The following is a 115,343-nucleotide window of genomic DNA, read 5'->3' as shown; positions in this document are numbered from 1 at the left end:
GGTTTCGCTTGGCTGCTCGGAAACAACTGGAGCGGCTTTGGCGGGCGCTTGGCTAGCTGCTTCTGCGCTGCTGATAACAGCGGCGGTCGCTGCTGCGACTACCACGTCATTGGTTTCTGCTGACCCTTCTGCGGCTTCTTCGCTGCCTTCGATCGGATTGCCGTTCGCGTCACTCTGACGCTCGCGGCGGTTGCTGCGACGACGCTGACCACGGGAGCGGCGACGTGGGCGATCGCCACCTTCGCTGTCGTCCTGCTCATCGTCCTGCAGCGCTTCTTCAGTATTGAGTACATCTTCGTCGGCTGCAGCAGCGGCCTGTTCAGCACGTGGCTGACGCTCTTCGCGTGGCTGACGTGGCTGGCGCGGTTCGCGTTGTGGGCGTTCGGCGCGAACTTCTTCAGTTGCTACAGCTGGGCTATCACCCTGTGCGGCATCCAGCGGCTCACGCAGTTCGCGCGGTTGGCGTTCTTCACGTGGCTTACGGTCACGCGGCTGACGCTCTTCGCGCGGTGGGCGCGACTGGCGTACTTCCTGCGGCTCGCGAACTTCTACGACGTCACGTGGGCTGCGCTCCTCACGTGGCGCGCGCTCTTCGCGCGGTGCGCGTTCTTCACGGGCAGCGCGAGGTTGACGCTCTTCGCGCGGTGCGCGTTCTTCACGTGGTGCACGTTCTTCGCGTGGCTTGCGGTCTTCGTTGTTGCGGCCGCCACGGCTGCGATTTTGCTGGCGACCGTTGCGGCGCTCATCGCTACGCTGAGGGCGTTCGCTGGTTTTCTTCTCGATGACGGCCGGTTTCTCTTCTTCCTTGGCCGCGAACAAGCTGACCAGCGACTTGACCAGACCTTTGAACAGGCTTGGCTCGGTGCTAGCTACAGGCTTAACGGCAACGGCTTCAACCGGGGTTGGCGCGGTGCGCTGTGGCGCGGTCTTGATAGCGGCTTCCTGGCGCACCAGGGTGCGGGTCGCGGCAGCCTGCTTTTCTTCTTCCACTTCAACCACGGCCATTTCATAGCTGGACTGAGTGGATTGAGCTTCTGGGCTGTCATCACGAATACGCTGCACTTCGAAGTGTGGCGTTTCCAGATGATCATTCGGGATGATTACAATGCGTGCGCGGCTACGCAGCTCAATCTTGGTGATCGAGTTGCGTTTTTCGTTGAGCAGGAAAGCAGCAACTGGAATTGGCACTTGGGCGCGAACTTCAGCGGTGCGGTCTTTCAGGGCTTCTTCTTCGATCAGGCGCAGGATCGCCAGCGACAGCGATTCGACGTCGCGGATGATGCCTTGGCCATTGCAGCGTGGGCAGACGATGCCGCTGCTTTCGCCGAGCGATGGACGCAGGCGCTGACGCGACATTTCCAGCAGGCCGAAACGTGAGATTCGGCCCACTTGAACGCGGGCACGGTCAGCTTCGAGGCTTTCGCGGACTTTTTCTTCGACGGCGCGCTGATTTTTCGCCGGGGTCATGTCGATAAAGTCGATGACGATTAGGCCGCCGATATCACGCAGACGCAGCTGGCGGGCGATTTCTTCAGCCGCTTCCAGGTTGGTTTGCAGGGCGGTTTCTTCGATGTCGCTGCCTTTGGTCGCACGCGCCGAGTTGATGTCGATGGACACCAAGGCTTCGGTCGGGTCGATCACGATGGAGCCGCCGGATGGCAGTTTCACTTCGCGCTGGAAGGCGGTTTCGATCTGGCTTTCGATCTGGAAGCGGTTGAACAGCGGTACGCTGTCTTCATACAGCTTGATCTTGCTGGCGTACTGCGGCATCACCTGATTGATAAAGCTCAGGGCTTCTTGTTGCGCCTCAATGCTATCGACCAGTACTTCGCCGATGTCCTGGCGCAGGTAGTCGCGGATGGCGCGGATGATCACGTTGCTTTCCTGGTAGATCAGGAAAGGCGCGGCGCGGTCCAGTGAGGCTTCTTTGATCGCAGTCCAGAGTTGCAGCAGGTAATCGAGGTCCCACTGCATTTCTTCGCTGGAGCGGCCCAGGCCGGCGGTGCGCACGATCAAGCCCATGTCGCTCGGGGCGATCAGGCCGTTCAGTGCTTCACGCAGTTCGTTGCGCTCTTCACCTTCAATACGACGCGAGATACCACCGGCGCGCGGGTTGTTTGGCATCAATACCAGGTAACGACCGGCCAAGCTGATGAAGGTGGTCAGGGCTGCGCCCTTGTTGCCACGCTCTTCTTTCTCGACCTGAACGATGACTTCCTGGCCTTCCTTGAGCACGTCTTTAATGTTGACGCGGCCTTCTGGGGCCTTGCTGAAGTATTCGCGGGAGATTTCTTTAAGCGGGAGGAAGCCGTGGCGGTCAGAGCCGAAATCAACAAAAGCGGCTTCGAGGCTAGGCTCTACGCGGGTGATTTTGCCTTTGTAGATGTTGGATTTTTTCTGCTCACGGGCACCGGACTCGATGTCCAGGTCGTAGAGTTTTTGCCCATCTACTAGGGCGACACGCAGCTCTTCAGGTTGAGTTGCGTTAATCAGCATTCTTTTCATGTAATACCGTCGGTTTCCGGTGCTGGCGGAAGCGGCGTTCGGCACACACGACTTCAGGGTCGGTGTTAGGTGCGTCAAGAACGGTCGTAAAGCGTTCCAGTGTCTAGCGGGATCAGCCTGTTTTGCTGGGCCGCGACGGACGTCTCCTGCTCGCTGTAAATAACAGAAAGCACTAAGTCAGGAGGAGGAATCAACTGTTGGTAGCGGACGAGATGAAGCGTCTTGGTAAAGCGAGCTGCTACGCGGACCAACAGTTGTACATCTCCACCCTACACGTATCGCTGAAACTCGGGTGCCGCTCGCGCAAATCCGCTGCGGGTTAACTATTAACGCAACCGTCCAAAGGGGCTGGTTGCGCATCATGGCTTAAAGGCTTTATTTCCGAGTTATTCACAGCCTAGAGGCTTTTCTTTCGTTGAATAACCCGTCGGACGGCCTAACGTCCCAAATGGGTTGCATGGGTTGGGGATGGCAGTTTTGGCGATCATCCGCAAACCAGGCCGCTTTTGGCGGCGTTCCCGACTATAGCAGTAATGATTAAGTGCTTCAATTCCATAAAAAATTGTTATGATTGCGCGATGACAAATCCTTCCCCTCCAACCTCCGGCGTCCAGCTGCTCGAGGTTGCGCCGGAACTTGCCGGCCAGCGCATTGATAACTTCCTCCGTACGCAGTTGAAAGGCGTGCCAAAGACCTTGATTTACCGGATTTTGCGTAAGGGCGAAGTGCGTGTGAACAAGGGACGGATCAAGCCTGAGTACAAGCTACAGGCCGGTGACATTATTCGTGTGCCGCCGCTGCGCCTGGCTGAGCGCGATGAGCCGGAGCCGCTTGCCCAAGGGCTCTTGCAGCGACTTGAGGCGGCGATCGTCTATGAAGATAAAGCGCTGATTGTGCTGAACAAGCCTGCGGGAATTGCTGTGCATGGCGGCAGTGGTCTTAATTACGGGGTTATCGAGGCTTTTCGCCAGTTGCGTCCTGATGCCAAGGATATTGAGTTGGTGCACCGTCTGGATCGCGATACCTCCGGTTTATTGATGATTGCAAAAAAGCGCAGCATGTTGCGGCATTTGCATGAGGCTCTGCGTGGCGATGGCGTGGATAAGCGCTATATGGCGTTGGTGCGCGGCAATTGGGCTACCGCCAAGAAGCAGGTCAATGCGCCCCTGCTTAAAAGCAATCTGCGTTCTGGTGAGCGTATGGTTGAAGTTAATCCTGAAGGCAAGGAAGCGCTGACCATGTTTCGTGTGCTGCGCCGCTTTGGTGAGTTTGCCACGCTGGTTGAGGCTCGCCCTATCACTGGGCGTACCCATCAAATTCGCGTGCATGCGCAGCATGGCGGGCATTGCATTGCTGGAGATAGCAAGTACGGCGATGACGACTTCACCAAGGAAATTCGTGCCCTGGGCGGCAAGCGTCTGTTTTTGCATGCGTATGAGCTAATCGTGCCTTTGCCCGAAGGTGGCAAGCTCAAGGTGGAGGCTCCGGTCGATGAAATGTGGGCGCGAACCGTGGAGCGCCTGCTGAGTGAGTGATTATCAGCTGCTGATCTTCGATTGGGACGGCACGCTGGTCGATTCCATCGGTCGTATTGTCGCGGCAATGCATCTGGCGGCTGATGCCTGTGAGTTGCCACGCTGCACGGATGAGCAGGTGCGCGGCATTATCGGCCTGGGCTTGCCTGAGGCCATTCGTTGTCTATATCCCGATATGCATGATGTGTTCGTTGCGCAGCGCCTGCGGCAAAGCTACAGCGAAAACTACCTGGCTCTGGAGACCGAGCCTTCGGCGCTGTTTCACGGCGTGGCTGAGGGCTTGGCGGCGTTTCGTGCCGAGGGTTATCGCTTGGCGGTGGCGACAGGCAAAGGTCGCCATGGTTTGCAGCGCGTGCTGGCTGATCGTGGTTGGTTGGATTATTTCGACTACAGCCGCTGCGCCGATGAGACAGCGAGCAAGCCCGACCCGCTGATGCTGCACGAAATACTTGCGCAAAGCGGCATGGCTGCCAGTCAGGCGCTCATGGTGGGTGACTCATCTTTTGATCTATTAATGGCGCAGCGCGCGGGTATGGATTGTGTGGCGGTGGGTTACGGTGCTCAGCCATTGCAGGCATTGCGTGAATGTCAGCCAACGCTGGCAATAGAATGTTTTACCGAGTTGCGCGCCTGGCTAGGTCGGCGTGCGTCTAATCAGTCCATTGAGGTGGTGTTGCATGACAGATGAATGGAAAGCGTCGACAGCAGCTGATGGCGAAGGGAAAAGCTGGAAGCTGCTGGAGAAAACCCTGCTGGCCGGCGTGCAAGAACAGCGTCGGGCTCGGCGGTGGGGGATTTTCTTCAAGCTGCTGACTTTCATTTATATCTTTGGTGCGCTGGCGCTGTTTTCACCAATGCTGGCGATGAAGAAAAGTGCAACCTCGGGCAGTCATACTGCAGTGATCGAAGTGCGCGGGATGATTGCGGACAAGGAGTCGGCCAGTGCTGACAATATTGTCAGCAGCTTGCGTGCGGCCTTTGAGGATGCCAATACCAAGGGCGTGATCTTGCGGATCAATAGCCCGGGCGGTAGTCCAGTTCAGTCAGGCTATATCTACGACGAAATGCGCCGCCTGCGTACCGAATACCCGGCGATCAAGCTGTATGCGGTTATTACTGATCTGGGTGCTTCAGGGGCTTATTACATCGCCAGTGCAGCTGATGAAATCTATGCCGATAAAGCCAGTTTGGTGGGGTCTATTGGTGTCACGGCGGCCACGTTTGGGTTTGTGGGGGTGATGGAAAAGTTAGGTGTTGATCGTCGGGTATACACCTCCGGTGAGCACAAGGCGTTTCTGGATCCGTTCCAGCCGCAAAAGGCAGAGGAGACCGAGTTCTGGCAAGGTGTGCTGGAAACGACTCATCGTCAGTTTATTGCCAGTGTTAAGCAGGGGCGCGGTGAGCGCTTGAAGGATGCCGAGCATCCTGAATTGTTTTCTGGGTTGATCTGGTCAGGTGAGCAGGCGCTGCAGTTGGGCTTGGTCGATGCGTTGGGTAATACCAGTTACGTGGCGCGGGAGGTGATTGGCGAGAAGGAGTTGGTCGACTTCACTGTGCAGGAGTCACCTTTTGATAAGTTCGCCAAAACCTTGGGCGCCAGCATGGCTGAACGCATAGCGCTGTGGATGGGTTTCCAGGGGCCTGCGTTGCGTTAATTGGTGTGCTGCAAGCGAAGCCCGGTTTAATGACCGGGCTTTTTGCTTTAGGGGATATCAATGCCGTTGGCGTGCAGCATATCCACTAGGCGAATCAGCGGTAAGCCAATCAGGCTGTTGCTGTCGCTACCTTCGGTGCTGCGAAACAGGCTAATGCCCAGGCCTTCCGCTTTAAAGCTGCCGGCGCAGTCGAAGGGTTGCTCGGCGTTCAGGTAGCGCATGATCTGCGCTTCGCTCAGTGGCCGAAAATGTACGGTGAAGGGGATGCAGTCGGTCTGCTGTTTGCCGGTTGAGCTGTTGAGTAGATGTAGGCCAGTTAGGAATGTGACGCTATTACCGCTGGCGGCGAGTAATTGTTCGCGGGCGCGCTCCAGCGTGTGAGGTTTGCCAAGGATGCGCTCGCCAAGCACGGCCACTTGATCCGAGCCGATAATCAGGTGGTGTGGGTGGGTGCTGCTTAGGGCGTGGGCTTTTTCCTGGGATAGGCGGCGAACCAATGCTTCGGCGCTTTCATTTGGTTGGCGCGATTCGTTGATGTCAGGAGCGTTCCAGGTGAATGGCAGGCGTAGACGGGCGAGCAATTCACGTCGGTAAGGCGAGCTTGAGGCGAGCACCAAGGGCAGCACGGCGACTTCCTGTATAGGCTTTGCGGAAAGTGGTTGATTCTAACGGCCGGATTAGATGTTGGGCAGGCCGAATTTCTTTTGACAGCAGCGGGTTGCATCCCTAGAATGCGCCGCCTATGTCAAATGACCCGATTCCACCTCACGTTGATCCGCGCAAATTAGCTGATCGCAGCGCTACCCTCGAAGGTAAGCTGCAACTTGCAGATTTGCAGCGTCTCTGCGGCCCGCTTGCCGATAACCAAGGCATGGTGCGTACGAAGTTCTTTTTCGAGCGCGACGAGCGCAATGCTGTAGTTTTTCACAGCGAGCTCGAGGTTGAAGTCAAGATGGTTTGCCAGCGTTGTCTGGAGCTAGTCACTTTGTCGATCTACAGCGAGTGTGATTACGCTGTGGTGAAAGTAGGTGGTAATACCCAGTCAGTGCCGCAAGGCTATGATGTTATTGAGTTAGATGAAGACCCATTGGATCTGCTGGCGCTGGTTGAGGAGGAGCTTCTGCTTGCCTTGCCCATTGTCCCGGCTCATGACCCTAAAGATTGCCAGCAGCCGGCCGGCCTCGAAGAGCCCGAGTCGAGCGAGGACGAGGTAACGCGGTCCAACCCGTTCAGTGTATTGGCGCAGTTAAAGCGTGACCCAAACGTTTAGGAGTTAATTAGTTATGGCTGTTCAGCAGAACAAAAAATCCCGTTCCGCCCGTGACATGCGTCGTTCGCACGATGCTCTCACCGCAAGCACCTTGTCGGTTGAGAAAACCACCGGTGAAATCCACCTGCGTCACCACGTATCGCCAGAAGGCGTTTACCGTGGCCGTAAAGTGATCGACAAGGGCGCTGACGAGTAAATCTTGTCCGCTCCGATCATCGCGATTGATGCAATGGGTGGGGACTTCGGTCCCCACTGCATTGTTCCAGCTAGCATAGCTTGCTTGGCTGAATACCCCTCGTTGCACCTGGTCCTTGTCGGCCAATCCGAACTTATTGAATCCTTGATTGCCCGCCATTCCGGCGTTGATCGTGCGCGCCTGCGAGTTGAGCATGCTGACGAGGTCATTGGCATGGATGATCAACCTGCTCAAGCGTTGCGCGGCAAACCCGACTCTTCGATGCGTATTAGCTTGGAGTTGGTGCGCGATGGCGTTGCGCAGGCCTGTGTCAGTGCCGGAAATACCGGTGCACTGATGGCATTGTCGCGCCATGTACTGAAAACCTTGCCCGGCATTGATCGCCCGGCCATGGTCACGGCTATCCCAACACAGGCAGGTTTCTGCCATCTACTTGATTTGGGAGCCAATGTTGATTGCAGTGCCGAACATCTTTATCAGTTTGCGGTGATGGGCTCAGTTACTGCAGAGGCGCTGGGCACGGTGTCTCCGCGTGTGGCGTTGCTCAATGTGGGCACTGAAGAGGTCAAGGGTAATCAGCAGGTCAAGCTGGCGGCCAGTTTGTTGCAGCAGTCGCAAGGGTTGAATTACATCGGTTTTGTCGAAGGTGATGGGCTTTATCGAGGAGAGGCTGACGTCGTGGTTTGCGATGGTTTTGTCGGTAATGTTTTGCTCAAATCCAGTGAAGGTTTGGCGGCCATGATTGCGGGGCGCATCGAGGTGTTATTCAAATCCAGCCTTGTAGCCAAGATGGTGGGCACCTTGGCGCTACCATTGCTGCGTCGTTTGCAGGGTGAATTGGCCCCCGCTAAACACAACGGGGCTAGTTTCGTCGGCTTGCAGGGTATTGTGGTGAAGAGCCATGGCGCCGCTGGGCCTGAAGGTTTTAAGAGCGCTATTCGCCGGGCGTTACAGGAAATTGACGAAAATTTGCCTGAGCGTTTACAGGGGCGCCTGGAAGAACACCTGTCTTAGAATGTGACCGCAGCCGGTAGCTTGCCATCCAACTGACAGTTTCTGCGCTTGGCGAGGCTGGGCGCGTATTACCGCCGTTCATGATCATTAGGAACAAGTTCCCATGTCTGCATCTCTCGCATTCGTCTTTCCGGGCCAGGGTTCCCAGTCGCTGGCCATGCTCGCCGAACATGGTGCGCAACGGTCGTTGATCCTCGATACCTTTGCCGAGGCTTCCGAAGCCCTCGGTTACGATCTCTGGGCACTGACTCAGCAAGGCCCAGAAGAACAACTCAACCAAACCGATAAAACTCAGCCGGCAATTCTTACGGCTTCTGTGGCGCTTTGGCGTGCCTGGTTGGCAGAAACTAGCGCGCGCCCGGCTTTCGTCGCCGGTCATAGCCTGGGTGAGTATTCTGCGCTGGTTGCTGCCGGTAGCTTATCGCTGGCTGCAGCAGCAAAGCTGGTTGAGCACCGTGGCCAATTGATGCAGCAGGCCGTGCCGGCTGGGCAGGGCGGCATGGCGGCCATTCTCGGCTTGGAAGATGCTGATGTATTGGCAGCTTGCGCCGAGGCTGCGCAAGGTGAAGTAGTCAGTGCGGTTAATTTCAATGCCCCCGGTCAGGTGGTAATCGCCGGCGGCGCAGCAGCCGTTGAGCGTGCCATTGAGGTGTGCAAGGCGCGTGGTGCCAAGCGCGCTATGCCATTGCCGGTTAGTGTTCCGTCGCATTGCGCGTTGATGCGTCCGGCTGCGGAACGTTTTGCCGAGGCGGTCGCCGCGATTGACTGGCAGACCCCACGTATTGCGTTGGTGCAGAACGTCAGTGCTGCTGTGGTGACTGATCTGGATGCGCTTAAGCGTGATTTGTTGGCTCAGCTATACAGCCCTGTACGCTGGGTTGAATCGATTGTTTGTCTGTCTACGCAAGGTGTGACTGATTTGGTCGAGTGCGGGCCTGGTAAGGTCTTGTCTGGCCTGAACAAGCGCTGCGTTAAAGGCATCAATATTCATAACTTGGAAACCCCGGACGCCTTTGCCGCTGCAAGCGCGGCACTGGTTTGATGAAGGAGAGTTCTATGAGTCTGCAAGGTAAAATTGCGCTGGTTACGGGTGCGAGCCGTGGTATTGGTCAGGCTATCGCCTTGGAGTTGGGGCGTCAGGGCGCCGTGGTTATCGGTACCGCGACTTCCGCGTCTGGTGCTGAGCGCATCGCTGAAACCCTGAAGGCCAATGGCATCGAAGGCGCCGGCCTGGTGCTTGATGTCAGTGACAGTGAGTCGGTTGCCAGTACCCTTGAACATATTCAGCAACACCTTGGTCAGCCGCTGATTCTGGTCAATAACGCTGGTATCACCCGTGATAATTTGATGCTGCGGATGAAAGATGACGAATGGTTTGATGTCATCAATACCAACTTGAGCAGCCTATACCGGCTGACCAAGGCAGTGCTGCGTGGCATGACCAAGGCGCGTTATGGTCGCATCATCAACATTGGTTCGGTGGTCGGTGCTATGGGTAATGGCGGGCAGGTCAACTATGCGGCCGCCAAGGCGGGGCTTGAGGGTTTTGGTCGTGCTTTGGCGCGTGAAGTGGGTTCTCGAGCGATTACCGTCAACGCTGTTGCGCCTGGGTTTATCGACACCGATATGACCCGCGAATTACCGGAAGCGCAGCGTGATGCGCTGCTCACCCAGATTCCATTGGGCCGTTTGGGGCAGGCCGAAGAGATCGCGAAAGTGGTCGCTTTCCTCGCTTCTGATGGCGCAGCGTACGTCACAGGCGCTACTATCCCTGTGAACGGCGGAATGTACATGAGCTGAATGTGACGGATGGCTTCAGAAAACTGTCATAGATGCTGTCTAAAATCCGTTATAAAGCTGCAACAGGTTTATAGGCAGAGCGTTGAAGTGTTTGTGGAGCACGCCGGCATTCAGCTTGAAATGCTAAAAACCCTTTCTATACACTTGGCTGCAGAACAGTGGCCAAGATTTGTCCCATTAGGAGTGAGAACAAGGTATGAGCACCATCGAAGAACGCGTCAAGAAAATCGTTGCTGAGCAGCTGGGCGTCAAAGAAGAGGAAGTAACCAACAGTGCTTCCTTCGTTGAAGACCTGGGTGCTGACTCTCTTGACACCGTTGAGCTCGTGATGGCTCTCGAGGAAGAATTCGAGACTGAAATCCCGGACGAACAAGCCGAGAAGATCACCACCGTTCAGGAAGCGATCGACTACGTTACCGCTCACGCGTAAAACGTAATCGTCGGTTCCCGACTCGGAAAAGCCGCACGCCCTTTATCAGGCGTGCGGCTTTTCTTTAAGCGCATTCCAAGCGTTGATAACTAGAAAAGGAGATTGCTGTGTCACGTAGACGCGTCGTGGTTACCGGTATGGGCATGTTGTCGCCATTGGGTAACGATGTGCCGAGTAGCTGGCAGGGCATTTTGGCTGGGCGCAGTGGCATTGGCCTGCTTGAGCACATGGATCTTTCCGCTTTTTCCACGCGTTTTGGTGGTGCGGTAAAGAATTTCAATGTCGAGGAATACTTGTCCGCCAAAGAGGCGCGCAAGCTCGATCTATTTATCCAATACGGTCTCGCTGCCAGTTTTCAGGCGATGCGTAACTCGGGTCTGGAAGTCACCGATGCCAATCGTGAGCGTATCGGTGTGGCCATGGGTTCTGGTATCGGTGGCCTGACCAATATCGAGAACAATTGCAAATCGCTCCACGAGCAGGGGCCGAGGCGCATTTCGCCGTTTTTTGTGCCGGGCTCGATCATCAATATGATTTCTGGCTTCCTGTCGATCCATTGGGGGTTGCAGGGGCCGAACTACGCCATTGCCACGGCCTGTACCACGGGTACCCACTGTATTGGCATGGCAGCGCGCAATATTGTCTATGGCGAAGCCGACGTAATGGTCGCCGGTGGCGCGGAAATGGCGGCTTGTGGCCTGGGTATGGGCGGTTTCGGTGCCGCGCGGGCGTTGTCTACGCGCAATGATGAGCCGACCAAGGCCAGCCGTCCGTGGGACAAGGACCGCGATGGCTTCGTGCTTTCCGACGGTGCCGGCGCCTTGGTGCTGGAAGAGTTGGAGCATGCCAAAGCACGTGGTGCGACTATTTATGCTGAGTTGATTGGCTTTGGCATGAGCGGCGACGCCTTCCATATGACCTCGCCACCGGAAGACGGCGCAGGTGCGGCGCGTTGCATGACCAATGCGCTGCGCGATGCTGGCGTGAACCCTGAGCAGGTGCAGTACATCAATGCTCATGGCACCTCGACCTCGGCCGGTGATAAGGCCGAAGTGGCGGCGGTGAAGTCGGTATTCGGTGAGCATGCGCATAAGCTGGCGGTCAGCTCGACCAAGTCCATGACCGGTCACCTGCTTGGTGCAGCCGGAGCGGTGGAGGCGATCTTCAGCATCCTCGCCCTGCGCGATCAGGTGGCGCCGCCCACCATCAATCTGGATAACCCGGACGAAGGCTGTGATCTGGACTTCGTCGCGCACCAGGCCAAGGCCATGGCGCTGGACGTAGTGCTGTCCAACTCCTTTGGTTTTGGTGGTACCAACGGCTCGCTGGTGTTCCGCCGGTTCGCCGGTTGATGCTGAGCTGGGTCGATGGCCAGCCGTCCGAGTTGCTGTCCGTCAAGGATCGCGGCTTGGCCTACGGCGATGGTCTGTTTGAGACCATCGCCGTAAATGCCGGGCATCCGCTGTTACTGGAGCGTCACCTGGCGCGTTTGGCCGAAGGTTGTATGAGGCTGCAGATTCCTCTCGACCTAGCCGCTGTGCGTGCCCAATTGTTGGCCTTCAGTCAGCAGCTCAATGAAGGTGTTGCCAAGCTGATCCTTACTCGGGGTGACGGACAGCGTGGCTATACACCGCCACAACCTGCTCAACCGCGATTGATCCTGCAGGCGGCCGCCAAACCGGGTTATCCCGCAACTTATGCCGAGCAGGGGGTACGCCTGTTTGCTTGTGCAGCGCGTTTGGCCGAGCAGCCGCTGCTGGCAGGCTTGAAGCATCTCAACCGGCTTGAACAGGTGCTAGCACGCAGTGAGTGGCATGACGCTGAGCATGCCGAAGGGTTGATGCTAGATACCAGTGGTCGAGTGATTGAGGGCGTTTACAGCAATCTGTTCGTGGTCAGCGCCGGTGTGTTGGTGACAGCTGATCTATCGCGCTGCGGGGTTGCTGGCGTGATGCGCGCCGAGCTGCTGTCCCAGGCGACTGCGCAAGGTATCGAATGTCAGGTGCGCGATATCAGTTACGCCGAGTTGCTGGCGGCTGATGAGGTCATGCTGTGCAACAGCATTTACGGTGTGTGGCCAGTTCGCGCTTTGCTTGCACACCACTGGTCGGTCGGCCCGCTCACCCGTAAACTGCAGGCCATTGCCCGCGATCTACTGGACGGCTGATTCGTGATACGAAAAATCTTGCTGCTGCTGGAAGGTGGTGTGTTGCTGGCTGGCTTGCTGGTTGCGTTTGCCGCCTGGCAACAGCATACGGCGCTGCATCAGCCGCTGAAACTGACCGAGGAATACTTGGTGGATGTGCCGGCAGGCGCGACTCCAGGTGGCGTACTCAATCGCCTAGAGGCGGATGGCATCCTTGATCAGGCCTTCTGGCTGCGCCTTTATTGGCGCTTTAACCTGCGCAATCAACCGCTGCACAGTGGCGAATACCGCCTGATGCCCGGCGCTACAGCGCACGACATGCTTGGCCAGTGGCGCCGTGGTGAGGTGCTGCAGTACAGCCTCACGCTGGTCGAGGGGTGGAACTTTCGCCAGGTGCGCGCGGCGCTGGCGCGCGAAACGCGTCTGGACCTGACCCTGACAGAGTTGAGCGATGCGCAGTTGATGAAGCAACTGGGTTTGCCTGGTCTTAATCCGGAAGGGCGCTTCTTTCCCGATACCTACAGCTTTGTTCGCGGCATGAGTGATCTGGAATTGCTTAAACAGGCCCATGCGCGGCTGGAGCAGGTGCTGGCTGAAGAGTGGGCACAGCGGGCCAAGGACCTGCCCTATAAAGATCCCTATGACGCGTTGATCATGGCCTCGATGATTGAAAAGGAAACCGGCGTTCCGCAGGAACGTGGCGAGATTGCCGGTGTGTTTGTGCGCCGTTTGCGCATTGGCATGCGCCTGCAAACTGACCCCACTGTTATTTATGGCATGGGTGAGCGCTACAACGGCCGCATCACTCGAAATGATCTGCGTGAGCCCACGGCTTACAACACCTACACCATTGACGGCATGCCGCCGACGCCGATTGCGTTGGTGGGCCGTGAAGCGATCCATGCGGCGCTGAATCCTGTGGCCGGCAGCAGCCTGTATTTTGTTGCGCGCGGCGATGGCAGCCATGTGTTTTCCAATAGCCTTGAGCAGCACAATCGCGCAGTGCGCGAGTATCAGCTCAAGCGCCGGGCAGACTATCGTTCAAGTCCGGCTCCAGCCGTGCCCAATAATCAGTAAGGACAGCCTGTGAGCGGTTTGTTTATCACCCTGGAAGGCCCTGAAGGCGCAGGCAAGAGCACTAATCGTGACTATCTGGCCGAGCGCCTGCGTGAGCACGGTGTTGATGTGCTGTTGACCCGTGAGCCTGGTGGCACACCATTGGCTGAGCGGGTGCGCGAACTGTTGCTGGCGCCCAGTAATGAGCCGATGGCGGCCGACACCGAGTTGTTGCTGGTATTTGCTGCGCGCGCACAACACCTGGCCCAGGTTATTCACCCGGCCTTGGCGCGTGGCGCTGTGGTGCTCTGTGATCGCTTTACCGATGCAACCTACGCATACCAAGGCGGTGGTCGTGGCCTCTCTGAGGTGCGAATCGCCCTGCTAGAAGAATTCGTTCAGGGCGCGTTACGTCCTGACCTGACGCTGGTGTTTGATCTGCCGGTTGAAGTGGGCTTGGCCCGCGCTGCTGCGCGCGGTCGGCTGGATCGCTTTGAACAGGAAGGGCGGCAGTTCTTCGATGCCGTGCGCCAAACCTACCTGCGCCGCGCCGCCGAGCAACCGCAGCGTTACCGCATTCTGGATGCCGCGCAATCGCTGAGCGACGTTCAACTGGCGCTCGACAAACTGTTGCCGCAACTGCTGGAGCTGCAGCGTGGCTGACGCTTACCCCTGGCAGGATTCACTCTGGCAGCAACTGGCGGGGCGCACGCAGCATGCCCATGCCTATCTGTTGCACGGCCCGGCTGGCATCGGCAAGCGCGCGCTGGCTGAGCGCCTGATGGCGCGTTTGTTGTGTCAGCAGCCTGCGGGCCTGGATGCCTGCGGGCAGTGCAAATCCTGTCATCTGCTGGCCGCGGGTACCCATCCGGATAATTACGTTCTGGAACCTGAAGAGGCCGATAAGGCAATCAAGGTCGATCAGGTGCGTGAGCTGGTCAGCTTTGTGGTGCAGACCGCGCAACTGGCCGGGCGCAAGGTGGTGCTGGTCGAGCCGACTGAGTCGATGAACGTCAACGCCGCCAACGCTTTGCTGAAAAGCTTGGAAGAGCCTTCCGGCAATACCGTATTGCTGTTGATCAGTCACCAGCCGAGTCGCTTGCTGCCCACGGTGAAAAGCCGCTGCGTGCAACAGGCCTGTCCACTGCCCAGCGAGGCGATGAGCTTGGCCTGGCTGCAGCAAACGTTGTCGGGCTGCAGTGCAGATGAGCACCGTGAATTGCTGTTTCTGGCCGCCGGTTCGCCGCTGGCAGCCGTGAAGATGTATGAACAGGGCGTCAGCGCCCAGCGTGCCCAGGTGGTCGATGGGGTAAAAAAGCTACTTAAACAGCAGATTGCGCCTAGCCAATTAGCCGAGAGTTGGAACGCAGTGTCTCTGCAATTGTTGTTTGACTGGTTCTGTCAGTGGTCACAGTTGATGCTGCGTTATCAACTGACCCGTGATGAAGACGGCCTCGGGCAAACCGATATGCGCAAGGTGGTGCAGTATCTGGCGGAGAAAACCCCGCAGGCGAAAGTGCTGAGTATTCAGGACTGGCTGCTGGCGCAACGTCAAAAAGTCATCGGTAAGGCTAGCCTTAACCGTGTCTTGCTTCTCGAAGCCTTGCTGGTGCAGTGGGCAAGCTTGCCCGGACCGGGCTAGAATCGGCCATTAAGTGAATAAAATCAGGAATGCCGCATGAGTCTGCCTCCTAACTTGGGCCCGCGTAACGGAATTTTGTCGCTGACAATCAAAGACAAATCCGTGCTTTATGCCGCTTACATGCCCTTTATCAAAAATGGCGGCCTGTTTATTCCAACCAACAAGAGCTACAAACTCGGTGATGAAGTCTTCATGTTGCTCAACCTGATGGATGAGCCAGAGAAGATCCCGGTCGCCGGCAAGGTGGTCTGGATCACCCCAAAAGGTGCTCAAGGCAACCGCGCCGCCGGTGTGGGTGTACAGTTCAATGACGGCGACAACACCGCGCGCAACAAGATCGAAACCTACCTGGCCGGTGCGCTGACCTCGGATCGCCCGACGCACACCATGTAAGTGGTTTTTCCTCCGTATCACGGTGCTCGCTCTGTGGCACCGATTCTCAAGTGATTGTTCCCCATGCTGGTTGATTCCCACTGTCACCTTGACCGCCTTGATCTGGCCGCCCATGGCGGTTCACTTGATGCGGCGCTGGATGCTGCGCGCGCGCGCGGTGTTGGTCATTTTTTGTGCATTGGCGTCAGCGCCGATAATGCTGCCGCAGTCAAAGGCCTGGCTGAGCGTTATGCCGATGTCGATTGCTCGGTCGGCGTGCACCCGCTGGACCTTGAGCCGGGTGCTGCGCCGGCACTGGACTGGCTGCTGGGTGAGCTGAATCACCCGCAGGTGGTGGCCATCGGCGAGACCGGGCTGGATTACCATTACGAGCCGGAATCCGCGGCGCTGCAGCAAACATCCTTTCGCCTACATCTGGACGCGGCGCGGATTACCGGTAAACCGGTAATCGTGCATACCCGCGAAGCGCGTGCCGACACCTTGTCCCTGCTGCGCGAAGCCGCGTTACCACAAGCGGGCGTGCTGCACTGCTTCACCGAAGACTGGGAGATGGCCAAGGCGGCGTTAGATATCGGTTTCTATATTTCGCTGTCGGGCATCGTGACTTTCCGCAATGCCGAGGCGCTGCGCGAAGTGGCGCGTCAGGTGCCGGTCGATCGCCTGCTGGTGGAAACCGATTCGCCCTATCTGGCGCCGATCCCGCATCGCGGCAAGCCGAATCTGCCCGAGTATGTTCGCGATGTGGCCGAGTACTTGGCAGTGCTGCGCGGCGTTAGCTTCGAGCAGTTGGCGGAACAGACCACGGCCAACTTCAAACGTCTTTTTCCGCTGGCCCGAGTTGTTTGATAGCGACTGCCTGATAGAGGTTGCCCGGTAAAAGCTGCAGCCAAAAAAAACCCGGCCTCTGGGGGATGAGACCGGGTTAAGACCATTAGGAGTAAATCAAAGCACGCGGTCCACGGTACTTTGCCTGGCGGGGCGCTTGGGGGATACGCCGCACACCAGTAACCATCAGTATTGGTGAAGATTGCCGAACGTCCAGGCCGTTTAACTGCATTCTTAAACGTATTTGGAATACGCATCGCGCTGCTGAGTCCTCAAGCAGTAGCCAGCTGGCGCAGTACTCTCAATGTGTCGTCAATTACCTTGTGGTCTGTGTAGAAGTGTGGCGACAGACGGATACCGGCCCCGCGTTGCGCGCAAACCACCTGTTGTTCTTTCAGGCGCTCAAACAAGGCCTGATGCTGCCAGCCCGCTAGGCTGAACGTTAAAATTCCCGCGCGCTGTTGGCGTGCCACAGCGCTGTGCAGATGCGCGCCTGGGATGCTGCGCAGTCCATCCAGCAGCCACTGCATGCGCTCCTGTAGGGCGCTTTCAACCGTGCACATGCCGACCTCTTCCAGTAATGACAAGCTGGCCTCTAATGCCATGGCGCCGAGCATATTCGGGCTGCCGCATTCAAAGCGCCGGGCGCTCTTGGCGGGCTCCCATGTGGTGCGCTGGTAGTCGCCGGCCTGTTCGAGCATGTGCCAGCCATACTCATGCAGTTTCAGCTGTGGGCGCAGGTCGCTGCGGCAATAGAACACGCCGAGCCCCTCCGGCCCGAGCAACCATTTATGCCCGTCGGCCATGGCGAAGGCGCATTGGCTGGCTTGCACGTCAAAGGGCAGGGCACCGAGCTGCTGGATGGCATCGATGCACAGCAGTACGCCGCGTGCCTGACAGCCCTGGCCTAAACGTGGTAGATCCAAACGCAACCCGCTGGTGTACTGCACCGCGCTGATTGCCATCAATCGCGTGCGCGGGCCGCAGGCGGCTAACAAGGCTGCTTCTGCGTCGCCGCTGTGTAGGTTGACTTGCACCACCTCGACGCCCAGAGGCGCAAGCGCCTCCCACACAATCCGGTTGGAGGGGAATTCTTCATCGCTGATCACCACGTTGTCGCCTGCTCGCCAGTCCAGACCAAAGGCGACAAATGACAGCGCTTCGGAGGTGTTCTTTACCAAGGCGAGATCCGCGCAAGACGGAGCATTGAGCAGCCTCTGCAAGCGTTCACGCAGGCGCCGCTCGACCTGCAGCCAGCGAGCGTAATCTCGAGCGCCGGTGCGGGCGTTCTCAATGGCGAATTGGCTGACCGCATCGACTGACCGTTGTGGCCAGGGGGAGACGGCTGCGTGATTCAAATAGCGCAGGCCGGGAAGTTGCGGAAACTCGTCATCTACTGCGTACATGGTCGGATGATCCGTGCAATTTGCCGTTAGTTAGGCATAATACGCGCCTTCGTTTTTTTGACCCTCTAGTCCTTTTATGCATAAAGAACCCCGCAAGGTCCGTGAGTTTCGCCGCCGCGAACAGGAAATTCTCGACACAGCACTGAAGCTCTTCCTCGATCAGGGCGAAGACAGCGTGACGGTGGAGATGATTGCCGACACGGTTGGTATTGGCAAAGGCACCATCTACAAACATTTCAAATCCAAGGCAGAAATCTATCTGCGCCTGATGCTCGATTACGAGCGCGACTTGAATGAGCTGCTGCATTCGGCCGATGTTGATCGTGACAAAGAAGCCCTTTCGCGCGCCTATTTTGAGTTCCGCATGCGCGACCCGCAGCGCTACCGTCTGTTTGATCGCTTGGAAGAGAAGGTGGTCAAGGGCAATCAAGTGCCGGAGATGGTCGAGCAGCTGCACAAGATCCGCGCGTCCAACTTCGAGCGCCTGACCCAGCTGATCAAAGGCCGTATCGCCGAAGGCAAGTTGGAAGACGTGCCGCCGTATTTCCATTACTGCGCTGCCTGGGCGCTGGTGCACGGCGCTGTGGCGCTGTATCACTCGCCGTTCTGGAGCAATGTGCTGGAAGATCAGGAAGGTTTCTTCCAGTTCCTCATGGATATTGGCGTGCGCATGGGCAACAAGCGTAAGCGCGAAGGCGACACGCCGGCTAGCTAAGGTATTCAGCGGGTGGATAACCACTCTGCTGCGCGGGCGGCGACCCTATACTCGGCCCCTCTATTTGTTGGAGTCGTGCATGATCGTTGACCGCCAGGGCAGACGCTTTCGCAACTTGCGTATCAGCCTGACTGCCGCTTGCAACTATGCCTGCACCTATTGTGTGCCCGACGGTAAGCGTCTGGTGGCCGCGCAGGATGAGTTGTCGGCTGATGCCATGTTGCGTGGTGTGGCCTATCTGATTGAGGCCGCCGGTATCGAACGGCTGCGCATCACCGGTGGTGAGCCACTGGTCAGCCCCAAGCTGGAGACCTTGTTGCGCGGTGTTAGCCAGCTTGGCTTGGCTGACATCAGCCTGACCAGCAACGGTCAGCTGCTGGCGCGCAAGCTGCCATTGCTGCTGGAATGCGGTATCCGCCGCTTGAATATTTCCCTCGACACGCTGGACGTGGCCGCGTTTCGCACAATTGCCCGTGGCGGTGATTTAGCGACAGTGCTCGATGGCCTGCAACAAGCGCGGGCGGCAGGGCTGCAGATCAAACTCAACATGGTGCCGTTGCGCGGGCAGAATCTCGACCAAGTAATGCCGTTGCTCGACTATTGCCTGGCCAATGGTTTTGAGCTGCGTTTTATCGAGCTGATGCGCATGGGCCATCTAGCGCGTGATGGCGGTGGCTTTCAGCGTCAGTTTGTTGGGATGCCCGAGTTGTTGGCCATGATTGCCGAACGCTATGCCTTTAGTCAGGCGGCCGCACCCGTGGATGCCACGGCATTGCGTTATGAAATTGCGGGGCAGGGATTTTTTGGCGTGATTGCCAATGAAAGCGTGCCGTTCTGCCGTACCTGTTCGCGGCTGCGCCTGTCCTCGACGGGCTGGCTGCACGGCTGCCTGTCATCGAGCAATCGCCACTACATTGGCGACTTGCTCGACAAACCGCGCCATCAGGGGTTGCCGGCGTTGCAGGGCTTGTTGGTCAAGGCGCTGGGCGATAAACAGGATGTTGCCTTTTCTGGCGGCGCGACTGTGATGAAGATTATTGGCGGCTAGGGCCGTCACCTGCTGTGAGTAGACGCCATGCAAAATTTCCCCATCAGCTATATCGAGCCGGTGTTCCGCCCGCCCAGTGAAGCTCATTCGCTGATTCTGCCAGTGACCAATGGTTGCTCGTGGAACCAGTGTACGTTTTGCGAAATGTACACTCAGGAACAGAAGAAATTTCGTGCCCGCGATGAGGCGCAAGTGCTTGAGGAAATTCGCCGCACAGGCGAGCAAATGATTGTGCAGCGGGTATTTCTGGCCGATGGTGATGCGTTGGTCATGCCCACGCGACGTTTGCTGACCATCCTTACCGCAATTCGTGAACACATGCCTGAAGTCACGCGCGTTTCTAGCTACTGCTTGCCGCGCAACCTGCGCAAAAAATCAGTGGCTGAGCTCAAGGAGCTGGCCGATGCTGGGCTGGGCATGGCCTATGTTGGCTGTGAGTCGGGGGATGATGAAGTGCTAGCGCGGGTGAATAAGGGTGAGACCTATGCGTCCAGCCTGAGCGCGCTGGATAAACTGGGGCAAGCCGGTATCACCCGCTCAGTGATGATCCTCAATGGCCTGGGCGGCACGCTGCTGAGTGAACAGCATGCCGATAATTCTGCGCGCCTGATGAGCGAGTCGCAGCCTGAGTTTCTCTCGACATTGGTGGTCAGCTTTCCGCAGGGCGAGGCGCGTTTTCGGCAGAACTTTGCCGATTTCCAGGCGCTTAACCAGCAGCAGTTATTTGTTGAAGTCGAGCGTTTGCTACAGGGGCTTGAGCTGCGCGACACAGTATTTCGCAGTGACCATGCCTCCAACTACCTGGTACTCAAGGGTACGTTGGGTGCAGACAAGCAACGCTTGCTGGCGCAGGTGCGCCAGGCTATTGAAGCGCCGCAGCAAGCGCATTTACGTCAGGAATGGCAGCGCGGCCTTTAAGTGACGTGGCTGGCGTGAAACCTGCATCTAGACCCTATCTGCCGGTTTTTTGTCACCGGCTGCGGGAGAAGCACGATGCGTAATGTGTTGCTGATAGTAGGTGTGCTGTTGCTGAGCGGCTGTATGAAGGCCAGCGACCTGGCGGATGAGGCGATTTATCAACTTCGCGATGTCGGTGTACTCGACCACAGCCAAACGCGCCGTGCCAGCTCTTGGCGGTTACAGGCTGACTCGTTCATTTACATCGCTCAGGGCCATTTTGTTCCGCCGGGCGCGGCTTATCCGCGGCCCAACGTGGTAGCTGAAGAGGCCTACAAAGGGTTCGTCGAGTATTTCCCCATGGTGCGTCGCGCCAAGTCGCCGTTAGGTCTCGAGGAGTCGCTGGCTGAAGCGCGCGAGGCGGGAGCGCACTATTTGCTCTACAGCCGCTTCGCTTATGCCGATGATCGCATCGGTACTGTCGAGGAATGGGAAGATCAGGAGGCGCTGGATCGTCTGGGCACCGATCGCGGGGTGATTCAACTGATGCTGATCGAAACCAATACCCGCTATTTGGTCGATACTTCACGTATTCGAAGCCGCGGGGGCTTTCTGACACTTTACGATACCAAGCCAGAAGACCTGATCGGTCCGGCGCTGCAGGATTACGCGCGGCGCTTGTTGGGCTTGGGGCATTGAGGAGGGCTGATGACTGACATAGATAAGACCGGCAATTTGCTGGCGCAGATACCTAAAGGTGAGGGCAAAGGCTTGCCGCCGGTGCACCTGTGGAATCCGGATTTCTGCGGCGATATCGACATGCGCATCGCCCGTGACGGTACCTGGTATTACATGGGCACGCCCATTGGTCGCAAGGCGATGGTCAAGTTGTTCTCCACCATCATCCGCCGTGACGACGATAAATATGTGCTGGTAACGCCCGTCGAGATGGTCGGTATTCAGGTGGATGACGCGCCCTTTGTGGCGGTCAGCTTGCAGGCGGACGGCACGGGCGAGTCTCAGGTGTTGCGTTTTGTCACCAATGTTGAAGACGAAGTGGTGGCCGGTGCCGAGCACCCACTGCGAGTGGAGCTGGACGCTGCAACCGAGGAGCCTTCGCCCTACCTGCATGTGCGCAGTAACCTTGAGGCGCTGGTGCACCGCAACGTGTTTTACCAGCTGGTCGAGTTGGCGGTAACACGCGAGCTTGAGGGTAAAGCGTGGTTGGGTGTGTGGAGTAGTGGGGTGTTTTTCCCCATCGCCCCGCAACCGGACTGATCCTCTATTGCTTGCGGTTGAACTTAACTGCCCAGTGTTGTGACTCAATGATTCTGGGCACCCCAATAAGGCGTTAAGCTTCGCCCAGCAATGAGGTGTTTACGTGACCAGAAGATCATTCAGTACAGATTTCAAGCTCGAAGCAGCAGGCCTGGTTTTGGGTCAAGGCTATTCCATACCTAAAGCTTGCAAACCGATGGGCGTAGGCCCGACGGGGTTACGTCGATGGGTAGAGCAACTGCGCAGCGAACGTGGCGGCACAACACCTACGCGTAGCAAGGCCATAACTGCCGAGCAAAAGCGCATACAAGACCTAGAGGCCCAGGTTCGGCGCTTGGGGCGGGAGAAAGAAGTCCTAAAAAAAGCTACCGCTCTCTTAATTTCGGACTCCCTCGATCAGTAAGCTTGATTGAGGCGTTGGGCGAACGGTATCCACGAGCCGAGTTGTGCCGCGTATTTGGCGTGCATCGCAGCAGTGTCTACGACCCCTACAATCGACGCCGTCGTGTCAATCATCGTCGGATTGCACTGCGTCAGTTAGCCACTGAGTTTCACCTACAGAGCCGCGGTTCAGCTGGAGCTTGAACGTTGTCCGCAGCGCGGCGAATACAGGGCGTCTCGGTGGGCCGTTTTCTAGCGAGTCGCCTGATGAAAGAGGTCCAACTGTTCAGTTCGCAATGTCGCAAGTATCGTTATCGTAGGGCTGATGGTGAAAGAGCCATCGCAGCTAATGAACTGGATCGACAGTTCATGGTGAGTGGCCCGAACCAAGTGTGGTGCGGCGAGGTGACCTACATCTGGGCGGGTAATCGTTGGGTCTACCTGGGTATGCGCGCCGCATCGTGGGCTGGGCGCTCTCCAATTGACCGGACTCGCAACTTACAACGCGGGATTTGCGCGTAACTTTCGAGTCACGTGGTTGCCCACCGCAGCTGATGTTTTACTCTGATCAAGGCAGCCATTACACCAGCATCGAGTTCCGCCAAATGCTGTGGCGTTACCGGGTCAAACAAAGCATGAGCCGCCGAGGTTACTGTTGGGATAACGCACTGATGGAGAGGTTTTTCAGGAGCCTGAAAACAGAGTGGATGCCAGTGTATGGCTATGCCAACCACGGTCAGGCTGAGGCGGATGTGCTGCGCTACCTGACGGATTACTACAACCATCAGCGCCCATACAGTTACAACGGATACCAAACGCCAGTGGATGCCGAATCAGCGGCCAGATAAACCTAAACCAGTGTCCAGATTTTCTTGATCACAACACTCTCTGATTCGTTGCTTTGGTGTCAGAGGCAGTAGGGGGCGGGCACGGAACGGGTCCTATGAGCTCCGATAAATATGCCTTGGCTCCAATCCTGTCGACCATGTTTGCGTAGCCACACCAGCATCGCGGACCGGCCTTGAGTGTCATCGCTGGTTTGGGCGTCTTTATAACTCAACCCACCTTTTTCGACTTGATCTACGATCTACAGTTAAAAGCTAAGGTGTAGTCACGCAGGCTGCGCTTTGTCCCCGTATCCATTGAGTCCTCCTGAAAGTAGCCAGAAGGTGTAACCCTTATTCATGACGGGACATCTACGATTAAAGAGGCGAAGCCGCAGGGCTTCGCCTTTTTAGTCATGCGCGGATCAGTTTTTACGCGGTACGGGCTTGAGTAGCTCGTCGGGCGGCATTTCGCAGGCGATCTTGCGGCCCAGCAGCGCTTCGATGGCAGGCAGGGCGTAGGCGTCGTCTTCGCCGGCAAAGCTGATCGATGTACCGCTGCTGCCAGCACGGCCCGTACGACCGATACGGTGCACGTAGTCGTCCGGCGTTTCCGGTAGGGTGAAGTTGATCACGTGGCTGATGGCATCGACGTGGATGCCGCGACCGGCTACATCGGTGGCGACCATCACGCGGATCTTGCCTTCGCGGAAGCCTTCCAGCGCGCGAATACGTTTGTGTTGCGGCACATCGCCAGACATCTGCACGGCGCTGATGCCATCGCGGGTCAGGCGTTCTTCGATGCGCCGCACTTCATCCTTGCGGTTGGCGAAGACCATCACGCGGATCCAGTCGTTCTGGCTGATCAGGTTGTACAGCAGCTTGTACTTGTCGCTGCCGGCTACGGCATAGACGTGCTGCTCGACTGTGTCGCTGGCGACGTTTTCGGGTTCGATTTCGACGATGGCCGGCTCGGTAGTCCACTGCTTAGCCAGGTTCATCACATCTTCTGTGAAGGTGGCGGAGAACAGCAGCGTCTGGCGTTCGCCCTTCATCGGGGTCTGGCGGATGATCTGGCGTACCTGCGGGATAAAGCCCATGTCGAGCATGCGGTCGGCCTCATCCAGTACCATCACTTCGACCATGTCCAAGTGCACTTCGCCGCGCTGGTTGAAGTCGAGCAAACGGCCTGGTGTGGCCACCAGAATGTCGCAGAAGCGCGATTCGAGTAGCTTGAGCTGTTTGTCGAAGTCCATGCCGCCAACAAAACTCATCACATTGAGGCCGGTGTATTTGGTCAGGTCGGCGGCGTCCTTGGCGATCTGCACCACCAGTTCGCGGGTCGGTGCAATGATCAGCGCCCGCGGCTCACCCATGTAGCGCTCTTTTGGCGGTGGGGTTTGCAGCAGTTGGGTGATGATCGAGACCAGGAACGCAGCCGTCTTGCCGGTGCCGGTTTGGGCGCGGCCGATGGCGTCACGGCCGCTGAGGGTATAGCCCAATACCTGCGCCTGGATCGGCGTGCAGTAAGGGAACCCCAGGTCATGGATGGCATGCATCAACTCGGGGGCGAGCTTGAAATCGTGAAAACGGGTCTTGCCCTCGGCCGGCGCAACGGCAAAGTCTTCCAGTTTCCAAGTGTCGATCGGCTTAACAGGGCGTTCGCGGCGCGGTTTCGCCGGTTTTCCTTTGCTCGGTAACGGTTTTTCAGCGGCTTCAGCGGGAGAGGGTGTGACGCTGCGGCTGGATTTTTCAGCGTTGACGTCTGGCTGGACGCGCTGAGCGCTGGGCGTTACAGGAGTTGGCGTTATTGGGCTGGATTGCTCGCCCTCGGCTTTGCCGAATATTTTCTTGAGTGCTTTGAGCACGGTCATCTCATCAATTGGTTAAGGAGTGAACGGCCGCCAGTGTAAAGCAAGAAGCCGGCGCGGCGAAGTGCCGCGCCGGATGGCGGTGTTTGGCTGTTTTTTACTCAGTTTTCGGGAAGGCTGGCCAGCAGCAGGCGCTGCACATTGCCACCCATGATGGCGGCAATCTCTTTATGGCTGAAGCCTGCGTTGAGCAAGCCTTCGGTCAGTTGCGGCAAGCCGGTGACGTCAAACGGAGCATGGATGGTGCCATTGAAATCCGAGCCCAGGGCCACGTGCTGCACGCCGACTTTGTCTGCGGTGTAGCGGATCGCCTTGACGATGGCCTCCACCGAGGTGGCGCATACGGCCGTTTCCCAATAGCCGATGCCAATCACCCCGCCGGTGGCGGCGATGCCTTGCAGGTGCTTGTCGCTGAGGTTGCGCGTGCCTTTGCAGGTGCCTTGCACGCCTGTGTGGGATACCAATACCGGGCGCGTAGCCATGGTCAGGACATCGTCGATCAGCGGCCGTGAGGCATGCGCCAGGTCGATCAGCATGGCTTTCTCTTGCAGGCGCTTGACCACCTGGCGGCCCAGTGGGGTGAGGCCGCCTTTTTCCAGGCCGTGTGCGGAGCCGCCCACTTCATTATCGAAGAAGTGGGTCAGGCCGGTGATGCGAAAGCCAGCGTCATACAGGCGGTCGACGTTGGCCAGCTGGCCTTCGAGTGGATGCAGGCCTTCGGTGGCGAGAACCGCGGCAACCCGCTGCGGGTCTTCCTGCCAGGCGTTGATAAAGCGGGCTAAGTCGCTGCGTGTTTTGATCAGCACCAGACGGCCGTCGCTGTTGGCGCTGGCTTCATTGAGCTTGTGCGCCTGGTACAAGGCGCGTTGCAGCAGGCTACCCCAGGTTTCCTTGGGCCAGCGCTGGGCCATGGCCAGCAGGGTGATGTTGTCGGTCTCGCCGCTGTTGCGCTCGTAGTTGATGCCGCGCGGCGTCTTGGTCACGGTGGAGAATACCTGTAGACCGACGCGACCTTCGAGCATGCGTGGCAGATCGGAGTGGCCAAAGTCATAGCGCTTGAGCAGGTCGCGCTCCCACAACAGCACGTCATCATGCAGGTCGGCGATAAACAGCTGTTGATGCAGCTGTTTAGCCGGTTCGCTGGCTGGGTAGGGGGCGGGGGACTCGACGCTGTTCATCTTGCGGTCGAGTAATGAGGGCAGGGCGAAGACGCTGCCGGCCGCGATCAACAGGATTATCAGCAGGGTGATCAGAATCTTGCGCATAGAGAAGTGCTATCCGGGCGTTGTTGTGCGCAGCACTCTAACAAGAGTGAGTAAAAATGTGATGGATAGCGAGCGGACCGTTCTGGGTGGTTAAAACGCAGCAGATCGTAAGGGGTTAGCCGCAGATACAGTCGCGACCTTGCTGCTTGGCTTGGTACAGCGCGCTGTCGGCGCGAGCGATTAAACCCTGCAAGCTGTCCTTGGGCTGCATCTGCGCCAGGCCAATGGAAACGGTAACGCCGGGCAATACGCCGATAGGGGAGTGAAATGAACTGGCATGGTGCAGTGCCTGGCGTAGTCGCTCGCCAATGCTGTGCGCTTCTTCACGGCCAATTTCCGGCAGCAAAATGACAAACTCCTCGCCACCAAAGCGGGTCAGGCTGTCTTTGGGGCGTAGCTGATTACGCAGTGTATGGGCCACCAAACACAGTGCATAGTCGCCGGCGAGGTGGCCGTGTTGGTCGTTGTAGGCTTTGAAGTGGTCGACATCCAGCATCAGCATGCACAGGGGCTTTTCATTGAAGGCGCTGCGGGTACTTTCGCGCTCAAATATGCGCTCCAACCAGCGGCGATTGTAGGCTCCGGTCAATGCGTCGATATTGGCCGTTTGTTCGCTGTCGACAATGATTCTGTTGCCTTTGCGCACGCGGTCGCAGAGCAACTCGAGCATGTTCTGCATCAACTCGGGTGATTGCTGGAATAAGTTGAATAGAGATTCGCGGTGCAGGCGCAACACGCAGCAGGAATCGGTCGCCACCACGTAGGCAGACGGATGTTCATTGTCGATAAAGCTGATTTCACCGGCGCAATCGCCGACCTTTAAGGTGCTGACCGCTTGGCTATCGAGCGAGCCGAGGTAGACCTTGAGTTGGCCCTTGAGCAGCAGGTAGAGGTATTGGTTGCGGTTGAAGGGCGACAGCAGTACCTCGCCGGGTTCCAGATCGCAGGCGCGAAACTCCTTCAGCAGCTGGTTGATGCTGCTGGCCGCGACGTTGTTGAACAGTCGCAGATGACGAAGCTCTTGCAGGTCGGCCTGCCAGGTGGCGTTTTTCATCGCGAAGGCAGGTGTGGCTGAATTTTTGATGGGCCGGGCATCGCTAACGCTCCCTGCATTAAGGACGAGTACCAAGCCTGAACATATTCCGCTGCTTGGGACCTGACAATCCTTGGGGGAGTCTTTGGCGACCAATGGTATTTAAGTTGATTGCTTGGTCACAATTTGACGCGATCCTTGCGCCGCCTGCTGCTCACTCGGTGTGGTGCAGTTCTATGGCCACGGCAAAGCCTGCCAGGCGCTTGGTTACGGCCTCCGCTAGGGTGATATCGTGAGTGGGTAGATAAATGTGCGCGACTTGGCCGCGCTTATCGTCGCTGCGCACGTCCACTCGCAGGCGCTGATCGAGCTCCGCCAGCACCGCCTGGTAAACGCGACCAATGGCGTCGAAGCGCAGCGCAGGCTTAAAGGTTTTGCCCACGGCGGTTAGCGGAATAGCGTCGATGACCCAGGCATCCTTGGGTATGGCGGCGCGCTCCGGTATGTGTTCAGCGGCATGTGCCAGCAGCTCGGCTTCGCTGGTCTGGGCGCCGGGTTTGAGTTGCACATAAACTACCGGCAGCTCGCCGGCCTTTTCGTCAGGCTTGCCCACTGCCGCAGCCATCGCTACGGCGGGGTGTTTGTGCAGCGCCTCTTCAATCATCTGCGGGTCGATATTGTGGCCGCCGCGGATGATCAGGTCTTTGCTGCGCCCCGTCAGCCAGACGTAGCCATCTGCATCGATGCGGCCCAGGTCGCCGGTGTTAAACCAGTCGCCATCGACCCAGATGCCGGTGTTCTTACTGCTTTGCAGATACCCCTTGAATACCGTGGCGCCGCGGATGCATAGGTTGCCGATTTCATTGCGGCCGGCCTCTCTTAAAAAGTTTCCCTGTTCGTCGAGCACCTTGATTGCCACTTGGCAATACGGCATTGGCAGGCCGATTGAGCCAGGACGGCGTTCACCTGCCGGTGGGTTGGCACAACTGCCACAGGTGCCTTCGGTGAGGCCGTAGCCTTCGATCAGGGTCAGCCCGGTTTTACGCTCGAATTGGTGGATCAGCTCTACCGGCATCGGCGCAGCGCCGCATAACGCGTATTTCAACGAGCTAAGATCATGGCCTTCGCTAGGCACTTGTAGCAGGCCGGCATAGATGGTCGGCACGCCGCTGAAGAAGCTGACCTTATACTGTTCAATTATCGTCCAGAAATTACTGATCAAATTGGGGTTGCGGTAACCCTGCGGGGTGGCCAGCAATACCTCGGCGCCGCCAATAAAGGCCGTCAGGCCGGTAACGATCACCGCGTTGACGTGAAACAGCGGCAGGCCGCAGAGAGTGACATCGCCCGGTGCAAAGCCGGTGACCAGGTTCATGCTGTAGGCCATGGCCACTTCGTTGGCGTGGCTATGTGGCGCCAGTTTCGGTGTGCCGGTGGTGCCGCCAGTGTGGAAGTAGCTGGCAATGTCGTCCGGCGCGATGACGCGACCGCTTTCCAGGTGATCATCCGGGCAGCTGGCAATTAGCGCATCGAAATCCAGCACGCCATTTGGCAATACCCCGCGCTGCGCCTTGGTAGCGCTGCGCTGCGGCTCGGGCAGCAGGTTGGCCATGTCCACGCAGATGATCGCTTTGAGGGTAGGTAGTTGCTCACGCAAACCTTCGATTTTTGCCCACAGGTCGGTACCGGGGAAGGGCGCTAGGGTCACCAGCAGCTCGGAGTCCGAGGCCTGGATCAGCTCGGCGATATGTTCCGGGTCGAGCAGCGGGTTGATCGCATTGACGATCCCGGCCGCTTCACCGCCCCAGATGGTGAAGTGGGTGTGCGGCAGGTTAGGTAGCAGAAACGACACTGCTTTGCCCGGGCGCAGACCCAGGCGATGGAAGGCGTTGGCGGTCTGGGTGATTTTACCGAGCAATTGACGGTAACTGAGGCGGTAAGCCGCCTCGTCAGTGCTGCCCTGGAGAATAAATGACAGCGCCGCTGCATCAGGTTGCCGGGCTGCGGCGCGGCTGATCAGCTCAAAGGTGCTGGCCGGCAGGTCGCGCTCGGCCAGGGGTGTTTGCTCAATCAGCTGGATGTCATGCAGGGTCTTGATCGCAGGGATGGCGGGCATAGGTATTCTCGTTGGCAGGCGGTCAACTGTTGAACCGTTGCTCCAGCCAGTCAGCAATGTCGCGGATTTCCTCGTTAACCACCTCGTGGCCCATCGGGTAATCACGCCACTGTACGCTGACCCCGGCGGCGCTCAGGTAGTCGTGGGCTGCGCGGCCCATACTGGGCAACACGATGTCGTCGAATGTGCCATGCAAACAGAGGACCGGCAGTTGTTTTTTTGTATCCGCCAGGCTGATCTCGTCGCTGAAGGTCGGCGCATAAGTTGACAGGGCCATCACGCCGCCAAGGGCGAACTGCCAGCGCAGAAACGCCGTGTGCAATACCACGGCACCACCCTGGGAAAAGCCGGCGAGGACGATCCGCGCCGGATCAATGCCGCTGTCACGTTGCGCTTCGATCAGCGCGATCACCTGTTGTGCGGAGGCTTCCAGCTGTTCTCGGTTGATCGCCCGAGCCGGGCTCATGGCCAGGATGTCGTACCAGCTGGGCATGGCGTAGCCACCATTGATGGTGACGGGTTGGGTGGGGGCTTGCGGCAGAACGAAACGGGTGCTGCTTAAACGTTGCTGTAAAGCCTCGGCGACGGGCATGAAGTCGTAGCGGTCGGCACCCAGGCCGTGCAACCAAATGACGCACGCGTCGGCTGCAAGTGTGGGCTCAAGGATCAATGGTTCGCTCATCGGAGGCTCCGCGGTGGTGCGTGCGCGCTGATTCAGTGCGCATGAAATTTAAGGGGGTGGCGGATCTGGAAAGAAGATGTCGCCAGGCTGCAAGTTTTACTATTGACCTCGCCGTATGGTGCTAAAAGTGCGGCGCTGGTACGGGCTTTGCTATACACCTTAGGGACTGATGACGTTGCCGGGTAGTGGTAACACTGCTACCCACTTGGGCACGGAGCAGACTGAAATGTCTTTGCCGGCGTTTCACAGATTCGCATCGCGATGCATGCTGTGCGACAAGTCACTTGCTATCTGTCTCAAGCCCATTCAAATAATGGGCGGGTAAGAGTTTATGGCCGCTGGAGCAATCGGCAACTAAACTCGCGCTAAGGTTTGATCCCCGGTTGAGTGCGTTGCTGCCGACACACTCAGCGAGCCCCATAAGGGTACGGTGGTAGAACCGAGACTCCAAACACAACAAAAGCAACTGGAGGTTTTAATGAAGATGGTGAAATCCACATTGGCAGTACTGACCACCGCCGCTGTTCTCGGTGTCAGCAGTTTTGCTCAAGCCGGCGCTACTCTGGATGCGATCCAGAAGAAAGGTTTTGTACAGTGCGGTATCAGCGATGGTCTGCCTGGCTTCTCCTACGCTGATGCGAAAGGCAACTACATGGGCCTCGACGTCGACGTATGCCGCGCTGTTGCTGCTGCGGTGTTCGGCGATGCAACCAAGGTTAAGTACAGCCCATTGACCGCCAAAGAGCGCTTCACCGCGCTGCAGTCTGGCGAAGTTGACATCCTCTCGCGTAACACCACCTGGACCAGCTCGCGTGACTCCGGTCTGGGCCTGAACTTTGCCGGCGTCAACTACTACGACGGCCAAGGCTTCCTGGTTAACAAGAAACTCGGCGTTTCTAGCGCCAAAGAACTCGATGGCGCGACTGTCTGCATCCAGGCAGGTACTACCACCGAGCTGAACCTCTCCGACTACTTCCGTGCCAATAACCTGAAGTACACCCCGATCACCTACGACACCTCGGACGAAAGCGCCAAGTCGGTTGAAGCGGGCCGTTGCGACGTGCTCACCTCCGATCAGTCGCAGCTGTACGCACAGCGCATCAAGCTGGCCGACCCAGAGTCGTATGTTGTACTGCCGGAAGTGATCTCGAAAGAGCCACTGGGCCCGGTCGTACGCCAGGGTGACGAAGAATGGTTCGACATCGTGCGCTGGTCGCTCTACGCGATGGTCAACGCTGAAGAACTGGGCGTGACGTCGGCGAATGTCATGGAAATGTCCAAGTCGACTAAAAACCCTGACATCGCTCGTTTGCTGGGCGCTGAAGGCGAGTTCGGCAAAGACCTGAAACTGCCGAAAGACTGGGCTGTTCAGATCGTCAAGCAAGTGGGTAACTACGGCGAAAGCTTCGAGCGTAACGTCGGTGTTGGCAGCGATCTGAAGATCGAGCGCGGCCTCAACGCCCTGTGGAACAAAGGTGGTCTGCAGTACGCACCGCCGGTGCGCTGATCCCGCTGCCAGCTACTCGTCCTGAGTGGCTGGCATTGTTCTGATTGATGTGAACTTCATGCCCGCAAATGCGGGCATGAAGGTTCCAAGAGGGCTCCTATGCAAACCACTGCAAATGTCCCGCGTCCCGGTGGGTCGGTTTGGACCGACCCCAAGGCGCGTGCCTGGCTATTTCAAATTCTTGCCGTTATCGCCGTTGTGGCGCTCGGCTGGTTTTTGTTTGATAACACCCAAACCAACTTAGAGAAGCGTGGGATCACCTCCGGTTTTTCCTTTCTTAATAACAGCGCCGGCTTCGGCATTGCTCAACACCTGATCGACTACGACGAAAGCAACTCCTATGGGCGTGTTTTCGTGGTGGGCCTGCTCAACACCTTACTGGTGTCGGTGATTGGTATTGTTCTGGCGACACTGTTGGGTTTCATATTGGGTGTGGCGCGTCTGTCGCCCAATTGGTTGATCAGCAAGCTGGCAACCGTGTACATCGAGATCTTCCGTAATATCCCGCCACTGCTGCAGATTTTCTTCTGGTACTTCGCCGTTATGCTTTCCCTGCCAGGACCGCGGCAAAGCATGGGCGTAGGCGAGACGTTCTTCCTCAACAGTCGTGGCCTGTATATGCCGGCACCGAGCCCAGGGGACAACTTCAGCCTGTTTGCCGGTGCAGTAATCGTTGCGATCATCGGCGTGGTGCTGCTGTCGCGTTGGTCGAAGGCGCGGTTCGAGGCCACCGGTCAGCTGTTCCCTGTGTCCCTGGGGGCGATTCCGTTGCTGATTGGCCTGCCAGGCCTGGCGATTCTGTTAGGCGGTAACCCGCTGCAGTGGAGTGTGCCAGCGCTGACGGGCTTTAACTTCTCGGGCGGCTGGGTGCTAATTCCCGAGCTGATGGCCCTGACCCTGGCATTGACCATCTACACCGCCGCGTTTATCGCTGAAAACGTGCGCTCTGGTATTCAGGCGGTCAATCACGGCCAAACCGAAGCGGCGCGCTCTTTGGGCCTGCCTGCCGGCAAGACCTTGCGTCTGGTGATTATTCCGCAAGCGTTGCGGGTGATCATTCCGCCGCTGACCAGCCAATACCTGAACCTGGCGAAGAACTCTTCGTTGGCAGCCGGTATCGGTTATCCGGACATGGTCTCGCTGTTCGCCGGTACGGTGCTCAACCAGACCGGGCAGGCGATCGAGGTGATTGCGATCACCATGAGCGTATACCTGGCGATCAGTATCAGCATTTCCATGCTGATGAACTGGTACAACAAGCGCATTGCGCTGATCGAGCGGTAAGGAGCAGCCATGCAAACTCATACGTTCAAACCTGATTTACCGCCACCGGCGCTCAGCGTCGGTGTCGTGGGTTGGCTGCGGGCCAATCTGTTTTCTAGCTGGTTCAACACCCTGCTAACGCTGTTCGCCGCGTACTTGGTCTGGCTGATTGTGCCGCCGTTGATCCAGTGGGCGTTGATTGATGCAGATTGGACCGGTACTACCCGTGCCGATTGCACCAGTGGCGGTGCTTGCTGGGTGTTTGTGCAGCAGCGCTTCGGCCAGTTTATGTACGGCTTCTACCCGACTGAACTGCGTTGGCGCGTTGACCTGACCCTGTGGCTGGCGATCATCGGTGCTGCACCGCTATTTGTGCCGCAAATGCCACGCAAGGCCATGTATGGCCTGGTGTTCTTGGTGGTTTATCCACTGCTTGCGTACTGGTTACTCCATGGTGGCTTCCTGGGCTTAGCAACAGTGCCTACCAGCCGTTGGGGTGGCCTGATGCTGACCCTGGTGATCGCTGCTGTCGGTATTGCGGGTGCGTTACCGCTGGGCATTATGCTGGCACTGGGTCGGCGCTCGGAGATGCCGGCTATCCGGGTGATTTGCGTCACCTTTATCGAGTTCTGGCGCGGGGTGCCGTTGATCACCGTGCTGTTTATGTCCTCGGTAATGTTGCCGTTGTTTCTGCCCGAAGGTATGAGCTTCGACAAGCTGATGCGGGCATTGATCGGGGTGATCCTGTTCCAGTCGGCCTATATCGCCGAAGTGGTGCGTGGTGGCCTGCAAGCGATACCCAAAGGCCAGTACGAGGCCGCTGCGGCCATGGGCCTGGGCTATTGGCGGATGATGGGCCTGGTGGTTTTACCGCAAGCCCTGAAGCTGGTGATCCCCGGCATCGTTAACACCTTTATTGCGTTGTTCAAGGACACCAGTCTGGTGATCATCATCGGCCTGTTCGACCTGCTCAACAGTATCAAACAAGCCACCACCGATCCGGCTTGGCTGGGCATGGCCACTGAAGGCTATGTGTTCGCCGCCCTGATTTTCTGGATTTTCTGTTTTGGTATGTCCCGCTACTCCCAACACCTGGAGCGCAAGCTGGACACCGGCCATAAGCGTTAGGAGACCTTTCAATGCCTGAAGCAATCAAACAAACCAGCGCCGAGCCGATGATCCTCATGGAGGGCGTGCACAAGTGGTACGGTCAGTTCCATGTGCTCAAGGACATTAACCTGAACGTGCAGCAGGGCGAGCGTATTGTTCTCTGCGGTCCGTCCGGTTCCGGCAAGTCCACCGCGATTCGCTGCCTTAACCGTTTGGAGGAGCACCAACAGGGCCGCATCATCATCGACGGCACCGAGTTGACCCACGACCTCAAACACATCGAGGCGGTGCGTCGTGAAGTGGGCATGGTATTCCAGCACTTCAATCTGTTTCCGCACCTCACCGTGTTGCAGAACTGCACCCTGGCACCCATGTGGGTGCGCAAGATGCCAAAGCGCGAGGCAGAAGAAGTGGCCATGCACTACTTGGAGCGCGTTCGCATTCCGGAGCAAGCTCACAAGTATCCGGGGCAGCTGTCTGGTGGTCAGCAGCAGCGTGTGGCGATTGCCCGTGCGCTGTGCATGAAACCGAAAATCATGCTGTTCGACGAGCCGACCTCGGCCCTCGATCCGGAAATGGTCAAGGAAGTGCTGGATACCATGGTGGGCCTGGCTGAAGACGGCATGACCATGCTCTGCGTGACCCACGAGATGGGTTTTGCCCGCACCGTGGCAAACCGGGTTATTTTCCTCGATAAAGGCGAGATCGTTGAACAGAACGAACCAGAAGCCTTCTTCACCAACCCGCAAAACGAGCGTACCCAATTGTTCCTCAGTCAGATCATTCACTGAGATTCAACGGCTGTAAAAAAGGGAGCCTTCGGGCTCCCTTTTTTATGGCCTGCCATCCAAGGCGGCCGCCTTGCGCGCCGTCGCTGCGCGACGTTAAAAATGGCTCCTGGCCATTTTTTATGCGTTCAGCTGGATGTCTAGTTGCCGTGCGTTCAGTTGTTTTCAGGCCATAGGCGCAGCGGCTTGCCTTGGGCGGGCCACAGGCGCAGTTGCTCGGTGGCGGAAAAGTCCCAGCGTTGAACGCTGCTCAGGCTGTCGAGAAAGCGAGCTTCCTGCTCCATCAACGCCGGTGCGCACATTTTGCGCGTGCTGCCGGCGGCGCTGAAGCTGAGCTTATCGCCCTGCAAGGTGTAACCGGCAAACCAGTGATTGCAGCCGGCGTTGCCATAGGCACGGCCATCGTCACCGAGGGTGATGGTCAGGTGGCTGCGGTCGATCAGCGGTCGTTCGCCAATCCACTCCACCTGATAGGTGTGCTCGGTTTCCAACTGCGGCGTAGAGGTCGCGCAGCCCACGAGGCCGGCAGCCAGCAGGCTGATCGTCAGTACGCTTTTCATAGCGCCGCCTTATCGATGCATTTAGGGCATAGATGCTTGGCGTTTTCTGATTTCCAGCCCAGCTCCTTGATCCGCGCTTCGGCGGCCGGCGCCTGGGCTTTTTTACCGAGCGCGGCATCGACGGCGAACTCGAAGTCGAGCTGGGCATTACAGCTGTCGCAGTTGGCCTGCCAGTTGAAAATCGCCATTTCCTTGAATGCTGGTCCGGTGGCCACCGCCACCCACTGGCCGCGTGGGTTGATCAAGTGGCGAACCTTGTCGGTCACTAAGCGCATGCACAGCTCGCGGCTGCCTTTGAGAGTGACCAGCAGGGTGTCGCCGCTCTGGATCGAGCCGCCGTTGCCGGTAACCTGGTAACGGCCCGGTGCCAATGCGCGGCATTCAATCAGGGTGTGCTCGGGGTTGAGCAGGTTGTAGCGAAAGTCGTGTTCAGCCATGAATCCTCCAGATAGGCACAAATGCTATCACGCGGCAGGAAGCAGCTGATTAATCGGTGCGTCGGCCAGCCAGGCGGCGATGTTGTCGCGGGTGGTGGCGGCAATTGCCGCCAATGCTTCGTGGGTGAGAAAGCCCTGATGCGCGGTGATCAGTACATTGGGGAAGCTCAGCAGGCGCGCCAGCACATCATCCTGCAGCGGTTGCTCAGAGCAATCCTCGAAGAACAGCTCGGCTTCTTCTTCATAAACATCCAGCCCCAGATAGCCCAGCTGCCCGCTTTTCAGTGCACCGATCAGTGCCGGGGTATCGATCAGGGCGCCGCGTCCAGTATTGATCAGCATCACGCCGCGCTGCATCTGCTGCAAACGCGCGGCGTTGATCAGGTGCTGGGTGGCGGCGTTGAGTGGGCAGTGCAAGCTGATGATGTCGCTGCTTTCGAGCAGGTGATCCAGCTCGACCTGGCGCGCGCCGACCGGCAAATTGGCGATGGGCTGCGGGTCATGGATCAGCAGGTTACAGCCGAAACCGGCCATGATCCGCGCAAAGGTCAGGCCGATTTGCCCGGCACCGATAATGCCGACACTTTTGCCATGCAGGTCGAAGCCAATCAGCCCGTGCAGGGAAAAGTCACCTTCGCGGGTGCGATTGAAGGCGCGGTGGGTGCGTCGGTTGAGGGTCATGATCAGCGCCAGCGCATGTTCGGCGACGGCATGCGGTGAGTAAGCCGGCACCCGCACCACCGTCAGGCCGAGGGCACGCGCGGCGTGCAGGTCGACATGGTTGTAGCCGGCCGAACGCAGGGCAATCAGCCGTGTACCGCCGGCGGCCAGTTGCTGCAGCACGGCGGCGCTGAGGTCGTCATTGATAAAGGCGCAAACCACTTCATACCCGGCGGCCAGGCCTGCAGTGTCCCGGCTCAGGTGTGCGTGCTGAAAATTCAGCTGCCAGTCGTCCGGGAACCCCGCAGTGCGAAAACTCTGCTGGTCGTATGGCTTGCTGCTGAACAGCATGATGCGCATGGGACTCCTTGGCTCTTTGCGATAGACCGCCATCAGGCGTTGACTTCAGCCTCGTGGGCCAGCCGTTCTATGGCGGCATCCAACTCGTCCAAAGCCTGCTGGGCGGCAGGATCGTTTTGTTTCAACAGGGTTTCGCTGCGCTGGCAGGCCGCGCGCAGCTGCGGTACACCGCAATAGCGGGTGGCGCCGTGCAGGCGATGGACGCGCTCGATCAAGGCGTTACGTTCGCCGCTGTCGCGGGCCTGGCGAATAGCCTGACGATCACCGGGCAGACCGGCGAGTAGCATGCTCAGCATGTCGGCAGCCAGGTCGGGTTTGCCGGCGGCCAGGCGCAGACCTTCTTCGGCGTCCAGCACGCTGAGATGGTGATGCTCAGTAGTGATGCCGGTGTGTGCGATGCTCTGGTTGCGTAGGGCCAGGCCTGTCCACTTAAGCACCACTTGGGCGAGCTGGCGCTCGCTGATCGGTTTGCTTAGGTAGTCATCCAGGCCGCTTTGCAGCAGCGCACGCTTTTCGTTGGCCAACGCGTGGGCGGTTAGCGCAACAATGGGCACCGGGCTTTGCCCGTGTTGATTTTCCTGCTGACGAATCGCTTCGGTGGCTTGACGGCCATCCATGCCAGGCATCTGCACGTCCATAAAAATCAGGTCGAAGGTCTGTGCGGCGGCTTTCTCCACCGCTTCATAGCCGCTGCCGGCGATGCTTACTTGCGCGCCCATGTCCTCCAACAGCGTTTGCACCAGCAGCAGGTTGGCCGGGTTATCGTCAACGCAGAGAATCAGGGGTGGGCGGCTGGGTGCACTGTGCTGGTTTTCGCTGCGGCTCAGCCTCGGGCTGACTAGCTCGGCCAGGCCCCGTTGCAGTTTGCGCGTACAGACAGGCTTGGCCTGCAGCTGGCTGTAAGCGTCCGGCAACAGGCTGTGATAGAGCGATTGCTCGGTGGTGGGGCACAGCAGCATAGGTTTGCAGGCCAGGCGTTCGAGTTCCCAAATATGCTGATCGAGGCGCTCCGGCGGCAGGGTCTGGGTGCTGACGCCGAGCACCGCTAGTTCAATCGGCTGGGTGCTATGCCGCGCCTCGGCCACGGCGCTGAGCAGGTTGTCGAGGTTGTCAAAACCACTGACCTGCAGGCCGCAGTCTTCGAGTTGATGTTGCAGGGCCTGGCGGGCCAGGTCGTGATGTTCCAGAGCCGCCACACGGCGGCCGAGCAAGGGTGGACGCGGCAGATCTTCGGCATCATCGCGGGCTTTGGGCAGGCTTAACGTGATCCAGAATTCCGAGCCTTCCTCAGGTGTGCTGTCGACACCGATTTCGCCGCCCATTTGTTCAATCAACCGTTTGGAAATCACCAGGCCCAGGCCGGTGCCGCCGGCTTGGCGGCTCAGTGAGTTATCGGCCTGGCTGAAGGCCTGGAACAGCTCGCGCAAGTCTTCATCGGAGAGGCCGATGCCGGTGTCTTGCACGCTGATGCGCAGCTGTGCGCGGTCAGCGCTTTCGTCTTCGAGCATGGCGCGCATGACAATGGTGCCGGCACGGGTGAACTTGATTGCGTTGCTCACCAAGTTAGTGAGCACCTGCTTGAGCCGCAGCGGGTCACCGATTAGCGACAGCGGTGTATCGCGGTAGACCAGGCTGAGCAGCTCCAGCTGCTTGGCATGGGCGGCCGGGGCGAGGATGGTCAGGGTGTCCTGCAGCAGGTCACGCAGGTTAAACGGGATATTTTCCAGTACCAGCTTGCCGGCTTCGATTTTCGAGAAGTCGAGAATCTCATTGATGATCGCCAGCAGGCTGTCGGCGGATTTTTCGATAGTGCCTAGGTAATCCTGCTGGCGCGGGGTCAGCTCGCTTTTCTGCAACAGGTTGGTGAAACCGAGAATGCCGTTGAGCGGCGTGCGAATTTCATGGCTCATATTGGCAAGGAATTCGGACTTGATGCGGCTGGCCTCCAGGGCCTCTTTTCGCGCGAAGTCCAGTTCGATGTTTTGAATCTCGATGGTTTCCAGGTTCTGACGCACGTCTTCAGTGGCCTGGTCGACGCTGTGTTGCAGCTCTTCTTGGGCATTTTGCAGCGACTCGGCCATGCGGTTGATGCCGGAGGCCAGCTCGTCCAACTCATGGCTGCCGAGTGGCGGCAGGCGGGTTTCCAGGTGGCCGTCTTTGAGCTGGGCGACGCTTTGTTTGATCTGCCGCAGCGGGTCGTTGATGGTGCGGCTCATGCGCACGGCGAGCAGGGCAGTGACCATCAGCCCGGTGGCGATCAATAACAGGCTAGCGAGCAGGCTGCGGTAACCGCTGAGCAAGGTGCTGTGGTGCGACAGCTCCAGCTCGACCCAGCCGAGTAATTGATTAGCCGGCTCGCTGGTGGCTTTGCCGGTGAGGCTCAAGTGTTGCTGATACACCGGCAGGAGAAAACGTGTGGCGTTGGGGTTGCTGTTTTGCGCTGCTTGTTCATCGTAAGTGTCTGGCGATGGATTGAGCATGCTCGGCCCCGCGTGGGCCAGTGTATTGCGTTGGGCGGCGAGGAAACTGACGGCGCGTACATCCGGTTGCTCCAGCGCCTGACTGGCAATGCGCTGCAGCACCTCACTATCACCGACATGCAGGGCCGGTGCGGCCAGCGGCGCGAGCTGCTCGATAATCATCTGCCCGCGCTGCAACAGTTGCCCCTGTAAGCCGGACAGCTGCACCCAGGTGAAATAGCCGCCAAGCACCAGCGCCAGCAGGCTGGTGGGTAGCAGCGTGAGCATAAGCACACGGCCCTTGATGCCTAAATCCTTTATCACGCGCTGCCTCCTGTAATGTCCTTGCGCAGTTTAGCGGCTGCGCTCGCTCTTATGGCAAATGCTGTTGCTTGCAGCGGCTCTGTTGTATGGCCGAGTAAGGTTTGCCGGTATCATGGCGGCCTTCTTTGCGTTTGGATTATCTCGTTCGCCATGAGCCCGCATTACCCAACCATCGCCGATTGCATCGGCAACACCCCGCTGGTGCGCCTGCAGCGCCTGCCGGGTAACACCAGCAATACCTTGCTGCTGAAGCTGGAAGGCAACAACCCGGCAGGCTCGGTAAAAGACCGTCCAGCGTTGTCGATGATCACTCGCGCCGAGTCGCGTGGGGACATCCAACCGGGTGATGTGCTGATCGAAGCCACCAGCGGCAACACTGGCATCGCCCTGGCCATGGCCGCCGCGATCAAGGGTTACCGCATGGTGCTGATCATGCCGGACAACTCCACGGCCGAGCGCAAGGCGGCGATGACCGCCTACGGTGCGCAGCTCATTCTGGTCGGCGGTATGGAAGAGGCGCGCGACCTGGCATTGCAGATGCAGGCCGACGGCAAAGGCAAGGTGCTCGATCAGTTCGCCAATGGCGATAATCCGATTGCCCACTACACCAGCACCGGCCCGGAAATTTGGCAGCAAACAGGTGGCGAGATCACGCACTTCATCAGTTCCATGGGCACTACGGGCACCATCATGGGTGTCTCGCGTTTCTTGAAAGAACAGAAACCAGACGTACAGATTGTCGGCCTGCAACCGATGGAAGGTGCGGCAATCCCGGGTATCCGCCGCTGGCCGCAGGAGTACCTGCCGAGCATCTACCAGGCCGAGCGAGTTGACCGCATTATCGACATGGGCCAGCAGGAAGCCGAGGACGTGATGCGCCGCCTGGCGCGTGAGGAAGGCATCTTCTGCGGCGTGTCCTCTGGTGGTTCGGTGGCGGCCATGCTGCGTTTGTCCCAGGAAGTCGAGAATGCGGTGATGGTCGCGATCATCTGTGATCGCGGCGACCGTTACCTGTCCAGTGGCGTTTACGACGTACCAAGTAACTGATGGCGAAGAAAGACGGCGGTCTACGCTTTCAGCCCAGCGGTGGCACCCGTGCGCCGCAAGTACCGGTGGGCAAGAAACAGAAACTGACGATTGAGCGCCTAGCCAATGACGGTCGGGGCATCGGCTTTGTTGAGGGGCGTACCTGGTTTGTCAGTGGCGCGCTGGTGGGCGAGCAAGTTGAGGCGCGGGTGCTGGGTGCTCACGGCAAGGTGGTCGAGGCACGCGTCGAGCGCATTCTGACGGCCAGTGCCGAGCGTCGTAATGAGGCCTGCGTTCACGCCAAAGTCTGTGGCGGCTGTAGCCTGCAGCATATGCCCCATGATGATCAGCTTGCCCTCAAACAGCGCATGCTCAGTGAGCAGTTGAGCCGTTTGGCGGACCTGCAACCGCAGGAGTGGGCCGCGCCTTTGGTGGGTCCTGAACTGGGCTATCGACGCCGTGCCCGTATCGCCGTGCTCTGGGACAAAAAGGCCAAGCGTCTGGATGTGGGTTTTCGCGCAGCAGCCAGCCAGGACATTCTCGCCATCACCGATTGCCCGGTTCTGGTACAGCCCTTGCAGCCGATCCTGCGCGCGTTACCGCAGGCATTGCGTGAGCTGGATAAACCCCAAGCCATTGGTCATGTCGAGTTGTTCAGTGGCAGCAGCAATGCTGTGCTGATACGACACACCGCTGAATTGAATGACGCGGACCTAGCCCGCTTGCAGGCTTTCTGCACCACGCACAATGCACAGCTGTGGTTGCACGGCGTGACTGAGCCAATGCCGGTTGAGCCCGATCAGTCGCTGAGTTACCGCCTGGAACGTTACAACCTCGATCTGGCGTACCGCCCTGGCGACTTTGTTCAGGTCAACCAGCCGGTCAACGATGCCATGGTCGCGCAAGCGCTCGACTGGCTTGCGCCGCAAGCCGATGAACGAGTGCTGGATCTGTTCTGCGGCCTGGGCAATTTTGCTTTGCCCCTGGCCCAACGGGTGCGTGAATTGGTGGCGGTAGAGGGGGTGGCGAGCATGGTCGAGCGCGCCGCAGAAAATGCCTTGAACAACGGCTTAAGCAATGCGCACTTTTACCAGGCCGACCTGTCCAACCCGCTGGTCGAGGCTGGCTGGATGCAGGGCGGTTTTGCTGCTGCGCTGCTCGATCCGCCACGTGATGGTGCGTTACAGATGGTCAAGCAGATGACGGCGCTGGGCGTCAAACGCGTGCTGTATGTGTCGTGTAACCCGACGACATTGGCCCGCGACAGCGCCGAGTTGCAGGCGCAAGGTTACCGGCTTGAGCGGGCCGGCATCCTCGATATGTTTCCGCAAACGGCTCATGTTGAAGCCATGGCGCTGTTTGTTCGGCAGTAAATAGACGCATCGAGATAGGGTGGCACGTGCTGGGTTTTATCCGGCCCAACCCTTAACTCGGTGCAGCAGGGGCGCACAGGGATTGCGCCTTAGGTGGTCAAACTGGTCAGCCCATTAATGGCTGGCGACTGTTCGCTACGCACGGTGCGTAGCGTAGGGAAGGTAAGCAAGATGGTTCAGGTCAGAGCGCATCAGCCGATCAATGACGACGGCAGCATCAACCTTGAAGCCTGGCTCGGGCATGTACTGAGTGTCGATCCAGCCTTGGATCGGGATGCCCTGCGTGAGGCCTGCGAGTTCGCCCGCGAGGCCGAACAGCAAGCCAATGCTGCGAAAAACCTATGGACTGAGGGCGCGTCGAGCTTTCGTTCCGGGCTGGAGATCGCCGAAATTCTGGCTGACCTCAAGCTCGACCAGGATTCGCTGGTTGCTGCCGTTATCTACCGCTGCGTACGCGAAGGCAAAGTGCCGTTGGCGTTGGTGCATCAGCGCTTCGGTCCGGTGGTGGCCAAGCTGGTTGAGGGCGTGTTGCGCATGGCGGCGATCAGCGCGTCGATGAACCCGCGTGACTCGCTGGTGCTCGGCTCCCAAGCGCAGGTGGAAAACCTGCGCAAAATGCTGGTGGCCATGGTCGACGACGTGCGCGTGGCGCTGATCAAGCTGGCCGAGCGCACCTGTGCGATTCGTGCGGTAAAAGAAGCCGACGATGAGAAACGCCAGCGTGTGGCCCGTGAGGTGTTCGATATCTATGCGCCTCTGGCCCATCGCTTAGGCATCGGCCATATCAAATGGGAGCTGGAAGACCTGTCTTTTCGCTACCTGGAACCGGATCAGTACAAGCAGATTGCCAAGCTGCTGCATGAGCGCCGGCTGGACCGCGAACACTACATCAATGAGGTGATGGGGCAGTTGCGTGGCGAGCTGGAAGCCACCGGCGTGCAGGCGGATATCAGTGGCCGAGCCAAGCACATTTATTCGATTTGGCGAAAAATGCAGCGCAAGGGCCTGCAGTTCAGCCAGATCTATGACGTGCGTGCGGTGCGCGTGTTGGTGCCGCAAGTGCGTGATTGCTACACCGCGTTGGGCATCGTACACACCCTGTGGCGGCATATTCCCAAGGAGTTTGACGATTACATCGCCAACCCCAAGGAGAACGGCTACCGCTCACTGCACACCGCGGTACTTGGCCCGGAAGGTAAGGTGCTGGAAGTGCAAATTCGCACCCAGGCCATGCACGAAGAGGCCGAGCTGGGCGTATGTGCGCACTGGCGTTACAAGGGCACCGACGTCAAAGCCAGCTCCAATCATTACGAAGAGAAAATTTCCTGGCTGCGCCAAGTACTCGAATGGCATGAAGAACTGGGGGATATTGGCGGTCTGGCCGAACAGCTGCGCGTCGATATTGAGCCGGACCGGGTTTATGTGTTTACCCCGGACGGGCATGCCATCGACTTGCCGAAAGGCTCAACGCCGCTGGATTTTGCTTACCGGGTGCACACTGAGATTGGTCACAACTGCCGCGGCGCCAAGATCAACGGGCGTATTGTGCCGCTCACTTACAGCCTGCAAACCGGTGAGCAGGTGGAAATCATCACCAGCAAGCACGGCACACCGAGCCGTGACTGGCTGAACTCCAACCTGGGTTACGTCACCACCTCGCGGGCGCGGGCCAAGATTGTTCACTGGTTCAAGTTGCAGGACCGTGATCAAAACGTTGCTGCGGGTAAAGCCCAGCTTGAGCGTGAGTTGCAGCGTTTGGCGCTGCCGCATGTGGACTTTGAAAAGTTGGCTGAGAAGGCCAACATGAAAACCAGCGAAGACATGTTTGCCTCGTTGGGCGCGGGCGATTTGCGCCTGGCGCAGCTGGTCAATCTGGCGCAGCAGTTGGTTGAGCCTGATCGCGTTAACGAGCAGCTTGAGTTGATCCCACGCAAGGCGCTGGGCTTCAAACCGGGCAAGCGTGGCGATATTCAGATTCAGGGCGTGGGCAACCTGCTCACGCAGATGGCTGGTTGCTGTCAGCCGCTGCCGGGCGATCCGATTGTGGGTTACATCACCCAGGGTCGTGGCGTCAGCATTCACCGCCAAGATTGTGCCTCGGTGTTGCAGTTGGCCGGACGTGAGCCTGAAAGGATTATTCAGGTCAGCTGGGGGCCGGTACCGGTGCAGACTTATCCGGTGGACATCATCATCCGTGCTTACGACCGTTCAGGGCTGCTGCGTGACGTGACTCAGATGCTGCTCAACGAGAAGCTCAACATGCTGGCGGTGAATACGCGCTCGAACAAGGATGACAACACCGCGTCCATATCGATCACCGTCGAAATCCCCGGGCTGGACGCGCTGGGCCGTTTGTTGGGGCGTATCAGCCAGCTGCCGAATATCATCGAAGCCCGGCGTCATCGGGTTTCCTGATGCCGCGATGCAGAGGGGGCCAGGGTCAGACGCTTAGGCAGTATGACCCTGGTAGGCCCACAACCTAAGCGACTGACCCTGTTTGGGCTTAGTCGACTTTAAGCACTAACTTGCCGAAATTTTCACCGCTGAACAGCTTGAGCAGGGTTTCCGGGAAGGTTTGCAAACCGCTGACAATATCTTCCTTGGACTTCAGCTTGCCGCTGGCCAACCAGCCGCCCATCTCCGCAGCCGCCTCGGCAAAGCGTGGGGCGTAAGTCATCACCACCATGCCTTCCATGCGCGCACTGTTGACCAGCAGGTTGAGGTAGTTTGCTGGGCCTTTGACGTTCTCTTTGTTGTTGTATTGGCTGATCGCGCCGCAAATGATCACCCGCGCTTTGAAGGCCAAGCGAGTCAGCACCGCATCTAGAATGTCGCCACCGACGTTGTCAAAATACACGTCCACGCCCTTCGGGCACTCGCGTTTGAGGCCAGCGATGACCTCTTCATTTTTGTAGTCGATGGCGCCATCAAAGCCCAGCTCATCGATCAAGAACTTGCACTTGTCCGCGCCGCCGGCGATGCCCACCACACGGCAACCTTTGAGCTTGGCGATTTGTCCGGCCACGCTGCCTACGGCACCCGCTGCGCCGGAGATCACCACGGTTTCACCGGCTTTCGGCGCGCCAACATCAAGCAGGGCGAAGTAGGCGGTCATGCCGGTCATGCCCAGCGCCGACAGGTACAGCGGCAGCGGTGCGCGTTTGGGGTCGACCTTGTAGAAGCCCTTGGGCTCGCCGAGGAAATAATCCTGCACGCCCAGGGCGCCGTTTACATGATCGCCCACGGCAAAGTCGGGGTGCTGCGAGGCGATCACTTCACCCACGCCGAGCGCGCGCATCACTTCGCCAATACCGACCGGCGGAATATAGGATTTGGCATCGTTCATCCAGCCGCGCATGGCCGGGTCCAGCGACAGGTAGGCGTTTTTCACCAGAATCTGCCCCGCGCCGGGTTCGCCGACGCTGTTTTCTACATAACTGAAGGTCTCGCGGCTCGGCAGGCCGACAGGGCGTTGCGCGAGCAGAAATTGGCGGTTGAGTGGAGCGGTCATGGCAGGTACTCACTGAGCGGAAACACTGTTGATAGCCCTTAGGGGCGCAAGGGGCAAGATTTGCCCGCGAGACGAATGTAGGCCAATCCATTCGAATGATAAGTTGTGTGGGGTGTTAATCACTCGTTTGGATGGAGTCATCACCGCCAGTTTGATAGTGCTGCCTTGGTTGAGGGCAGCTGATTAGACTGCGGGCAGTGAATATTTCTTACGAGGACACGCAGATGAGCTTGAGCTTTTCCGGCCGGGTTGCCCTGGTCACTGGTGGTGCTGCTGGTATTGGCCGTGCCACAGCACTGGCGTTCGCCAACGAAGGTCTGCAGGTGGTGGTGTCCGACGTCGATGTGGTGGGTGGTGAGGGGACTGTTGCGCTCATCCGTGAAGCCGGCGGCGACGCGCTGTTCGTGCGCTGCGACGTGACCCGCGACGCCGAGGTCAAGGTGCTGATGGAGCGAACCCTGAGCGCCTATGGCCGCCTGGACTACGCCTTCAACAATGCCGGCATCGAGATCGAGAAAGGCAAGCTGGCCGAGGGCAGTGAGAGCGAGTTCGACGCCATCATGGGTGTCAACGTCAAAGGCGTGTGGCTGTGCATGAAGCACCAGATTCCACTGCTGCTGGCGCAGGGCGGCGGGGCGATCGTCAACACCGCTTCAGTGGCTGGCCTCGGTGCTGCGCCGAAGATGAGTATCTACAGCGCATCCAAGCATGCCGTTATCGGTCTGACCAAATCCGCGGCAGTCGAATACGCGAAGAAAAAAGTACGGGTCAATGCCGTATGCCCAGCTGTGATCGACACCGACATGTTCCGCCGTGCCTATGAGGCCGATCCGAAGAAGGGCGAGTTCGCTGCCGCCATGCACCCGGTCGGGCGCATCGGCAAGGTCGAGGAAATCGCCACCGCAGTGCTCTACCTGTGCTGCGACAACGCTGCGTTCACTACGGGTCATGCCCTGGCAGTGGACGGTGGCGCTACGGCGATCTGATTCCATCGCGAAATAAAGAAGCGTCCTATTGGGCGCTTTTTTTATACCTCGCCATTTCTTTCACACGATTGGCCACTAAAGTCACTGCAGTGTTCTACGCCGCTGTTCAAGATCGCCTCAGCGCTTTGATCAAGGAGTAAGAAAGCCGTGACTGCTGACCCGTTATTGACCCTGTTCCTGCCCGTTGCCCTGGGCATCATCATGCTTGGCCTGGGTTTGTCGCTGACCCTGGCAGATTTTGCTCGGGTGGTGAAGTTCCCCAAACCAGTATTGATCGGTTTGGGCTGCCAACTGCTGTTGCTGCCGCTGGTGTGCTTCTTTCTGGCTAAAGCCTTTGGTCTGGCCCCTGCTTTAGCGGTGGGGCTGATGTTGCTGGCGGCATCGCCCGGCGGCACCACGGCCAACCTCTATAGCCATTTAGCGCATGGTGATGTGGCGCTGAATATCACCCTGACGGCGGTTAACTCGGTGATTGCGGTGCTGACCATGCCGCTGATCGTCAACCTATCGCTGGCCTACTTTATGGAGGGCGATCAGGCCCTGCCGTTGCAGTTCACCAAGGTGGTGCAGGTGTTCATTATCGTACTGGGGCCGGTGGCCATCGGTCTGTGGATACGCAGTCGCTTTGCTGGGTTCGCGGCGCGGATGGAAAAACCAGTGAAGATAATCTCGGCACTGTTTCTGCTGATCATCATTGTGCTGGCGGTGGTCAAGGATTGGCAGACCTTTGTCGATTACGCACCGCTGGTGGGCGGCGCTGCGCTGGCCTTCAATGTAATCAGCCTGGCGGTGGGCTACTGGGTTCCGCGTTTAATGAAGCTGAGCCTGCGCCAATCGATAGCCATCGGCATGGAAATCGGCATCCACAACGGCACTCTTGCGATTGCTCTGGCACTGAGCCCGATGTTGTTGAACAACGCGACCATGTCGATCCCGGCAGCGATCTACAGCATCATCATGTTCTTCACGGCGGCCGCGTTTGGCTGGTGGATCAACTTCGCCCATGGCAAGGAGTTGCAGGGCGCAGAATGATCGATCGGTTGTTGCAGGCATAAAAACGCCCGGTAAATACCGGGCGTTTTTATGCCTGCAAATTAGCGTCAGTGCAGCGGCAACTCAACCCCTTCAAACAGCTCTTCCAACTCAATCTTGCTGTGGCATTGCACGGCTTTAGCCATCACGTCGCGGGTCAGGTGCGGGGCAAATTTTTCGATAAAGTCGCACATGAATCCACGTAGGAAGGTGCCGCGTCGAAAGCCGATCTTGGTCACGCTGGACTCGAATAGATCGCCGGCATCGAGCACCACCAAGTCCGGGTCGAGCTTGGCATCGACTGCCATCTTGGCCACGATGCCGACCCCAAGGCCTAGGCGGACATAGGTCTTGATCACGTCGGCGTCGGCAGCGGTGAACACCACTTTGGGCGTCAGGCCGCGGTGACTGAAGGCTTCGTCGAGTTTGGAGCGACCGGTAAAGCCGAATACGTAGGTAACGATTGAGTATTCGGCCAGGGCTTCTAGCGTCAGCTTCGGCAGTTTGGTCAGGGGGTGGCCCTGGGGCACCACCACGCAGCGGTTCCAACGGTAGCAGGGCATCATTACCAGGTCGTTGAACAGCTCCAGGCCCTCAGTGGCAATAGCGAAGTCGACGGTGCCGTCGGCGGCCATCTCGGCGATTTGCATCGGCGTGCCCTGATGCATATGCAGGGCTACGTCTGGGTATTGCTTGATAAAGGCGCTGATTACCGGCGGCAGCGCATATCGCGCTTGAGTGTGGGTGGTGGCAATGGACAGGGTGCCTTTCTTCTCATTGGAGAATTCCTGAGCGATCTGCTTGATGCTTTCGACCTTGCGCAGTATTTCCCCTGCTGTATTGATGATGCGCTCGCCGGCCGGGGTGATGCGGGTCAGGTGCTTGCCGCTGCGGGCGAAGACTTCAACCCCCAGTTCGTCTTCCAGCAGGCGGATTTGTTTGCTAATGCCCGGCTGCGAGGTATAGAGGCTTTGTGCCGTGGCCGATACGTTGAGGTCGTGATGCGCGACTTCCCAGATGTAGCGCAGTTGCTGAAGCTTCATAAAAATCCCTCAAAGCAAAAAGACAGCCGTTCAGGTTACCGGCGTTTTATATAACCATAATGAAGATTTAAGCATTAAATCTAGACCAAATCTTTAAGTGTGCAGGGTGGTTATTAAAGTTCGCCACGGCTGCGATGCTGCAGCATGGGCACCAGGTACACCGGGACTTCGGATAGTTGTACCAAGCGAGACGCGGTACGCCCCAGCGGAATGTCCATGTCGGTACCGTGGCTGTGACTGCCTAGGACCAGTAAATCAACGCCGAGTTGCTGCGCTTCGTCGAGTATGACTAAGGGTGGGTCGCCCTGAACCACGCGCACGGCTTTAACCAAATCGAGGTCATGCAGCGCTTCGCCGATCTCATCGCGAAAGCCTTCCAGTACCCGTTGCTCGATACTTGCCATCACCGTACTCAGGCCCTTGGTGCGCAGTTCTTTGAGTCGTTCTTCATCTAGATAGGTTTGTAAAACCGACTCGGCAAACAGGCCCATAGGTTCTACGGCGTGCACGACATAGAGGCTGGCATTAAAGGAGCGGGTCAGCGCCAACGCATGCTGCAGGATGTAGGGCGCATATAGACCGAGATCAGTGGCATAGAGAATCGAACGAATCATGCGGCCTCCTTGACTGCCTAACTGGCGGGCCCAATCTGAGCTTAGCAGCGCCATCGACAAGTCAAAGGAAGCCGAAGTTTTGAGGACGAATGGTTATATACGCAGGGAAGGTCGTACGCGTTTGTTTTAGCGCAGTGAGGCTGGCACGCAGCAGATCCAAAGCATGTCCTTACAGCGGTAGCTCGTTGCTGATGCCGTGGGGGACATGGCCGGTCGCCACCACCTCACGGGCTTTTTCGCAGTGCCCGGCCTGGTCGTCGAAGAACACGTCGGCGCCGAAGGTTTCCAAGATGGCTGCTTTCTCCAGGCCACCGAGAAAATAGGATTCATCCAAGCGAATATTCCACTCGCGCAGGGTACGAATCACCCGCTCATGCGCCGGCGCCGAACGGGCAGTGACCAATGCGGTGCGAATCGGGCAGCTTTCCTCGGGAAACTCCTGCTGCAAGCGGTGCAGCGCCGCAAGGAACGGCTTGAACGGGCCGCCGCCGAGTAACTCGCGGGCCGACTGGCGTTCGTGGCTCTGGAAGGCTTCCAGCCCGCCCTGTTGATAGACCCGTTCGGACTCATCGGAAAACAATACAGCGTCACCGTCGAAGGCAATGCGCAGCTCATTGCTGGCCGCTCGTCGCGCGCCACCAGAAAGAATGGTGGCCGCACCAAAGCCTGAGCGTAAAGCGCTGCGCACATCCTCAGCATGGGTGGAGAGAAACAGGTGACAACCGAATGCCGCCAGATACGGGTCTGGGCTGCGCCCGCCGACAAAAGCAGCGCGGGAGATGCCCAAGCCATAGTGCTGGATCGAATTGAAGGCGCGCAGCCCGGTATCGGCACTGTTGCGTGAAACCAGGATGACTTCGACCCGCTGCTGCTTGAGTGTCGTGTTTATCGCCAGCAGTTTTTCCACCAAGGGGAAGGCATCGCCAGGGGCGAGAATCTCCTCTTCATGTTCAATCTGATATTGGCGATAAGCCGCGACGCCTTGGCTTTCATAAACCTGATGGCTCTCGCGCAGGTCGAACAGCGCGCGTGAAGAAATCGCCAGTACCAGTTTGTCGCCTAATGCCTTGCTCATGGCCGCTCCGATCTACTGTTGGCGTTGTTGAAGAAAGCGCAGGGCTTGATAGAGCATCTCGGTACGCGGCATGGCGCAACCGGCTGCGGCCGCCGCTGCCAGGGGTGCAGCATAAATGGCATGTAGCTCCAACGGACGTTGCAGGATGAAGTCGTGGTACATGCTGGGCAGGTAATCCGGCATGCGATCGGTGGCGGCTAACAGTTTGCCGGCAAACCCGGCAGGCAGTTGATGGCCGCAGGCCGCGGCCGCATCGACGACTTCCTGCATGATTGCGGCAACCAACGCACGGCTTTCGGCATTGCTCATCAGGGCTGTGGTGTGGCTGTTTAACAGCACGGCCAGGCCGTTGTAGGGCACATTCCACACCAGCTTCTGCCAGCGCGCCTGATCGAGTTCAGCCATGGCGGTGGAATCCAAGCCTGCTGCTTGGAACAAGGCGCTGCCTTGCTCAAGAATCAGCTGACGACTCTCGGCATCATTAGCGGGCCCCGAGTGATAACCCAGGTTGATGTTGCCCAGTGCCTGATGCTCGACCACGCCTGGCGCGCTGCGATGGGCGCAGATGTAGCAGAGGCCACCGAGTAGATGCAGCGAGTCCGGTAACAGTGGTCGCAGTTCTTCCTCAACGGCAAGACCGTTCTGCATCAGTACGACCTTGGCGCCTGGCGCGGCGGCCTGGATGATCAGTGGGGCCATCTCAGCGTTGCTGGTGGTTTTGGCGCCGACCAACAACCAGTCGCAGGGCGGCATATCCGCCACTGACTGGTAAGCCTGCACCGGCTTTAGGTGCAGGTTGCCATGCTGTGCGCTATTGACCTGCAAGCCGTGGGCGGCCACGTCAGCAAATTCACTGCGCAGCAGAAAATGCACATCGAAACCGGCGCGCGCCAGCATCAGGCCATAAAAGCCGCCAATGGCACCGCTGCCAATAATGCCGATACGGGGTTTTGCATTCATCAGGGAAGCTCCTCTGCGGGGCGCGACAGGGCAGTGTTCAGCGCTTGGGTAAGTTCGGCGGTGTGCAAACGCGTCTGCAGGGCGCCATAAAATTGGCCATCACGCACCACAAACAAGGCGGGCAGATGGAATACCTCGTAACGCGTCACTAAACCGCCATTGTTAGCGGCATCAATCCAGGCCAGATGTTGAATCGGCAGGGGTAAATTAGGCAGTTCACAGCGTGCCCAGCGACAACTGGCACAACCTATGCTGGTAAATAGCAACAGTGAAGTGCCGGGTAGGTCCAGCAGAGTACGGTCTGCATCTAAGTCTGTCAGTTCCAGCTCAGTCACTATACTGCCCAATGTGGTATCAAATTGATGGCATCCGAGGTAGTCATAGATGCGTCACTTTCTGCGTCATCCCAGCGATATGCCGGTTGAGTTGGTTCTGCGCAAGCAGGCTTATGTTCCCAGGCAGCGGCTCAACAATATCAGTCTCGGTGGTGTGGCTTGCAACTCAAGCCGCGCTTTTCGAAGTGGCACTGCAATCGAGCTGCGTATCCCATTATTTGGTGAGCATGCGCGCTACCCCGGTTTAGTCGCCTGGTGCCGCAAGCAGAAAGGGCAGTATTTGGTCGGTATTGCCTTTGTCGACGAGGACACGCTGTTTCGCGCCCGTATGGTCGAGCAGGTTTGCCAAATTGAGCATTATCGCCACCAGCGCGAGAAAGAGCTGGGTTGCAGCCTGTCTGTCGAAACAGTTGCACAGGAGTGGATCGCTCAGCATGCCGCCGAGTTTTCCCAAGCCAGCCTAAATCAGTGATTGCCCTGCCCGTAGGCCGTTGAAAAGCGTAGGCGAGGCAGGCAAGACAAGGCGCTACGTAGTAACAGCCTTTGGCTGGTCAAAGCGCCGAGGAAGCGGAGTGTACGAGTTGTACATGAGCATTACTCGCTTCGCTCGCCCTAGGGGCCGCGCTGAAGCGCGTTAGCCTAAATCGGCTTGCCGAGGCCGTTTTTAACGCAGGATTGCCAACCCAAGTAGTTTTCGACGACCTGCCAAGCCCATTGTCGAGCCAGGCCTTAACGCGCTAAGGTTCGGCTTCCCCGCTGTGCTCATATTGCTGTGCTCCGCCACACGGGGAGCGCTGGCGGCCGGCACCCGTGACCTGATGACTCTAAGTGATGAATAGCACGATGGCTGATTTACCGATTGATGACCTGAACGTTGCCTCCAACGACACCCTGATTACCCCCGCCGAGCTCAAGCGTGAAATTCCGCTGACCGAAGCTGCACTGCGCACCGTCGCGAGTGGTCGTGAGGTGATCCGCAATATTCTCGATGGCAAAGACCACCGCTTGTTTGTGGTGGTGGGGCCGTGCTCGATCCACGATATCAAGGCCGCTCACGAGTATGCCGAGCGCCTGAAAGCGCTGGCTGCCGAGGTGTCAGACAGCCTCTATCTGGTTATGCGTGTGTATTTCGAGAAGCCGCGTACCACCGTGGGCTGGAAGGGTTTGATCAACGATCCGTTTATGGACGACTCGTTCAAAATCCAGGACGGTCTGCACATCGGCCGCACCTTGCTGCGTGATCTTGCCGAAATGGGCCTGCCGACCGCCACCGAAGCCCTTGACCCAATCTCCCCGCAGTATCTGCAGGACTTGATCAGCTGGTCGGCCATCGGCGCGCGCACCACCGAATCGCAAACCCACCGCGAAATGGCCTCGGGCCTGTCCTCGGCTGTGGGCTTCAAGAACGGTACCGATGGCGGCCTGACGGTGGCTATCAATGCCCTGCAGTCGGTCTCCAGCCCGCATCGCTTCCTCGGTATCAACCAGGAAGGTGGCGTGTCCATCGTCACTACCAAGGGCAATGCTTACGGTCACGTAGTGCTGCGCGGCGGCAACGGTAAACCGAACTACGACTCGGTGAGTGTTGCCGTTTGTGAGCAGGAACTGACCAAAGCCGGCATACGCCCGAACATCATGGTCGATTGCAGCCACGCCAACTCCAACAAAGACCCGGCGCTGCAGCCGCTGGTAATGGACAACGTGGCTAACCAGATTTTGGAAGGCAATCAGTCGATCGTCGGCCTGATGGTGGAAAGCCACCTGGGCTGGGGCGCTCAGTCGATTCCCAAAGACTTGAGCCAGCTCAAGTACGGCGTATCCATCACCGATGCCTGCATCGATTGGGAAAGCACCGAAAAAACCCTGCGTGGCATGCACGCCAAGCTCAAGGATGTGCTGCCCAAGCGTCAGCGCGGCTGATTTAGCTGCGTTAACAAAAACGGGCTTATGCGTGATGCATAAGCCCGTTTTTTATGGCTGAGGCAACGGTGCAGTGAATAGGGCAGCGCTAATCAGGAAGGCGCGTGAGAGACGCGCTTATATGCGCATCGCTCTTGATAGCCCGCACCGCTTCGGGCGAGTCATTTGCGTTTGTAATGGCTCGTGATTGCATTCGATCTTGCGCTTCATACGGTATCTGATGTGCCATTGTGAGGCATAGATTCCATCAGTACGGAGCCTACCGTGAGTGGCGCCTGCATCTGGAAATTAGGGCTTTCGCCAGTAGCGGGGTAGGGATCAGTGATGCGCTTGTACAGCGCATGCGCGGCCATCAACCCGGCCATGCCCATCAAGCTGTAAAAGAAGCTCGCCGGCCCCCAGCGCTCCATGGTCAATGACACCAGAAACGGGCCAATGCTGGCGCCCATACCACCCACCAGCAGCAAGGTGCTACTGGCTCCCGTGGCTTGATCGGCCTCCAGCTGGTCGTTGCTGAGCGCCAGGTACAGTGCCAGCAACGGGAAACAGCATCCGCCGAACAACAACGCCAGCAGTAGATGACTGCTATTGCTGGTAAAACCCAACAGCGCACTGCCCAGGGCGAACACCAGCGCCGCGCCAGCGGAAGCGGCAATGACCGTGCGCCGGTCGATGCTGTCCGAGAGCTTGCCCAGTGGCCATTGCAGCAACATGCCGCCGAGCACCAGCATCGCCATAAACAACGACACCTCACTGACCTGCATGCCCAGTCGGCTGGCATACACCGCGCCCATGCCGAGCACCATGGCGTAACAGGTATTGATCAGAAACGAGCCAACCAGCCCCGTTGGCGCCAGGCGATACAGACTGGCGATGCTCACCGGGCGGGCACTCTCGAAGGCCGGCATCGGCGTGGCGCTGAGCAAGATCGGGATGGCCGCCAGGCTGATCAGAATCGAGATCAAGGTAAACAGCTCGAAACCGGCCGGGTCGGACAGGTTGAGCAGAAACTGCCCGGCGGCAAGGCCGGCGAGCATGGTGATCATGTACAGCGACAGCAGCTGACCACGATTACGGTTATCCGCCGCCTGGTTCAACCAACTCTCGGCGACCACGTAAATGGCCGACACGGAAAACCCGGTAAGCAGGCGCATAAAGCCCCAGACCCAGGGGTCGACCAGCACCGAGTGGACCAAGATGGTCATCGAGGCCAGCGCGGTTAACGCCGCAAAGGCGCGCACATGACCGACCCGTTGAATGATCGAGGGCGCACGCAAGGAACCGAACAAAAAACCCAGGTAATAGGCGGACATCAGCAGGCCGGTGGCGCGGGTATCAAAGCCCTCCAGTTCAGCCCGCACCCCCAACAACGTACCTTGCGCACCGATGCACAAGCCGATGACGCCGAGACCGAAGAACAATGGCCACACGGTACGAACAGTTTGCCGGAGCATGCACACCCCCTGAAGCATTAAGCGTCTGAGCGGTGCCGCCAGGCGCGGAATTAGAAATGAGCGAACGGCTGCGCGGAAAAACCGCTGCAGCCGTTCGGGTCGATCAGGTGAAGCGGACGGGCATTGGCCCGTCCGCTGTTGCGCTGTCCTCAGCTCGGCAAGAACTCCTTGGCCCAACCCAGGCTGGCGATATTGCGTTCGATCATCGACTCGACCTCGGCTGCGCTGTAACCCATCTCGGCCAACACTTCGCGGGTGGAATGGCCCCAGCGCTCTGGCAAGCTGACCGCCTTGATGCTGGCCTCGCTCGGACGGATCGCCAGGTGATCGATCTGGGTCAGGCAATGGCCACTCGGGTGCTCGGGGTGAACCGAGAAAGCAAAGCTGCCAAGGTCGATACCAACGGTGCCATCGCCTTCACGGCTGTACAGCTCGCGCAGGGTTTCGATCGACAGCGGTTCCGCGGCGGCGATATCGGCGGCCTGCAGCTGTTCAGCCCAGTAAGCCGCCGGTGCGGCTTGCAGCGCGGCTTTGAGGAACGCGCCAACATCTGCGGCGGCGCTGATCCCAGCCAGGCCTTCGACCCGCTCCAGCTGCGGCAACTCGGCCGTCTTGGAATCCAGGTAGAGCCAGCCTTCGGCGGTTTTGTAGAAGTGCGAGAGGGCATTGTGGCCCAGCACTTCGCGGCCCGACGGCTCGTTGAACGGCGCGCGGCCGGCGTAATCGAAGGCGAACGACAACTGCGCCAGGTTGGTGACCGCCGACAGCGAGGTGCGCGAACGGGTTGGCTGGCCAGTCTTCAGCTTGTGGTAGATCGACACCGCCATGCCCAGACCGGCGGCGAAGCCACAGTTGACGTCCAGGGTGCCGAGGTGCGCGTGCTCCTCTGGCGTCTCCGGGCCACCGAAACGGCTCATGATGCCGCTGTGCGCTTGGATGATATCGTCGTAGCCGATGTAGTTGCTCTTCGGGCCTGGCAACGGGCCACCTAGGCAGTCCAGGCGGCAGAACAGCACGCCCGGGTTGACCGCTTGCAGGCTGTCGTTGTCCAGCCCCAAGGATTTGAGCTGACGCTCTGGGGCGTTGATCACCACCATGTCGACCGAGCGCACCAGGCGATTGAATACCTCGCGGCCTTCCTCGCTCATGATATCGACCAGCGCGCTGCGTTTACCCATGCCGGTCTGGAAGGTAAACAGGGTGCCGATCAGTGGGTCGTACATCGGTTTAACGGTGTCGAGCTTGATCACCTCGGCGCCGAAACGGGCGAGGAACGCCGTGGAGTGGGGGCCGGCGATGACGTTAGTCAGATCGAGGATACGGAAGCCGTCGAGCCAACCGGCATCATTGGCTGGCTGCACAGCATCACCCACTGGGTAGCTGGTCGGATACGCGGCAGCCACTTCACGCAACTCGGTCAGTGCTTGGGCGAAGCTGACGTTTTTGCGTGGGCGCGGCGTGACCATCTGCTCGGCGCACTCTTCCAGCCAGGCGAACGGGCCGGGCTGTTTCATCAGGCCGTACTCGGGGTCGTTAACTTCGACGATCAAACCGGCCGTATTGGTGTGTACGTGGTTGACCCACTCCTGGGTGGTGCGGTGCGGTGCGCCAGGAATCTGCCCTTCGCCGAAGATGGTGCCCCACTCTTCAGATGTCTTGGTTAGGAAGGCTTGCTTCATTTTCGCCGAGATATGGTCGGCCCACTTCTTCGGCAGCGGGTAGACGCCGATCGAGGTTTCGCCGTCCCATTCGCTGAGCGGCGCGTGCAGGTCATTCACTTCCGGCAGGCCGTCAGCGACCAGCTCGTCATACACACCCAATACCTGCAGCGCACGCTTGGCGTGGTTACGGTGCGATGGGCAGACGCAATAGAACATGCGCCCGTCGGCACACTTGTAGGTGCGGTAGAAGGGGTCGAGGTATTCCTGCAGGTCCTCGTAGGTCAGGTCCATGACAATGTTGTTGGCCTTGCGGTGCTCAATTTCCAGCTCGCGCATGGTCTTGTAGCGCTCAGGCAGGCCTTCGATCACGTAGGAGTTGTACGACAGACCTTCCATCAGCGCGGAAATCACCGGCACTTCGATGGCATCGCCACGGCCAGTACGCTCGCGAGCTTGCAGGGCCAGGGCGACGGAGGCGGCGGCTAGAGTAGTGGCGTACGCCGAACCCAGCGGCAGCGGCGAGAAGCTTGGGTTGAGGCCCAATAGCACACGGTTGAAGCCCATGTCGGTGAAGGCACCAGCGGTGGCCGCTACCACCGCTTCGGTGGCTTTCCAGTCGCGGCGCAGTTCGTCGTTGCTGGCAAAGCCTGGCACCGACAGGGTGATCAGTTCCGGGCGGACTTCACGCAGCGCGTTGAAGTCGATGCCGAGCTTCTGCATGACGCCGGGGCGGAAGCTTTCAATCACGATATCCGCTTGTTCAATCAGCGCCAGCGCCTGAGCCAGGCCATCGGCTGACTTGAGGTCTAAGCGCAGGCAGCTCTTGTTGCGGTTAAGCACGGCATTGGCCGGGTGCTCCCACTGCGGGCCTTGCGGTGGATCGATATGCACCACACTGGCGCCTAAGTCGGCGAGGGTCATGGCCACGGCGGGGGCGGCGATTTGCTGGCCGAAGTCGACAACGCGAACGCCGGTCAAAGGCAATTGATTGTTGTTGTTCATTTCACTGATCCCTCTTAAAGCGCGCCAGCCAGTGGCAATCAATAGTCCGGCTGGACATAGTGTTGAGTGTTCAGCGCGCCGTTATCACGGTGCCGAGTTATAACTGCCGAATAACAACCGCGCACTGATAGACACATAGCAGCAAACTTATAAATGGGTTATTCATTTAACCCAGGGTCAAGTTTGTGTTCGTCGTCGCTCGTGTTAGTTGTGGTCTTGTTTCGGTAGTGCTGATACTAGGAATGAATAAAATTAGGGGCCAGCAATAAAAAATAACCCTTAGACCGGGTTTTACTTATGGCTTAACGACGGCGTGCATTCGCGTTGTTGCGCATGACCTAAAAAGAGCTGGATGAGGCTAGGGGAGAGGGGTAACGGGCAGTAAAAATGAGGAGCCATAAAAAATAACGGGGCAAAGGTCGCTAATTTTTTGCTTCTCATCGTTTTTTAACTTCATAACAATAGGTTTCGTCTCGGTATCAGACCCTTTTACGGTTTGCACGGTACGAGAGGCGCAGCGCAGCTAGGCGACACAGGGTCTGACGGCTAGTGCAGGTGTACGCAGGAGCATGACAGGCAGGAGCGAGCAGGTTCTCACATGGGCCGCGTGATCGACGCGGGTTCGAGAGTTAACCAACAGCTAAGAGGTAGACAATGAAAATAAATATAAGAAAGACGCACATGCAGAGGACCGGACAATGACAAGCCAAGCAAATAAATTGCCCGCGTCCGGGCTCTTTACCGGGGCACACCCGGTCATGTCAATTGGTGCAGCCTTATTGGTAATTGCCTTCGTGCTCTTTACCGTCATTGATCCGGAATATGCCGATGGTGTGTACGGTGCAGCCAAGAGTTTTATTTCAACAAACTTGGCCTGGTATTACATCGGCTTGATGAGTTTATATCTGTTTCTGGCTATTTGGCTTAGCTTCAGCCGTTATGGAAATATTCGCCTGGGCAAGGACAGCGACCGGCCAGAGTTCAGTAACTTCTCCTGGTTTTCGATGTTGTTCGGTGCCGGTATCGGCATTGGCATCCTGTTCTGGAGCATCGCCGAACCTATCTATCACTTCCAGGGCACGCCGCTAATCGGCGAGGCGCAGAAGATGACCGCCGAGGCCGCACAAGTGGCCATGCGCATCTCGATCTTCCACTGGGGCCTGCATGGCTGGGGCCTGTTCGCGGTATTTGGGTTGATACTGGCCTACTTCGCCTATCGCAAAGGCTTACCACTGTCGATTCGCTCCAGCCTCTACCCAATACTGGGCGAGCGCATCTACGGGCCCTGGGGTCATGCTGCCGACCTGCTCGCCGTGTTCGGCACGGTGTTTGGTATCGCCACCTCGCTGGGCCTGGGCGCACAACAGATGAACGCCGGGCTGAATTACCTGCTGGGTTTTGAAGTCTCGATTCGTCACCAGATTCTACTGATCGCGGTGATTTCGGTGATCGCCACCGCTTCGGTGCTCAGTGGCGTGAACAAAGGTATTCGCATGCTCAGCGAGCTGAACATGCACCTGACTATCCTGATCCTGGCGCTGTTCGTAATCTTCGGCCCGACGGCCTATCTGCTCGGTGCTTTTGTCACCAACACCGGTGATTATCTGGCGCATGCCGTGCAGCTGGGGCTGTGGATCGACCCGGATCCAAAAGGCCAATGGCAGGGCTGGTGGACGATTTTCTACTGGGGCTGGTGGATCGCATGGGCACCCTTTGTGGGCATGTTTATCGCGCGTATTTCCAAGGGCCGCACCCTGCGTGAGTTTGTTCTGGGTGTGCTGATCGCACCGACCGTGCTGGCCACTTTCTGGATCACCATCTTCGGTAACACGGCGATCTTCATTGAATTGTTCGGCGGCGGCGGCGTGGTGGCTGCGGTCAATGACGACGTCACCATGGCACTGTTCAAAACCATCGAGCTGATGAACCTGGGCCAGTGGCTGACCATCCTGATGTCAGTGATCTGCACCCTGATGCTGGTGACCTACTTTGTCACCTCGGCTGACTCGGCGACCCTGGTGATCTGCACCCTGATCTGTATGGGCGACGAGCATCCACCTGCGCGCTATCGGATTTTCTGGGGCCTGGCGATTGGTGCGGTAGCGGCGGTACTGCTGCTTGCTGGAGGGCTGAAAGCCTTGCAAACAGCCTCGATCGTCGCGGCGCTACCGTTCTCCTTCGTTGCCATCCTGGCCACCTACGGATTCTTCAAAGCGCTGCGCCAAGATGTTGCACAGTGTGATGCAGCAGCCCGCCGTGAGCTTAGCGATAGCCAACAGACACCGGCGAGCCACAAACCGGCCATCACAGCTGCGGCCACGCTCTGAGTCACAACACCTGCGGGCCTGCGCCCGCAGTTCTCTACACCACAAACACTGCATGGGAGCGCCATGACTGCGCTTCCTGATGCCCGTCATCTCGGAATTAACGGAGTTGCCATGTCTACTCAAGTAATCCTTCCTCGCATCATGCAAATTGGCGAGGACGCCAGCCAAGACATTCACATCGTGATGGCTAACCTGGGCTGCAGCCGACCGTTGATCATCACCGATCCGATGATGGTCAAACTCGGTTATGTCGAGCGCATCCAACAGCGCCTAGTGCAAGAAGGCATCCGCGCCGACGTGTTTGACGAGACGGTGCCAGAGCCAACCGTGGCCTCAATCCAGGCCGGGGTAGCCAAAGCTCGTAGTGGCGATTACGACTGCATTATCGCCCTCGGCGGCGGCAGCCCGATCGACAGCGCCAAGGCTATCGCCATCCTCGCCAAGCATGGCGGTGAGATGCGCGACTACAAGTTCCCACGCATCGTCGTCGAGTCCGGCCTGCCGATTATCGCGGTACCAACCACCGCCGGCACCGGTTCGGAAGTCACTCGGGTGACCATCATCGCCGACGAGAAAACTGACGAGAAAATGCTCTGTATCGGCATCGGCTTTATGCCGGTGGCGGCGCTGATCGATTTCAGCCTGACCCTCAGTTTGCCGGCGCGCACCACCGCCGACACTGGCATCGACGCATTGACCCACGCGATGGAAGCTTACGTCAGCAAGAAGGCCAGCTTGTACAGCGACAGCCAGGCCCTTGAAGCCATGCGTTTGATCGGCCCGAACCTGCGTCGTGCCTACCATGACGGCTCAAACAAGGCCGCCCGCGAGGCGATGATGCTGGGTTCGACCCTGGCTGGTGTGGCGTTTTCCAACGCGTCGGTGGCCCTGGTACACGGCATGAGCCGGCCGATTGGGGCGCATTTTCATGTGCCCCACGGGTTGTCCAATGCCATGTTGCTGCCCAGCGTCACCGCCTTCTCCATTCCGGCCGCCGCCGAGCGCTACGCTGACTGCGCACGCGCGATGGGCGTAGCCACTGCCACCGACAGCAATGAGGTGGCCAACGCCAAGCTGCTCGCCGAACTCTGCGCGCTCAATGATGAGCTGCAAGTGCCTAGCCCTGCGCAGTTTGGTATCGACCGTGAACAGTTTTTCGCCCAACTGCCTGTCATGGCCGAGCAGGCGCTGGCCTCAGGTTCGCCGAACAACAACCCCCGTGTGCCAAGCGCTGACGAGATCATCGAGATCTATAAGCAGCTTTGGTAAGCCGTTTTCTATCCCTGCCCGGCGGGCCACCGCCAGCCACCTTTATTGAGGAACACCGCGATGAACACAGTAGGACATTTGATCAACGGCCAAATCGTCAACGACGCCGCCCGTCTGCAGGACGTGTACAACCCCTCCACGGGTGAGGTCAGCAAGCAAGTGGCGCTGGCGTCCAAGAGCACTGTCGAGCAAGCCATCAGCGCCGCCGAGGCAGCCTTCCCCGCGTGGCGCAACACCCCGCCGCTGAAGCGTGCGCGGGTGATGTTCCGCTTCAAGGAATTGCTTGAGCAGAACGCTGACCGTATTGCCCAGATGATCGGCGAGGAACATGGCAAGATTTCCCACGACGCCCTCGGCGAGCTGCAGCGCGGCATCGAAAACGTCGAATACGCCTGCGGCGCCCCTGAGTTGCTCAAGGGCGAGCACAGCAAGAACGTCGGCCCGAACATCGACTCCTGGAGCGAGTTCCAGCCGCTGGGCGTAGTCGCCGGTATCACCCCGTTCAACTTCCCGGCGATGGTACCGCTGTGGATGTTTCCCATGGCCATCGTCTGCGGCAACTGCTTCATCCTCAAACCATCCGAGCGCGACCCTAGCTCCACCCTGTTTATCGCCCAGCTGTTGCAGGAAGCCGGTTTGCCAGACGGCGTAATGAACGTGGTCAACGGCGACAAGGAAGCGGTCGACACGCTGCTCAGTGACGAGCGCATTCAAGCGGTGAGCTTCGTCGGCTCGACCCCGATCGCCGAGTACATCTACAAGACCGCCAGTGCCAACGGCAAGCGCTGCCAAGCCTTGGGCGGGGCGAAGAACCACGCCATCGTCATGCCCGATGCGGACATGGACAACGCGGTCAACCAGCTGCTCGGCGCTGCATTCGGCTCCTCCGGTGAGCGCTGCATGGCGCTATCGGTGGCCGTAGCAGTAGGCGATGCGGCAGCCGATGCGCTGATCGAGAAGATGCAGGCCGCCATGCAGACATTGAAGGTCGGCGCCTATTCCGAGAAGAGCAACGACTTTGGCCCGGTGATCACCAAGGCGCATCAGCAGAAGGTGGTGGGCTACATCAATAGCGCCGAAGAGCAGGGCGCCAAGATCGTCGTCGATGGCCGCAACCCACAGGTCGTAGGGCATGAGAATGGCTTCTTCGTCGGCGGCACACTGATCGATAACGTGCTGCCAGAGATGCTCAGCTACCAAGAAGAAATCTTTGGCCCTGTGCTGCAAGTGGTACGGGTTAACAGCATGCAGGAAGCCATGAACCTGATCGACGCCCATGAGTATGGCAACGGCACCTGCATCTTTACCCGTGACGGTGAGGCCGCACGCTACTTCTCCGACAACATCAAAGTTGGCATGGTCGGTATCAACGTACCGCTGCCGGTGCCAGTGGCGTACCACAGCTTCGGCGGTTGGAAACGCTCGCTGTTCGGCGACTTGCACGCCTACGGCCCGGATGCCGTGCGCTTCTACACCCGGCGCAAGACCATCACTCAGCGCTGGCCGTCGGCAAGTATCCGTGAAAGCGTCGAGTTCTCCATGCCGACCATGAAGTAACGGGGCATGCCGTGCTGACGGAAAAACCGCCGGCAATCGCAGGCCACGTCCCAAAACGGGACGTGGCCTTTTTGCGTTTCAGTTCGCTCTAGCGAGCGGACATGAGACGCCCTGCAGGAGTCAGTTCGATGACTGAAAAAGGATCCTCAATCACCCGAGTACTGGAGATCATCGAAGCGGTTGCGCGGGCGCAGCGGCCGATATCGCCGGTCGATCTGGCCGAGCAGCTGAGCATTCCCAAACCGAGCATGCACCGGCTGTTGGTCCAGCTCGAAGACGACGGATATTTGCAAAGTAATATGCGTGGGCTGCTGGTACCCGGTGACCGTCTGCATGAGGTTGCCTTGGGTGTGCTTTACAGCGGCCGTTTCAAAGCGCCGCGTCAGGCCATTCTGAAGCGCCTGACTTCGATCATCGGAGAAACCTGTGGCATCGCCATTCCTAACGGCACCGAGATGATCTACTACGACCGCGTGCAGACTGAGCGGCCGTTACAGGTCTACCTGCCGGTGGGCAGTCATACGCCGATCTGGTGCACATCCAGCGGTAAGCTCTACCTCAGCTCGCTGCCGCGCGAACGACGCCTGCGCATCATCAACAACCTGCCGCTGAATCAATATGCACGCAACACCCTGATCGACGCGGCTGAACTGGAAGCCGCGCTGCTGAAAATCAAAGAGGATGATATTGGCACCGACAATGAAGAATTCGTCGACGGTCTGGTAGCCTGCGCCGTACCGGTCAAGGATCGCCACGACAGGCTCTTCGCCTGCCTGTTCGTGCACGCACCACTGATCCGCAAGAGTTTGGACGAGCTGCTCAGCTACGCTCCATTGTTACGAGAAGCGGCGGCCGAACTCGGTCAGCTGATCGATCATGCCGACGATGAAACAATCAAGGTTTAGCCACTGTTATGAAGAAAAGACTCCCGCCGTTGAATTGGTTACGCGCATTCGAGGCCTCGGCCCGGCACCTCAACTTTACCCAGGCGGCGGCCGAGCTGAGTCTTACCCAGGCGGCTATTAGCCAGCAGGTCAAAGGGTTGGAATCACAACTCGGAACCAACCTGTTCAAACGCCTGCCGCGCGGGCTTGAATTGACCGAGGCCGGCCAGGCCTACATGCCGGTCATCCATGATTCGATCGAACGCTTAGCCGCTGCCACCGACGAACTGTTCGGCCAAGGTCGCAGGCGACCCATCACCGTGCGCGCTAACCTGGTGTTCTTCACCACCTGGTTGGCGCCCCGGCTTGGGCGCTTTCGCGCCGCGCACCCGGAGGTTGGCCTGCATTTCACCAGTAATATCTGGCTGGATGAGCGCAGCAAAGAAGCCAGCATGGAAATTCGCTACGGTAAGGGCAATTGGGCCGGACTGCGTTCAGTACAACTGACCCATGATGAATTATTCCCCGTTTGCAGCCCCCGGCTGCTGAGCGGTGAGTTGCCGCCCGCCAGTCCGGGCGAGCTGAGTGCCGACAGCATGCTGCATGTGATTGGCTACGAAGAAGGGTGGGGCTACTGGCTGAACAAAACCGGTTTCCAGCACGTCGACGCCTCGCAGGGAATGCAGTTTGATACCTTGATAACCGCCCTTGAGATGGCGGTTCGCGGCCACGGCATGGCCTTGGGGCGTACCTCATTGGTGGCAGAAATGTTAGCTGATGGGCGCCTGATCGCACCGTTTTCACAACGCGTCCCAGCCTCGGAAGCGTTCCACTTAAGCTGTCCGAGCCATATGCAGTTGTCACCGCATGGCGAAACGTTTTGGTCTTGGCTAGTCGAAGAGTCAACACGTGCCGGTGACAACGAGCATGCATTGATGAGTCAAATACAACATTAAGCTCAGGCTAAATCACTCACTGACGAACAGCGTGAAGAAGAGGGGCGACAACTATGGCGGCTTGGAAGCACGTGCCATTTAAGATCGCAATGAATCGCCCCTGATTTTGCTAGGTACGCCAGAATAGCTGCTTCTGGCCGATTTCTACTGGTCACCTGGGTGCTAATCAGTGGCGAGCGCAGCGATACCCATCAATCAAGCATCCCGCTTACCCCAGTTGAGAATGGCTAGCGTGAGCAGCCCCGCAATAATCCCCCAGAACGCCGAACCCACTGAAAACAACGTCATGCCTGAGGCGGTCACCAGAAAGGTGATTAGCGCCTGGCTTGGGTAAAACCCTGCGTGGCATGCGCGCCAAGCTCAAGGATGTGCTGCCCAAGCGTCAGCGCGGCTGATTTAGCGGCGTTAACAAAAACGGGCTTATGCGTGATGCATAACCCGTTTTTTATGGCCGCGCTCCCCTAAGGAGAATGTTTTAACGGCTAGCTTGTACTTCGTTCGCCCCGGTTAAAGCTGCTCTGAACCGCTCTTCTGTCTTAGTTCGGAAGACCTGTAGGTGAGTAAACGAGTCGCAGCCATGATCTAAAGTGGCTGCCCCCAAGCATCCTTGCTACTGCTGAACAAACCTTGCTGCCAAACTTCTTCCGTTTAGTAGTTGGTTTGTTGGAAGCGCACGATTTCAATGCTTGTTAGGGCGATGGACGCATGGGGTGCCTTAGGACATGATGCAAAAAATAGTCATGGAAGATCCTGCGTCATGCCTGCTATTGCCGCTGAAAATCGAGTGAGTACCCGCACACGCATACTGGCCTATGCGCTGCTTGGCTACATTGCCTTAATGGTCTTGTTCGGGCCTTCCATTGCTGAGCTTGGATTGGAGGCTTTGGGTTGTCCTGGGCGTCCAGGCTCTAGTGAAACTGGTTGCCAGGGGCTCGCGATGCTGCCGGCTCAGGCACTTGCTCCTTGGTTGTCCGTTACTCCTCCCTTGGAGACGACGTTTTTGCTATTGCAGCAGATGTGGTTTTTGATTGCTGGGTGGGTGGGGCTAATTGTGTTCAGTGTGCGTTCTGATCGACGCCCGAAGCTACCAGTCGAGACGCAACACGAGGCATCAGTGGTTAGCGAACAGAGTGCTATCGCTTCGACTGGAAATATCTCCTATGCAGCGCAGCAGGCAGAATGGATTAGTCATAAGCAGGCAGAGCAAGCCCAGGAGCGGGAGACGGAGCAGCTGTCGTTATATCGGCGATTGCTGGCGGAGGGCACGCTGTGGGGCTCGCTCTCGATAGTTTTCATTTTCATGCTTGCAGGGCTAGCTGTATTTTGCCTGGCGCTGGGGACGCCCCTTGTCGGCGGCCTTAGCGCGCAGAGTCTGTTACATACGTTTGGCTGCTCTAATCAGTCGTTGATGGCCTCCAACCCCTTGGGCGGCTTTTGCGGATTCTGGACTGATCGACTCGAACCCTATCAAAGGCCTTGGTTTGGCGCGCTTTTTTCACCCTTTTGGTTATTTACCCAGTTTTCGGATGTGCTGCTTATTTGGACGGCTTTGATCCTGCTCCTGGCGCTAGTTTTCGTGTACCGCGTTGGCTGGTCAATGGTGTTCAAAAACACTTCGCCGTTTTTGAAAGTTGTTGGATTTGTTTTTTTTGGCGCCGCTTTGTTGGGTCAGCTTTACCAGCTATCTAGAGATACCTCGCAAGTTGTCCAGTCATTTGGCAGCTCTGGCTTGGGCTCGGCAGTGAATGTCGTTGAGATGGTTTTCTTGGCAGGTACTGTAATCGTGCTGGTGGTGATCGCAGGTCTGATCGCGCTGATCGTATTAGCTATTACCTTGAGTAGGGAACTTACACGAAGGCGCGCTCAGACTCGCTCGGTAAAAACCACACCCGTAAAGCGCAAACCTCCATCCTTATGATGGGTGTCGAGACCCGAAGCAGAGCTGCGTGGGAGGGGCTTTAGCCGCGATATGAATCATTAAAGGCCCGCCGCTAAACCGCCCCCCACATTAGCGCTGTCCTAAAGTCTGCGTCCGGTAACCCGGTAGGATGGGTCGAGCGCAGCGACAGCCATCAATCAAGCATCCCGCTTACCCCAGTTGAGAATCGCCAGGGTCAGCAACCCCGTAACAATCCCCCAGAACGGCGAACCCACTGAAAACAACGTCATGCCCGATGCGGTCACCAGAAAGGTGATCAACGCGGCTTCGCGTTCTTTCGGCTCGCTCATGGCTTGGGTCAAGCCGCCGATGATTGAGGCGAACAGGGCGAGCGCGGCGATGGAGAGAATTAGCGCCTTCGGCAGGGCGGTAAACAGCGCGGCCAAGGTGGCGCCAAAGATTCCGGCGATGCCGTAGAAAATGCCGCACCAGATTGCAGCGGTGTAGCGTTTGCGCGGGTCTTCGTGGGCTTCCGGGCCGGCGCATATGGCGGCACTGATCGCTGCCATATGGATGCCGTGGCTGCCGAGTGGGGCGAGCAGGATCGAGGTCAGGCCGGTTGTGGTGAGCAGTGGGCTGGCCGGCACGTCATAGCCATTGGCACGCAGCACAGCCATGCCCGGCAGGTTCTGCGAGGCCATGGCGACGATAAACAGCGGAATGCCGATGCTGATGACGGCGGCGAGGGAGAAGCTTGGCGAGGTCCACTCTGGCACCGCCAGTTGCAGTTCGAACTGCTCGAAATTCAGTAAGCCGAACAGCCCGGCCAGCACGCTGCCCACGATCAGCGCGGCGAGCACCGCATAACGTGGTTGCAAGCGCTTACCCAGCAGATAGGCCAGCAGCATGGCGCTGACCAGCAGCGGTTGTTGCTCGGCAGCTACACAAATCTCAAGACCGATCTTGAACAACACGCCGGCCAATAGGGCGGCCGCCAAGGAACCGGGGATGCGGCGCATTATGCGGTCGAAACTGCCGGTCAGGCCGATCAATACAATCAAGCCTGAAGCGACGATATAGGCGCCAATCGCCTCGCCATACGGCACGCCGGGCAGACTGGTGATCAGCAGTGCGGCGCCAGGGGTGGACCAGGCAATCATGATCGGCGCGCGGTAGCGCAGCGACAGGCCGATGCAGCAGATGGCCATGCCAATCGACAGCGACCAGATCCACGAAGAAATCTGTCCATTGCTCAGGCCAGCGGCTTGGCCGGCCTGGAACATCAGCACCAGTGAGCTGGTGTAGCCGGTGAGCATGGCGATAAAACCGGCAACGACTGCCGAGGTCGAGGTGTCGGCCAGCGGGCGCAGGCGCGGTTGCGTCGAGTCGTGCATCAGAACAATCCCGTGTCCGCGACGATGGGATACAGCGACGCCACCAGCAACAGCGCCATGCCGATATTAAAGATGCGTAAGCGCCGCGCATCCTGCAGCCAGTTGCGCAATAGGCTGCCAAGCACGGTCCAGACGCTCATGGTCGGGCAATTGACCAAGGCAAATAGCCCCGAGATTAACAGCACATTAACCACGAAATTTTCCTGGGGCGTGTAGGTGGTGATAGCGCCAATAGCCATGATCCAGGCCTTGGGGTTGACCCACTGGAAGGCCGCCGCTTGCAGAAAGCTAAACGGCTTACCGCTGGCCGAGGCTTGGCTGTTTGGTGCGCCGGCATTGGCGATCTTCCAGGCCAAGTAGAGCAGATAGGCCGCGCCGACATAGCGCAGCACGCTATACAGCAGCGGTACCTGTTCGAATAACTGGCCCAGACCTAGGCCGACCGATAACACCAACAGCATCAACCCCAAGCTAATGCCCAGCATGTGCGGCAGGGTGCGACGCAGGCCGAAATTCGCCCCGGAGGCCAGCAGCATGGTGTTGTTTGGCCCAGGCGTCACCGAGGTGACAAAGGCAAAGGCGACAAAGGCGATCAGCAATTCGAGGGTCATGGCGCAGCACTCAGAGGCAGTGCTGATCAGCCTAGGGACAGATGAGTAGGGCGTCGCGGTACAGCGATGCAGGTAATCAGGAGTACAGTTTTAAATTGTTTGGAGGTGAGGGCGGTACAGTTTCGCTGTCGCTGAATTGCAGGTAGCCTTTCAATCGTCACTGCTGAGGTTTTGCCGGCTGTTATCCAGCGCCTGGTTAACCTGTAGCCAGCCACTGACCGCGGTTTCTCCGGCTTCATCGAAGGCGCGCTGCAACAACTTGGCTTGTTCGCGGCGCAGGGCTTTTTCCAGTTTTGCCCCCTCGCGAGTAAAACCGAGCAAACGTTTGCGCTTGTCGTCCTCGGCGGTCAGGCTTTGCACCAAGTCCATTTCCAGCAACTGACGCAGCGGCGTGTTCAACGCCTGTTTGCTCACGCCCAGGTAACCAAGCAGTTCCTTCATGCTCAAGCCTGGGTACTTGGCAATAAAGAACAAGATGCGGTGGTGCACCCGTGACAGCCCCCGGCGCGCGAGCATTTCATCGGCCTTGGCGGTGAACGCCTGGTAGCCGAAGAAGAAGGCTTCCATCGCGGTTTGCTGGGTGGCGAGGTTGTTGAGATCAATCATTAAGGTCAAGCCTATTGACGTATCTGGGGTGGGCATCGTAATTTCAGTTCAACTGTATTTCGGTCAAACAGTTTGACCTATTTTTATTTGCCTTTGCTACCGGTGTATCCATGGCCTTCTCCGAACGTGTTGCCCGCCTGAAAAGCTCTTTGATCCGTGAAATTCTTGCCGCGGCGCAGCGTCCGGAAGTCATGTCTTTTGCCGGTGGCTTGCCCGCTGAGCCGATGCTGCCGAAGGTCGAGTGGGCGGATATGCCGGCCAGCATGGGTCAGTACGGCATGAGTGAAGGTGAACCGGCGCTGCGCGAGGCGATTGCCACTGAGGCGCGCGCCCTGGGCGTGCCTTGCGACGCCAGCCAGGTGTTGATCGTCAGCGGCTCGCAGCAGACGTTGGACTTGGCCAGCAAGCTGTTTATCGACCCGGGTACCGAAGTGCTGCTCGAAGCACCGACCTACCTGGCCGCGCTGCAAGCCTTTCAGCTGTTCGGCGCTGAGTGCATCGCCGTACCGCAAGAAGCCGATGGCCCGCAGATCGATGCGTTGCGTGAGCGTCTGCAGAACCACAAGCCGGCGTTTGCCTACCTGATCCCTACCTTTCAGAATCCTTCTGCCGTGCGCTACAGCGAAGCCAAGCGCGATGCGGTAGCCGCTTTGCTCGATGAGTTCGGCGTGACTCTGATTGAAGATGAGCCTTATCGCGAGCTGGTGTTTGATCAAGGCAGCGCTACGCCGATTGTCAGCCGTTTGCACAAGGCCAGTTGGATCTACACCGGCACCGTGTCGAAAACCTTGCTGCCGGGGCTGCGCGTCGGCTACCTGATCGCCACCCCTGATCTTTACCCCTATCTGCTGCGCCTCAAGCAGTCGGCGGATTTGCACACCAATCGCATCGGCCAGTGGCAAGCGCTGCAATGGTTAGGCAGCGAGAAATACCGTGGTCACCTGGCCGAGCTGCGCGACTTTTACCGCATCCGCCGTGATGCCATGCAGGCGGTGCTGGAAGAGCACTTTAGCGATCTGGCCGATTGGCAGATTCCCCAGGGAGGGCTGTTCTTTTGGCTGACCCTGAAACAACCGCTGGACACCCGCACGCTGCTGGCGCCAGCCCTGGCGCAGAACGTGGCGTTTATGCCGGGCGAACCGTTCTTTATTGACCCGGATGCGCATCCCGGCCATCTGCGCCTTAACTTCAGCCACGTCGCGCCGGAGCGTTTAGCTGAGGGCCTGAAGCGCTTGGCTGAGGTCATCCGTCAGGCGCAGTCAGCGATTTAACAGGGTTAAACCAATTTAGGAGGAGGGCATATGCTCAAGGTGTATGGCGATTATCGTTCGGGCAACTGCTACAAGATCAAGCTGATGCTGCACCTGCTGGACTTGCCCTATGAGTGGATAGCGGTCGACATCCTCAAGGGTGAAACCCAGAGCGAAGCCTTCCTGGCCAAGAACCCCAACGGCAAGATCCCGGTGCTGGAGCTGGAAGACGGCACCTGCCTGTGGGAGTCCAACGCCATCCTCAACTTCTTGGCTGACGGCAGCAGTTTTTTGCCGACTGAGCCGCGTCTGCGCACCCAGGTGTTGCAGTGGCAGTTCTTCGAACAATACAGCCATGAGCCCTATGTCGCGGTGGCGCGCTTTATCCAGCTTTACCAAGGGCTGCCCGAGGCGCGGCAGGCTGAATACCAAGAGTGTCATGTGCGTGGCCACAAAGCGCTCAAGGTGATGGAGAAGCAGCTGCAGCGCACCTCTTACTTGGTGGGAGAGGATTTCTCGATAGCGGATATCGCCTTGTATGCCTACACCCATGTGGCCGATGAAGGTGGTTTCGATCTGAGCCCTTATCCGGCCATTCGTGACTGGCTGGCGCGGGTTGCCAGCCATCCGCGTTATGTCGGTATGCTCGACTGATCAAGCGCTCAGCCCATGACCTGCGTGTCATGGGCTGAGCATGCTCAAAGCATCTCATCTGTCAGTCGCCAGCTCCGGGTAAAAAGCACTTATCATTCAATGATCTATCTACATGACTGGGTCGCTGAATGCCTTCTGCTGTTCAGCGCTACAAGCGGCGCATTGCGGCTGCTCTGGCGCGCTATTTCCCTCATACCACCGCGTATTTGCGGGCCGAGCATGAAGCGACGGCTCCGTTAAAGAAATCTGCTGGGCGAGCCAAGCAGGCGGCCGCAGGTAAAGCAGCCAAGTCGAGCACCACAAACCCGCCGACTAAACCTCGTCGCGCGGCCAGCAAAACCAGTACCTCAGGTATTTACGGGCCGGCCATGCTGCCGGTCGATGCGGCGCAGAGCCAGTCGATGCGCGAGCAGGTAGCGCGCGCCGTAACGGCAGGCTTGCTCAGCGCTCCTTCGGATGAGCAGTGGGCGATGATTCTTAGCCCGGATCCACTGACGCGGATCTTCGCTGGCGCCGGTTCAGGTAAGTCCACCTCGCTGGTGCTGCGGGTGGTCTTTATGCTTTGCCACCTGGGCATCAAGCCTGAGCAGTTGACGGTGATTTCCTTCACCAATGCCTCCTGCGCTGAGTTACGCCAGCAGTTGCTCAAAGTGCTGGGCTTCTTCGACTACCCATTTGATGAGTCTCAGGCGCGCCAATGCGTGCGCACCTTCCATTCGGCCATGGGCGCTATGGCCAAGAGCATGCTCGATAACCCACGCTGGTTTGAGCAGTTGGATGACAAGCAGGCGGCAGGACGTGAGCTGGATAACCCGCTGATGGCCAGCCGCTTACGCCCGGCGCAGCAACGGTTGCTAAAGCAGGCCTACCAGCAGTGCTATGCCGAGCAGCCGCTGTTCCGTCAGCAGGTGCACAACCTCTTGCAACTGCCGCTGCCGCAGAGTGATGACAAACGCCAGCCCAAAGCGCCGCTGGATGCCTTCAAGCTGCAAGGTGAGTTCAGTGTTGCGCCGCTGTATGAGGCGTTTTACGCCCAGGCTGGCTTTATCGAGAGTATTGGTATCGACATCGCGACCTTGCAGCCGCAGGCATTGAGCTGTCCGGCGCAGGCGCGCAGCTTTAGTGAGGCGCTGGTGTTGTTCTGGCCGTACTTCGAACGTTGCCTGCACGAGCAGGGCTTGATGACCTTCAACGGCGCATTTCAACAACTGACGAGGCGGCTGAATGCAGGCGAGCAGGGCATCGCAGCCCAGGTTCTGGCGCCGTTCAGCCATTTGCTGATCGACGAGTTTCAAGACATCTCGCCGCAAATTGTGCAGTGGCTGCAAGCTGTACAGCGCGCTCAAACGCAGCAAAGCAGCGTCGTCAGTTTGATGGCGATTGGTGATGACTGGCAGTCGATCTACGGTTGGCGCGGCAGCTCGCCAGAGTTGTTTATCGATTTTGATCGGCACTTCCCGAGTAAAGGTCGCGCCAAGTGCAGCGCCGTATTGACCCTGGCCAACAACTACCGCTCGATTGAGCCGGTTATTCGCGACGCTGAAGCGCTGCTCGGCGGTGTGCAGCATAAACAGGCGAAAACCAGCCAGGCGATCAAGGTTACGCAGCCCGGTGATCACGGCGTGCGCTTGATCCAGCGCTTCGACGCCAAGAGCCGTTTGCCAGAGCTGCTCAAGCAGATCCAAGAGCAATGTGCCCACGCCGCTGCGCGCAACAGTGGCGAGCGTAACGCGGTGCTGTTGCTCAGTCGGCGCAACGAGCCGCTGCAGGCCATTACCGCGCAGCTGGATAAAAAACTGCCGGTCAAGGCCTACACCATCCACCGTGCCAAAGGCTTGCAGGCGGAAGTGGCAATCATCCTCGACGACTGCATGCCGGCCGAGCCGCACCCGCTGCGCAATGCGCTGTATGCCTACTCGGGTTTCTTTAAAAGCAGCTATGACCAAGCCATGCAGGATGAAAGCCTGCGCCTGGCTTATGTAGCCGTCACCCGTGGCGTTAGCCGGGTGTTCTGGTATTGCCAGAAAACCCAGGGGGCGACACGTGTTCTGGCGGCACGCGGTAAATAGCAGCAGCGCCGCGTGAAGTTTGCGCTGCGATGCTGTTATCAAATTGGTCAATGCGTGCGCAGTTATTCGCGCTGATCAGATCGCTGCACTTATCGTCCAAAGCCGTGTGTGGTCGACCCGTTCGCTGCGGATGGCCGCATATTCCGCGATTTAGAGTCAGCAAGGCCCAGGCTAGAGCCCTAGAAATAAATTGACGCAACTTCGTCGAGTGGTTAGTTTCGCCTCCTTTCAGTAAATGCTAATTGTTCGTATTAGCGTTATATGTGGAGGTGAGGGTGAATGCATTGACGCGTATCGCTCGTGGGGGCTCCCAGAGGAGCGATATCTATGCACCCACTTATCGGTTCTATTCCCCCGAAGGTGGGGTTGAGGCCAGCGGTTGTTTCAAGGCCATCGATACGCCGGCAGGTGAGGATGGGCAAGGGGTTGAAAGGGGCGTTGAGGCTGCATTTGCCGAGGCCAAAGCGGCTGGTTTGCAGCAGCCGATAGTGGTTGGGGTGATTCCTTTCGACAAGCAGCAACCCTCCAGTTTGTTTGTGCCGCGCCATGCTTCGCGCCTGCTGCCGGGCGCGCCGCCGACTACGGTGTACGGCTTCCCCTGTGGCAAGGCCCGCCACTGCACCGAACAGCCAAACCAGGCCGGTTTCAAGCAGGCTGTTGGCCGGGCGGTTGAGGTGCTGCGCGGCGGGCAGGTGAGCAAGGTGGTGTTGTCGCGGCTGTTGCAGCTGGAGTTCGACATTGCGCCCTGCGCCGCTACGGTGTTCCAAGGGCTGCGACAGCAGAACCCCGAGGCCTATCACTTCTCCATGGATCTGCCGGCTGGCGGTGTGCTGATTGGCGCCAGCCCCGAGCTGTTGTTGCGTCAGCAGGGCCGTCATTTCACCTCCAACCCATTGGCCGGCTCAGCCAAGCGCCTGCTTGATCCAGCGGCCGATGATCTGGTGGCGCAGGCGCTGCTGCGATCGAGCAAGGATCTGCACGAGCACCGTCTGGTGATCGAGGAACTGGAGCGCCAGCTGCGCCCGTTGTGTCGCAGCCTGAACGTTGCCCAAGAGCCTTCGTTGCTGAAGACCGCACGGCTCTGGCACCTGTCGACGCAGATCGCCGGCGAGCTGGCCACACCGGCCACGGCATTGAGCCTGGCCTGCCGCCTGCATCCGACGCCTGCGTTGTGTGGCTTTCCGACCGCAGCGGCCAAACGTTTGATCGCCGAGCTGGAGCCGTTCGACCGTGGCGTGTTTGGCGGCATAGTCGGTTGGAGTGATGCCGATGGCAACGGCGAATGGGCAGTGGTGATCCGCTGCGGCATCGTCGAGCACACCCGAGTCAGCCTGTTTGCCGGTGCGGGGCTGGTGACGGCGTCCTGTCCGGAGTCGGAGTGGCTGGAGACCGGCAATAAGCTCGGCACCATGCTCTCGGCCTTCGGCCTGGAACGGGAGGCGTTATGAGCTTGGTGCCATTTACGCCTTGGCCGGACGCGTTTGCCGAACGTTATCGTCAGGCCGGCTACTGGCGCGGTGAGCCGCTGACGCAGTTGCTTGAAACTCAGGTGCAGGCGCAGCCAGAGGCGATTGCGCTGATCTGTGGCGAGCGCCAGCTGAGCTATGCCCAGCTGGATGTACAAGCCACTTACCTGGCCCAGCGTTTAGCCAATCATGGTTTCGCTCCTGGTGATCGAGCCTTGGTGCAGTTGGCCAATAAGGCTGAGTTCTATGTCGTGTTCTTTGCTTTGCTCAAGGTTGGTATCGCTCCGGTTAACGCGTTGTTCAGCCATAGCCGTCTGGAGCTGCTGGCCTACGCTGGGCAGGTGCGGCCACGGCTGTTTATCGGCAGTCGCCAGCATCCGTTGTTTGCCGATGACGCTTTCCTCGGTCAATTGCAGGTCGCCATTCCAGAACTCGACACATTGCTGCTCGATGGCGATACCGACCCTGCACGCTCACTGAGTGCCTGGCTACAACCGGTAGCCGCGCAGCGTGCCTATGCGCCGACGCCGGCCGATCAGGTGGCGTTCTTTCAGCTCTCTGGTGGTAGCACTGGTACGCCGAAACTAATTCCGCGCACCCATGACGACTACGCCTACAGCGTGCGGCGCAGTGTTGAAATCTGCGCGTTCAACCGCGACACGCGTTATCTCTGCGCGTTACCGGCGGCGCACAACTTTGCCCTGAGCTCGCCCGGTGCACTGGGGGTATTCCAGGCCGGTGGCTGCGTGGTGCTGGCAGCTGATCCGGGGGCCGCAACCTGCTTCCCATTGATCGCCCGCCATCGGGTAAGTGTTGCCGCTTTGGTGCCGCCGGCCTTGTCGCTGTGGCTGCAGGCCGCTGCCGGGCAAGCGAGCGAACTGGCCAGCCTGCAGTTGTTGCAGGTCGGTGGCGCGCGTTTGCCCGAAGCGCAGGCACGGCGCATCGGCAGCGAACTTGGCTGCCGCTTGCAGCAGGTGTTCGGTATGGCCGAAGGCTTGGTCAATTACACCCGTCTCGATGATGACGAGGCGCATGTTTTCGGCACCCAGGGTTGCCCGATGAGCCCGGCGGATGAAGTGCGCGTGCTCGACCGTGACGACAAACCGGTGGCGGTTGGCGAGGTCGGTGCGCTGCTGACCCGTGGTCCCTACACCATTCGCGGTTACTTCCAGAGCCCGGCGCACAACGCCCAGGCCTTCGATGCCGAGGGCTTTTATCGCTCTGGCGATCTGGTGCGACTGCGCGCCGATGGCTACCTGGAGGTGGTCGGGCGGATTAAGGATCAGATCAACCGCGGCGGCGAAAAGATCGCCGCCGAAGAGGTCGAGAACCTGCTGATGGCCCATCCGTCGATCACCCACGCGGCGCTGGTGGCCATGCCTGACACGGCCCTGGGCGAGAAGAGCTGCGCCTTCGTGGTCAGCCGTGATCCTGCACTTAAAAGCATTGCCCTACGCAAATTTCTGCGCGGCCTGGGCGTGGCTGATTACAAGCTGCCCGACCGTTTCGAACAACTCGACCAGCTGCCCATGACCGCCGTCGGCAAGGTCGACAAGACCCGTTTGCGCCAGCGTATCGCCGCGCACCTGATCTCTATTGCATAAGGATTTTATTTTCATGGCTATTCCGGCTCTGCAGCCCTACCAAACCCCCAGCGAATGGGCGCCGAACAAGGTCAAGTGGACGCTTGATCCAGCCCGTGCGGTGCTGTTGATTCACGATATGCAGGCGTATTTCGCTGACTTCTGGGAGGCCGACAGCGCCTTTGTCAGCGCCCTGGTTGAACGCCTCGCAGCCGTACGCGCGCAGTGCAAAGCGCTGGGCATTCCGGTGGTGTATACCGCTCAGCCGGGTGTGCAAAGCGACGCCGAGCGGGCGCTGCTCAACGATATGTGGGGGCCGGGCATCACCCAACATCCTGAGCGCCAGGCGATCATCGCCGGCCTGGCCCCGGAACCGGACGACACGGTGCTGGTGAAGTGGCGCTACAGCGCCTTTCAGCGCTCACCGTTGGAGCACATGATGGCTGAGCTGGGCCGCGATCAACTGATCATCGGCGGCATCTACGCCCACATCGGCTGCCTGATGACCGCCTGCGACGCCTTTATGCGCGATATTCAGCCGTTTCTGTTGGCCGATGGCGTGGCCGACTTCAATCAAGCCGACCATCAGATGGCGCTGAATTACGTGGCAACCCGCTGCGGTCAGGTGGTGCGCTGCGTCGAGGTACTGAACTTAGGTCGAACTGCCGCACCCGCATTGACCCGCGCGGCCTTGCAGGCGCGTTTGCTGAGTTTGCTGGATGAGCTGGATGAGCCCTTCGACCCCGACGAGAACCTGTTGGACTACGGCCTGGATTCGATTCAGGTAATGGCGCTGCTCAGCGAGTGGCGCGCGCAAGGTCTGGAGCTGAGCTTCACCGATCTGGCCAAAACACCGACCCTGAACGGCTGGTGGAGCCTGATCGAACAACATGGCGGTGCCGCATGAGGGCGTTGGGTGTCGCCCAGCTGGGCCTGTGGCACGGCTATGTGCTGAATGAAGACCGCGCCATGTTCAATACCGCCGAATGCATCGCCTTCGCCGGCAAGATCCAGCCCGCGCAGCTGATCGCCGCGCTGCGCCAAGCAGTGAGCGAGTGCGAGGCGTTGTCCGGGCACTTTGTGGTGGATGGCGAACAAGTGTTGTTCAACCCTGTCGAGTTGCCGCTAAGCGTGGCGCAGTTGCACATTCCAACTGGGGTGGACGCCCAGGCTTGGGTGCAGCAATGGGGCATGACGGATATTCGCCAGGCGTTCGACCTGGAGCGCGAGCGGCCGTGCCGCTTCACCCTGTTGCAGGGCGAGCAGGTGGATTTTCTCTACGGCTGCATTCACCACATCGCTCTCGATGGCTATGGCAGCAACCTGCTGTATCAGCGCGTCGCTGATTTGTACGGCGCGGCGCTGCGCGGTGAGCCGGCTGCGCCTTGTGAATTTGGCGATTACACCGCCGTGCTGGTTGAAGATGCCGAGCGCGAAAGTCAGGGCCGTACGGCCACGGCGCAGGATTACTGGCGCGAACAACTTGGCGCGCTGCCCGAGGCGGTCAGCTTTAGCGAGCGGGTTGCGCCAATTTCGGCAACCTTCCTCCGCCATTCGGCAGCGTTGCCGTCGGTCTTATGGCAAGCGCTGAATCAACTGGCCGAGGCCAATAAAATCGGCTGGCCGGATCTGCTGCTGGCCGCGCTGTCAGCGCAGCTGCGTCAGGTCAGTGGCAGTGCGGCTCAAGTGCTCGGTCTGATGGTGATGAATCGCATGGGTTCGGCCTCGTTCAACGTGCCGTGCATGCAAATGAACATCGCGCCGCTGTGCCTCGATCTGAGCGATCAGGCGAATCTGATCGAAGCCGCGCAGAGCATCGGCAAGCTACGCCGCAGCAGCCGCAAGCATCAGCATTACCGCTACGAATCGCTGCGCCGCGACCTCGGGCGGGTCGGCGGGGAGCAGCGTCTGTTCGGCCCGTTGATCAACATCATGCCGTTTGATCGCCCGCAGATGTTTGGCGACTGCCCGGCGCGCACCTTGAGCTTGAGCGCCGGCCCGGTGGAAGACCTGACCCTGGAAGTGCACCTGGGCGCAGGTGGTGTGCCGCTGCTGGATTACGACGCCAACCCGGCGTGCTACAGCGCCGCGCAAGTACAGGCGTTACAGGAGGAATTATTCAGCCTGCTGGCCGCCTGGTTGCAAGCCCCGCAACAGCCGCGCGATCAACTGCTCAGCGCTTGGAGTGCGCAGTACCGCACGCAGCATTTACTCAGTGCGCCGGCCAGCGAGCAGGCGGCCATGGCTGAGGTGAGCAGCGTGCTGCTGGCCATTCGCGCCCAGGCCGAACGCCAGCCGCAGCACTTGGCGCTGTGCCAAGGCGAGCGCCAAATCACCTACGGCGAGTTGCAGGCGCAAGCGGAAACCATCGCCGCTGCCTTGAGTGAACGTGGCGTACAGCCAGGTGAGCGGGTTGGGGTGATGCTCAGCCGTAGTCCCGAGGCGATTGTCGTGCAACTCGGCGTGCTGCTGGCCGGTGCGGTGTATGTGCCGCTCGACCCGGAGCAACCCGGCGAGCGCCAGCGCTTGATCTGCGCCACGGCGCAGCTGGTGCTGGTGGTCACCGAGGCGGCGTTCCGCTATCGCCTGGCCGACAGCTACAGCGGCCCGATTGAACTGGCCGGCGTGCTGCACAGCGCCAATCGCCTCTGTGCGCCGCGTCAAAACGAGACTGCGGCCTACCTGATGTTTACTTCCGGCTCTACCGGCACGCCGAAAGGTGTGGAGATCAGCCACCGCGCGCTGGACCACTTTATCCAGGCCGCACGTTTGCGCTATGGCGTGGACGGCACGGATCGCATGCTTCAATTCGCCCCGTTTAATTTCGACGCCAGCATCGAAGAGGTGTTTGTCAGCCTCAGCGCCGGCGCAACTTTGGTGCTGCGTACCGATGCCTTGCTGGAGTCGATCAGCGCCTTTGTCGAAGGGCTGGAGCAGCTTGCAATCACTGTGCTCGACCTGCCGACCGCGTTCTGGAACGAGTGGGTAGTGGCCTTGCGGGCTGGCCTGGTGCGGGTGCCGAGCGGGCTGAAGAGCGTGATCATCGGCGGTGAGGCGGTTTATCCCGAGCAACTGGTGGCTTGGCAGGCTGCGGCGCCGGCGCATGTTCGTTTGATCAATACCTACGGCCCGACCGAAACCACGGTGGTGGCGAGCACCTGCGACCTGCAAGGCGTTGCGCCTGACAGCGCGAGCTTGCCGATTGGCCAGCCACTGGCCGCCGTCACGGCGCTGGTGCTGGGCCGTGGTGAGCGCCCGGCCGAAGAGGGCGAGCTGGTGCTGTGTGGCGCGCAATTGGCCAATGGCTACCTTGGCAGCGACTCGCAAGCCTTTGCCAGCGTACTGATCGGTACGCAAGCAACCCCGGTCTACCGCACCGGTGATCGAGTGCGGGTGGTGGACGGCCAGTTGGTTTACCTCGGCCGGCTGGATAACGAATTCAAAATCAGCGGTTACCGCATTCAGCCCGGTGAGGTCGAATCGCGTCTGTTGGCCTTGAATGGTGTCGACGAAGCCTGTGTGCAGGGCCTGGAGCTGGGCGGCGGCTTGCGCCGGCTAGTGGCCTTTATCAGTGGTCCGCGTGATGACCTGCGCGGCATTCGTCAGGAACTGACCAGGCTGCTGCCGGCGGCCATGGTGCCGACCGATTACCGCCATTACCCAGCGCTGCCGCGTACCGCCACCAACAAGCTCGACCGCAAGCGCCTGCAGGCGCAGTACCTGCAAGGCTCAAGTGATCAGGCGCTGGACGATGAGACTCAGCAACGGGTGCGCGCTATCTGGCAGCAGATTCTTGGCGTCAGCGCGATTCAGGCGGGCGACAACTTCTTCGAGCTGGGTGGGCAGTCGCTGCAAACCATCCAGATCGTCAACCGCTTGGCCAGTGAATTCGGCACGGCGGTGAAGGTTTCCGATGTATTCGACAACCCGCGTCTGGCGGACTTCTGCCACTTCCTCGACAGCCGCGTGCTGCAGAGCGATGCGCAGGTGGAACAGGTTTGGTAGGGAGCATGCAGATGAACAGGCAAATGGATTTCAGCGGCCAGACCATCTGGGTCACCGGGGCCGGCCAGGGCATTGGTCGCAGCGTGGCCGAGGGCTTTGCCCAGTTGGGCGGGCAGGTGATTGGCTTCGACCTGAACTTTCCCGAGCAGGATTACAGCTTTACCCGCTATGTGCTGGATATCGGTGATGCCCAAGCGGTGCAACAGGCCTGTCATGAACTCCTCGGTGCCCATGGGGTGATCGATGTACTGGCCAGCGTGGCCGGCGTGCTGCGTCTGGCGCCGATTGAGGAGCTGGCACTGGAAGACTGGGACGTTTGCCTACGGGTGAATGTCTCCGGGCCGTTCTACCTGCTGCGTCAGCTGATGCCGCGCTTCAAAGCGTGGCGGCGCGGCACGGTGGTGGCAGTAAGCAGTAACGCGGCGCATGTGCCGCGCATGCAGATGGCCGCTTACAGCGCATCTAAATCGGCCTTGAGCAGCTTGATTCGTACCGCTGGTCTGGAGCTGGCGAGCCATGGCGTGCGCTGTAATTTGGTCTCGCCGGGTTCCACCGATACGCCGATGCAGCGCGGCATGTGGCACAGCAGCGATGCTCCGGCGCGCACCATCGCCGGTTTCCCTGAGCAGTTCAAACTGGGCATCCCGTTGCAGAAGATCGCCACCCCAGATGAAGTCGCCAACGTCGTGCTGTTCCTGGCGTCGAACCTGGCCAGCCATATCACCCTGCAAGACATCGTGGTCGACGGCGGCGCAAGCCTGACCGACTAACTAAGTGCCTGTTTTTAACCCAGCAGGCCCGACGCGCAGCAGACCTTGAACAGGTTCTGAGAGGCAGTTTATGAGCACTAATATCATCGGCTTGTTGAACCAGCTGGCCCGCAATGGCGTGCAGCTGAGTTTGAATGCCCAGGGCCAGTTGGTTTCCCAATCGAGCAAAGACGCCATCACCCCAGAGCTGGGTCAACTGATCCGCGCGAACCGTGACGCCATCGTTACCTGCCTGGCCGCCGCCAGCGCCTTTGCCGCACCGATCCAGGCGCAGCATGCCGAAAGCGGGCCGTTGTCGTCGTCGCAGAGTGGTTTGTGGTTTATCGAGCAGTACGAAGAAAGCTCGCACCTGTACAACATGCCGGTGTACTTCCGCCTGAGCGGCGAGCTGGATGTGGCGGCGCTGGAGTTTGCTTTCGATGCGCTGGCTCAGCGTCACGCCAGCCTGCGTACGCGCTTTGTGCGCAATGAGCAGGGCCGTGGCGAGCAGCAGATTCTGCCGCACCAGTCGTGGCCGCTGGCGGTAGAGGATTTATCCGCACTCGCACCGCAGGCCCGCGAGGCGCGGGTGGCGCAACGGGTGCGTGAGGAAATCAGTCGGCCCTTCGATCTCACCACGGGCGAGCTGACCCGCGTGCACCTGCTGCGTCTCAGCGCGCGTGAGCATGTGCTGCTGATTACCCAGCACCACATCATCTCTGACGGTTGGTCGGTGAAGAATATGTTTGCCGATATTAAGGCCGCGTTTCTGGCCTTCCAGAATCGCCAGCCATTGAACTGGCAGGCACCGGCGCTGAACTACATCGACTACGCCAGCTGGTTTAATTCGCCGCTGTTTCGTGATTACCACGAGCAGTTCAAACCCTTCTGGGTCGAGCGCTTGCGCGGCATCGCCGATGTGCACAGCCTGCCATTGGACAAACCGCGCCCGGCCCATCAGGCCAGCGGCGGCGAGCTGGTGTTTTCGACCATCGACAACGCGCTGTGGGCGCGCTTCAAACAGCTGTGCCAGCAGCACAACACCTCGCCCTTTATCGGTCTGCATGCGCTGTTCGCATTGCTGCTGGCGCGTCATAGCGGCGAGCGCGACATCGTTATCGGTACGCCGCTGGCGTACCGCGAACGCGCGGATATCGAAGGGCTGGTGGGCTTTTTCGTCAACACCCTGGTGCTGCGCACCCAGCTGCCCGAGCAGCAGCCTTTTACCGAGTACCTGCAAGCCTGCCGCAAGGATGACCTGGAAGCCTTCGACCACCAGCTGTACCGCTTCGAGGCGCTCAGCGAGGCGCTCGGCATGGACCGCCACACGGCGATTAACCCGATCTTCCAGATCATGTTGGTGTACCAGGCGCGGGTCGATTTCAACGACTTGATCCCCGGCTGCCAAGCGGTCGAAGAAACTTCGCCAGTGTTGCCGGCCAAGACTGATATATCGGTCAAAGTCACCGAATTGATGGACTCAGTGCGGGTCGATTGGCTCTACGCCACGGCGCTGTTCGAACACGCCACGCTTGAGCGTTATGCCGAACGCCTGTTGCTGCTGCTGGAAGCGGTGGTTGAACAGCCGCAGATGGATATCTGGGCACTGCCGCTGCTCGATCAGCCACAGCTAGAAGCAACTGCCGCGTGCCTAGCTGCGTTGCCCCGCGAGTACCCTAACCGGCTTACGGCGCTGGGCTTGTTCGAGGACATGGCGCGGTTGCATCCGCAGCGGCCGGCGCTGGGTTTTGACGAGCAGGCGATGAGCTATGCCGAGCTGGATGCGCGGGCCAACCGTCTGGCGCATTGGCTGCTCAGCCAGGGTTACGGGCCGGGTGCGCTGTTGGGCGTGCTGGCGCGGCGGGAAACTGCCTTCGCGGTGGCAGTTATGGCCATCTGGAAAATCAATGCCGCCTACGTGCCGCTGGACCCGGCGTATCCGCGTGAGCGCTTGCAACACATTCTGAACGATGCCGGTATCGAACTGATCGTCGCTCAAGGCGAGCCGCCGTTCGTTCTGGGTGCCGGCGTGCGCTGGGTTGATCTGCTGGATGTCAGCGTACAGGCGCAACTGGATGGCATGCCGCCGACCTCGCCGGCGCTTGGTCACGATCCGCAGCAGCTCGCTCAGGTGATCTACACCTCAGGCTCCAGTGGTTTGCCCAAGGGCGTAATGGTCGAGCAGGGCAGCTTGGTCAACCTGCTGCAAGACCATGCCGCGCGCCTGCAACTGGGCCCCGAGGCACGCATGTTCAATTGCATGTCGCTGTCTTTTGATGCGGGCAACATGTGCGCGCTGCTGCCGCTGACCCAGGGCGCAAGCCTGGTATGGGGGGAGCCTGACGAGGGGCTGGTGGCGCAGATTCAGCGCAGTGCCAGCAGCCATATGATTTTCCCCACTGCCTTGTTCGCCACCTTGCCGGACTCTGCACTGCCGACCGTGCAGGCGATTGGCTTCGGCGGAGAGGCTTGCCCGGCCGGCTTGGTCGAGCGCTGGGCCGGGCGGCTGCGGCTGATCAATATGTACGGGCCGACCGAGGCCACGGTGACCGCGCTGTGCAAGCACCTGCAGCCGGGCAGCAGCCTGAGCATCGGTACGCCCATCGACGGCATGCAGGCGCTGATTCTCGATGAGTTGGGCAACCTCTGCCCGGTCGGTGTGCCAGGCGAATTGTGCCTGGCAGGTCTGGGGCTGGCGCGCGGTTATCTGAACCAGCCCGAGCGCACGGCGGCGGTGTTCCGCGAACACAGTGTGGCGGGTGTGAGCCTACGCCTGTACCACAGCGGCGACCGCGCACGGCTGTTGGGCAATGGCGACTATGAATACCTCGGCCGCCTCGATGAGCAGATCAAACTGCGCGGCTATCGCATCGAGCCAGGGGAGATCGAAGCCCAGCTGAGCCTCAGTTGCCCGGCGTTGCATCAGGTCAAGGTGCTGGTGCTGCGTGATGGTCAGCGTCAGGCGCTGGTCGCCTACGCAGTGCTCAAGCCGGATGCAGAGCAACCGTTGGTGGATGCGGTTCTGCATGACGTGGCGCAGCGCCTGCCGGAATACATGGTGCCCAGCAACCTGATGCTGCTTGAGCAGATGCCGCTGACGCCAAACGGCAAACTCGACCTGCGCCAGCTGCCGAAGATCGACCTGGCCGTCAACGGCGAGCACGCGCCGCCGGCCACGCTACTGGAGGCCGAGGTACTGGCCATCTGGCAGGACGTGCTGAGCCAACCGCTGGGGGTGCAAAGCGACTTCTTCCAGCTCGGCGGTGACTCGATCCTGAGTATCCAGCTGACCACACGCCTGCGCGATGCTGGCTATCCCTGCTCGGTCAAAGAAGTGTTTGAAGCCAAGACCGTGCGCCGCCTGTGCCGGGTCCTGAGCAGCGCCCGCGAGGCGGTTGCGGTACAGGCCGAGCAAGGCGTACTGACCGGCGAGTTGCCCTTGCAGCCGATTCAGCGCTGGTTCTACGAGCAACCGTTGGCCACTCCGCAGCATTGGAATCAGGGCGTGTTGTTGCGCTTGCCCGAGGACGTGGAGGTGCCGCAACTGCGCAGTTATTTGCAGCAGCTGTTGCAACATCACGATGCCTTACGCTTGGCCGTGACGCCGAGCAGTCAGCGCTATCTGGAGAACTTGCCGCTGGGTTCACCGGCGCTGCTGGACTACCGCGAGCTGGGCGAAACAGGCTTGCAGTTGGCCTTAACCAAGCTGCAAAGCCATTTCGAACCGATGCTGGGGCGCACGCTCTGCTGGGGCCTGGTGGAGAACCTACCGCAGGGCCGTGGACTGTTTATCGCCTGCCACCACTTGGTGGTCGATGCGGTGTCCTGGCGCATCCTCGCCGATGATCTGGCGCGCCTACACCGTGGTGAAGCGCTGCCGGCCAAGACCAGCAGCTACCGGCAATGGGGCCAGGGCTTGCTCGCTTATGTGCTGCAAGCCGGCGAACAGCTGCGCTTCTGGCGCGAGCGCATGGCTGGCATGGACTACCGGGTTGCGCCGGACTGGATCAGTGCCGAGCCGACCCAGCTGCATTTGCTTGAGCTGGAGCCAGAGCTGACTCGGCAACTCAGCCAGGACGCCACCCAGGTCTTTGCCTGCGAGATGCGCAGCCTGCTGTTGGCTGCGTTGACCCGCGCTTTGAGCGAGATGGGCCTGGGCCAACGTCAATGGATTCTGCTGGAAGGCCATGGCCGTGAGTCGATCGACCCAAGCCTGGACGTCAGCCGCACCCTCGGTTGGTTCACCAGCATGTACCCGTTGGTGCTGGATAATCAGGCCGATTGGGCGCAATTGATTGGCCAGTGTGATGAGCGCTTGCGTGAGGTGCCGGACAAAGGCGTCGGCTATATGCCACTGCGCGCTAGCCTGCAGGAACCTAACCCCTTGCCGTTGCCACCGGTGGCGTTGAACTACCTGGGCAGCGCGCGTAGCGGTCAGGGTGACTGGCAGCCGTTGCCCATCGCGCCGGGTCGGCCGAGTGCGGCGGACAATCGCTCGGCAGAGCTGATCAGCCTGCACGGTGGGATCTTCGATGGCCGCCTGACTCTGCGCCAGATTGGTTGCTTGCGCGGCGACCTCAGTGAGCAGTTGCTGCAACGTCTGCGTCAGCATCTGACTGAGCTGGCCCAACTGGCTGTGGCGGTGCCGGCATGACCGCCATGCAGCAGAATCTCGACGTGCCGCGGCTAAGCCCGCACTTGGCCCAGGTATTTGCCGAGCAGGCGCATGCGCCAGCGTTAGGCTGGGCTGGTGAGCGCTACAGCTACGCACGGCTGGCGGCGCGCACGGCGGCGATTTCCGCGCAACTGACCGCCCAGGGCGTGCCGGTGGGGGCGCGGGTTGGCCTGTATTTGCAACGCTCAGCTGATCTGTTGGCGGCGACGCTGGCGTGTCTGCATAACGGCCTGTGCTTTGTGCCGCTGGACCCGGAGTTCCCCCTCGAACGCTTGCAAGGCATAGCCGAAGACGCCGAACTGACGCTGGTGCTGCAAGATGCTGACAGCCAGGCCCGCTTCGCGGTGCCGAGCCTGCATTTGCAGGCGGGAGAGGCCGGCGAGTTGAGCTGGCCGGCGCGGGACGAACAACTGCCGGCTTATATGATGTTTACCTCGGGCTCCACCGGGCGCCCCAAAGGCGTGGTGATCAGTCGCCGCGCCCTGGCTAATTTTCTTGGCGCCGCCAGCCGGCGCTTGCAGCTGGGTAGCGCCACCCGTTGGCTGTTTATCACCACCCCGGCTTTCGATATCTCCTTGCTGGAAATGCTCGGCCCGCTGTGGGCGGGTGGTGCGCTGGAGGTGGTCGGCAACCCGGCGTACAAAGACCCGGACGCGCTGCTCGCGCTCTTGGCGGCGCGTCCCGAAATCAACACCCTACAAGCCACCCCAGCGTTTTGGCGCATGCTGCTTAAGGCCGGCTGGTCAGGGCGATCCGGCTTGACCGCGCTGTGCGGCGGTGAGGCGTTGGATGCGCCCTTGGCCGAACGTCTGGCGCCGCTGGTGGGCCAGCTGTGGAATTGCTACGGCCCCACCGAGGCCACCGTTTGGTCGCTGATGGCGCAGGTGCAGTTGCCGTTGGGCGAGCAGGGCGTGCTGCTACGCCAGTCCCTCGACGGCTATCGCCACTGGGTGCTGGATGAGGCGGGTGAAGCGCTGGCGATGGGTGGCGAAGGCGAACTGTGTATCGAGGGGCCATCGCTGGCCAGCGGCTACTGGGCGCGCGCCGACCTGACTGCGCAGAGCTTTATTAGCTGGCAAGGCCGCCAGCTGTATCGCACCGGCGACCGCGTGCAGCGGGTCGGAGAAGATGCTTATCGTTACCTGGGGCGGCGCGATGAGCAGATCAAACTGCGCGGCTTTCGCATCGAACTGGGCGAAATTGAAGTCAGTCTGCGCCGTATCGACGGCGTGCAAGACGCCGCAGTGCGGCTGCACGGCAGCGGCGATGAAGCCAGCCTAGTGGCGTATGTGGAGCTGCGCGAGGGCGGTGGTTTAGGTCGTATGGCGATCCGCAGGGCGCTGCAACAGCGTTTGCCGCACTACATGATCCCCACGCGCATTATCGTGCTCGACAGCCTGCCGAAAACAACCAGCGGCAAGCTGGATAGAAAGCGCCTACCGGCGCCTGAATCGCTACAGCCGTAGCGGCAGCAAGCGGTCTCTGTAGGAGGGGCTTTAGCCGCGAGCTTTCTGCTCAAATAGCTCGCGGCTAAAGCTCCTCCCACCGGTTATGCAGGCCGTAGGATGGGTTGAGCCTGCGATACCCATAATGACCAAGCCGGTGATGGGTATCGCTGCGCTCAACCCATCCTACAAATCGCTGCCGGTAACGGTCGGTTATGTCGTTAGTGTTGGATCGGCTGCGCGTCCATTTTGCCGAGCAGGTGTTCGATATCGGCAATCACTTGCAGGGCAGCTTGCGGGCCGCCGAGTGAGGTCCACAGTGAGCCGTCGACTGCGCCAAAGCGTTTGCCCTGGATTGCTGACAACTGCTTAAAGGCCGGGGTCTGTTCGGCTTGCTGCAGGGCTTCGACGGCTTCGCCGCTGGTACTCAGGGTGCCGATCACCAGCCAGTCGGCATCCAGCAATTGCAGCGATTCCAGACTCAGGGCCATGGAGTGGGTATGCCCGGGGTCTTGTTGGTAGCTCGGACGTACTAGGCCGACATCGTTGATTACGCTGCTGGCGAAGGCATCTTTGAACATGTAGGACGGGCCTTTGGGATTCCAGCGTACGATGCTGAACGTCTCACCTTGATGCGCCTTCAGGCGTTCGCGGGCCTCAGTTGCGCGGGCGTTGTAACGCTCAAGCAGGGCGTCGGCGGCAGCGCTTTGGTTGAGTGCATTGGCGGTGCGTTGCAAACTTTCCTGCCAAGGCTTGGCCCAGGCGAAGGTGATCACCGTGGGGGCGATTTCATTGAGGATTGCCAGCTGCTCCGGTTTTACCGGGCCGGTGAGGATCAGGTCCGGCTCCAGTTCCAGCAGGGTTTCCAGATTCGGGTTGTCGATATCGCCAACCACCTTAATAGTGTCCAGCACGCTGCGGTCTAGGTAGCGCGGCGGTGCGGCCTGGCCACGACCGTTGATGGTACCCACCGGGGTGATGCCCAAAGCCAGCGCAGCATCCAGATCCAATTCGCTGAGGGTGATCACCCGCTGCGGTGCGCTGGGTACGGTTACCGGGTTACCGAAGGCGTCTTCGATCTGCCGAGTGTCGGCTACGGCGGCGGTGCTTAAAAGCTGGCTGGCAAGCAGCAGAGGCAGGCTCCAGCGCATGAGAGTCGTCATCGGGTGAGTCCTTGTTCAGAGTTTGCGGGCTTGCGCCGGCGTGGCACCACCACCGGCGCGCCGTCATCGGGCGCCGCGAGAATGTCCACGTCGGTTTGATAGAGCTGGTCGACCAGGGCCTTGTTGATCACCTCGCGGGCCGGACCCATGGCGGCGATGTGGCCGTTATCGAGGGCGATGATTTCATCGCAATAGCGCGCGGCCACGCCGAGGTCGTGAATCACGATCAGCACAGTGCGGCCCTCGGCGACGATATTCAGCACCGCTTCCATGACCTCGGCCTGGTGGCCGATATCCAGCGCGCTGGTGGGTTCGTCGAGCAGCACCAGGTCGGTGTTCTGCGCCAGGATCATGCCCAGCCAGGCGCGCTGGGCTTGGCCGCCGGACAGCGAGGAGGCGACCTGCTGCCAGATGTCCTGCAATTGCATGGCGTCGCGGGCACGGCTGACCTGCAGGGCGTCTTCCTCACTCCACTGGTTGAACCAGCCCTGGTGCGGATGCCGGCCGTATTGCACCAGCTGCTCTACGCGAATGCCTTCGGCCATCACTGGGCGCTGCGGTAGAAAGGCCAGTTCGCGGGCCAGGGCTTTCATCCCGTAGCGTTGCAGCGGCGTGCCGTTAAGTTCGACCTCGCCGCCCTGCAACGGCAGTTGCCGCGCCAGCAGCTTGAGCAAGGTGGATTTGCCGCTGCCGTTGGGGCCGACAATACCGATCAGCTTGCCTTTGGGCAGCTCGAACGAGATGTCCTGCAACACGCTTTTTCCTGGGTAGGCAAAGCTCAGGTTGTGTACGCGCAACTGCGCAGGTAAAGGCGGGGTTAACGGCGTCATCAATCGGAACCCTTGCGGTCTTTGAGCAACAAAATCAGTAGCAATAAGCCGCCCAGCAGGCGGGTCATGATGCCTGTGGGAATTTCCTCGGGTTGCGCCAGCAGGCGCGAAAGGGTGTCGCTGCCTACCAGCAACACCGCGCCGCACAGGGCGGCCAGCCAGATCGGCGCGAGGTGATCGCGGGCCAGCCAAGAGGCGATGATCGGTGCGGCCATGGCGATAAACACCACCGGGCCGCCGATGGCCGTGCCCAGCGCGGCCACCAGAATCGCCACGCCGAGCACCGCCAGTTGCAGCGCCGCGACCTTGATACCGAGGTTCTGCGCGGTCGCTTCACCGAAGCGCAGCAGCGCCAGCGGTCGGTTGAGCCAAGCCAGTAGCGGGCATAGCGCCAGCAGAATCAGTGCAATTGGCGCGACCGTGCTGTAGCTGGCCCCGGCGAAGTGGCCCATGGTCCACAGGTAGATGCTGCCCAAGTGCACCAGCGGCTGAGTGGCCATCATGAAGTCACCGACCGCGCCGAGCAGCTCCGACAGGGCGATACCAATCACGATAAACAAATAGCCCTGCTCACCGGGGCGACGGAACAGCACGAACAGTGCCACCGCAGCCAGTGCCGCGCCCAAGGGGGAAGCCCACCAGGGCCAGCTGCCGACGGTTAAGTAGAGGGCGAAACCGATCACCGCTAATGAGGCGCCTTCGTTGACCCCGATCATGTCCGGGGTGGCCAGGCGGTTACGCACCAGGGTTTGGATCAGGCAGCCGGCCATGCCCATGGCGAGCCCTGCGACCACCACGGCAGCAACCCGCGGCATGCGGATCTTGAGCACCATGATGTCGTTGAGCTTGCTGCCCTGGCCGCCTAGGGTGGCCAGTACATCGGTCACGCCCATGCGTCCAGAGCCAAGGCTGATGGCCACGACCACCAATGTCAGCAGCACGCCCAGTACCAACAGGCTAAGCAGCCAGGTGCGGCGGTGCAGCAGCAGGCTCAGTGCGCCCAAGCGCAGGTGCCAGAGTCCGGAAGGATGCTTGGATGGCATGTCTATTTCACCGCCAGCAAGGAACGGAAGCCGCCGCGTAGAACGATGGCGATCAAGGCCGGCGCGCCCAGTGCGGCCAGCAGGGTGCCGACCGGCAGCTCATAGGGCTGTACCAGCCAGCGCGCGAGGATGTCGGCGGCGAGTAGAAAGAGCATGCCGAACAGGCTGGAGAACAGCAGCTGGCGCAGTAGCGCCACTGGTTCCAGCAGCCGTGCGCAGTAGGCCGCGAGGAAGCCGACGAAGCCGATGGGCCCGGCCAGCGCAATGGCGCAAGCGGTCAGCAGTGTGGCCGCGAGCAGTACGCCGATGCGCACCCAGGTGGTCGAAATACCCAAGGCGCGGGCCTGGCTGTCGCCCATCTGCATCAGCGTCAGTTGCCGGCACAGCAGAATCGCGAGTACCAAACCGAGCAGGGCCATGGGGCTGACCGTGATTACGGCGGATAACTCGGAAGCCGACAGTGAACCGAGGTTCCAGTAGCGAAACTGTTCCAGGGCGACGCGGGTGGAGAGCAGCAGAAAGTTGGCCATGCCGCCAAACACCGCAGCCAGCGCCATACCGGCGAGGATCAGTTTGAGCGGGCTGGCCTGGCCAAGCATCACGCCGATACCGAGCACCAGCAGGTTGCCCAGCAGCGCGCCGGCACCAGCCCAAAGCAGATAGCCATGGGTCGATTCGACGCCAAAGTAGATCAAGCCAATCACCAGGCCAAACACCGCGCCGGCGTTAACCCCGAGCAGGCCGGGTTCGGCCAGCGGGTTGCGCGTGGCGCTCTGTAACAAGGTGGCGGCCAGCGCCAGACTGCTGCCCACTAATAGGGCCGCTAACGTGCGTGGCAGGCGCAAGGTATTAACCACCATGGCCAGCTTGTCATCGGCCAAGCGCGCCGGCTCGCCCAGTAGAAAGCCGAACACATCGGTCGCGCCGTACTGGCCCGCTCCGGTTGCCAGGGAACATACCAGCAGGATGCACAGCAATAGGCCGCCGCCGAGTAGGGCGTGGTATTGGCGCCGGGTTAAGGGGTGGCTGATCTGAGTCATGGGGCCTATCAGAGAATTTGGCTAACCCCGACGGCGATGGCCGCCGGGGTTAGGGGTGTTACAGGTCGTAGCTGAAACCAACGAATACGGTGCGGCCCATCAGGATGTGGTCGATGGACTGAGCAACGTCGTCACGCTTGGTATTGGTCAGGTTGTTCAGACCGGCCTTGAGGGCCAGTTCCTTGGTGGCTTGGTATTTGGTGCTGACGCTGACGGTGTCATACGCCCCGGACTCGAAGCTGGCGGATTTGGCCGGAACTACCAGCATTTGGCTGCCGGTGTACTGGTAATCCAGGTTAAAGCCGAGCGCTGGCAGTGCCTGCCAGTCGATACCGGCATTGGCCACGTGCTGTGGGCTGTAGTTCAGCTGCTCGCCAGTGTCACGGTCTTCGGCGTCGGAGTAGGTGTAGTTGGCATGTACCGCAAGGGTGTCGGTGAAGGCGTAGCGGCCTTGCAGCTCATAGCCTTGAATACGGGCTTCGCTGACGTTGGTGTAGGTCATCACTTTCGGGCGATAACCGGCACGCCAGCTGTCGCTGACAATCATGTCTTCGATGTCGTTGTTGAAGAACATGATGCCGGCCTGGAGGCGCTCATTCTGATACAGGGTGCCCAGCTCGTAGCTGACCGAAGTTTCCGGCTTGAGATCGGGGTTGCCGACGATCTGACACATGCCACGGCAGGCCAACACGCTGTAGGTGTCATCGGATTGGGTGATATCCGGGGCCTTGAACGCCTTACCGGCGCCGCCCTTGAGTACCCAGTTGTCGGTCAGGTTGTAGATGCCGTAAAGGCGCGGGCTGAACTTGCCACCATAGACCTCATGATCATCCCAACGCCCGCCTAGGGTGACGTCGAGTGCGCCGAGGGAAAACTCGTCCTGCAGGTAGACGGCCTGCTGGTCGACTTCGGTTTCGCTGCCAAGGTTCTGGTTGTGGGTCAGGGTGGTGCGGCGTAGTTCACTGCCGGCGGTCAGCAGGTGGCTGCCGAGAGTGGTGGAAACCTGGCCGTCAACGGTGTGATTGTTTTGTTCCACTTTGCCGACACGGCCGCGCAGCTTGGTCATGATTTCAGAATCGTCGCTCAGCTCGACGTCTTCGTAGTAGTAGCGTACGCGCGAGTTGAAACTGTCCCAGTTGCCGTTGTGGGTTACACCGAAGGTGGTGCGATCCATGTTTTGCACGTTGGTGACCAGTGCGCCGAAGTTGTTCCAGCGGGCCTTGCGATCGTCCTCGCGGTGGCTAACGTCGAGGTCGATGCTCTGTTGCTCGTCGAGCAACCAGCTCAACGAGCCCAGCACGTTGTCACCCTGACGCTGCTCGACGGCATCGGTACCCGTGAGGCTGAGCTGGTCGGTTTGCCAAGCGGATTGATCAGTGGATTGCACGATCAGGTTGCCGAGCAGTTTGTTCTCAACCAGTGCGCCGCTGAGGTAACCGCTGGTCTGGTGCACGTCACCGTTGTCACCCTCGGTTGGGTGTTCGTAGCTGTAGGCCACGCCTGCTTCGGTGGCGTTGGTTGGCTGGCGCAGGATGATGTTAACCACGCCGCCCAGGGCATCGGCGCCGTACAGCGAGGACATTGGCCCGCGGATCACTTCGATGCGCTCAACCGCTGCCATCGGGATCGACGACAGATCGAAGTCGTTGGCGTAGTTGGAGGTCAGGGCGTCACGCGAGTTGATGCGGCGGCCGTTAACCAGCAGCAGGGTGTAGTCCGAATCCATGCCGCGAATTTTGATCTCCTTGCGGCCATAGGCCGAGGAGGTGTTGATGTGCACACCGGGTAAACGCTTAATCGCGTCGGCTAGGTCGTAGACCGGCATCTTGTCCAGTTCTGCGCGGGTGATCACCGAGGCGCTGGCGGGAACACTCAGCTCGCTGTGCGCAGTTTGTGTGGCGGTGACGATGCTGTCTTGCAGCGTCACGCTGTTGTCAGCGAGTGCCGCAAACGGCAACAGACCGCCCAGGACACCGATAGAGATGGCGTGACGGCGATTGATGTTTCTTACAAAAGACATGACAGGTTCCATTTTTAGTAAGTGTTGGCTCGTTAACAGCTGATCACTGGTGCTCGGCGGTTCTAGCCCGCTTGTGTTGTTGTTATGTCTGCGCGGTGACTGACCGCATCGCGCCGCTGGATGCCGCGCAGCAGCAGCCACATACCCACCCCCGTGAGTAAACCGGCCACGACATAAAAGCCGCTCAGTTGTTCGAAACCGCGCAGTTGGTTGTCTGCCCCGGTGCTCAGGTAGACCGCCGAGAACAGGCTGCCAAGGCCGGCCGCGACATTGCTGACGGTGCCTTGGAACGCCATAAAGGCGGCGCGCTGATGCGGTGGCGGAATCGCTGAAGCGATGGTCATGCTGCTGTTGGTGCGCACGGCGCTGGCGGCCATAAACACCACGAAAACCAGGTAGATCGACAAACCAATTGGCGTGGCGAAGCCCAGTAGCGTGGTTAGCGCCAGGCAGCCGCTGCTGAGCACAATCACGCTCAGCGCCTGGCCGCGGTCGAGCAAGCTGCCGCCCAGGCGCATGGCCAGCAGGCTGGCCAGGCCGCCACAGAGAAACAGCAGGCCGATTTGTTCGCGCGGGAAGTGCAGGTTGAACTGGAAGTAGTTGGAAAAGTGCGGCACCAGCAGGAAATGTCCGAAGATCTGCACGGCTGTAATCGCCAGTGCAGCCAGGCATAACGGCGAAGTCAGCAGCGGCAACACCGAGCCTGCGGGACGCGTTGTGGTCACGGGTACGCGCAGCAGGAAGTGACACAGCACTGCCAGGGCAAGGCCCAGGCCGCCGAAGACAATAAAGGGACTTTGCCAGCTCCAGCGCAGGGCCAGCTCCAGCGCCAGTGGCACCACCACGATGGCCGCCAGGGAGAACCCCATGCCGATATAGGCGAGCTTTCGCCCGCGCTCGGCCGGCGGGATGATGTCGAGCATGCTCGCCATCAGTAGGGCCCCCATGGGACCGGCAACCAGACCGGAAAGCACAAACAACAGAATCAACTGTTCGGCGCTGCTGGCCAGGGCGCATGCCATCAGCAGGACGAAGCGCAGGGTCAGGAGTACCACCAATGCCTGTTTACGCTTCAGGCGATCCAGCCAGGGAGCAGCAAGGGCCATGCTTGCGGCAGAGGCGAGGGTGGCGCCGCCGCTGATGTAACCCACATGGCTGGCTTGCATCCCGAGATGGCGCACCAGATCAGGACCCAGGGGCATCACCATCATCAAGCTGCCGATGGAAAGCAGGTTCACCAGCATTGCCAGGTGCACAGCTGCTTTTGAGTGTCCGACATCATCCATGTACATAACCGCTCTAGATTGGGCGCGGGGTGCATCTTAAGGAATGAATGATTGTTTCGCAAATGCTAATCGTTAGCGTTAGTATTGATGTTTTGTGACGGGTAAAAGCATTGCGCGGCAAGGATTTTTTCGAAAAGGGCACTGCGATTGAGTCGCCGAATGTGCCTGTAATCGCCGGCCCAGCGCCCTCGATGGATAGCCCTGCAGCGGGTGAAATGCTGCCTGGGCTTCACAGCTTGTTCAGTGAGGATCTGGCGCGTTACCGCAATGTTTTCGTGCGGGCGGATGACCCGCGTGAGGCCATCAGCGGCCCTGAATTTTTACAGCCGGGCACATTGAGTACGCTGATGGCGCGTTTTCGTCCGCAGTTCGCGGCGGCGGATCAGCGCGGTTTGGCTTCGATCTGGGTCAATCAGTACTTTAATCGGCTGTTTCCGCCGGTCATCAGTGCGGCGCTTCTATTGAATCAACGCATGCCGCTGCGGCTCGAACAGCTGGCCGTCGTCGTCGATGATCAAGGCTTGCCGCTGGCGTTCAAACTGCCGGGTGGTTGTGAGCCGCTGGCGTCGCCGGAAACGCCCTTCGAGCGCTTTGCTCATCTGCTGGATGACAACCTGCAGCCCTTGATTCAGGCACTCTGCGCGCATACCGGAGTTTCCGCGAAGGTGCTCTGGAGCAATGCCGGCAACTACTTCGAGGCCTGGCTCGGGCAGCTGAAAAGCCGTACTCAAAAGCCACAGCTGCTTGTCGATGGCGAGCGCTTGCTGGCCAGCCCACGGCGTCCGGATGGTTCGCGTAATTCGTTGTATGCGCCAATCCGCTACGTTGAGATCGAGCATGCCGACGGTCAGGTGCGGCCATGGCGGCAGCGTCGTTTGTGTTGCATCCGCGATTTATTGCCTGAAGTAAAACTGTGCCCCAACTGCCCACGGTTGAAGCAGCCTTATGCTGCAAGCGATTCGCAATAATGCTGCGCAGGGGCTGGCTCAAGTAGGCGGCCTCTTAGGTATCGCGTAGCAAGTCGTTGGCGTTGAGCAGGCCATAAGCGATTTCCGGGCGTTTTTCCAGGGCGCGGCGGATGGCCGTTGGGATGGCCTGGCGGGTTTTGCGGCACAACCCCGGTAGAGCGTCGAGCTGAATACCGATCCCGCGCATGCTGCGCACTTCATTGAAGCCGGGGGCGACGGCGATGCGCACGCCGAGCTGTGCATAGATGCGCTGCTGCATCTTTTCCAGATCGGCCAGGCTTTCAAGATTTTCCAGACGTTCGAGCAGGCGCGTCTCTTCCGCGCGAGTGAGCAACAGAATACGTGCGTCGCTGTTGGGGTTATCCAGCAACTGTTCACGCCCGCAGTCGCAGGCACCGGGTGGGCAGGGTTGGCGTAAGGCTGGGGTGCTGGTCATGGGCACCGATCATAGCCATCTAATGAGGCGTTTGCCCATGCCCGCTAAGCGATAAACGCTGTCTCTGCTAAACGGGCTTAGTGAGCATGCGGAGTTACTTTGCCAGTGTGTGCCGTCGAGTTGGCGGTAAGGAAGGGCCTAGCGGCCCTTGCTCTGGTCAGGCCGTGGCGAAGCGCTCGTTGAGGTAGGCGATGATGGCCTTGGACTCATACAGCCAGGTGCTTTGGCCGTTTTCTTCGATGCGCAGGCACGGCACCTTGATTTTGCCGCCTTGCTGCTCCAGATCACTGCGCGCCTGGGCGTCGTTCTTCGCGTCACGCAGGGTGACTGGCACATTGAGTTTGTGCAGCGTGCGACGGGTTTTTACGCAGAACGGGCAGGCGTGGAACTGATACAAAGCGAGGCCGGAGGCGCTTTGCTCGACAGCGGCCTGGGCCTCTGGCGTGCGTTTGATTTTGGCCGGGCGGCTGATCCAGTCGAAGAAGATGATCAACTGGCCGAGGCCGATGCGCAGTGCCTTGATAATCATGCTGAGGCAAACCTTGGGTCGATAAACAGGGGCGCGCAGCTTACCCGAGTTTAGTGCGCGGGCGTAGGCGCTGGCCTGTAAGCGCGCCCAACGGCATAATTCAAAACATGTTGCGCCCGCTACGGTGCTAGCTGATTTGCCAAGTCGAGTCCCGATGAAACCTGAAGATCTGTTGTTGCTGGTCACCCGCGAAATGCCGTTCGGCAAACACAAAGGTCGTTTGCTGGCTGATCTGCCAGGCAACTACCTCAACTGGTTCGCCCGCGAAGGTTTCCCTAAAGGTGAAACGGGTCGGCTGCTGGCGTTGATGCAGGAAATCGATCACAACGGTTTATCGGGACTGCTTGACCCACTGCGAACCAAGCCGCGTGTGCCATACAAAGGTAACTAGGTTGTTTTCAGGCAATAAAAAACCGGCGCTAGGCCGGTTTTTTATTGTGCAGGTGTCGCTCAGTTATTCACCAAGCTGAGGAACTCACTGCGCGTCGCGGCGTTCTCGCGGAACTCGCCGAGCATCACCGAGGTGACCATGGAGGAGTTCTGCTTCTCCACGCCGCGCATCATCATGCACATGTGCTGCGCTTCGATGACCACGGCAACGCCGAGAGCGCCGGTGACCTGCTGGATGGCTTCGGCGATCTGTCGGCTGAGATTTTCCTGGATCTGCAGGCGCCGCGCGTACATATCGACAATACGTGCAACCTTCGACAGGCCGAGCACCTTGCCGTCGGGGATGTAGGCGACATGCGCCTTGCCGATAAACGGCAACAGGTGATGCTCGCACAGCGAATACAGCTCGATGTTCTTCACCAGCACCATTTCACTGTTATCGGAGCTGAACAGCGCGCCATTGGTGACTTCTTCGAGGGTTTGCTGGTAGCCCTTGCACAGGTACTGCATGGCTTTGGCGGCGCGCTTAGGGGTGTCGAGCAGGCCTTCGCGGGACACGTCTTCGCCAAGTTGGCCGAGAATCTCGGTGTATTGCTGTTCCAGGGACATGGACAATCTCGTTGGTCTTTCTGAAGGGCGCAGGTTAGGGCGCAAGTGCAGGTGTGGCAAGTGCGCCAGCCGCCAGCGCGATGAGCTTATTCGTCGCGGCCATCCATCATGGTGCGTTTGAGCAATACGTAAACCGCGCCGGTGCCGCCGTGTTTGGCCAGGCAGGAGGTGAAGCCCAACACCTGCGGATGCTGGCGTAGCCAGGTGTTGACGTGGCTTTTAATCATGGGCTTGCGGCCGTCCATGCGCACGGCTTTGCCGTGGGTGATGCGTGCGCAGCGCACTTCTAGCTTGTTGGCCTCGGCGATGAATTCCCACAGGGTGTCGCGGGCTTTTTCCACGCTCATGCCATGCAGGTCGAGGCTGCCTTCGAAGCTAACCTGGCCAAGCTTGAGTTTGCGCATCTGGCCTTCTTGCACACCATTGGCGGCCCAGTACAGCGGGTCTTCAGGCCCGACATCAATGACGAATTGGTCAGATAGGCCATCAACCTTGATCGAGTCTACGCGCGCGGTTGCAGCTTGGCGCAGGGTGGCCAGTTGGGCACGGTTGGGTTTCGGTTTACCGGTATCAGCACGGTCATGCTTGATCGGTTTAACACCGTGCAACTGGGCTTTAAATAAAGAAAAATCGTCGTCTTGGTCTTGCATCTGGGCCTCCGCGAAGGCCGCTAGTGTAACCAACCTGCCGCTCTTCATGCTGTGTGGATCTGTTCGGCTCAGTCGCGTTTTTTCATCAGGTGCGGGGCCATATTTAAGTTGCTGGAGTGACGCGAACGGCGTCTGCAGCGGCGCCAGAGCGAGACGCCCAGGTACAGCAGGACTAAGCCAGTGACTCCGCATAGGCTGGCGGCGATTGCGGAATCGTTCAGTGGGCCCAGTACTGAGTGTTGGCCGAGCAGGGCAGCCACGCCGGCCATGCTCAGCAGTACGCCTAATGTGGCAAGCAGCGCCGCCAATGCCGCTCCCACGCGCAGGCGCCAATTGCTGGCATTGCGTGGACGCAGGCGGCGGGCGTCAAAACCATCTGATAGCTTCATGCCGATTTCCTCATGCCGATTTCCTCTGTGGCTATCGGCGGTATGACCGGCTGCTGCCGGTGTGGTTCAACCATCGGTGGTCTGCGCTGCTCAGGCTGTGAGCGCGCACGCGTTTGTCGCCTTAATCAGAGTAGAGCGCTGGCGCGCGGCACCACTGCGGCAAAGTTATCGGCGAGGGCAATCATCTCCGCGCGGTGCATGTCGGCAGCGCTGATTATCTGCCCGTCGAGGGTCGGTAGGTCACGGGTGGCGCAGGCTGCATCGACCACGGTGCAGCGGTAACCATAGTCTTTGGTGGCGCGTACGGTGGTGCTGATGCTGGAGTGGGTCATAAACCCGCACACGATCAGGTCCAGGTGTCCTAAGGCTTGTAAGCGCTCATGCAGGTCGGTGCCATTGAAGGCGTTGGGCATGCGTTTTTCGACGATGATTTCCCCCGGCAGCGGCGCGGCTTCCGGCAGGTGCAGGCCGCGTGGGCCGCGTGGATCAAGCAGGCCATCGGGGATGCCCAGGTGTTTGACGTGGACGATAGCGCTGCCGAGTGCACGTGCGGCGGCGAGCAGTGTGGCGATTTCCTCTAGCGCGGCATCCAGCCCCGGTAATTGTAAAACGCCGCTGCGGTACTCCTCTTGCGCATCAATGATCAGCAAGGTCGCATTGCTCAGGCTGGCGGGGGCATGGCCGCGGCCGGTGAGTGCGAACAGCGTTTGTGGGGTGGACATGGCAGGAACTCCAGGCTGGCATGGACAGTCCACCCATTGTCCACTTGTGCCGCGCTGCTGTGAACCGTTGTGGTCGACGATCTTGCGTGTGCTGCTGGCAGCAAGCAAAATCGAGAGGCTGCCGAGGAACGGCGATTTTCAGCAAAGGAGCTGCACCATGAGCCTGATTACGTTGCTTTCCGAACACTTCTGGTTGTTGTTCGCCCTGGCGATTTCCATCGCCGTGCTGCGTGAACTGCACCTGACACGTGACGAGGGGCGGTGACCCAATCCGCTGGGTCACGCTCTGCCACCTCGTGGCGGTCAGTGCAAAGGGTCAGTACAGGCCAAACAGTTCGAACTGCAGGTACCAGATACCCAGCGAGCCGAAGAAGTTGACCAAAATGGCGGGCAAAAACTTTAAGTGCACGGCAAAGCTGTAAGTCTTGTCCAGCGACATCGCCATGATCCCGGCAGCTGAACCCACCACCGTCAGCGAGCCACCAATCCCCACCATCAGCGCATTCAGCGCCCATTGATTGAGGCCCAGCTGCGGGTTTGACATCAACGCTGCCGCTTCCACGGGGACGTTGTCCATCACCCCAGACGCCACACCGAGCACCACGTTAACGGCGGTAGGGTGCATCACTTCAAACAGCCTTGAGATGTACGACAGCCAGCCGACATGGTTGAGGCAGGCCACCGAGGTGATGATGCCGATAAAGAACAGCAGGGCATTCCACTCGACCTTTTGCAGTTGATCTTGCCAGGGTAGTTCGATACCGCGGCGCATCAGCAACCAGGCGTAGAGCGCGACGATACCCAGGCCGATACCAATGGCAAACTCGATACTGACTTTCAGCAGCACATTGCACAGCACGGCGCCAAATACCGCACAGAACCCCACGATTGCCAGGCCCGCGCCACCCGGCTTGAGGGCGGTTTCTGACTGATCAGCGAGGTGGATCAGCGCTTGGCCATCGAGCTTGCGCAGGTAAAAGAAGTGCAGGGTGGCGGCGAACAACAGCCAGCCAATCAAGGCCGACGGGATCAGCAACAACAGGCCGGCGATGCTGATTTTACCGGCGAGCACGACCATCAGGCTGGTCGAGGTGCCGAGAAACCACACCCCGGAATTTGATGCGACCACGATATTGCACAGCGATATGTGGGTGTAACGCTGGTTGGTCGAGATGCTCTTCACCGTTTTGCCGAAGATCATCGCCGTGGTGATGTTGTTAAGAAACGGTGAGAGCAAGGCCGACAGCGCGCCTGTGGCCCAGAACATACCGCGCGCGCCGAGGCCCTTGCGCATCAGGTAGCCATTGAGGGCAGTGAACACGTTTCGCTCGTTGAGCAGCTCCACCACCATCCACATAAACGCCATAAAGGCGATTAGGCCGAACAGTTCTTCCTTGATTTCATTCTGCGCATGCAGGAAATACTGAAAACCGTTGGGATCGTAGAACGCGTAATGAGCGCCGATAACGATCAGGCCGGACATCATAAACATCGCCGGCTTGAACTTATCCATCTCCAGTTGGGCTTCAAAAACAATCAGCGTCATGCCAATCAGGAATATCGCCAGCACGAGCAAGCCCGTGAGCGAGAAGGGATCTATGACCATTTTTAGGGATTCTTGAGAAAGGGAGGGAAGGGGTTAGAAATTAGTAACAAAATTATACCTGTCGGTCGTAACCCTTGGGCAGGGTTACTTTGTGACTGTGGCGGCCTTTACAGTCAGCAATGCGTCGTGCAGATAAGCCGGCGCTGCAGGCTGCTAGAATGGCGAACTTTTTCTTGTGGAGAGCTGCTGTGACCGACGCTACAAACACCTACCCAACCCGCCTGCGCACTGTGCGTGACTACATTCGCTGGGCGGTCAGTCGGTTTCACGGTGAGGCGCTGTTTTTTGGCCACGGCACCGACAATGCCTGGGATGAAGCTCGCCAACTGGTACTCGGTGCGTTGCATCTGCCCTATGAAATTGCCGACAGCTACCTCGATTGCCGCCTGGAGGACGACGAGCATGCGCATCTGCATGCGCTGCTGCAGCGGCGTATCGAGGAGCGTGTGCCAACGGCCTACCTGTTAGGCGAGGCCTGGTTCTGCGGTATGCCGTTTATTGTCGATGAGCGCGTGCTGGTGCCGCGCTCACCGATTAGTGAGTTGATTGAGCAACATTTTGCGCCCTGGCTGCCAGGTGAGCCTGCGCGGATTCTTGACCTGTGCACCGGTTCGGGCTGTATCGGTATTGCCTGTGCCTATGAGTTCCCCGAAGCCGAAGTGGTGTTGGGGGATCTGTCGTTTGAGGCGCTGGAAGTGGCCAATCAGAATATCGAGCGCCATGAGCTCGATGAGCGCGTGTACACCGTGCAGGGTGATGGCTTTGCCGAGTTACCGGGGCAGCGCTTTGACCTGATCGTGTCCAATCCGCCTTATGTGGACGCCGAGGATTTCGCCGACATGCCGGCCGAGTATCAGCACGAGCCTGAGCTGGGTCTGGCTTGTGGCGAGGATGGCTTGGACCTGGTGCGACGCATGTTGGCCGAAGCGGCTGATCACCTGACGGAAAAAGGCGTGTTGATTGTCGAAGTCGGCAACAGCCAAGTACATGTTGAAGCCTTGTACCCGGAAGTCGACTTCACCTGGCTGGAGTTCGAACGCGGCGGTCACGGCGTATTCCTGCTGGCGGCTGCGCAGTGCCGCGAACATCAGACGCTGTTCCGCCAGCGTGTCTTGGGCTGATCAGCGCAGGCTCAAGTGACGGCTCAGCAAGGCGCGTAAGGCGGCGGGTTTAACCGGTTTTGGCAGGTAGTCGAGGCCTGCGGCATGTACCTGAGCAATCAGCTCGGGGCGGCCGTCGGCGCTGATGACCACGCCCGGTAGCGGCGCGCCTAAGCGGGTTCGTAACCAGGCCATCAGTTCGGTGCCGGTTTCGCCGTCATCCAGATGAAAGTCCACCAATGCCAACTGCGGCCGCACGTCCTCGCTGAGCAGGTGTTCGCACTCCAGTCGATTGCGCGCCGTCCACACCTGGCAGCCCCAGCGTGACAGCAGGCTGTGCATGCCGACCAGAATGCTGTCTTCGTTGTCTACGCACAGCACGTGAATGCCTGCCAGTGCTTGGCCCTGCGGTGCTATCTGGAGGGCTGGCATGCTGGCTTCGACCTGCAATGCCAGGGGCACGGTAACGCTGAACACACTGCCCTTGCCCGGCCAAGAGCGCACTTGCAACTTATGTTCGAGTACGCGGCAGAGACCGTCGGCAATCGCCAAGCCCAGGCCTAGGCCTTTTTCGGCGCGGGTTTGGTGGCTGTCCAGGCGCTTGAATTCTTCGAATATTACCTGGCGTTTGTCATCCGGTATACCGGGGCCGCGATCCCAGACTTCCAAGCGCAGACTCTGGCCTTGACGACGCACGCCAAGTACCACGCGTCCCTTGGCATAACGGAAGGCATTGGTCAGGAAGTTTTGCAGGATTCGCCGCAGCAACTTGATGTCGCTGTCCACGCGCAGATGGCTGCCGCGCAAACGGAAATCCACGTGATGCTCGGCGGCCATGACTTTGAATTCGGCGCCTAAGGTGTCAAACAGGCTGTTGAGCACAAAGGCGTGACGGTCTGGCGTAATGCGGCCGTTTTCCAGGCGAGAGATATCCAGCAGGTCGCTGATCAGGTCTTCGGCCGAGCGCAGCGAGCTGTCTAAGTGACGCACCAGGTCACGGGCATCGTTGGGCAGGGCATCCTCTTGGTGGGAAAGGGCGGCAGAGAACAACCTGGCCGCGTTCAAAGGCTGCATCAGGTCATGGCTGACCGCAGCCAGAAAGCGGGTTTTCGACTGATTGGCCGCTTCAGCCACACCCTTGGCGTCGCTCAGTGCGTGGTTCAGTTGCGACAGCTCATGGGTGCGTTCGCTGACGCGTTGCTCCAGGCCCTCGTTGGCATCTTTGAGGGCGCGCTCGGCTTCGCGGAACTCGGTGATGTCGGTGAAACTCATGACGAAACCGCCGCCTGGCATCGGGTTGCCGATCAGCTCGATGACTCGGCCGTTGGGGAACAGGCGCTCGGAGGTGTGCGCGGTGCCTTGGCGCATCCAGTACAAGCGCTTGCTGACGTGCTCCTCGATGTCTCCATCGCCGAGCAGGCCGCGCTCGGCATTAAAGCGGATCAATTCGGCAACCGGCCGACCGACATACACCTGACCTTCCGGGTAATTGAACAGCTCGATATAGCGGTGGTTCCAAGCCACCAGCCGCAGTGATTGGTCAACCACACTGATGCCTTGGGTAATGTTCTCAATCGCCCCTTGCAGCAGTGCGCGGTTGAACTGCAGTACTTCCGAGGCTTCGTCGACGATGCGCACCACGTCCTCGACCTGCATTTCGCGGCCTTCGATGGCGGCCTTCACCACGGCCCGTGTGCTGGAGGCGCCGAGTACGCCGGCAAGCAAGCGTTCGGTGTGGGCAATCCATTCGTTGTTGGCGTTTTGTTGGGGGTCGAAGCCTTTGCCCTGGCGGTAGGCAAAGCGCATAAAGCTTTGGCGGGCGCGGTCTTCACCGACAAAGCGGCTGGCCAGCAGCAACAAATCACCCACTTGCACTGCCAGCATGCTGCGGTTACTCGGTTTAGTACCGAGGTCGTGGCCAATAAAGCGACCGGCTTGCCAATGCTCCGCCACTCGGGTGCGTGAGTAATAGGAAACCCAAGCAAACAGTAAGAAATTACCGGTCAGTGACAGCATTACACCGCGGGTTAAAGGGTCGACCTGAACGCCAATCGGGCCATACAGCAAGGTTTGTAAACCGGGCAAGGCTTCCAGCGGCCAGCCTAGGCCGCCGACCATCAGCGGCATGATCAGGGTGTAGAACCAAATCAGCGCGCCGAAGAGCAGGCCGGCAAACACACCTTGGCGATTCGCCTGTTTCCATACCAGTGCGCCAAACATAGCCGGCGCCAGCTGGCCGATAGCGGCAAACGACACTTGGCCAATGGTGGCCAGGCTGGCGTTAGAGCCGAGCAAGCGGTAGCACACATAGGCCAGCAGCAGAATCACTACGATGCTGACCCGGCGTGCCGTCAACATCCAGTGGCGGAAAGCCTCAAAGGGCCGTTCGGTGTTCTGTCGACGCAACAGCCAGGGCAGCAGCATGTCGTTGGAAATCATGGTTGATAGCGCCACCGAGGCCACAATCACCATGCCAGTGGCCGCTGACGCACCGCCGATAAACGCCAGCAGCGCCAGGGCGGGATGGGCTTCGGCGAGCGGCAGGCTGATCACGAAGGAGTCAGGGGTGACGCCGGCGGGTAGCAGCATCTGCCCGGCCAGGGCGATGGGCACCACGAACAGTGCGGCAAGCACCAGATAGCCAGGGAACACCCAGCGCGCCAGGCGCAGGTCGCGGGGTTCAATATTCTCCACCACCGCCACATGAAACTGCCGCGGCAGGCAGATGATGGCGATCATCGCGAGGCCCGTCTGCATCATCATCGCGGGCCAATTCACGGTCTGCGCCCAGAAATTTTCCAGCTCGGGGCTGGCCTCTGCCTGGTTAAGGAGGTCGCCAAAGCCGTTATACAGACCGTAAGTGACAAATGCTCCGACAGCGAGAAAGGCCAGCAGCTTGACCAGCGATTCGAAAGCCACCGCCAAGACCATGCCACGGTGGTGCTCGGTGACATCCAGGTTGCGCGTGCCGAACAATATTGTGAACAGCGCCAGTACCAGCGACACGACCAGCGCAGTGTCCTGAGCGCCGGTGCCATTGGCCCCCGCACCAGCACCGCTGAGCAGGTTGACGCCGAGCACGATACCCTTGAGCTGTAAGGCGATATAAGGCAATACGCCGACTAGGCAGACCAGCGCTACCACCACCGCCAGGGTCTGCGACTTGCCATAGCGCGCGGCGATAAAGTCGGCAATTGAGGTGATGTTTTCCTGTTTGCTGATCATCACCATCTTTTGCAGCACCCAGGGTGCGAAGACCAGGATGATGATGGGGCCCAGATAAATCGGCAGAAACGACCAGAGCTGCTCGGCGGCCTGGCCGACCGCACCGAAGAAGGTCCAGCTGGTGCAGTAAACCGCCAATGACAGGCTGTACACCCAGGCGCGTACCCGTGGTGGCATGGGTGTGGCGCGCCGATCGCCATAAAAGGCGATGGCGAACAGAAGGGCCATGTAAATCAGCGCAACCGCGGCAATCAGCCCGCTAGACAGGGTCATGCGTACTCCAAAAACAAACTATAGGTGGCCGTGGTGGTCATAACGGGCAGCACGATGGCTGCCCAGAGCCTACTGCATCAGAGCCCAGAGGCGATGAGTGGCTTCAGTCTCGCAGCAAAGTCGCTGGGCGTCAGGTGCGACCAAGGTCGCAGGAGCGCATAACTTATTACTGTTGTGGATTGTGCACACTGGCAAGCGCTGTTAGCGTGTCGCGCCTGCGACTCTGTCCGAGGAGGGACCCTATGTTCAAGCCGCAATTGATTACTCTGCAGCGTGGTGGGTTGCGTATCGAGCCCATGGTTGATGCTGACATCCCGGCGTTGGTCAGCCTGGCTGAGGCCAACCGCGCGGAGCTGGTGCACATCAATGGCACCCAGCGTCTGGACTGGTACCGCGAAGGCTTGCTCGAACAGCGCGAAGGGCGCGCCTTGCCTTTTGTCATCCGCCTGGGTGAACAACTGGTCGGCACTACACGCTTTGCCGATTTCGTCAGCAGCCTGCCAGCCGCAGAAATCGGCTGGACCTGGCTCGACCGCAGCCAGCACGGCACGGGCCTTAATAACACCATCAAATACCTGATGCTCAAGCATGCCTTTGAGAACTGGCGCATGGTCCGTGTGCAGCTGAAAACCGCGGCAAGCAACCTGCGTTCGCAGCGCGCCATCGAAAAACTCGGGGCGCAGCGAGAAGGCGTGCTGCGTAACCATCGCCGGCTGGCGGATGGGCGTTTAGATGACACCGTGCTGTACAGCATCACCGACCATGACTGGCCCGTGGTCAAGCAACAGCTGGAGGCGCGTTTCAGCGGTTGATGTATGGCGCAAGCGGCTACCGAACAAACACGCTTTTGGCAGGCTCGCGAATTGGGCGGTATCGAGTTGTTGCACGCGCATTACCTCGAGCAGCGCTTTTCGCCTCATGTGCATGAAGGCTTTGTCTTCACCGTAATCGAGCAGGGTGCCCAGCGCTTCCGTCATCGTGGTAGCGAGCATCTGGCGCCGGCCGGCAGTATGGTGCTGATCAATCCGGACGAGCTACACACCGGCTCCAAGGCGCATGAGCAGGGCTGGCACTACCGCGGTTTTTATCCGGACAACGCGCAGGTGAGCGGCGTGCTGGCGGAGCTGGAGTTATGTCAGCAGGGCATGCCGTCATTTGCCGTTAGCGTGCTGCATGATCCGCAGCTGCATCGTCAATTCGGCAATCTGCATCAGTTGCTGGACAGCCAGGCGTCAGCGTTGCAGCTGCAAACCGCCTGGCGTGAGGCGATTCTGTTGTTGTTTCAGCGCCATGCGCGCTTGCCTGAAGGTCTGGTGCCGGGTGATGAGCCGCGTGCCGTCAGCCGGGCCAAAGAGTTACTGGCCAGTCAGTTGGCGGCGCCGCCGTCACTGGAGCAACTGGCGCAGGCGGTGGGTTTGTCGCCGTTTCATTTCGCGCGGGTGTTTCGTCGAGCCACCGGTTTGCCGCCGCACAGCTGGCTGATGCAGCGCCGCCTGGAGCAGGCGCGGGCGCTATTAAGGAATGGTTGTGCGCCGCTGACCGTGGCGATGCAGCTGGGCTTTGCCGATCAGAGCCACCTGACGCGCCAGTTCAAACAAGCCTATGGCGTAGCGCCGGGGCAATACCGCCAGGCGAGTATCGCCAGTTAAGGCGGCTAGTGCGTGGCAATCCAAATCAACAGGCCCGCTTGGAACACGCAGAAGGCCACTAGGCAGGTAATGGTGAAGCGCAAGCCGCCGTCTTCGCGTTTGAAAACCTCGATGCGTTCCTCCAGCTTGCGTGCCTTCACTTCATGCTCGCGCAGGGTGTGATCGGCTTGTTGCAGCATGCTGGCGGCGTCCAGCAGTTCGATGATCTGCACCTTTTCCGTATGCCAGTCAGCGTGCAGCGAGCTGACCCGTGGTGCGCTGCATTGCGCCTTGATTTTGAGCGGGTCGAGGTATTCGACTACAAAGCCCTGGGCTTGTAGGCAGTGGTCACGGCGGGCGCGTGCTTCATCGCTGAAGGCGTCTTTGCTCGCCAGTGTGGTGTTTTCCACTTGATAGTGGGCGAAGTGCTGGCGCGCCCAGGCAATGCCCTGGGCCAGGATAAAGCGTCCCAGGCCACGGTTTTCCGGCTGTACCAGCAGACCAGTGTCGGGGCCGAAGCGCACGGTGCGCTGCTCATGGTTGGCCCAAACTTCGAAGATGTTCTGTTCTTTGCGCACGCGCTGGCCGGGGAGCTGCAAGGTCAGGCGCAGCAGACTGTACTGCGTGCCCAGACGCTCGACTCGGCCCAGCTGGAGAAAGCGCAGCGGCCGAGCACCAGTGTGGCGATCGGTGGGCAGGGCCGCCAGGCGCAGCAGGCTGAAGTGTTCGGGGGTAAGCTCGGCCCAGGGATGGGCCTGTTCGGCGACTTCCTGCGGGGCAGCGTCGGTGTCGGTTTGCGGCGCGGGGCTGTCGGTCATAAGCGGCGGTCCTGTGCGCGACACCTTAGGGTGTCGCCTGATGCGCTTATCGGCCGCCGCTCGACTAACTGGAGCTGGTTTTTTTGCCGTTGCGCAGGATGAACTGGGCGATCTGCTCACCCAGCCCTTGTGCCAACGGTAGCCGAGGATTGTCATAGCTGGCCAGTTGCGCCGGTAAATCCAGCGCGCTGATGCGCAGCATATGGTTCATGCCGGGGATGATCAGCAGTTCGGCATCTGGTTTGGCGGCCTGCAGCGCTTTGGCATCGGCGGTGCTGACCTGAATGTCGTGGCTGCCTTGCACAATCAGCGCCGGTATCTGCAGGTTGGCAAAGGCTTGGCCTGGACTCTGCCGCAGCAGTGAGATCAGGTAGGGCTGCACGCTGGGGCGAAACAGCACCTGCAATTGTTTGGGTACCTGCGGGCTGAGTTGCCCGGCCAGCAAGCGATCGAGTAGCTGATTGCTCTGTTCAAGCAGGTGCGGCGGCAGGCGGGCGGCCAGTTGTTCGCGCAACAATTGGTCAATCGGTCGTGAGCTACCGGCTATTGATACCACTGCATCGGCCTGGGCCTGCTTGGCCGCCAGACTGGCAATCAGCGCGCCTTCGCTATGGCCGATCAGAACCAACCGGTCAAACGCAGGGTCGGCTTTGAGCAGGTCTGCCCAGGCCACAGCATCGTTCACATAACGCTCGACACTGAGGTCGCGCTCGTCCGGCGTGGCTGCGCGGCTGGCGGCTACTCCGCGCTTGTCGTAACGCAGGCTGGCGATGCCCTGTTTGGCCAAGCTCTGCGCCAGGCGCTTGAGGCTGTCGCTTTGGCCGCCTTCAGGGTTGTTGCCATCACGGTCGGTAGGGCCGGAGCCCGCAATCAGCAACGCCACTGCCATTGGCGCGCTACCACTGGGCTTGAGCAGGGTGCCATACAGCGTGCCCTGGGCTGTGTGCAGGCGCATGGGTTGCTGCACGCTACTGTGTGAGACGCTGTGGGGGGCGGCTTGAGCCAGGGGCGGGAGTAGGCAAAGAGTCAATAGAAGCGCTCGCAACATGGATAACAACTGCCAGAGGGGGAACCGTTGGACGTTTATCCGCAGGTAAGGTTCGAGGATGATCTGTGCGAACGCCACGGGTATACTCGCCGCCTTTACTCAAGTGGGGCCGGGCGCGGGTTGGCGCAGGTCCGAAGCTGATTTTCGCGGAGCGTTTTGCACATGTCCGGCAATACCTACGGCAAGCTGTTCACTGTCACCACCGCTGGCGAAAGCCATGGCCCGGCGTTGGTCGCCATTGTCGATGGCTGCCCGCCGGGATTGGAGATTAGCCTGGAAGACCTGCAGCGCGATCTCGATCGACGCAAACCAGGCACCAGCCGCCATACCACGCAGCGCCAGGAAGACGACGAGGTGGAAATTCTCGCCGGGGTTTTCGAGGGCAAGACGACCGGCTGCTCGATTGGCCTGCTGATCCGCAATACCGATCAGAAGTCCAAGGACTACTCGGCGATCAAGGATTCCTTTCGTCCGGCCCACGCTGATTATACCTATCACCACAAGTACGGCGTGCGTGACTACCGTGGCGGCGGCCGCAGCTCGGCGCGTGAGACCGCCATGCGCGTGGCAGCTGGTGCTATCGCCAAAAAGTACCTGGCCACCCAGGGCATCGTGATTCGCGGCTATATGAGCCAGCTTGGGCCGATTGAAATCCCGTTCAAGAGCTGGGAGTCGGTCGAGCAGAACGCCTTCTTCAGCCCCGACCCGGACAAGGTTCCGGAGCTGGAAGCTTATATGGACCAGCTGCGCCGTGATCAGGACTCGGTCGGTGCGAAAATTACCGTAGTCGCCGAAGGCGTGATGCCAGGCCTGGGTGAGCCGATTTTCGACCGTCTGGACGCCGAGCTGGCCCACGCGCTGATGAGCATCAACGCGGTCAAAGGTGTGGAAATCGGCGCTGGCTTTGCCTCCGTGGCGCAGCGTGGCACCGAACATCGCGATGAGATGACGCCGGAAGGTTTTCTCTCCAACAACGCCGGCGGCATCCTTGGTGGCATTTCCAGCGGTCAGCCGATTCTTGCGCACCTGGCGCTCAAGCCAACGTCGAGCATCACCACACCGGGCCGATCTATCGATATTCATGGCAACCCGGTGGATATCATCACCAAGGGCCGCCACGACCCGTGCGTGGGCATTCGCGCCACGCCGATTGCCGAAGCGATGATGGCCATTGTGCTGATGGATCATCTGCTGCGTCACCGTGCGCAGAATGCCGAGGTACAGGTCTCAACGCCGGTGCTGCCGCAGCTGTGACCATAAGGGCAGGTTGGGTTGAACGTCGCGAAACCCAACAATGCGCTCCCTGGGTATCGCTCTGCTCAACCCAGGCTACGGCCAGATCATGAGCAGCGCATTGCCTTACTGGCGTTTGTCCGGCTTCTACTTCTTTTACTTTGCGCTGCTGGGCGCGACGGCGCCGTTCCTCGCGCTGTATTTCGATCACCTGGGCTTTTCTGCCGCGCGGATCGGCGAGTTGATCGCCATCCCCATGCTAATGCGTTGTATTGCGCCGAATATATGGGGCTGGCTGGGCGATTACAGCGGTCGGCGGCTGGCCATCGTGCGCTTCGGCGCGCTGTGCACCCTGCTGTGTTTTGCCGGTATCTTTGTCAGCCAGAGCTACGCCTGGTTGGCGCTGATCATGGCGCTGCATGCGTTCTTCTGGCACGCGGTGCTGCCGCAGTTTGAAGTCATCACATTTGCCCACCTCAAAGAGCAGGCCACGCGCTATAGCAAGATTCGCTTGTGGGGCAGTATCGGCTTTATCGTCGCGGTGGTGGGGCTGGGCAAGCTGTTCGAGGTGCTTAGCCTGGACGCCTATCCCTGGGCGCTGACTCTGATCATGGGTGGCATCGTCCTGAGCAGCTGGTGGGTGCCCAATGCGCAGCCACTTATGCGCCCCAATACCCAAGAGCAGGGTGGTTTTATTCAGCAGCTGCGGCGGCCGGGAATTCTAGCCTTCTACCTCAGCGTCGGCCTGATGCAGCTGAGCAATGGCCCGTACTACACCTTTCTTAGTTTGCACCTGGAGGCTTTGGGCTATACCCGCGGAATGATTGGCCAGCTCTGGGCGCTGGGTGTGCTGGCCGAGATCGTATTGTTTATGGTCATGGCTCGGTTGCTGGCGCGCTATTCCCTGCGTACCGTGCTGCTGGCGAGTTTTTTGATTACCGCCGTGCGCTGGTTGTTGCTGGGTAATCTGGCCGGGCATCTGCCGGTATTGCTATTTGCCCAGCTGATGCACGCCGCAACCTTTGGCAGCTTCCATGCGGCGGCTATGCATTTTGTTCAACGCAGCTTTGCCGACCGCCAGCAGGGCCAGGGCCAGGCGCTGTATGCCGCCTTAGCCGGAGTCGGCGGTGCCCTTGGTGCGCTGTACTCCGGTTACAGTTGGCACAGCCTGGGTGCGGCCTGGACCTTTGCCATCGCCAGCCTGATTGCCTTGGCGGCGGCGGTGATTACCGCGCGCTATATGCGCGATGAACGGCCTTAGCCCTTATTGTCTGAATTGAAGACCCGAATTGAAACTGACTGTACGAGAGCCTTGAGCATGAGCAGCCTGACCGTCTACCACCAGTCCTCGCCCGAGCATCCGAACAAGTTGCTGACCCATGCCGAAGACATTGCCAGCACCCTGGCCGTAATCGGCGTGCAGTTTGCGCAGATACCGGTGCAGCAACCGGTCACCGCCGGTACCGCCCGTGATGAAGTGCTGGCGGCCAGCCGGGTGCAGGTTGATCAGCTGATGAGCGCGCATGGCTACGCCAGCGCTGAAGTGTTGAGCCTGTGTGATGAGCGCGGCGAAGGCAGCGAACTGGCCCGCGGGCTGCGTCAGGAGCAGGTGTGCCAGCCGGCGCACCTGCATTACTACCTGGCTGGCCGTGGCTTGCTGGCGCTGCACAGTGGTGAGTACGTCTACAGCCTGTTGTGCGAGAAGAACGACCTGGTGGCGTTGCCGGCCGGCGTCGCACATTGGTTCGACGCGGGTGAACACCCACGTTTTGCCATGCTGCGTCTGTTTGATCAGGCACAAGTCCCGGTTTTCACGCCTGTAGAGGGAGATTTCGCCACTAAGTTTGCGGGCCTGGATGAGTGCTGATTAATCAATCCACTGAACTCTTCTAACCAGTGTCTATCCTAGTTAAGCGACCTCTTCGCATAGGAGCGACATCGTATGGGTTCAATGTTTAACGGCATACTGGGTCTGGTTATTCTGGCGCTGGATATCTGGGCGATTCTCAGCGTGATCAAAAGCAACGCCGAAACGGGCATCAAGGTGTTGTGGATATTGCTGATCGTCTTGCTGCCGGTGATCGGCCTGATCATCTGGGCGCTGATGGGCCCGCGTGGCACAGTCAAACTCTAGAAAAGTGGCGGGCCGGCGCGTGGTTATTGGCGCTGTGCTTGTTCGGCGGCGCTGTCCTGGCAAGCGATGAACAGGCTTGGACAGCGCAGCGCGAAGGTCGCGCCGTGCTGTTGCTGCGCCACGCCACTGCACCCGGCACGGGTGATCCAGCTAATTTCCAACTTAATGACTGCCGTACGCAGCGCAACCTCAATCAAAGAGTTAAATACTCAGCAACCGCTGTTCCGGCAGCTGCGCCCCTTCCAGTTTGAGCAGCAGCGCTTTGCGCGGTAGACCGCCGGCATAACCTGTGAGGCTGCCGTCACGGCCGATCACTCGATGGCAGGGAATGATGATGGCAATCGGGTTGGCACCATTGGCTGCGCCGACGGCGCGTACTGCCTTGGGGCGCGCGATCTCTGCGGCTAGGGCGCTGTAGCAGCTGGTGCGGCCAAACGGGATGCTTTGCAGCGCCTGCCATACGGCCTGCTGAAACGTCGTGCCTTGCGGCGCCAGGCGCACTTCGAAGCGCTGCCGACGCCCGGCGAAATACTCATCCAGTTGCCTGCACACCTTATCCAGCTCATCTGTCGCGCTGCGCCAGTGTTCGCCGATATGCCAGGGCTTGTCATCGATATCCATGAGCAGCTTTTGCAGGCCGGTTTCGTCAGCGGCCAGCAGCAGGCGACCGATCCGGCTGTCGTGGTAACGGTAGAACATCGGCTCAGCCCTCTGAATAGTTGTGCCACAGGTGCGCGGCGGCATAGGCGCGCCACGGTCGCCAGGATTCGGCGCGGGCCTTGAGCTGTTTGGCGTCGATGCCAGCCACGCCCCATACCGGTGCCTTGAGCAGGCCCAGGTCACTGGCGGGAAAGGCATCGACCTCGCCAAAGGCGCGCAGCGCAATATATTCCGCGGTCCACGGGCCAATGCCAGGCAGGGCGCACAACCGCTCGACAAAGGCCGTGTAGCCGTCCTGCAGGTCCAGGCGCAGGTCGCCGTTGGCCACCAGCGCGGCGAAGTGTTGCAGGGTTTGCACGCGCTTGCCGGGCATGCCGATGCCATCCAGATTGGCGTTGGCGATTGCCTGAGGATTGGGAAACAGCCGTTGAATCTCAGGTGCGTCAGCAAACTGCAGCGCTTCACCCAGACGGCTAACTAGGCGGCCGGTAATGGTCACTGCTGCTTTGACCGTGACCTGCTGGCCAACGATGGCGCGTACGGCTTGCTCGAAGGGTTCAAAGGCAGTCGGTAAGCGCAGCCCAGGGTTGCGTGCTACCAGCGGCCCGAGCTGCGCATCGCTGGCAAAATGCGCGCTGATCTGCTGCGGTTGGCAGTCCAAATCAAACATCTTGCGCACCCGTGCGATGAGGGTTGCCAGGCAAGGCTGCAGCGATTGGCTGTAGTGCAGCTGCAGTGCGGGTTGATCAGCCAGCGTCTGCACGCGGAACCAGCCGCGCTGGCCATCGAGGTGCGCGCTACGTGCGTAACTGTGTGGCTGCAGGCATTCCACTCCAGCCAGGGCACGCAAGGCAAAGTGTGCATGGAACTGTTGCCACTGCCAGGGCGGCTGATAGCTCAGTAGCAGGGTGTCGGGTGATTGGCTCATGGCCGAACAATACCCGCAGCTCGGCCGACTGTCAGTGCAGAACTGACTTTCAAAACGTGTGAGTACTATTTGACCCCGCATCCGGATTAGGGTTTTCCTTTCCGCTTGGAGCAGGGTTATTTTAGGGTTTCTAACTAAAGGTGTTGTATATGAAAGTTTTAAATTTCCCGACTAAGCGCGTAGCTGTTGGGGCTTTGATTCGGGATCAGGCTAGCCGGTTACTGTTGGTGAAGCCCGTTTACCGTGAGGGCTGGCTTCTGCCCGGAGGTGTGGTTGACAGTGACGAGTCGCCGCGCTCTGGTTTGTGTCGTGAACTGAGGGAAGAATTGGGGCTCATATTGGAGCCCCAAGAGTTGTTGTGTGTGGATTATGTTTCTGCGCATGACAATTTTGCAGATGGTTTGCATCTGCTCTTTAATGGGGGGGTTCTGTCTGACGATCTAATCAGGGAGTTAACTGTTTGTGACTCTGAATTACATACACTGCAATGGCTGGTCGTCGAAGAAGCGATGAATATTTTGATACCTAGTCTAGCGCGTCGATTGCGTTGTCTTTTGATGAACGCAACTGATCAGGTTCTGTATATGGAAAATGGTGAGTATGTGAACCTCTCTCATAGCTAGGCAACTCTCTCCTACAGATCCGATATTTTCACTTTAATGCTGCCCGGCCACGCGCTGATGCAGCTGATGGGAAAGCTGCTCCAACTGCTGCCCCAGTTGCACCAGTGATTCCTGGGCATCCAATAATTCGGCGCTGGCTTCGCGTTGACGCAGACTGGTCTGATGCTGTGCGCCGCTGTTGTCACGCACGTGCATCAATTGCTTGTGGGCGCTGGTCAGCGCTTGGCTGTGCTGCAGGATCTATTGCGAGAGGTTGTCGGTCAGCCCGGAGTTGCTGCTCAAGGCCTGCCGACATCGCTGACCTAGGCCGCACCGGTGTCGATGATTTGCTGCGATTGGCTGAGCACGCTCTGCACCGTGTCGGCCGTTGAGTTGCTGCGCTGCGACAGGCTGCGCACCTCGTCGGCCACCACTGCAAAGCCACGACCATGCTCGCCGGCGCGGGCCGCTTCAATAGCCGCATTTAACGCAAGAAGATTGGTCTGTTGTGCGATGGCGCTGATCATCTGCATGGATTTGGCGATGCGCTGGTTGCTCTGCTGGCCTGGGCGTCTTCCATGCGCTGTGCACAGGCATTCACCTGGCTGCTGCTGTGCTGGGTGTCCTGGCTGAGCTGCTGCATATGGCCGGTGCTGGCGGCGAGGCTGTCCAATACGTGATGCAGTGCCAGATCAAGTTGCTGCATGGCATCGGCTTGTTGCTGCACATCGGTGTCGATGCTCTGGCAACGCTGGCGAATGCCGCCAAGAGTCTGTTGCAGCTGACCGGCCATTTGCAGCAGGTCGCTGGCGGTGCTGCGCACTTCATCGACGATGCCACCGAGCGGCGCGTTGACCGAACTCGCGGGATTCGCTGAGGGCCTGTTCGGCATCGGCCAGCGCCTGGTTGCGCAGTTGCGCGCTGTACCACTGTGCCTACCACACGGTCAGCGCCGGCAGGATGTAGCCCGAGTAGGTGTTGACGGCGGCATCCCGGGGGGGCTCAGTTCGAATACTGGCAGGCTGGCACCGCTGCGTTCCAGGCGGATCAACCCGAACACGAACAGCACTTGCACCAGGCTCCAGACAATGGCGCTGCGGGCTCCGGCCAGCAGGTAGGCGAAAACGATGATCACCACCGGCCAATAGATGTGTGCCGAGTGCAGGCCGCCCAACTGGTAGGTCAGCAACA

General features: G+C 59.4%; 103 protein-coding genes and 4 pseudogenes (2 of these 107 only partly in view). 59 read left to right on the top strand and 48 right to left on the bottom strand.

Annotated features, from left to right (window positions below):
- Positions 1-2,505: the 5' portion of a ribonuclease E gene (rne, locus tag D8779_RS18910; RefSeq protein ID WP_136666054.1), read on the bottom strand. It extends 558 nt beyond the left edge of the window; 2,505 of the gene's 3,063 nt are visible here — the first part of the coding sequence; its start codon is at positions 2,503-2,505; its stop codon lies off the left edge, out of view.
- 578 nt (positions 2,506-3,083) lie between these two features.
- Between rne and rluC the strand changes: the two genes are divergently transcribed.
- From rluC to D8779_RS18890, 3 genes are read left to right on the top strand one after another with little or no spacing between them, the layout of a single operon-like run.
- The gene (gene rluC, locus D8779_RS18900; RefSeq protein ID WP_136666052.1) at positions 3,084-4,040 is read left to right on the top strand and encodes a 23S rRNA pseudouridine(955/2504/2580) synthase RluC; all 957 of its coding nucleotides are present in this window, start codon (positions 3,084-3,086) and stop codon (positions 4,038-4,040) included.
- Complete coding sequence (locus D8779_RS18895; protein ID WP_205895848.1) at positions 4,033-4,728, top strand: HAD-IA family hydrolase; 696 nt, start codon at positions 4,033-4,035, stop codon at positions 4,726-4,728. The genes rluC and D8779_RS18895 overlap by 8 nt, the downstream gene beginning before the upstream one ends.
- Positions 4,718-5,695 (top strand): S49 family peptidase, encoded by a 978-nt coding sequence (locus tag D8779_RS18890; protein WP_136666051.1) that lies wholly within the window; start codon positions 4,718-4,720, stop codon positions 5,693-5,695. The genes D8779_RS18895 and D8779_RS18890 overlap by 11 nt, the downstream gene beginning before the upstream one ends.
- Before the next feature lie 47 nt (positions 5,696-5,742).
- Here D8779_RS18890 and D8779_RS18885 read toward each other — a convergent pair whose 3' ends face one another.
- Complete coding sequence (locus tag D8779_RS18885) at positions 5,743-6,321, bottom strand: Maf family protein (RefSeq protein ID WP_136666050.1); 579 nt, start codon at positions 6,319-6,321, stop codon at positions 5,743-5,745.
- Between the two features lie 116 nt (positions 6,322-6,437).
- Here D8779_RS18885 and D8779_RS18880 point away from each other — a divergent pair, with 116 nt between their 5' ends.
- The 13 genes from D8779_RS18880 to D8779_RS18820 all read left to right on the top strand — a co-directional run bounded on the left by D8779_RS18880 (position 6,438) and on the right by D8779_RS18820 (position 16,488).
- On the top strand, positions 6,438-6,965 hold the full coding sequence (locus tag D8779_RS18880) for a YceD family protein (protein WP_136666048.1): 528 nt from the start codon (positions 6,438-6,440) through the stop codon (positions 6,963-6,965).
- Between the two features lie 13 nt (positions 6,966-6,978).
- Positions 6,979-7,161 (top strand): 50S ribosomal protein L32, encoded by a 183-nt coding sequence (gene rpmF / locus D8779_RS18875; RefSeq protein ID WP_008152339.1) that lies wholly within the window; start codon positions 6,979-6,981, stop codon positions 7,159-7,161.
- A 3-nt stretch (positions 7,162-7,164) separates the two neighbouring features.
- A complete protein-coding gene (gene plsX / locus D8779_RS18870) occupies positions 7,165-8,175 on the top strand; it encodes a phosphate acyltransferase PlsX (protein ID WP_136666046.1) in 1,011 nt (336 codons plus the stop codon).
- Between the two features lie 103 nt (positions 8,176-8,278).
- The gene (fabD, locus tag D8779_RS18865) at positions 8,279-9,217 is read left to right on the top strand and encodes an ACP S-malonyltransferase (RefSeq protein WP_136666044.1); all 939 of its coding nucleotides are present in this window, start codon (positions 8,279-8,281) and stop codon (positions 9,215-9,217) included.
- A gap of 14 nt (positions 9,218-9,231) precedes the next feature.
- Positions 9,232-9,975, top strand: coding sequence for a 3-oxoacyl-ACP reductase FabG (fabG, locus tag D8779_RS18860; protein WP_136666042.1), 744 nt, complete (start codon positions 9,232-9,234; stop codon positions 9,973-9,975).
- Positions 9,976-10,171: 196 nt separating this feature from the next.
- A complete protein-coding gene (gene acpP, locus D8779_RS18855) occupies positions 10,172-10,405 on the top strand; it encodes an acyl carrier protein (protein ID WP_058066290.1) in 234 nt (77 codons plus the stop codon).
- A 107-nt stretch (positions 10,406-10,512) separates the two neighbouring features.
- Positions 10,513-11,757: a beta-ketoacyl-ACP synthase II gene (gene fabF / locus D8779_RS18850; RefSeq protein ID WP_136666040.1), complete on the top strand. Its 1,245-nt coding sequence runs from the start codon at positions 10,513-10,515 to the stop codon at positions 11,755-11,757.
- A complete protein-coding gene (gene pabC, locus D8779_RS18845; RefSeq protein WP_136666038.1) occupies positions 11,757-12,572 on the top strand; it encodes an aminodeoxychorismate lyase in 816 nt (271 codons plus the stop codon). Before fabF ends, pabC begins: the two co-directional genes overlap by 1 nt.
- A 3-nt stretch (positions 12,573-12,575) precedes the next feature.
- Complete coding sequence (gene mltG / locus D8779_RS18840) at positions 12,576-13,628, top strand: endolytic transglycosylase MltG (RefSeq protein WP_136666036.1); 1,053 nt, start codon at positions 12,576-12,578, stop codon at positions 13,626-13,628.
- A gap of 9 nt (positions 13,629-13,637) precedes the next feature.
- Complete coding sequence (tmk, locus tag D8779_RS18835; protein WP_136666034.1) at positions 13,638-14,270, top strand: dTMP kinase; 633 nt, start codon at positions 13,638-13,640, stop codon at positions 14,268-14,270.
- Positions 14,263-15,249 (top strand): DNA polymerase III subunit delta', encoded by a 987-nt coding sequence (locus tag D8779_RS18830; RefSeq protein ID WP_136666033.1) that lies wholly within the window; start codon positions 14,263-14,265, stop codon positions 15,247-15,249. The genes tmk and D8779_RS18830 overlap by 8 nt, the downstream gene beginning before the upstream one ends.
- Before the next feature lie 36 nt (positions 15,250-15,285).
- Positions 15,286-15,642: a PilZ domain-containing protein gene (locus tag D8779_RS18825; protein ID WP_090238100.1), complete on the top strand. Its 357-nt coding sequence runs from the start codon at positions 15,286-15,288 to the stop codon at positions 15,640-15,642.
- A 63-nt stretch (positions 15,643-15,705) separates the two neighbouring features.
- Entirely contained in the window at positions 15,706-16,488 is a 783-nt protein-coding gene (locus tag D8779_RS18820) for a TatD family hydrolase (RefSeq protein ID WP_136666031.1), read from the top strand.
- Positions 16,489-16,739: 251 nt separating this feature from the next.
- Here the strand turns inward: D8779_RS18820 and D8779_RS18815 are convergent, their stop codons facing one another.
- Entirely contained in the window at positions 16,740-17,873 is a 1,134-nt protein-coding gene (locus D8779_RS18815) for an aminotransferase class V-fold PLP-dependent enzyme (protein WP_136666029.1), read from the bottom strand.
- A gap of 76 nt (positions 17,874-17,949) precedes the next feature.
- On the opposite strand from D8779_RS18815, the gene D8779_RS18810 reads away from it, so the two are divergent.
- The 6 genes and pseudogenes from D8779_RS18810 to D8779_RS18785 all read left to right on the top strand — a co-directional run bounded on the left by D8779_RS18810 (position 17,950) and on the right by D8779_RS18785 (position 23,068).
- Positions 17,950-18,588 carry a TetR/AcrR family transcriptional regulator gene (locus D8779_RS18810; protein ID WP_090247979.1) on the top strand — a complete coding sequence of 213 codons (639 nt, stop codon included), beginning with the start codon at positions 17,950-17,952 and terminating at the stop codon, positions 18,586-18,588.
- 79 nt (positions 18,589-18,667) lie between these two features.
- On the top strand, positions 18,668-19,636 hold the full coding sequence (locus D8779_RS18805; protein ID WP_136666027.1) for a GTP 3',8-cyclase MoaA: 969 nt from the start codon (positions 18,668-18,670) through the stop codon (positions 19,634-19,636).
- Positions 19,637-19,663: 27 nt separating this feature from the next.
- Entirely contained in the window at positions 19,664-20,554 is an 891-nt protein-coding gene (locus D8779_RS18800) for a radical SAM protein (protein WP_136666025.1), read from the top strand.
- A 75-nt stretch (positions 20,555-20,629) separates the two neighbouring features.
- A complete protein-coding gene (locus tag D8779_RS18795) occupies positions 20,630-21,232 on the top strand; it encodes a DUF4823 domain-containing protein (RefSeq protein ID WP_136666023.1) in 603 nt (200 codons plus the stop codon).
- Between the two features lie 9 nt (positions 21,233-21,241).
- The gene (locus tag D8779_RS18790; protein WP_136666021.1) at positions 21,242-21,811 is read left to right on the top strand and encodes a DUF1285 domain-containing protein; all 570 of its coding nucleotides are present in this window, start codon (positions 21,242-21,244) and stop codon (positions 21,809-21,811) included.
- 103 nt (positions 21,812-21,914) lie between these two features.
- Positions 21,915-23,068: pseudogene (locus D8779_RS18785) on the top strand (IS3 family transposase).
- Positions 23,069-23,150: 82 nt separating this feature from the next.
- Here the strand turns inward: D8779_RS18785 and D8779_RS20870 are convergent.
- The 6 genes and pseudogenes from D8779_RS20870 to D8779_RS18760 all read right to left on the bottom strand — a co-directional run.
- Positions 23,151-23,335, bottom strand: a pseudogene (locus D8779_RS20870) (IS3 family transposase); the annotation flags it as partial.
- 106 nt (positions 23,336-23,441) lie between these two features.
- Positions 23,442-24,884, bottom strand: coding sequence for an ATP-dependent RNA helicase RhlB (gene rhlB / locus D8779_RS18780; protein WP_136666019.1), 1,443 nt, complete (start codon positions 24,882-24,884; stop codon positions 23,442-23,444).
- Between the two features lie 104 nt (positions 24,885-24,988).
- Positions 24,989-26,152, bottom strand: coding sequence for a dipeptidase (locus D8779_RS18775; protein ID WP_136666017.1), 1,164 nt, complete (start codon positions 26,150-26,152; stop codon positions 24,989-24,991).
- A 115-nt stretch (positions 26,153-26,267) separates the two neighbouring features.
- Positions 26,268-27,206 (bottom strand): GGDEF domain-containing protein, encoded by a 939-nt coding sequence (locus D8779_RS18770; protein ID WP_136666015.1) that lies wholly within the window; start codon positions 27,204-27,206, stop codon positions 26,268-26,270.
- Positions 27,207-27,399: 193 nt separating this feature from the next.
- Positions 27,400-29,301, bottom strand: a complete 1,902-nt coding sequence (locus tag D8779_RS18765; protein WP_136666014.1) for an acyl-CoA synthetase — start codon at positions 29,299-29,301, stop codon at positions 27,400-27,402.
- Between the two features lie 22 nt (positions 29,302-29,323).
- Positions 29,324-29,983: an alpha/beta hydrolase gene (locus D8779_RS18760; RefSeq protein WP_136666012.1), complete on the bottom strand. Its 660-nt coding sequence runs from the start codon at positions 29,981-29,983 to the stop codon at positions 29,324-29,326.
- A 478-nt stretch (positions 29,984-30,461) separates the two neighbouring features.
- Here D8779_RS18760 and D8779_RS18755 point away from each other — a divergent pair, with 478 nt between their 5' ends.
- The 4 genes from D8779_RS18755 to D8779_RS18740 all read left to right on the top strand — a co-directional run bounded on the left by D8779_RS18755 (position 30,462) and on the right by D8779_RS18740 (position 34,654).
- A complete protein-coding gene (locus D8779_RS18755; protein WP_136666010.1) occupies positions 30,462-31,490 on the top strand; it encodes an amino acid ABC transporter substrate-binding protein in 1,029 nt (342 codons plus the stop codon).
- A gap of 99 nt (positions 31,491-31,589) precedes the next feature.
- Positions 31,590-32,774, top strand: coding sequence for an amino acid ABC transporter permease (locus D8779_RS18750; protein ID WP_136666008.1), 1,185 nt, complete (start codon positions 31,590-31,592; stop codon positions 32,772-32,774).
- Between the two features lie 9 nt (positions 32,775-32,783).
- Entirely contained in the window at positions 32,784-33,881 is a 1,098-nt protein-coding gene (locus D8779_RS18745; protein WP_136666006.1) for an amino acid ABC transporter permease, read from the top strand.
- An 11-nt stretch (positions 33,882-33,892) separates the two neighbouring features.
- Complete coding sequence (locus D8779_RS18740) at positions 33,893-34,654, top strand: amino acid ABC transporter ATP-binding protein (RefSeq protein ID WP_136666004.1); 762 nt, start codon at positions 33,893-33,895, stop codon at positions 34,652-34,654.
- Positions 34,655-34,806: 152 nt separating this feature from the next.
- Here the strand turns inward: D8779_RS18740 and D8779_RS18735 are convergent, their stop codons facing one another.
- Genes D8779_RS18735 through D8779_RS18720 form a run of 4 tightly spaced genes read right to left on the bottom strand, consistent with a single transcriptional unit; the run spans position 34,807 to position 39,451 of the window.
- Positions 34,807-35,211, bottom strand: a complete 405-nt coding sequence (locus tag D8779_RS18735) for an META domain-containing protein (protein WP_136666003.1) — start codon at positions 35,209-35,211, stop codon at positions 34,807-34,809.
- On the bottom strand, positions 35,208-35,648 hold the full coding sequence (locus D8779_RS18730; RefSeq protein ID WP_136666002.1) for a hypothetical protein: 441 nt from the start codon (positions 35,646-35,648) through the stop codon (positions 35,208-35,210). The genes D8779_RS18735 and D8779_RS18730 overlap by 4 nt, the downstream gene beginning before the upstream one ends.
- A gap of 27 nt (positions 35,649-35,675) precedes the next feature.
- Complete coding sequence (locus D8779_RS18725; protein ID WP_136666000.1) at positions 35,676-36,668, bottom strand: 2-hydroxyacid dehydrogenase; 993 nt, start codon at positions 36,666-36,668, stop codon at positions 35,676-35,678.
- A gap of 32 nt (positions 36,669-36,700) precedes the next feature.
- The gene (locus tag D8779_RS18720; RefSeq protein WP_136665998.1) at positions 36,701-39,451 is read right to left on the bottom strand and encodes a response regulator; all 2,751 of its coding nucleotides are present in this window, start codon (positions 39,449-39,451) and stop codon (positions 36,701-36,703) included.
- Between the two features lie 150 nt (positions 39,452-39,601).
- Between D8779_RS18720 and cysM the strand changes: the two genes are divergently transcribed.
- From cysM to relA, 3 genes are all read left to right on the top strand, one after another.
- Entirely contained in the window at positions 39,602-40,498 is an 897-nt protein-coding gene (gene cysM / locus D8779_RS18715; RefSeq protein ID WP_136665996.1) for a cysteine synthase CysM, read from the top strand.
- On the top strand, positions 40,498-41,850 hold the full coding sequence (gene rlmD / locus D8779_RS18710; RefSeq protein WP_136665994.1) for a 23S rRNA (uracil(1939)-C(5))-methyltransferase RlmD: 1,353 nt from the start codon (positions 40,498-40,500) through the stop codon (positions 41,848-41,850). The genes cysM and rlmD overlap by 1 nt, the downstream gene beginning before the upstream one ends.
- A 171-nt stretch (positions 41,851-42,021) precedes the next feature.
- Positions 42,022-44,265: a GTP diphosphokinase gene (gene relA / locus D8779_RS18705; protein ID WP_136665991.1), complete on the top strand. Its 2,244-nt coding sequence runs from the start codon at positions 42,022-42,024 to the stop codon at positions 44,263-44,265.
- An 88-nt stretch (positions 44,266-44,353) separates the two neighbouring features.
- Here relA and D8779_RS18700 read toward each other — a convergent pair whose 3' ends face one another.
- On the bottom strand, positions 44,354-45,361 hold the full coding sequence (locus D8779_RS18700; protein ID WP_136665989.1) for an NADP-dependent oxidoreductase: 1,008 nt from the start codon (positions 45,359-45,361) through the stop codon (positions 44,354-44,356).
- A gap of 224 nt (positions 45,362-45,585) precedes the next feature.
- On the opposite strand from D8779_RS18700, the gene D8779_RS18695 reads away from it, so the two are divergent.
- Positions 45,586-46,347, top strand: a complete 762-nt coding sequence (locus tag D8779_RS18695; RefSeq protein ID WP_136665987.1) for an SDR family oxidoreductase — start codon at positions 45,586-45,588, stop codon at positions 46,345-46,347.
- A 147-nt stretch (positions 46,348-46,494) separates the two neighbouring features.
- Complete coding sequence (locus D8779_RS18690; protein WP_136665986.1) at positions 46,495-47,379, top strand: bile acid:sodium symporter family protein; 885 nt, start codon at positions 46,495-46,497, stop codon at positions 47,377-47,379.
- A gap of 68 nt (positions 47,380-47,447) precedes the next feature.
- Here D8779_RS18690 and cysB read toward each other — a convergent pair whose 3' ends face one another.
- The 5 genes from cysB to D8779_RS18665 form a co-directional block, all read right to left on the bottom strand.
- Positions 47,448-48,422: an HTH-type transcriptional regulator CysB gene (gene cysB, locus D8779_RS18685; RefSeq protein WP_136665984.1), complete on the bottom strand. Its 975-nt coding sequence runs from the start codon at positions 48,420-48,422 to the stop codon at positions 47,448-47,450.
- 113 nt (positions 48,423-48,535) lie between these two features.
- Positions 48,536-49,036: a universal stress protein gene (locus tag D8779_RS18680; RefSeq protein ID WP_136665983.1), complete on the bottom strand. Its 501-nt coding sequence runs from the start codon at positions 49,034-49,036 to the stop codon at positions 48,536-48,538.
- A 169-nt stretch (positions 49,037-49,205) separates the two neighbouring features.
- Entirely contained in the window at positions 49,206-50,111 is a 906-nt protein-coding gene (locus D8779_RS18675) for a 5'-nucleotidase (RefSeq protein WP_136665981.1), read from the bottom strand.
- 12 nt (positions 50,112-50,123) lie between these two features.
- Positions 50,124-51,071, bottom strand: a complete 948-nt coding sequence (locus tag D8779_RS18670) for a putative 2-dehydropantoate 2-reductase (RefSeq protein ID WP_136665980.1) — start codon at positions 51,069-51,071, stop codon at positions 50,124-50,126.
- Positions 51,071-51,457, bottom strand: coding sequence for a YbbN family protein (locus tag D8779_RS18665; protein WP_136665979.1), 387 nt, complete (start codon positions 51,455-51,457; stop codon positions 51,071-51,073). The genes D8779_RS18670 and D8779_RS18665 overlap by 1 nt, the downstream gene beginning before the upstream one ends.
- Between D8779_RS18665 and D8779_RS18660 the strand changes: the two genes are divergently transcribed.
- Complete coding sequence (locus D8779_RS18660; protein ID WP_136665978.1) at positions 51,456-51,878, top strand: PilZ domain-containing protein; 423 nt, start codon at positions 51,456-51,458, stop codon at positions 51,876-51,878. The two genes, D8779_RS18665 and D8779_RS18660, sit on opposite strands and share 2 nt — an antisense overlap.
- A 371-nt stretch (positions 51,879-52,249) precedes the next feature.
- Positions 52,250-53,326: a 3-deoxy-7-phosphoheptulonate synthase gene (locus D8779_RS18655; protein ID WP_167492600.1), complete on the top strand. Its 1,077-nt coding sequence runs from the start codon at positions 52,250-52,252 to the stop codon at positions 53,324-53,326.
- Positions 53,327-53,532: 206 nt separating this feature from the next.
- Here the strand turns inward: D8779_RS18655 and D8779_RS18650 are convergent, their stop codons facing one another.
- Together D8779_RS18650 and D8779_RS18645 are read right to left on the bottom strand one after the other, a co-directional pair.
- Positions 53,533-54,780 (bottom strand): MFS transporter, encoded by a 1,248-nt coding sequence (locus D8779_RS18650; RefSeq protein ID WP_167492599.1) that lies wholly within the window; start codon positions 54,778-54,780, stop codon positions 53,533-53,535.
- Between the two features lie 149 nt (positions 54,781-54,929).
- Positions 54,930-57,443, bottom strand: coding sequence for a CoA transferase (locus tag D8779_RS18645; RefSeq protein ID WP_136665972.1), 2,514 nt, complete (start codon positions 57,441-57,443; stop codon positions 54,930-54,932).
- Positions 57,444-58,201: 758 nt separating this feature from the next.
- Between D8779_RS18645 and D8779_RS18640 the strand changes: the two genes are divergently transcribed.
- The 5 genes from D8779_RS18640 (at position 58,202) to D8779_RS18620 (ending at position 64,436) form a co-directional block, all read left to right on the top strand.
- Positions 58,202-59,770 carry a BCCT family transporter gene (locus D8779_RS18640; protein WP_136665970.1) on the top strand — a complete coding sequence of 523 codons (1,569 nt, stop codon included), beginning with the start codon at positions 58,202-58,204 and terminating at the stop codon, positions 59,768-59,770.
- Positions 59,771-59,881: 111 nt separating this feature from the next.
- Entirely contained in the window at positions 59,882-61,039 is a 1,158-nt protein-coding gene (locus tag D8779_RS18635) for an iron-containing alcohol dehydrogenase (protein ID WP_136665969.1), read from the top strand.
- 60 nt (positions 61,040-61,099) lie between these two features.
- Entirely contained in the window at positions 61,100-62,596 is a 1,497-nt protein-coding gene (locus D8779_RS18630) for a CoA-acylating methylmalonate-semialdehyde dehydrogenase (RefSeq protein ID WP_136665967.1), read from the top strand.
- Positions 62,597-62,724: 128 nt separating this feature from the next.
- Positions 62,725-63,501, top strand: a complete 777-nt coding sequence (locus D8779_RS18625) for an IclR family transcriptional regulator (protein ID WP_136665965.1) — start codon at positions 62,725-62,727, stop codon at positions 63,499-63,501.
- Positions 63,502-63,509: 8 nt separating this feature from the next.
- The gene (locus tag D8779_RS18620; RefSeq protein WP_136665963.1) at positions 63,510-64,436 is read left to right on the top strand and encodes a LysR substrate-binding domain-containing protein; all 927 of its coding nucleotides are present in this window, start codon (positions 63,510-63,512) and stop codon (positions 64,434-64,436) included.
- 195 nt (positions 64,437-64,631) lie between these two features.
- Here the strand turns inward: D8779_RS18620 and D8779_RS18615 are convergent.
- A pseudogene (locus D8779_RS18615) lies at positions 64,632-64,763 on the bottom strand (benzoate/H(+) symporter BenE family transporter); the annotation flags it as partial.
- 430 nt (positions 64,764-65,193) lie between these two features.
- Between D8779_RS18615 and D8779_RS18610 the strand changes: the two are divergent.
- Positions 65,194-66,354: a hypothetical protein gene (locus D8779_RS18610; RefSeq protein WP_136665961.1), complete on the top strand. Its 1,161-nt coding sequence runs from the start codon at positions 65,194-65,196 to the stop codon at positions 66,352-66,354.
- Positions 66,355-66,512: 158 nt separating this feature from the next.
- Here D8779_RS18610 and D8779_RS18605 read toward each other — a convergent pair whose 3' ends face one another.
- From D8779_RS18605 to D8779_RS18595, 3 genes are all read right to left on the bottom strand, one after another.
- Positions 66,513-67,709, bottom strand: a complete 1,197-nt coding sequence (locus D8779_RS18605) for a benzoate/H(+) symporter BenE family transporter (RefSeq protein WP_136665960.1) — start codon at positions 67,707-67,709, stop codon at positions 66,513-66,515.
- Positions 67,709-68,320 carry a LysE family translocator gene (locus D8779_RS18600; protein WP_136665959.1) on the bottom strand — a complete coding sequence of 204 codons (612 nt, stop codon included), beginning with the start codon at positions 68,318-68,320 and terminating at the stop codon, positions 67,709-67,711. The genes D8779_RS18605 and D8779_RS18600 overlap by 1 nt, the downstream gene beginning before the upstream one ends.
- Positions 68,321-68,470: 150 nt before the next feature.
- Positions 68,471-68,926, bottom strand: coding sequence for a MarR family transcriptional regulator (locus D8779_RS18595; protein WP_136665958.1), 456 nt, complete (start codon positions 68,924-68,926; stop codon positions 68,471-68,473).
- 110 nt (positions 68,927-69,036) lie between these two features.
- Between D8779_RS18595 and D8779_RS18590 the strand changes: the two genes are divergently transcribed.
- From D8779_RS18590 to D8779_RS18545, 10 genes are all read left to right on the top strand, one after another.
- Positions 69,037-70,197, top strand: coding sequence for an aminotransferase-like domain-containing protein (locus D8779_RS18590; RefSeq protein WP_136665957.1), 1,161 nt, complete (start codon positions 69,037-69,039; stop codon positions 70,195-70,197).
- 30 nt (positions 70,198-70,227) lie between these two features.
- Positions 70,228-70,830, top strand: a complete 603-nt coding sequence (locus D8779_RS18585; RefSeq protein WP_136665956.1) for a glutathione S-transferase family protein — start codon at positions 70,228-70,230, stop codon at positions 70,828-70,830.
- Between the two features lie 128 nt (positions 70,831-70,958).
- Positions 70,959-72,899 carry a DEAD/DEAH box helicase gene (locus D8779_RS18580; protein WP_136665955.1) on the top strand — a complete coding sequence of 647 codons (1,941 nt, stop codon included), beginning with the start codon at positions 70,959-70,961 and terminating at the stop codon, positions 72,897-72,899.
- Positions 72,900-73,174: 275 nt separating this feature from the next.
- The gene (locus tag D8779_RS18575; protein ID WP_136665954.1) at positions 73,175-74,347 is read left to right on the top strand and encodes an isochorismate synthase; all 1,173 of its coding nucleotides are present in this window, start codon (positions 73,175-73,177) and stop codon (positions 74,345-74,347) included.
- Positions 74,344-75,969, top strand: coding sequence for a (2,3-dihydroxybenzoyl)adenylate synthase (locus D8779_RS18570; protein ID WP_136665953.1), 1,626 nt, complete (start codon positions 74,344-74,346; stop codon positions 75,967-75,969). The genes D8779_RS18575 and D8779_RS18570 overlap by 4 nt, the downstream gene beginning before the upstream one ends.
- 13 nt (positions 75,970-75,982) lie before the next feature.
- Positions 75,983-76,855, top strand: coding sequence for an isochorismatase family protein (locus tag D8779_RS18565; RefSeq protein WP_136665952.1), 873 nt, complete (start codon positions 75,983-75,985; stop codon positions 76,853-76,855).
- Complete coding sequence (locus D8779_RS18560; RefSeq protein WP_136665951.1) at positions 76,852-79,953, top strand: non-ribosomal peptide synthetase; 3,102 nt, start codon at positions 76,852-76,854, stop codon at positions 79,951-79,953. The genes D8779_RS18565 and D8779_RS18560 overlap by 4 nt, the downstream gene beginning before the upstream one ends.
- An 11-nt stretch (positions 79,954-79,964) precedes the next feature.
- Complete coding sequence (gene dhbA, locus D8779_RS18555; protein ID WP_420875614.1) at positions 79,965-80,723, top strand: 2,3-dihydro-2,3-dihydroxybenzoate dehydrogenase; 759 nt, start codon at positions 79,965-79,967, stop codon at positions 80,721-80,723.
- Between the two features lie 70 nt (positions 80,724-80,793).
- On the top strand, positions 80,794-85,356 hold the full coding sequence (locus D8779_RS18550; protein WP_136665949.1) for a non-ribosomal peptide synthetase: 4,563 nt from the start codon (positions 80,794-80,796) through the stop codon (positions 85,354-85,356).
- Complete coding sequence (locus tag D8779_RS18545; protein ID WP_167492598.1) at positions 85,353-86,843, top strand: amino acid adenylation domain-containing protein; 1,491 nt, start codon at positions 85,353-85,355, stop codon at positions 86,841-86,843. Before D8779_RS18550 ends, D8779_RS18545 begins: the two co-directional genes overlap by 4 nt.
- A gap of 200 nt (positions 86,844-87,043) precedes the next feature.
- Here the strand turns inward: D8779_RS18545 and D8779_RS18540 are convergent, their stop codons facing one another.
- The 6 genes from D8779_RS18540 to D8779_RS18515 form a co-directional block, all read right to left on the bottom strand.
- On the bottom strand, positions 87,044-87,985 hold the full coding sequence (locus D8779_RS18540) for an iron-siderophore ABC transporter substrate-binding protein (protein ID WP_136665948.1): 942 nt from the start codon (positions 87,983-87,985) through the stop codon (positions 87,044-87,046).
- On the bottom strand, positions 87,982-88,815 hold the full coding sequence (locus D8779_RS18535) for an ABC transporter ATP-binding protein (RefSeq protein WP_136665947.1): 834 nt from the start codon (positions 88,813-88,815) through the stop codon (positions 87,982-87,984). Before D8779_RS18535 ends, D8779_RS18540 begins: the two co-directional genes overlap by 4 nt.
- Positions 88,815-89,858, bottom strand: a complete 1,044-nt coding sequence (locus tag D8779_RS18530; RefSeq protein ID WP_136665946.1) for a FecCD family ABC transporter permease — start codon at positions 89,856-89,858, stop codon at positions 88,815-88,817. The genes D8779_RS18535 and D8779_RS18530 overlap by 1 nt, the downstream gene beginning before the upstream one ends.
- 2 nt (positions 89,859-89,860) lie before the next feature.
- A complete protein-coding gene (locus D8779_RS18525; RefSeq protein ID WP_136665945.1) occupies positions 89,861-90,898 on the bottom strand; it encodes a FecCD family ABC transporter permease in 1,038 nt (345 codons plus the stop codon).
- A gap of 58 nt (positions 90,899-90,956) precedes the next feature.
- Positions 90,957-92,918, bottom strand: coding sequence for a TonB-dependent receptor domain-containing protein (locus tag D8779_RS18520; protein ID WP_136665944.1), 1,962 nt, complete (start codon positions 92,916-92,918; stop codon positions 90,957-90,959).
- A 62-nt stretch (positions 92,919-92,980) separates the two neighbouring features.
- Complete coding sequence (locus D8779_RS18515; protein WP_240789765.1) at positions 92,981-94,204, bottom strand: MFS transporter; 1,224 nt, start codon at positions 94,202-94,204, stop codon at positions 92,981-92,983.
- 161 nt (positions 94,205-94,365) lie between these two features.
- Here D8779_RS18515 and fhuF point away from each other — a divergent pair, with 161 nt between their 5' ends.
- Positions 94,366-95,172: a siderophore-iron reductase FhuF gene (fhuF, locus tag D8779_RS18510; RefSeq protein WP_240789764.1), complete on the top strand. Its 807-nt coding sequence runs from the start codon at positions 94,366-94,368 to the stop codon at positions 95,170-95,172.
- Between the two features lie 34 nt (positions 95,173-95,206).
- On the opposite strand, the gene D8779_RS18505 is transcribed toward fhuF, so the two are convergent.
- Positions 95,207-95,608 carry a hypothetical protein gene (locus D8779_RS18505; protein ID WP_136665943.1) on the bottom strand — a complete coding sequence of 134 codons (402 nt, stop codon included), beginning with the start codon at positions 95,606-95,608 and terminating at the stop codon, positions 95,207-95,209.
- 157 nt (positions 95,609-95,765) lie between these two features.
- A complete protein-coding gene (locus D8779_RS18500; protein ID WP_136665942.1) occupies positions 95,766-96,137 on the bottom strand; it encodes a glutaredoxin family protein in 372 nt (123 codons plus the stop codon).
- 154 nt (positions 96,138-96,291) lie between these two features.
- On the opposite strand from D8779_RS18500, the gene D8779_RS18495 reads away from it, so the two are divergent.
- Positions 96,292-96,528 (top strand): DUF3820 family protein, encoded by a 237-nt coding sequence (locus D8779_RS18495; RefSeq protein ID WP_136665941.1) that lies wholly within the window; start codon positions 96,292-96,294, stop codon positions 96,526-96,528.
- A gap of 59 nt (positions 96,529-96,587) precedes the next feature.
- Here the strand turns inward: D8779_RS18495 and folE are convergent, their stop codons facing one another.
- The 5 genes from folE to nhaD all read right to left on the bottom strand — a co-directional run bounded on the left by folE (position 96,588) and on the right by nhaD (position 100,503).
- Positions 96,588-97,136, bottom strand: coding sequence for a GTP cyclohydrolase I FolE (folE, locus tag D8779_RS18490; RefSeq protein ID WP_136665940.1), 549 nt, complete (start codon positions 97,134-97,136; stop codon positions 96,588-96,590).
- A gap of 86 nt (positions 97,137-97,222) precedes the next feature.
- Entirely contained in the window at positions 97,223-97,786 is a 564-nt protein-coding gene (locus D8779_RS18485; RefSeq protein ID WP_136665939.1) for a Smr/MutS family protein, read from the bottom strand.
- 68 nt (positions 97,787-97,854) lie between these two features.
- The gene (locus D8779_RS18480; RefSeq protein ID WP_136665938.1) at positions 97,855-98,175 is read right to left on the bottom strand and encodes a hypothetical protein; all 321 of its coding nucleotides are present in this window, start codon (positions 98,173-98,175) and stop codon (positions 97,855-97,857) included.
- A 125-nt stretch (positions 98,176-98,300) separates the two neighbouring features.
- Positions 98,301-98,897, bottom strand: coding sequence for a cysteine hydrolase family protein (locus tag D8779_RS18475; RefSeq protein WP_136665937.1), 597 nt, complete (start codon positions 98,895-98,897; stop codon positions 98,301-98,303).
- 316 nt (positions 98,898-99,213) lie between these two features.
- Positions 99,214-100,503 (bottom strand): sodium:proton antiporter NhaD, encoded by a 1,290-nt coding sequence (nhaD, locus tag D8779_RS18470; protein ID WP_136665936.1) that lies wholly within the window; start codon positions 100,501-100,503, stop codon positions 99,214-99,216.
- A gap of 188 nt (positions 100,504-100,691) precedes the next feature.
- On the opposite strand from nhaD, the gene prmB reads away from it, so the two are divergent.
- Positions 100,692-101,624 (top strand): 50S ribosomal protein L3 N(5)-glutamine methyltransferase, encoded by a 933-nt coding sequence (gene prmB / locus D8779_RS18465; protein WP_240789763.1) that lies wholly within the window; start codon positions 100,692-100,694, stop codon positions 101,622-101,624.
- Here the strand turns inward: prmB and D8779_RS18460 are convergent, their stop codons facing one another.
- The gene (locus D8779_RS18460) at positions 101,625-105,101 is read right to left on the bottom strand and encodes a hybrid sensor histidine kinase/response regulator (protein WP_136665934.1); all 3,477 of its coding nucleotides are present in this window, start codon (positions 105,099-105,101) and stop codon (positions 101,625-101,627) included.
- A 242-nt stretch (positions 105,102-105,343) separates the two neighbouring features.
- On the opposite strand from D8779_RS18460, the gene D8779_RS18455 reads away from it, so the two are divergent.
- Positions 105,344-105,913 (top strand): GNAT family N-acetyltransferase, encoded by a 570-nt coding sequence (locus D8779_RS18455; RefSeq protein WP_136665933.1) that lies wholly within the window; start codon positions 105,344-105,346, stop codon positions 105,911-105,913.
- Positions 105,914-105,916: 3 nt separating this feature from the next.
- Complete coding sequence (locus D8779_RS18450) at positions 105,917-106,750, top strand: helix-turn-helix transcriptional regulator (protein WP_136665932.1); 834 nt, start codon at positions 105,917-105,919, stop codon at positions 106,748-106,750.
- Between the two features lie 5 nt (positions 106,751-106,755).
- On the opposite strand, the gene D8779_RS18445 is transcribed toward D8779_RS18450, so the two are convergent.
- Both D8779_RS18445 and D8779_RS18440 read right to left on the bottom strand, forming a co-directional pair.
- Positions 106,756-107,547 carry a hypothetical protein gene (locus tag D8779_RS18445; RefSeq protein ID WP_136665931.1) on the bottom strand — a complete coding sequence of 264 codons (792 nt, stop codon included), beginning with the start codon at positions 107,545-107,547 and terminating at the stop codon, positions 106,756-106,758.
- Between the two features lie 64 nt (positions 107,548-107,611).
- Complete coding sequence (locus D8779_RS18440) at positions 107,612-108,595, bottom strand: alpha/beta hydrolase family protein (protein WP_136665930.1); 984 nt, start codon at positions 108,593-108,595, stop codon at positions 107,612-107,614.
- A 162-nt stretch (positions 108,596-108,757) separates the two neighbouring features.
- Between D8779_RS18440 and aroC the strand changes: the two genes are divergently transcribed.
- From aroC to D8779_RS18420, 4 genes are all read left to right on the top strand, one after another.
- Positions 108,758-109,849 (top strand): chorismate synthase, encoded by a 1,092-nt coding sequence (aroC, locus tag D8779_RS18435; protein WP_136665929.1) that lies wholly within the window; start codon positions 108,758-108,760, stop codon positions 109,847-109,849.
- Between the two features lie 88 nt (positions 109,850-109,937).
- The gene (locus D8779_RS18430) at positions 109,938-111,089 is read left to right on the top strand and encodes an MFS transporter (protein WP_136666116.1); all 1,152 of its coding nucleotides are present in this window, start codon (positions 109,938-109,940) and stop codon (positions 111,087-111,089) included.
- Positions 111,090-111,146: 57 nt separating this feature from the next.
- Positions 111,147-111,695, top strand: a complete 549-nt coding sequence (locus D8779_RS18425) for an acireductone dioxygenase (protein ID WP_136665928.1) — start codon at positions 111,147-111,149, stop codon at positions 111,693-111,695.
- A gap of 75 nt (positions 111,696-111,770) precedes the next feature.
- A complete protein-coding gene (locus D8779_RS18420) occupies positions 111,771-111,962 on the top strand; it encodes a PLDc N-terminal domain-containing protein (protein ID WP_136665927.1) in 192 nt (63 codons plus the stop codon).
- 23 nt (positions 111,963-111,985) lie between these two features.
- On the opposite strand, the gene D8779_RS21185 is transcribed toward D8779_RS18420, so the two are convergent.
- Genes D8779_RS21185 through D8779_RS18405 form a run of 3 tightly spaced genes read right to left on the bottom strand, consistent with a single transcriptional unit; the run spans position 111,986 to position 113,550 of the window.
- A complete protein-coding gene (locus D8779_RS21185) occupies positions 111,986-112,159 on the bottom strand; it encodes a hypothetical protein (protein WP_205895845.1) in 174 nt (57 codons plus the stop codon).
- 4 nt (positions 112,160-112,163) lie between these two features.
- Complete coding sequence (locus tag D8779_RS18410; RefSeq protein WP_136665926.1) at positions 112,164-112,661, bottom strand: methylated-DNA--[protein]-cysteine S-methyltransferase; 498 nt, start codon at positions 112,659-112,661, stop codon at positions 112,164-112,166.
- 4 nt (positions 112,662-112,665) lie between these two features.
- The gene (locus D8779_RS18405) at positions 112,666-113,550 is read right to left on the bottom strand and encodes a DNA-3-methyladenine glycosylase family protein (RefSeq protein ID WP_136665925.1); all 885 of its coding nucleotides are present in this window, start codon (positions 113,548-113,550) and stop codon (positions 112,666-112,668) included.
- A 149-nt stretch (positions 113,551-113,699) separates the two neighbouring features.
- Between D8779_RS18405 and D8779_RS18400 the strand changes: the two genes are divergently transcribed.
- Positions 113,700-114,173, top strand: coding sequence for an NUDIX domain-containing protein (locus D8779_RS18400; RefSeq protein WP_136665924.1), 474 nt, complete (start codon positions 113,700-113,702; stop codon positions 114,171-114,173).
- Positions 114,174-114,206: 33 nt separating this feature from the next.
- Here the strand turns inward: D8779_RS18400 and D8779_RS20580 are convergent, their stop codons facing one another.
- The 4 genes and pseudogenes from D8779_RS20580 to D8779_RS18385 form a co-directional block, all read right to left on the bottom strand.
- On the bottom strand, positions 114,207-114,368 hold the full coding sequence (locus D8779_RS20580; protein ID WP_167492596.1) for a hypothetical protein: 162 nt from the start codon (positions 114,366-114,368) through the stop codon (positions 114,207-114,209).
- 155 nt (positions 114,369-114,523) lie between these two features.
- A pseudogene (locus tag D8779_RS18395) lies at positions 114,524-114,676 on the bottom strand (methyl-accepting chemotaxis protein); the annotation flags it as partial.
- Complete coding sequence (locus tag D8779_RS18390) at positions 114,676-115,044, bottom strand: methyl-accepting chemotaxis protein (protein ID WP_136665922.1); 369 nt, start codon at positions 115,042-115,044, stop codon at positions 114,676-114,678. The gene D8779_RS18390 and the pseudogene D8779_RS18395, both read right to left, overlap by 1 nt.
- 54 nt (positions 115,045-115,098) lie before the next feature.
- Positions 115,099-115,343, bottom strand: the 3' portion of a protein-coding gene (locus D8779_RS18385; protein WP_136665921.1) for a hypothetical protein. The gene runs 139 nt beyond the window's last position; only the last 245 of its 384 coding nucleotides appear in the window; its start codon lies beyond the right edge, outside the window; the stop codon is at positions 115,099-115,101.

It is taken from the genome of Pseudomonas leptonychotis (genome assembly GCF_004920405.1).
Classification (GTDB): domain Bacteria; phylum Pseudomonadota; class Gammaproteobacteria; order Pseudomonadales; family Pseudomonadaceae; genus Aquipseudomonas; species Aquipseudomonas leptonychotis.
Note: the sequence above shows the minus strand (reverse complement) of the source record. Positions and strands in the feature narration are given on the sequence as shown.

Bases quoted from the DNA above. Each gene is read 5' to 3' on its own strand.
- rluC (WP_136666052.1), top strand. From the start codon at position 3,084: ATGACAAATCCTTCCCCTCCAACCTCCGGCGTCCAGCTGCTCGAGGTT.
- D8779_RS18890 (WP_136666051.1), top strand. From the start codon at position 4,718: ATGACAGATGAATGGAAAGCGTCGACAGCAGCTGATGGCGAAGGGAAA.
- D8779_RS18880 (WP_136666048.1), top strand. From the start codon at position 6,438: ATGTCAAATGACCCGATTCCACCTCACGTTGATCCGCGCAAATTAGCT.
- rpmF (WP_008152339.1), top strand. From the start codon at position 6,979: ATGGCTGTTCAGCAGAACAAAAAATCCCGTTCCGCCCGTGACATGCGT.
- fabD (WP_136666044.1), top strand. From the start codon at position 8,279: ATGTCTGCATCTCTCGCATTCGTCTTTCCGGGCCAGGGTTCCCAGTCG.
- fabG (WP_136666042.1), top strand. From the start codon at position 9,232: ATGAGTCTGCAAGGTAAAATTGCGCTGGTTACGGGTGCGAGCCGTGGT.
- acpP (WP_058066290.1), top strand. From the start codon at position 10,172: ATGAGCACCATCGAAGAACGCGTCAAGAAAATCGTTGCTGAGCAGCTG.
- pabC (WP_136666038.1), top strand. From the start codon at position 11,757: ATGCTGAGCTGGGTCGATGGCCAGCCGTCCGAGTTGCTGTCCGTCAAG.
- D8779_RS18825 (WP_090238100.1), top strand. From the start codon at position 15,286: ATGAGTCTGCCTCCTAACTTGGGCCCGCGTAACGGAATTTTGTCGCTG.
- D8779_RS18820 (WP_136666031.1), top strand. From the start codon at position 15,706: ATGCTGGTTGATTCCCACTGTCACCTTGACCGCCTTGATCTGGCCGCC.
- D8779_RS18815 (WP_136666029.1), bottom strand. From the start codon at position 17,873: ATGTACGCAGTAGATGACGAGTTTCCGCAACTTCCCGGCCTGCGCTAT.
- D8779_RS18810 (WP_090247979.1), top strand. From the start codon at position 17,950: ATGCATAAAGAACCCCGCAAGGTCCGTGAGTTTCGCCGCCGCGAACAG.
- D8779_RS18805 (WP_136666027.1), top strand. From the start codon at position 18,668: ATGATCGTTGACCGCCAGGGCAGACGCTTTCGCAACTTGCGTATCAGC.
- D8779_RS18800 (WP_136666025.1), top strand. From the start codon at position 19,664: ATGCAAAATTTCCCCATCAGCTATATCGAGCCGGTGTTCCGCCCGCCC.
- D8779_RS18795 (WP_136666023.1), top strand. From the start codon at position 20,630: ATGCGTAATGTGTTGCTGATAGTAGGTGTGCTGTTGCTGAGCGGCTGT.
- D8779_RS18790 (WP_136666021.1), top strand. From the start codon at position 21,242: ATGACTGACATAGATAAGACCGGCAATTTGCTGGCGCAGATACCTAAA.
- D8779_RS18775 (WP_136666017.1), bottom strand. From the start codon at position 26,152: ATGCGCAAGATTCTGATCACCCTGCTGATAATCCTGTTGATCGCGGCC.
- D8779_RS18770 (WP_136666015.1), bottom strand. From the start codon at position 27,206: ATGAAAAACGCCACCTGGCAGGCCGACCTGCAAGAGCTTCGTCATCTG.
- D8779_RS18765 (WP_136666014.1), bottom strand. From the start codon at position 29,301: ATGCCCGCCATCCCTGCGATCAAGACCCTGCATGACATCCAGCTGATT.
- D8779_RS18760 (WP_136666012.1), bottom strand. From the start codon at position 29,983: ATGAGCGAACCATTGATCCTTGAGCCCACACTTGCAGCCGACGCGTGC.
- D8779_RS18755 (WP_136666010.1), top strand. From the start codon at position 30,462: ATGAAGATGGTGAAATCCACATTGGCAGTACTGACCACCGCCGCTGTT.
- D8779_RS18750 (WP_136666008.1), top strand. From the start codon at position 31,590: ATGCAAACCACTGCAAATGTCCCGCGTCCCGGTGGGTCGGTTTGGACC.
- D8779_RS18745 (WP_136666006.1), top strand. From the start codon at position 32,784: ATGCAAACTCATACGTTCAAACCTGATTTACCGCCACCGGCGCTCAGC.
- D8779_RS18740 (WP_136666004.1), top strand. From the start codon at position 33,893: ATGCCTGAAGCAATCAAACAAACCAGCGCCGAGCCGATGATCCTCATG.
- D8779_RS18735 (WP_136666003.1), bottom strand. From the start codon at position 35,211: ATGAAAAGCGTACTGACGATCAGCCTGCTGGCTGCCGGCCTCGTGGGC.
- D8779_RS18730 (WP_136666002.1), bottom strand. From the start codon at position 35,648: ATGGCTGAACACGACTTTCGCTACAACCTGCTCAACCCCGAGCACACC.
- D8779_RS18725 (WP_136666000.1), bottom strand. From the start codon at position 36,668: ATGCGCATCATGCTGTTCAGCAGCAAGCCATACGACCAGCAGAGTTTT.
- cysM (WP_136665996.1), top strand. From the start codon at position 39,602: ATGAGCCCGCATTACCCAACCATCGCCGATTGCATCGGCAACACCCCG.
- rlmD (WP_136665994.1), top strand. From the start codon at position 40,498: ATGGCGAAGAAAGACGGCGGTCTACGCTTTCAGCCCAGCGGTGGCACC.
- relA (WP_136665991.1), top strand. From the start codon at position 42,022: ATGGTTCAGGTCAGAGCGCATCAGCCGATCAATGACGACGGCAGCATC.
- D8779_RS18700 (WP_136665989.1), bottom strand. From the start codon at position 45,361: ATGACCGCTCCACTCAACCGCCAATTTCTGCTCGCGCAACGCCCTGTC.
- D8779_RS18695 (WP_136665987.1), top strand. From the start codon at position 45,586: ATGAGCTTGAGCTTTTCCGGCCGGGTTGCCCTGGTCACTGGTGGTGCT.
- cysB (WP_136665984.1), bottom strand. From the start codon at position 48,422: ATGAAGCTTCAGCAACTGCGCTACATCTGGGAAGTCGCGCATCACGAC.
- D8779_RS18680 (WP_136665983.1), bottom strand. From the start codon at position 49,036: ATGATTCGTTCGATTCTCTATGCCACTGATCTCGGTCTATATGCGCCC.
- D8779_RS18675 (WP_136665981.1), bottom strand. From the start codon at position 50,111: ATGAGCAAGGCATTAGGCGACAAACTGGTACTGGCGATTTCTTCACGC.
- D8779_RS18670 (WP_136665980.1), bottom strand. From the start codon at position 51,071: ATGAATGCAAAACCCCGTATCGGCATTATTGGCAGCGGTGCCATTGGC.
- D8779_RS18660 (WP_136665978.1), top strand. From the start codon at position 51,456: ATGCGTCACTTTCTGCGTCATCCCAGCGATATGCCGGTTGAGTTGGTT.
- D8779_RS18655 (WP_167492600.1), top strand. From the start codon at position 52,250: ATGGCTGATTTACCGATTGATGACCTGAACGTTGCCTCCAACGACACC.
- D8779_RS18650 (WP_167492599.1), bottom strand. From the start codon at position 54,780: ATGCTCCGGCAAACTGTTCGTACCGTGTGGCCATTGTTCTTCGGTCTC.
- D8779_RS18645 (WP_136665972.1), bottom strand. From the start codon at position 57,443: ATGAACAACAACAATCAATTGCCTTTGACCGGCGTTCGCGTTGTCGAC.
- D8779_RS18640 (WP_136665970.1), top strand. From the start codon at position 58,202: ATGTCAATTGGTGCAGCCTTATTGGTAATTGCCTTCGTGCTCTTTACC.
- D8779_RS18635 (WP_136665969.1), top strand. From the start codon at position 59,882: ATGTCTACTCAAGTAATCCTTCCTCGCATCATGCAAATTGGCGAGGAC.
- D8779_RS18630 (WP_136665967.1), top strand. From the start codon at position 61,100: ATGAACACAGTAGGACATTTGATCAACGGCCAAATCGTCAACGACGCC.
- D8779_RS18625 (WP_136665965.1), top strand. From the start codon at position 62,725: ATGACTGAAAAAGGATCCTCAATCACCCGAGTACTGGAGATCATCGAA.
- D8779_RS18620 (WP_136665963.1), top strand. From the start codon at position 63,510: ATGAAGAAAAGACTCCCGCCGTTGAATTGGTTACGCGCATTCGAGGCC.
- D8779_RS18610 (WP_136665961.1), top strand. From the start codon at position 65,194: ATGCCTGCTATTGCCGCTGAAAATCGAGTGAGTACCCGCACACGCATA.
- D8779_RS18605 (WP_136665960.1), bottom strand. From the start codon at position 67,709: ATGCACGACTCGACGCAACCGCGCCTGCGCCCGCTGGCCGACACCTCG.
- D8779_RS18600 (WP_136665959.1), bottom strand. From the start codon at position 68,320: ATGACCCTCGAATTGCTGATCGCCTTTGTCGCCTTTGCCTTTGTCACC.
- D8779_RS18595 (WP_136665958.1), bottom strand. From the start codon at position 68,926: ATGATTGATCTCAACAACCTCGCCACCCAGCAAACCGCGATGGAAGCC.
- D8779_RS18590 (WP_136665957.1), top strand. From the start codon at position 69,037: ATGGCCTTCTCCGAACGTGTTGCCCGCCTGAAAAGCTCTTTGATCCGT.
- D8779_RS18585 (WP_136665956.1), top strand. From the start codon at position 70,228: ATGCTCAAGGTGTATGGCGATTATCGTTCGGGCAACTGCTACAAGATC.
- D8779_RS18580 (WP_136665955.1), top strand. From the start codon at position 70,959: ATGCCTTCTGCTGTTCAGCGCTACAAGCGGCGCATTGCGGCTGCTCTG.
- D8779_RS18570 (WP_136665953.1), top strand. From the start codon at position 74,344: ATGAGCTTGGTGCCATTTACGCCTTGGCCGGACGCGTTTGCCGAACGT.
- D8779_RS18565 (WP_136665952.1), top strand. From the start codon at position 75,983: ATGGCTATTCCGGCTCTGCAGCCCTACCAAACCCCCAGCGAATGGGCG.
- D8779_RS18560 (WP_136665951.1), top strand. From the start codon at position 76,852: ATGAGGGCGTTGGGTGTCGCCCAGCTGGGCCTGTGGCACGGCTATGTG.
- dhbA (WP_420875614.1), top strand. From the start codon at position 79,965: ATGAACAGGCAAATGGATTTCAGCGGCCAGACCATCTGGGTCACCGGG.
- D8779_RS18550 (WP_136665949.1), top strand. From the start codon at position 80,794: ATGAGCACTAATATCATCGGCTTGTTGAACCAGCTGGCCCGCAATGGC.
- D8779_RS18545 (WP_167492598.1), top strand. From the start codon at position 85,353: ATGACCGCCATGCAGCAGAATCTCGACGTGCCGCGGCTAAGCCCGCAC.
- D8779_RS18540 (WP_136665948.1), bottom strand. From the start codon at position 87,985: ATGACGACTCTCATGCGCTGGAGCCTGCCTCTGCTGCTTGCCAGCCAG.
- D8779_RS18535 (WP_136665947.1), bottom strand. From the start codon at position 88,815: ATGACGCCGTTAACCCCGCCTTTACCTGCGCAGTTGCGCGTACACAAC.
- D8779_RS18530 (WP_136665946.1), bottom strand. From the start codon at position 89,858: ATGCCATCCAAGCATCCTTCCGGACTCTGGCACCTGCGCTTGGGCGCA.
- D8779_RS18525 (WP_136665945.1), bottom strand. From the start codon at position 90,898: ATGACTCAGATCAGCCACCCCTTAACCCGGCGCCAATACCACGCCCTA.
- D8779_RS18520 (WP_136665944.1), bottom strand. From the start codon at position 92,918: ATGTCTTTTGTAAGAAACATCAATCGCCGTCACGCCATCTCTATCGGT.
- D8779_RS18515 (WP_240789765.1), bottom strand. From the start codon at position 94,204: ATGGATGATGTCGGACACTCAAAAGCAGCTGTGCACCTGGCAATGCTG.
- D8779_RS18505 (WP_136665943.1), bottom strand. From the start codon at position 95,608: ATGACCAGCACCCCAGCCTTACGCCAACCCTGCCCACCCGGTGCCTGC.
- D8779_RS18500 (WP_136665942.1), bottom strand. From the start codon at position 96,137: ATGATTATCAAGGCACTGCGCATCGGCCTCGGCCAGTTGATCATCTTC.
- D8779_RS18495 (WP_136665941.1), top strand. From the start codon at position 96,292: ATGAAACCTGAAGATCTGTTGTTGCTGGTCACCCGCGAAATGCCGTTC.
- folE (WP_136665940.1), bottom strand. From the start codon at position 97,136: ATGTCCCTGGAACAGCAATACACCGAGATTCTCGGCCAACTTGGCGAA.
- D8779_RS18485 (WP_136665939.1), bottom strand. From the start codon at position 97,786: ATGCAAGACCAAGACGACGATTTTTCTTTATTTAAAGCCCAGTTGCAC.
- D8779_RS18480 (WP_136665938.1), bottom strand. From the start codon at position 98,175: ATGAAGCTATCAGATGGTTTTGACGCCCGCCGCCTGCGTCCACGCAAT.
- D8779_RS18475 (WP_136665937.1), bottom strand. From the start codon at position 98,897: ATGTCCACCCCACAAACGCTGTTCGCACTCACCGGCCGCGGCCATGCC.
- nhaD (WP_136665936.1), bottom strand. From the start codon at position 100,503: ATGGTCATAGATCCCTTCTCGCTCACGGGCTTGCTCGTGCTGGCGATA.
- D8779_RS18460 (WP_136665934.1), bottom strand. From the start codon at position 105,101: ATGACCCTGTCTAGCGGGCTGATTGCCGCGGTTGCGCTGATTTACATG.
- D8779_RS18455 (WP_136665933.1), top strand. From the start codon at position 105,344: ATGTTCAAGCCGCAATTGATTACTCTGCAGCGTGGTGGGTTGCGTATC.
- D8779_RS18450 (WP_136665932.1), top strand. From the start codon at position 105,917: ATGGCGCAAGCGGCTACCGAACAAACACGCTTTTGGCAGGCTCGCGAA.
- D8779_RS18445 (WP_136665931.1), bottom strand. From the start codon at position 107,547: ATGACCGACAGCCCCGCGCCGCAAACCGACACCGACGCTGCCCCGCAG.
- D8779_RS18440 (WP_136665930.1), bottom strand. From the start codon at position 108,595: ATGTTGCGAGCGCTTCTATTGACTCTTTGCCTACTCCCGCCCCTGGCT.
- aroC (WP_136665929.1), top strand. From the start codon at position 108,758: ATGTCCGGCAATACCTACGGCAAGCTGTTCACTGTCACCACCGCTGGC.
- D8779_RS18430 (WP_136666116.1), top strand. From the start codon at position 109,938: ATGAGCAGCGCATTGCCTTACTGGCGTTTGTCCGGCTTCTACTTCTTT.
- D8779_RS18425 (WP_136665928.1), top strand. From the start codon at position 111,147: ATGAGCAGCCTGACCGTCTACCACCAGTCCTCGCCCGAGCATCCGAAC.
- D8779_RS18420 (WP_136665927.1), top strand. From the start codon at position 111,771: ATGGGTTCAATGTTTAACGGCATACTGGGTCTGGTTATTCTGGCGCTG.
- D8779_RS18410 (WP_136665926.1), bottom strand. From the start codon at position 112,661: ATGTTCTACCGTTACCACGACAGCCGGATCGGTCGCCTGCTGCTGGCC.
- D8779_RS18405 (WP_136665925.1), bottom strand. From the start codon at position 113,550: ATGAGCCAATCACCCGACACCCTGCTACTGAGCTATCAGCCGCCCTGG.
- D8779_RS18400 (WP_136665924.1), top strand. From the start codon at position 113,700: ATGAAAGTTTTAAATTTCCCGACTAAGCGCGTAGCTGTTGGGGCTTTG.
- D8779_RS20580 (WP_167492596.1), bottom strand. From the start codon at position 114,368: ATGCACGTGCGTGACAACAGCGGCGCACAGCATCAGACCAGTCTGCGT.
- D8779_RS18390 (WP_136665922.1), bottom strand. From the start codon at position 115,044: ATGCCGAACAGGCCCTCAGCGAATCCCGCGAGTTCGGTCAACGCGCCG.